This window comes from Amycolatopsis mediterranei, assembly GCF_026017845.1.
Taxonomy (GTDB): Bacteria; Actinomycetota; Actinomycetes; order Mycobacteriales; family Pseudonocardiaceae; genus Amycolatopsis; species Amycolatopsis mediterranei.
This window is the reverse complement of the sequence record NZ_CP100416.1, coordinates 9806711-9919668: the sequence shown is the minus strand read 5'-3', so window position 1 is coordinate 9919668 and position 112958 is coordinate 9806711. Positions and strand designations below refer to the sequence as shown.

Here is a 112958-nt window from a genome sequence, read left to right as displayed (position 1 = left end):
GCCGCGCGGGATCCGGTGTGTCACGGGGTCACGGTAGCTGTCGCGTTCGTTCAAGACGCGGTGCTCGCCGGGGAAGTGGGATCACCGGCATGACTGCCGAGTTGCTGCGCCCCGCCGCGGGCGAATTCCTCCGGATCGCGGATGCGGTCCACGACCTGGCCGCGCCGACGCCGTGCGCGGGGTACGACGTCCGCGGGCTGCTCAACCACCTCCTGTACTGGGGCCCGTGGATGATCGCCGCGGGACGGCGTTCGGCCGCGCCCTCGCCCCTCGGCGGTGAGGCGGACGCGGCCCTGGTGACGGACAGCTGGCGCGCGGATCTGGAGAAGCAGACGGAGACGCTGGTGGAGGTGTTCGAGCCGCCGTCGGCGTGGACGGGGACGACTGCACTGGGGTCGGCTTCGCTGCCGGCGGCGGTGGTGGGCGCGATGGTGCTGGGCGAGTTCGTGCTGCACGGCTGGGACCTGGCCCGGGCGAGCGGGCAGCAGCTGCGGTGCGCGCCCGAAGCGGCAACGGCGGTGTACGAGTCCGCGGTGGCGATGGGCGAGCAGGCGCGGTCGATGGGGGTCTACGGGCCGGCGGTACCGGTGGCGGCCGATGCCTCGCCGCTGGAGCGGGCACTGGGAGCGGCCGGCCGGGATCCGGGCTGGAGTTGTCCCCAGGTCGGCTGAGATGTGGACAGCTCGGGCTCATGGGCGGCGATCGGCGGGTTTTGCCGGCGGGAGCCGATAGACTGGCCTCGGGGCCGCCCCCCAGGGATCGGGCGGGGGATGTTTGGGGCCGCCTGGCTATCGCGAGCAGGTGCGCGGGCAGCCGTCGCACTCGGGTGACGATGGCAGCAAGTACGAAAAGCAGCAGCTCTCGCGCCGCCGCGTCCACTCGCGGTGGCCCTCAGGCCCCTCCGCCAGGCGCAACGTCGATGCCGAGGTCAGCGGTGGGTACCGCGCGTCGAGCACCAGTGCCGCGTCCGCCACGCCCGCGCCCTCGGCCTCCGGTGTCCCGCCCTGGCGGCCCGCCCACCACAGCGAGTTCTCCAGCGCGTCCGTCGCCGCTGCCCACAGCGTCCGGCGGCCCAATCTGCTGAGCGGTGCATACGCCTGGACGAACCGGGCCGCGTGAGCCAGGTAACGCGTTCTCAGTACCGCCGCCAGTGCTCGCTCGTCGCGGACCACCGTCGCCTCCGGGCGGGCCGAGCCCGGGTCGGTCGGGAGGCAGTGGAATGCGTCACCCAGCACCGCCATGCCGTCCGGGTGCGGGCGGTCGTCGGCCAGGCGGAACGCCAGCTCCGCCGGCTTCAGCGACGGCACCCGGCGCTCGTGGTGCCACAACAGCGCGCCGACGTACGCCGGGACGTGCAGGTACCACGTCAGCACCCAGCTGGCCGTGGTCGGCGCAGGCGCCGAGGAGTGCTCGCGCAGGAGCCAGTCGCCCAGCAGGCCGCGCCACTCGCCGAAGTATGCGGGCGTCTCCAGTAGCTCCGAACAGCGGATCCAGCCCGCCGGGACGTCACGCCGCAGCTCGGTGCGTTCCTGGAGGCCGGAGACCCGCCGCAACGACGACGCGAGGCCGTCGCCGACCTCGCGTGCGTCACGGAAGGACCGCTGCTGGCTCAACCGCGGCCCTCCTGACAGCGCCGTAGTGGATTAGGCGTGCCTAACCTTACAGGCTTCCAGGAGTTCCGCCAATCGGGTGGGTCACTCCCAGCTTGCGGACTGTTCGCGGTGAGCGGACAGGGCGCGGATGGCGGAATCCCCGTGGCCGATCGCACGTTGGGCTTGACGTAAAGGTGCAGGGCAACCTGATGATGGGAGCACCCGGCGGACCCCACGTCCGGGTGCGGAAAAGACCGCGAACAGCCGTAGTGGTAAGCCAGCGCGACGACTTGGCTACTAGAGTGGTCTCACGGTGCTGAATCCATCGCGGTGAAAGCACGATGGAAACGGGCCGCCGGCGCAGCAGTCGAGGGAGTGCACATGTTTGAGAGGTTCACCGACCGCGCGAGGCGGGTGGTCGTCCTGGCTCAAGAAGAGGCCAGGATGCTCAACCACAACTACATCGGCACCGAGCACATCCTCCTGGGTCTGATCCACGAGGGTGAGGGTGTCGCCGCCAAGGCGCTGGAGTCGCTGGGCATCGCCCTGGAGGGCGTGCGCCAGCAGGTCGAAGAGATCATCGGCCAGGGCCAGCAGGCGCCGAGCGGGCACATCCCGTTCACGCCGCGCGCCAAGAAGGTGCTGGAGCTGTCACTGCGCGAAGCGCTGCAGCTCGGCCACAACTACATCGGCACCGAGCACATCCTGCTCGGCCTGATCCGCGAGGGCGAGGGCGTCGCCGCGCAGGTCCTGGTCAAGCTGGGAGCGGACCTCAACCGGGTTCGCCAGCAGGTGCTGCAGCTGCTCTCGGGCTACCAGGGCGGCAAGGAGTCCACCGAAACCGGTTCCGGCCGCGGTGAGGGCACCCCGTCGTCGTCGCTGGTCCTCGACCAGTTCGGCCGCAACATGACCGTGCTCGCCCGCGAGGGCAAGCTCGACCCGGTCATCGGGCGCGGCAAGGAGATCGAGCGGGTCATGCAGGTGCTGTCCCGCCGGACCAAGAACAACCCGGTGCTCATCGGCGAGCCGGGCGTCGGCAAGACCGCCGTCGTCGAGGGCCTCGCGCAGAGCATCGTCAAGGGCGAGGTGCCCGAGACGCTCAAGGACAAGCAGCTCTACACGCTGGACCTGGGCTCGCTGGTCGCCGGCTCCCGCTACCGCGGTGACTTCGAAGAGCGCCTGAAGAAGGTGCTCAAGGAGATCAAGACCCGCGGCGACATCATCCTGTTCATCGACGAGCTGCACACGCTGGTCGGGGCGGGTGCCGCCGAGGGCGCGATCGACGCGGCTTCGATCCTGAAGCCGATGCTCGCCCGCGGTGAGCTGCAGACGATCGGCGCGACCACGCTCGAGGAGTACCGCAAGTACATCGAGAAGGACGCCGCCCTCGAGCGCCGGTTCCAGCCGATCCAGGTCGGCGAGCCGTCGCTGGAGCACACCATCGAGATCCTCAAGGGCCTGCGTGACCGGTACGAGGCGCACCACCGCGTCTCGATCACCGACTCGGCGCTGGTCGCCGCCGCGACCCTGGCGGACCGGTACATCAACGACCGGTTCCTCCCGGACAAGGCGATCGACCTGATCGACGAGGCCGGCGCCCGGATGCGCATCCGCCGGATGACCGCGCCGCCGGACCTGCGCGAGTTCGACGAGAAGATCGCGAACGTCCGCCGCGACAAGGAGTCCGCGATCGACGCGCAGGACTTCGAGCGGGCCGCCCGCCTGCGCGACGAGGAGAAGACCCTCCTCGGCCAGAAGGGCGAGCGGGAGAAGCAGTGGAAGGACGGCGACCTCGACGTCGTCGCCGAGGTCGACGACGAGCAGATCGCGGAGGTGCTGGCCAACTGGACCGGCATCCCGGTGTTCAAGCTGACCGAGGAGGAGACCACCCGGCTGCTGCGCATGGAGGAGGAACTCCACAAGCGCATCATCGGCCAGGAGGACGCGGTCAAGGCCGTCTCGCAGGCGATCCGCCGTACGCGGGCCGGTCTGAAGGACCCGAAGCGCCCGTCGGGCTCGTTCATCTTCGCCGGCCCGTCCGGTGTCGGTAAGACCGAGCTCTCCAAGGCGCTGGCGGCGTTCCTGTTCGGCGAGGACGACGCGCTCATCCAGATCGACATGGGCGAGTTCCACGACCGCTACACCGCTTCGCGGCTCTTCGGTGCCCCTCCGGGCTACGTCGGCTACGAAGAGGGCGGCCAGCTGACCGAGAAGGTGCGGCGCAAGCCGTTCTCGGTGGTCCTGTTCGACGAGATCGAGAAGGCGCACCAGGAGATCTACAACACGCTCCTGCAGGTGCTGGAAGACGGCCGCCTGACCGACGGTCAGGGCCGCACGGTCGACTTCAAGAACACGGTCCTCATCTTCACGTCCAACCTGGGCACGTCGGACATCTCGAAGTCCGTCTCGCTCGGGTTCGCCGGGTCCAACGACACCGGCACCCGGTACGAGAAGATGAAGCAGAAGGTCAACGAGGAAATGAAGAAGCATTTCCGCCCGGAGTTCCTGAACCGGATCGATGACATCATCGTGTTCCACCAGCTGACGCAGGAACAGATCATCATGATGGTCGACCTGATGATCGGCCGGGTCGAGACCCAGCTGCGCGCCAAGGACATGGAGCTGGAGCTCACGGCGAAGGCCAAGTCGCTGCTGGCCAAGCGCGGCTTCGACCCCGTGCTGGGTGCGCGGCCGCTGCGCCGCACGATCCAGCGCGAGATCGAGGACCAGCTGTCGGAGAAGATCCTCTTCGGCGAGGTCGAGCCGGGCCAGATCATCCTGGTCGACGTCGAAGGCTGGAGCGGCAACCCGGAGGACAAGGACGACCAGGCGAAGTTCACCTTCCGCGGTGAGCGCCGTCCGTCGTCCATCCCGGACGCCCCGCCGGTCAGCATCGGCGCGGGCCACGAGGAGCAGGGCGGCGAAGCCGAAGGCGAGTGATCGTCGCGTAGTACGCCAGGAGGGCGGTTCCCCCGAGCGGGGAGCCGCCCTTCTTTGCGTCTGGTGCGCTCCGGCTATAAGGCGTACATTATAGTTGTCGGATGGAGTGGGAGATCGAACTTCACGACGAGGTCGAGCAGTGGTTCGTGAACCTGTGCCGTGAGGACCCGGTCTCTGCGGACCGGGTCGAAGAAGCGATCGACATGCTCGCCCGGGAGGGCCCTCGCCTCGGGCGGCCGTTGGTCGACCGGATCAAGGGCTCGAGCTTGCACAACTGAAGGAGCTGAGACCGGCGTCCGCCGGGAGCAGCGAGATCAGGATCCTGTTCGCCTTCGATCCGGTGCGTTGTGCGTTGCTTCTGGTGGCCGGCAACAAGGCCGGGAACTGGAAGGGTTGGTACGAACTCAACATCTCCGTCGCGGAGCAGCGGTTCCGGGACCACCTGCGAGCCGGAGAGGAGGACTGAGTGATGACCCGGTCGTGGAAGGAAGTCAAAGCCGAGAAGCTTGCCATCGACCGTGAGGCCGGTCGCGACGTAGATGCCGCGCGCATCGCGGCGCGGGAGGCGACCGAGGCTTATGTACTCGGGTTCCGCCTTGCCCAGCTCCGGGAGGATGCCGGCGTCAGCCAGACCGAGCTCGCCCGGAGCATGGGGGTCAGCCAGCCGCGGATCAGCCAGCTCGAACAGGGTGACCCCGGACAGATGGCGCTGGACACCCTCCGCCGCTACATCACGGCCCTCGGCGGCCGGATGCGGGTGGTCGCCGATTTCGATGATCGCGACGTCACCGTTTCGGCCGCTCAGCGGGATCACACTGACGCCTGCGCCTGACCGAAGCGGCCCCTCTCGTCCGTGAGACGATGCCCGCGGACCTTGGGAGGGGGAATCCGCGTGGACGTGCTCTCGATCGACTTCGGGACTTCCAGCACCGTCGGGGTCCTCTCCGCCTTCGGGCGCGGGCCGCGGGCCATCGAGGTCGACGGGTCCGTCACCATGTCGTCCGCCGTCTACGTCAACGATGACGGCCTGCTCGTCGTCGGCCAGGACGCCGAACGGCGGGCGAGGCTCGAGCCCAGCCGGTTCGAACCCAACCCGAAGCGGCGCATAGACGAAGGCACGCTCCGGCTCGGCGACACCGACGTCGACATCGCCGACGCCTTCGCCGCCGTCCTGCGCCGGATGGGCGAGGAAGCCGAACGGCAGCTCGGCCACCCGCCCGCGCAGACCCGGATTTCGCACCCCGCCGGCTGGGGTGCCGACCGGCAGGACGTCCTCCGGGTCGCCGCCGCGAAAGCCCGGTTCGCCGACGTCCGGCTGATCCCCGAGCCGGTGGCCGCCGCCGCCCACTACGCCAGCCTGGGCCGCCGGGCGGGTGGGCCCATCGGCGTTTACGACCTCGGGGCGGGCACCTTCGACTGCGCCGTCGTCGGAATCACCCGGCAGGGCTTCACCGTGCTCGCCGAGGACGGCCTGTCCGATCTCGGCAGCCTCGACATCGACCAGGCCCTGCTCGTCCACATCGGACGGTCGGTCTCGCACGCCGATCCGGCGCAGTGGCAACGCCTCCTGCGGCCGCAGACCACCGCCGACCGCCGCACGCGCCGCGCGTTGCTGCAGGATGTCCGTGACGCCAAGGAAAGCCTCTCGCGGCACGCGCAGACCCACGTGCCGATGGCCGAGCCGTTCGGGGACGTCCTCGTCAGCCGGGACGAGCTCGAAGCGCTCGTGCGGCCCAGCCTGCTGCGCAGCGCCGAGCTGCTCGCCGCCACGATCCGCCGCGCCGGCCTCACGCCCGCGCAGCTCGCCGGGGTCTACCTCGTCGGCGGGCCGAGCCGGATGCCGCTGCTAGCCACCTTGCTCGGACGGCAGCTCGGCGTCGCGCCGACCACCCAGGACCAGCCCGAGACGGCGGTCGCCTTCGGGCTCCACCACGTTCCGCTGGGCACCACCACCGACCTCACCGTGCCCGCGTTCGCGCCCGTCCGCCCGCCGGTGACGCCGCCGCGGCCGCAGCCCTGGCAGCAGCAGATCCCGCGGCCGCCGCAGCACCCGCCGCCGCCGGAACCGCGCCGGAAACCCAAGCGCTGGTTCCTCGCGCTCGCCGTGCTCCTGGTCGCCGCGGTCGTGGCCACCGTCGTCGTGTTCGTCATCCGGGACCAGGCCGCGCAGGCCGCAGCGGACTGCACGCAGACGGCGCAACGCGACCGGGCCGGGTTCACCCCGTGCCTGCGCACACTGGCCGGGTCCGTCCCGGACCGGAGCACCTGCAAGCAAAACGACCACTTCGCGCAGCTACTGGGCGGCCAGCTCTCGGTCGTCTGCGACTTCACGGGTGGCAGCGTCCGCTACTTACAGGGCATGACCACCGAATACATCGAGGTGAACACGAAGCTGACGCCCGCCGGCAGTGCCGTCCGCCGCGGCACCTGGGACGGCGGCGGGCTGCACGGCGAGTACGTCGCCACTGCCGACAAGAAGTCGTCGATCGTGCTCTTCGGCGTGGAGGAGCGCCGGGTGGCCGCGATCTACCTCACGGAAGATCCCAGCCGCCTCGATGATCTGATCGCCGGCTTCATCCGCGAGGTCAAGCCGGCCTGACGGCTCACCACTGCCGTACCGCCGAACGGGCGAAAATCGTCCGTGGTGGGTAGGCTCGCCGCTCCTTCCTGCATGAGCACTGCCACGAGAACGAGCACGGTGACGGAACCTCGCGCGCCGACCGTGCGGAGCCAGTTGCGTGAGGCCAAACGCTTCTCCTGGACGGGCTTCGCCGTCACGGTGGGAGCGTCGCTGCTCGGCACGCTCGTCCCGGCGGCGATCGGGGCCGGCCCGGAGGCGACGCTGATCTCCACGCTGGTGGTCACCGTGCTGGCGGCCGGCGGGTTCACCGCCAAGGACGGCAGCGCCCGCGGCATCAAGGCGATCGCGATCCTGCTGCTGGCAACGGGTGCGCTGGTCCTGACGGTGACCGGGGTGACGGTGCTCGACCTCGTGCGCGGGCGCTCGGCGACGTTCCCCGGCGTGCCGGAGGTGGCCGCGGAAGCGCGGGTCATCGTCCCGGAGTCGGTCACCTGCCCGGCGACACCCGTGCACACGACGACGACCTGCGTGGTGGCGGTCCGCAGCGTCGGCGCGAGCGCGCTGCGGGTCAGCGGGATCGAGCTGGACAGCACGGACTTCGCCGTGGACGCGAGCGCGTGCGTCGGCCACGAGGTGGCGCCGGGCCACCGCTGCACGCTGGTCGTCAGCTTCACCCCGGCCCGGAGCGGCGACCGGGTCGCGGACCTGACGGTGCACCACAACGTCCCGGGCCCGGCGGCGTTCGTCGAGCTCGCCGGCCGCGGCGGTTAGTGTTCCGCGCCTGCGCTGATCGGCAGGTCCTCGGTGACCCGCAACGCCGTGTCCGCCAACGCTTCCAGTGCGTCGGCGATCCGGTCCACGCTCAGCGACGGCTCGGGCTTGCTCGCCGCCGCGACCTGCTCCGGGCTGAACGGGACGTGCACGAACCCGCCGCGCACGCCCGGGAACTCCGTGGCCAGCAGGTGCATCAACCCGTAGAACACCTGGTTGCACACGTACGTCCCGGCGGTGTGGGAGACCGACGCCGGGACGCCCGCCGCGCGGATCGCCGCCACGCACGCCTTCACCGGCAGCGTCGTGAAGTACGCCGCCGGGCCCTGCGCGACCACCGGGGCGTCCACCGGCTTGGCACCCGCGTTGTCCGGGATGCGGGCGTCGATCAGGTTGATCGCCACCCGCTCCGGGGTCACCTCCGCCCGGCCGCCCGCCTGGCCGGCGCAGACCACCAGCGATGGCCGGTGCGCTTCCAGCGCCCGCCGCAGCGCGGGCAGCGACGCCGCGAATTCGCAGGGCAGCTCCACCGCCGCGACGTCGGTACGGCGCGCGCCCACCAGCGAAACCGCCTGCCACGACGGGTTGACCGACTCGCCGCCGAACGGCGCGAACCCCGTCATCAGCACCCTGGCCATGCCATCCTCCCGGAGCGGAAACGTCGGGGCCACCCTACGTCCGCAGGGTGGCCCCGACGTCAACCGCTCAGGCGGCGGGCTTCAGCCCACCCGGGTAGAGGTACTGGTCGGCCGGCTTGCCGGTGCCGTACACCCACGCGTCGAAGAAGCCCTGGAGGCTCCGGTGCGCGGCGAATTCGGTGAACCGCTGGAACTCCTGCATGCTCGCGTTCCCGTCGCGGTGCAGCGACGGCCAGGTCTTCAGGACCCAATCGAACGCCGGCTGCCCGATGTAGTTGCGCAGCGCGTGCAGCATCATCGGGCCCTTCGAGTACACGTAGGTGAACTCCTGGCCCTGGCCCATGTCGTACAGCTTCCCGTTCCAGAACGCCGTGGAAGCCTTCTTGACGTTGTCGGCGTACTGCTTGTTCAGGTCGACGCCTTCCTTCGCCTCGTTCCACAGCCAGGTGGCGTAGGAGGCGAAGCACTCGTTGAGGCAGACGTCGCGCCAGTGCGCGACCGCGACCGAGTCGCCGTACCACTGGTGGGCGTTCTCGTGCACGATCGTCGGCACCGTGCCGGCCCAGCCCGCCGAGTAGATCGGCCGGCTCATCGTCTCCAGCGAGAAGCCGATCTGCTCGTTGAGGAAGATGCCGCCCGCGGCGTCGATCGGGTACTTGCCGAACTTCGACTCGAGGAAGTCGAGGATCTCCGGCAGCCGCGCTTCGGCCTGCTTCGTCGAGTCGGGGACGCCGGGGGCGAACGCGCTGACGATCGGGGTGCCGTCCTTGCGCTTCTGGCGGTCGAACGTCCACTTGTCGATCGCGACCGTCGTCATGTACGGCACGATCGGCGTCTCTTCGGCCCAGACGTGCGTGGTGCCGCCCGGCGCCTTGACCGACGGCTTCTCGCGGCCGTTGGCGATCACGCCCCACTCGTCGGGCACGGTGATGGCCAGGTGGAACGTGGCCTTGTCGAGCGGGGTGTCGTTGACCGGGTACCAGGTCGTGGCCGACTTCGGCTCGCCGGCGACAAACGCGCCACCCGCTTTGGCGTACTGCCAGCCGTTGTCGCCGAGCGCCGGGTCGCTGATCGGCGCGGGCACGCCGTGGTAGGCGATCTTGACCTTGAAGTTCTGGCCTCGCCACAGCGCGCGCGACGGCGTGATGACCAGCTCGTGGTCCCCGGTCCGGGCGAACTTCGCGTCGCGGCCGTCGACCTTCACCGAGTCGACGGTCAGGCCGCGCAGGTCCAGGTCGAACGAGCTCAGCGACTGCGTCGCCCGGGCGGAGATGTCCTGGTTCCCGGTGAGCTGGTGCGACGCCGGGTCGTAGCTGACCTTGAGGTTGTAGTCGGCGATGTCGTAGCCGCCGTTGCCGTCTTGCGGGTAGTAGCTGTCGCCGGCGCCGTCGCTGCCGGGTTTCGGCGCGCCCCAGCCGTCGCCGGCCGCGGCGACGCCGGTGCCGAGGCAGAGACTGGCGACCACGGCGGCCGCCACCACGACCGGTTTCTGTCCCCTCATGAACGCTCCTGTCCGTGTCGGTGGACCTCGTCCGCAACGTATCGCCACGAACGGGTGAACCGGGAGCTCCTGTCGCTTTTGTCCGGATAATCAGCACTTACGTCGGCCCGCCCCGGCGCGGCCCCGCCGTCTGGAAAGCTGGACACATGCGCGTTGCGCTGCTGGGCCCGCTGCGGGCGGCGGAAGACGACGGCACGCCGATCGACATCGGCGGCGCCCGCCTCCGCATGCTCCTGGCCAGGCTCGCGCTGGACGCCGGGCGCGCGGTCCCGGCCGACGCGCTCGTCGACGGTCTTTGGGGCGCCGGACCGCCGGCGGACGCGGCCAATGCCCTGCAGTCGCTGGTCTCCCGGCTGCGGAAGGTGCTGCCGGTGGCCGTCGAATCCGGGCCGGGCGGGTACCGGCTCGCGGTGGCGGCCGGCGACGTCGACGCCGAGCGGTTCGAACGGCTCGCCGCCGAGGGGCGCCGCGAGCTGGCCGCGGGCCGCGACGCCCGCGCCGCCGACCTGCTCACCGAGGCCCTCGCGCTGTGGCAGGGCGCCGCTCTCGCCGACGTCCTCGACGCGCCGTTCGCGCCGTCGCCGGCGCGGCGGCTCACCGAGCTGCGGGCCGAGGCGGCCGAGGACCGGTTCGAAGCCCTGATCCGGCTGGGCGAGCACGCCGCGGTCCTGACCGACCTGGCCGCGGCGGCCGACGCCGACCCGCTGCGCGAACGGCTCGCCGGGCTGCGGATCCGCGCGCTGTGCGCGGCCGGGCGGCAGCCGGAAGCGCTGACCGTCTACGCCGGGATCCGGCGCACCCTGGCCGACCAGCTCGGCGTCGACCCTTCGGCCGAGCTGCAGGAGATCCACGTCGCCGCGCTGCGCGGCGAGTTCGCGCCGCCGTCGCCGGTGGCCGACCGGCTGCCGACCCGGCTGACCACGTTCATCGGCCGCGACGACGAGCTCAAGCTGCTGGCCGAGCTTCTCGGCGGCGCCCGGCTGGTCACCCTGACCGGGCCGGGCGGGGCGGGCAAGACGCGGCTGGCCACCGAGGCGGCGTCGCGGCACCCCGCGCACCAGCGGGGCCGGGTGTGGTTCGCCGCGCTGGCCGGCGTCCGCGACCCCGACGACGTCGCCGGTGCGCTGCTGGGCGCGCTCGAGGTCCGCGACATCCGCACCGAGGCCGAGGTCCACCGGCGGCCGCCGGATCCGGTGGCCCAGGCCGTCGAAGCGCTCGGCGGCGAGGAAGCACTGCTGGTGCTGGACAACTGCGAGCACGTCGTCGACGCCGCCGCGCGGCTGGCCGACGAGCTGCTGCACCGGGCGCCGCGGCTGCGGATCCTGGCCACCAGCCGCGAGCCGCTGGCCATCACCGGGGAGGCGCTCTGCCCGCTCGGCCCGCTGCCGGTGCCCGCGGAACGCGCCGCGCCCGCGGAGGCCGCCGAGCTCGACTCGGCCCGGCTGTTCCTCGACCGGGCCGCCGCGGTCCGCCCCGACTTCGTCCTCGACGAGTCCACTGTGGACCACGTCGGGGAGATCTGCCGCCGCCTCGACGGGATGCCGCTGGCGCTCGAGCTGGCCGCGGCGCGGCTGCGGTCGATGACCGTGGCCCAGATCGCCGGCCGGCTCGGCGACCGGTTCCGGCTGCTCACCTCGGGCAGCCGGACGGCCCTGCCGAGGCAGCGGACCCTGCGCGCGGTCGTCGAGTGGAGCTGGGAACTGCTGGCCGAGCCCGAGCTGGTGCTGGCCCGGCGGCTCGCGGTGTTCGCCGGTGGCGCCGAGCTGGCCCCGATCGAAGCCGTTTGCGGCGACGAGCTGCTCCCCGTGGCCGACGTGCCGTACGTGCTCGGCAGCCTGGTCGAAAAGTCCATAGTGGACACGGTCGACGCCGGTGGTGAGCCGCGGTACCGGATGCTCGAGACGCTGCGGGTGTACGCCACCGAGCGGCTGGTGGAGTCGGGGGAGCACGACCGCACGCGCCGGGCGATGGCCCGCTACTACGCCGAACTCGCCCAGCGGCTGGAACCGACGCTGCGCACGGCCGACCAGCTGCGGGCGATCGACCAGTACGAAGCCGAGAGCGCCAACATGATCGCCGCCCTGCGCGGTGCCATCGAGATGTCCGATGTGGACAACGCGGTCGCGTTGCTGGACGGGATGTTCTGGTACCTGACCATCCTCGGCCAGGGCGGGCGGATCGGCTCGCTGCTGCGCGAGACCCTCGAGTTCGGCGACCGGCTGCCCCCGGCGGCCCTGGCCGCCTACCGGGCGCTCGGCTACCTCATGGACGCGATCCCGGTCCGGTCGGACCGGCCCGAGATCCTCCGCCTGGTCGACGCCTGCGTGCGCACCGAGGCGGTGGACCGCTACCCGGGCCTCGCGGTGGCCCTGCCGATGCTGGCCTTCCTGGGCGGGGATCGCGAGATCGCCGTCCGCGAGGTGGGCCGGGCCGCGCGGCACCCGGACCAGTGGACCCGCGCCGGCGCGCACTGGGTGGAGAGCTTCCTGCTCGACGACGCGGGCGACGTCGAGGGGGCCGACCGGGCGCGCGACCTGGCCCACACCGGGTTCGAGGCGGTCGGCGACCGCTGGGGCATCGCGATGACGCTGAGCTTCAAGGCGTACTCGCTGTCGCAGAACGGCGAGAGCGCCAAGGCCATCGAGATCTACCAGCAGGGCCTGGCCTTGTCGATGGAACTGCGCTCGTACGAGGACGCCGTGCAGCACTGGTGGCGGCTGGCCGTCGAGCGGGCGCGCGCCGGGGACTTCGAGGGTGCCTGGCGCGATCAGGAGGCGGCGGAGCGCTACGGCGAAGACATCGCGAACCTGCAGCACCGGGCCATCCTGATGTTCGGCAGGCTCGAGCTGCTGCTGCGCACGGACCGGCTGGCCGAGGCGCGGGCGCTGCTCGACCGCGTCGCCGCGATGGGGGGCGACGACTGGTTCCCCGGCGGGATCGGCGACGAGTTCATCCACGCCTTCGAGGCGCGGCTCCTGCTGGCCCAGGGCCGGGCGGACGAGGCCGAGCCGCACGCGGGCATCGCGATCCGGGCGATCAACCAGCGCGGCGACATGCCGGACCTGGCCGGGGTGGTGGAGCTGCTGGCGATCATCCGCGAACGGCAGGGCCGTCCCGAGACGGCGGCCCGGGTGCTCGCCGCGTCCGCCGTCATCCGCGGGCGGCTCGACCGCGGCAGCCCGGAGGTCCGGGCGCTCATCGAGACGCTGCGCGCGGCGCTCCCGGACTACGACTCGCGCTACGAAGAGGCCCGCCGGGTGTCCAAAAAGGACGCGATCGCCTGGCTGCTGGACGAGCTGCCTCCGATGCAGTGAATGACTCATTCCTGTCATCCGAAGGCAGGAATGAGTCATTCACTGCATGCCGGTGGGGACGTCCGCCCCCGCGAACGTCCCCACCGGCTTCCCCATGGCGCGACTCACCCCCGTGTGTCGGCGCCTATCCGACCCGCCGGCGGTAGGCCCAGGTGGCCAGCGGGAAGAACACGACCACGGCCCCGGCCATCCAGGCCAGCGCCCCGGTCAGCGGGCCGGCTACCGCGCCGCCGTTCATCAGGCCGCGCAGCGCGTTCGCCATCAGGCTGACCGGGCTGATGTCTGCCCACGCCCGCAGCCAGCCCGGCATGGTGGACGTCTGCACGAACACGTTGCTACCGAAGGTCAGCGGCATGATGAAGACGAACATCAGCGCCTGCGCCGAGCCCGGCGTCTTCATCACCATGCCGACGAACACCGAGGCCCAGCAGAAGCACAGCCCGAACGCCAGCGCGAGCAGGATCGCCACGGCGAACTCGCCGGGGCTGGTCGCGATCCGGTAGCCCATGATCGTCGCCACGACCATCAGCACCGCCAGGCACACTATGTACCGCACGACGTCGGCGAGGACCGCGCCGATGAGCGGGGCCGAGCGGGCGATCGGCATGCTCCGGAACCGGTCGAACACGCCCTTGGTGACGTCGGTGTTGAGGTTCGTGCCCACGGTGAGGCACGCCTGCAGGATGTTCATCACGATGATGCCGGGCACGACCATCTGCAGGTAGGCGTCGGTCGAGCCGGACAGCGCACCGCCGAACAGGTAGACGAAGATCACCAGGAAGACGATGGGCATCAAGGTGACGTCGGCGAGCTGTTCGGGGTTCTTGCGGATCTTCAGGATCCCGCGCCACGCCAGCGAAAGCGCGTGCTGGAAGCCCTTGCCGGGGCTGATGTGCCGCGGCGGGGCCGGGCGGTCGAGGGCCAGCGTCGTCATGCCAGGCTCCCTTCGAGGGTCTTGTCTTCGGTGGACTGTTCGGCGGTGTGCCCGGTGAGGGCGAGGAACACCTCGTCGAGGCTGGGCAGCCGCAGCGCCAGCTCGTCCGCGGTGATCCCGGCTTCGTCGAGCTTGCGGACCAGGGTGGACAGCAGCACCGGGTCGTTGACCGGCGCGGTGAGCAGGCCGGAGGCGTCGTCGCGGGTCGGCCGGACCCCGGAGAGGTCGCCGAGGATCCGGTTGACGGCGTCCATGTCGGACAGCTGGGTCGGCCGGACCTGCAGCGTCTGCCCGCCGACGCGGCGCTTCAGCTCGTCGGCCCGGCCGTCGGCGACGACCCGGCCGTGGTCGAACACGGTGATCTTGTCGGCCAGCTGGTCGGCCTCCTCCAGGTACTGCGTGGTCAGCAGCACCGTCGCGCCCTCGGCGACGAGGCCGCGGACGACGTCCCAGACCTCGTTGCGGGCGTGCGGGTCGAGCCCGGTGGTCGGTTCGTCGAGGTAGAGCACCTCGGGCCGGCCGACGAGGCTGGCGGCCAGGTCGATCCGCCGCCGCATGCCGCCCGAGTAGGTCCGGATCGGCCGCTTGGCCGCCTTGGTCAGGTCGAACCGCTCGAGCAGCTCCGCGGCGCGGGCCTTGGACTGGGCGCGGGAGTGGCCGTACAACCGTCCGATGAGGACGAGGTTCTCGATGCCGTTCAGGTCCTCGTCGACCGACGCGTACTGCCCGGTCAGCCCGATCAGGCTGCGGACGCGGACCGGGTCGGTGACCACGTCGAAGCCCCCGACCGTGGCTCTGCCGGCGTCCGGTTTCATCAGGGTCGCCAGGATCCGGACGGCGGTCGTCTTGCCCGCGCCGTTCGGCCCGAGCACCCCCACGACCTGGCCGAACGGGACCTCGAGGTCCACCCCGTCCAGCGCCTTCGTGTCCCCGAACCTCTTGACCAGGCCCTCGGCCTGGATCGCGTGCGACATGGGCGTTCCTCCTTCGCTGTCGCGTTCAAGGGTCACTGTGGACGGCCGCGCTGGCAGGCCGCGCACAGCGCGCTGTCAGCGGCTGGCAGGCGCTGGTGGAGATCTTGTGGAGGAGTTGTCCGAGCACGGGCCGCCCGGCGCCGGTCTCGGCATACTCGGCAGCATGGTGGTTGTGGAACAGATGCGGTCGCGGCGGAAGAACCCGCTGGTCACGGGCCTGCTGGTGGTCCCGGTAGTGCCATTGGCGCTGCTGGCGGCGCTGCGCCTGCTCGGCTTCGACGGCGGCTGGTACACGCTGGTCGCCCTGGCGTTGACGCCGTTCGCGGCGGCCGCGGGTGCGCTCGCCGGCGGTCTCGCGCTGGCGTTGCGGCGGTGGTGGATCGGCGGGGTTGCGCTGGTGCTGGCGCTCGCGCTGGCCGTCGTCGTCCTCCCGCGGGCGTCGGCAGGCGAACAACGCGCCGTGCAGGGCAAGACCCTGCGCGTCCTCGCTTCGAACTTGCTCTACGGCCGCGCGGACCCGAAGGCCGTCGTCGACCTGGTGCGCGAGCAGCGGATCGACGTGCTGAACCTGGTCGAGATGACGCCGTCCGCGGTCGACGGGCTGACCGCGGCCGGCCTGTTCGACCTGCTGCCGTACCGGGTGCTGCACCCGGCGCCCGGCGCGTTCGGTTCGGGGATCGCGGCCCGCTTGCCGCTGAAGGAGGTCAACCTGACCGGTGACTCGGCGGCCAAGCAGCCGGGCGCGGAGGTCGACCTCGGCGACGGCGTGGTGGCCGAGATCGTCGCCGTCCACCCGATCTCCCCGGACGTCGACACACCGCAGTGGGAGCACGAGATCAAGGACCTCTCGCAGGCGGCGGGTGAGCACGGCCTGCGCATCCTGGCCGGCGACTTCAACGCGACGCTGGACCACGCGGCCTACCGCACGGTGCTGGCCCGCGGCTACCGCGACGCGGCGGAGGAGCGCGGCGAAGGGCTGGACCCGACGTGGCCGTCGTCGCTGCCGGTGGTGACGATCGACCACGTGGCGGTGGACAACCGCGCGGCGGTGCTGGACTACCGCGTGTTCGACGTCGCCGGCAGCGATCACCGGGCGGTGTTCGCCGAGGTCCGCCTGCCCTGACGGCTCAGGGGCGGAGCAGGGGCTGCAGCTCCTTGGCGCTGACCTGCCACTGCTGCCGCCGGAAGGCGAGGACCACCCCGGCCAGTGCGGCACTGCTCAGCACGGCCGCCGCGACGATCAGCGGGATCGTGTCGGCGAAGGCGCCGACCAGTACCAGTGCGAGGCCCACAGCGGCCGCGCAGATCCCCAGCGTGAGCGCGACGGGTTTGCTCTGCCAGGTCCAGGTGTCGCCGGTGTTCAGGTCGTCGGCCAGATCGGCGGCGAACACCGCCAGCTGCTGGTCGTGGGGCGCGAGCTGCGGGATCCGCGTCGCGGCGTCACGGCAGATTTCACGCTGTTTCGCGGTGGTGATCACCCGGACGTCGTAGACCGTGACGCTGAGCGAATCCTCCACGCGTTGTTTGAGCGCCCACGCCAGCCGTTGCCGCAATTCCGGATCACCCGGGCGTTGCGCCAGTTCCTGTTCGAGCTGCCCCACCGCTTGCTCGCTCACTGTCGTCCCGTTCTTGTCCGCATTGGTGCTGCCGCTTAGAGTTGCGAATGTGCCGGGACAGTTTACCGTGTCTTTCCGTTCGCGGCGGCACGTCGGCGAGTGATTTCACGGGGGAGCGATGGGCAGCATGAATTCCCGGACGTTGGCTGCGGTGGCGGTCATCGTCAACCTGACGGTCTGCGCGCTGACCGCGGTCGTGGTGCTGGTGGTGCGTGACCGCGACGCCGCGCCGGTCGCCGCGCCGGCTGCGAGCTCGTCCGTCCCGACGACCAGCGCACGCTCGTCGTCGACGCCGGTCACGACGTCTTCCACCGGCCCGACGACGACGTCGCCGTCCGCTGTTCCCGGCGGGACGCAGCCGGTGACCGGGCCGGCCGGCATCACGACCGTCATCCCGGCCGGGTGGGAGGTCAAGCCCACGTCCTCGCCGGGCAGCGTCCAGGCGACCGACCCGGCGCAGTCCTCGCGCTTCCTGCGGTACGGCGGTGCGCCGTCGCCCGGGAAAGCACTGTTAGCCGCGCAGCAGGACTACGAGCGCACTTTTCCGCGCGGCCACCCCGGATATCGGCTCATCGGGCTCGAGCCGACGACCGTGCGGGGCGCCGAAGCGGTCAGCTGGGAGTTCGAATTCCAGGCGGACGTCGGTCTCAAGCACGTCAAATCGGTTTACTGGCGGGCCCAGGGTGTCGACTATTTCGTGTACGGGTCGTCGGTAGTCGCCGGCTGGACGGACATGCAGGTGATCTTCGACGCCGCGCTTTCCGGTGCGAAACCCTGATCAGTTCGGCGCGAACACCAGCCTCCCCTGATCGGGGTAAATGCCGCCGTTGACGGAGAAGGTCTGCTCGTCCTGGTAGGGCGTGCCGCCGGACTGGGTACCGGTGACCGTGACCCGGCCTTGCGACCCGGTTCGCGTGCGCACGGCGACCGCACCGGACTGGGTCTGCTGGAGTTCCACCTCCGGGTAGGCCGTGATCTTCCAGGAGACGTTCACGACTTCGCTGTAGAAAGCAAGCCGGAACGGGCAGTTCGGCGGCTCCGCGGTCTTCTGGCCGGCGCACTGGTCGAGGTAGGTCTTGACCTGGTCCTGGGCGGCCTGCTGCGCCGAGGCCTTGACCCGCACGCCGAGCGGCACCTCGGTCGCGCCCAGCGCCGCGTCGACGACGTTCTGGTCGGCCTCCAGCAGCGGGTTGTCGGCGATGTCGACCTTGTGCCGGCCGGGGAACACCGGGATCTCCACGTCGTCGCGCTGGCCGCTGGTCGCGAGCGTTTCACCGTCGACGCGGACCGGCACCGCGGTGGTGGTCGTGATCCGCAGGGTGGGCCGGAGATCACTGATCGCCCAGTCGCGGAAGACGCCCCAGGTGTGGGTCCTGCGCCGGGTGAGCTGCACCTTGCCCGACTGTTCGTGGCCGCCGACGACGAAGCTGATGGAGGCGGTTTTGGTGTCGTCGCCGTCGTCTTCGACGTCGTGGATCTTCAGCCCGGCCGGGGGCTGGTAGTCGGGCGACCGCAGCATGTCCCCGCTGAGACGGTCGCCGGCGAGGTACGACGCGGCCGTCTCGGCGTCCCGTTCGGCCAGTGCGTCGAAGTAGCCGTTCAGCGCGGCCTCGGGCGTGAAAACGACCTTCTGCACGACGAAGAGCCCGGCGCCGAGCACGACCAGGACGGAGACGACGACGGCGGTGACGAGGCCGGCCTTGCGGCTCGGCTGCCACGGCCGGACGAACGGGTCAGCGGCGACGGCGTACCCGTTCGGCGGCGTCGGCGGGTCCTGGACCTCGTCGCCGGCGGCCGCGGTGAGGCTGCGGCCGCACCGGTGGCAGAACCGGGCATCCGGCTGCACCGACGCGTCGCAGTGCGGACAAGGCGTCCGTTCGACGGCCTCCCCGCACCTCGGGCACGCGGCGGCCCCGGGCGCGACGGCGTTCCGGCAGGTACGGCAGTTGACCAGTGTGGTCACGGTTCCCCCTGTTCGGGCCGCTGGGCGTCGGCCAGGAACTGGTCGCGCCGCGCCCGCTGCGCGGCGACGATCTGGTGGTGGTGGGCAACGGGCGGCTCGTGCTGACAGGTGGCGAGCTCCCGCCAAGCCTGCGCGGACCGCCGGAGTTCGTTGTGCCACCGGACACCGTCGATCGGGTTGACGGCGGCGGTGCTCAGCCAGCGGTGCCAGTACCAGAACATGCTGAGCTCGGTTTTCAGCCCTTCGTGCGCGGGCCAGCAGGGTGGCAGGTGAACCCAGGGCGAGTAGGCCTCGCCGAGCCAGTCGACCCAGTCGGCAAGCTCCTGCCACGACCGGGCGCGGACGTCGTCTTCGAGCGCGTCCCAGATCCAGGGTGGTGGTGTCTGGGCCATGGTGCTAGTCCCTCTCCATGCCGCTGGACGCTTCCGGTTCGTAGCTTTCTTCGTAGCCACCGCTGTCGTAGCCGCCGGACTCGGAACCCATGGAGTCGGCAACACGCGCATCGTCAGCGGCGGCTTGGTCTTCGTAGCCGGCGGGTTCCTCGGCCGCGGGTTCTTCGGCCGCGGGTTCCGGTTGCGGGGCCGGTTCTTCGGGAGCCGGTTCGGTTTCGGTGGCCGGTTCCTCGGGTACCGGTTGTTCCGGTGCGGGTTCTTCGGCTGCCGGTTCGGGGGTGGATTCGTTTGGCTCGGCAGCGGGTTCTTCGGGAGCGCGGTCGTCTGCTGCGGGGTCGGGCGTGGGCTCATCCGGGGCAGGCGCCGCCGGCGCGGGCTCGTCGGTGGTGGGTTCGGTTTGTTCCGGGGCAGGTTCCTCGGGCGCGGTTTCTTCGGCGGCCGGCTCCGATTCGGCGGCAGGCTCCCGAGGCTCGGAGATGGCTTCCGCGGGTTCCGGGTCCTCGGCCGTGGGCGCGTCGGGTTCCGGTTCCCCGGCGTCCGGCTGCGACTCGTCGGACTGCGCCTCCACCTGCTCGGCGGTCCGCTCCTGCTGCCGCTGGTCCTCTTCCTGCTCTTCGATCCCGGCTCGGTCGCTCAGCTCGGGTTCGTCAGTACCGTTCCGGCCTGGATCGCCGTCGCGTCCCTCCGGTCGATCACCAGCGTCCGCCGGTTCGTCTCCCGCTCGTTCGGGCTCAGGAACTCGACGGCCAGGATCCGCACCGGCAGGTTCTCCTCGGTCCTGAGTGTCATCCCGCCCCGGATCACCCCCGCCTCGACCGTCCCCGGGGCCAGAATCCCGTTTCGTCCCGGCAGATCGAAGGTCGTCTCGATCGTGAACCGGACTGCTGACATGTTGTTCGTACCTTTCCAGCGCGGGGGCTTCGCTAGCGTATGCCTCTTCTTCGAGCGTCTTGAGGCTTTCGGTGTCCACGTCGGCGCCCGAGCGCAACTGGTCGACGTGCGTCTTCTCGTGCGCGAGGGTCGCGACCAGTGTCCTCTCGTCCGAGAAACTCGCCGGGCCGAGCCGGATCTGTGCGCCTTCGAGTTCGCCCGGCGTACAGGCGCAGGCCTCCTGGTGATCGAGATACCGGATCTCATCCGGCTCGTCCACGATGACGACGTCGACGTCGTCGAGGTCCACCCCACCTGCCTCGGCGGCGGCGTCGACGGTCTCCCGGGTGCGCGGCAGACCGCCGCCGTTGTCGATGATGTCCTGGTTCGTCCGCGCGGCACCACGGGAGAACAGCTCCGGTGGCGCCGGCCCGGTCGGGTTGCGGTCGGTCCCGCGGTCCGGTTCTCCTTGCTCGGCCTGAGTTCGTGCCTTTTGTTCGGCCTTCTGCTGTCGAAGCCGCTCCTCCCGCGCGATCATGCGGTGGATCGCTTCGTCCGACACGACGCCGACCTGTTCCTCGGGATCCAGCGGCGGGGAGATGCGTTCGTGGCCTGACGGGACGGTGATGCCTTCATAGCGCCGAGCCTGGAGCACATCGACCGCGGCGGCTTCTTCGTCTTGGAGTGCTTCCCCGTTCCGGCCGATCTCGTACAGCAGGTGGTTCTCTTCCTTGACCGCCAAGCTTTCCGGCGTGTGGAACTGAACCTCCATCGTCTGTTCGAATTCCTCGTGGCGCCAGGTGGTGTTGACGCCCTTGTACATCTGCCTGTTCCAGGAGTTGGCGCACTTCGTGCGTTCGAACCCGCGCCGCTCGAACTCGTCGAAGGCGGCCAGGGTCCCGTCCGCGTACTGGTCCGGAGGGAACGTCAGGGTATAGCGGTTCAGGTCGTTCGTTTCGGCCGCTGCCTGCTCGGCAGGTTTTTCGGCCGTCTTTCTGGCCACCTTGGCGCGGAAGGAATCCAGCGTCTTGAGCGAGTACTCGAGTCCCTCTTGCTTCGCCCCGTATTCCGCCGTGCCGGCGCAGACCGAAGTCATGACCTGATCGAACAGGGGCTGTGCGGCCTGGGCTTTCGCCCAGGCCTTCTCGACCTCGGCGTTCTCGTCCGCATCGAGCCGGAGGCCTTCGTCGGCGTCCTTGCCTTCCCACGGCAGGCTCATAGCTCTGTGGCCCCGGCGACTCCCCGGGTCTCGTCGATCACGCGCTCGGCGGTGGCCTGGTCCGCGCGGACCAGGTCCGAACCGAGGTCCGGCCCGCGGCTCAGGAACTCCCGGATCGACGTGGTCGGGACCCAGCGGTTGCGGAGGCCGAACACTTCGTCCGTCAGGCGCTCCGGGCTGCGGCGACGGCGGAACACCGAGGGCGGCCGGTCACCGGTGTTCTGTTCGACCCAGTACTGCACGAACCGCTGGCGGTCGGCGAGCAGCGCCGCGGCGTGTTCCGCCGTTACCGGTTCCAGAGTCGATGGATCGGGCAGGAGCAACTGGTCGTCGGGCTCGTGCCATTCCCAGTCGAGCAGCGAAAGGTATTCCAGCCGGCCGTCGCGGCGCCGCCACAGCGTGCTGGGCCGGTCGACCGGCTGGCTCGGGCGCACCTTCGCGAAGTACTCGTAACCCTCGTCCGCGGTCATGCCGTGTATCCCCTCAACTGTGCGAACGCCTCGATCGCCCCCGCCGGGCGGGCCTCGACCTGCAGGGGCGGGTCGCTCCGCCAGAACAGCCACGCGTGGAACGGTGGCAGCAGCTGGATCGCGTTGATCGGCAACGCCGGCCGGAACGTGCTGCTCACCGTGTGGCCCAGCCCGGCCTGTGCCGGGCCGCCGACGCCCACCTGGCCCACCGGTGCTCCCGTCTGGGGTGCCACCTGCATGCTGGTCGTCGTCTGGCGTTCCTCGCCCGCCCAGGTCGATATGTTGTGCAGGTCCTCTCCGTTGGATAGGCCGCCGAAGATCAGCTTTGCCGTTGTCGCCGCCAGGATTGCCGCCTGTTGCTCGACTCCGTAGCGGTTGCGCAGCTGGGCCAGGCTCTGGGTGGCCCACATCGTCACGATGCCGCGGCCGCCGCCCTCGCTGACCAGGGACGGCAGGCTCTGGAGCGGAGCGATGTTCGCGATTTCGTCCAGGGCCAGCAGCAATGGCGGGTCGAGCCGGCCACCTTGGCCGGCTGCCAGCTCGGCCGCGCGCTGGGCGATGCTGTCGACCAGGCCGGCCATCAGGGGCGCGATCGCCTGCTGCTGGTGGGACGGCCCGATGATGAACAGCGACGAGCGGGTCGCCAGGAACTTGTCGATGTCGAGCTCGTTGGCCGCGCACGAGCGCAGCACCGTCGGCTCGGACGTCGCCTCCAGCGTGTTGCGGGCCACCGAATAGAAACTGCCGCGCTCGCGGTCGCCGAGGAGCTTGAGCGCGTCCAGGTCGTCTGCCCACATCGCACCCGGGCTCGACGACAGCCGGAGGATCGCCACCGGGTCACGGGTTTCCTGGCGCGCCAGCCACTTCCGGACCGTCGACAACGGCAGGCCCTCCAGCGCCGCCGCGTGGAAGTACGCGCGCAGGATCGCCGCCGCGCCGCCGCGCCAGTGGTCGCCGTCCTGGACACCCTGGCCGGCGACCGCCGTCATCGCGGCCACCCGCCGGTAGCAGACGGACGGGTTCGCGCAGTCGGCCAGTGGCGACCAGCGCAGTGACGTCTCCGGGTACTCGCTGCCGAAGGGGTCGTAGACGTACACCGAACCGCCGTACGGCGCGGCCAGCGCCCGCCGCCGGTTGCCGGTGAACGCGAGGATGTCGCCACGCGTCGACGTGCAGACCAACGGGCCTTCCCACCACATCACCGACGGGATGATGAGACCGGAGGTCTTGCCGTAGCGCGGCGGGCCGACGATGCCGACGGAGTCCTCCGGCGCGCTCCAGCAGCGCTGGTACCCGGCCCGCGCGTCCCAGCCGAGGAAGACCTGCCGCCGCGGGTCGACGCGGAACGGCGGGATCGCGGGCCACTCTGTGATCGACATCGGCGCCTCAGTCGCGGGCCACCGAGCCGGTCACCACGACCGGCATCGGGATCGCGGGTCCGTCGGCGTCCGGCAACGGGTAGGTGGCGCCGGGTTCCTCGACGGCCTCCAGCCGCAGCTCGTTCGGTGGGTGGCTGTGGCAGATCGCCGCCTCCCAGCCGTTGCGCGCGCCGTCGAAGCTGTCGCGGAACCTGGCGAGCACCCGCCGGATGCCCTGGCGGTGGCCGGCGGCGACCGCGCCCTGGTCGGCGCGGTACTCCGCGGCCCGGCTGCCCGCGGCCTGCAGCGGCACCACGAAGAACCGGATGCACACCATCAGCGGCCACGACGCAGCCAGCAGCGCCACTCTGACCAGGCCGTTGCTGGAGAAGTTCATCAGCCAGGTGAAGACGTTGTAGGCGATGTAGAGCGGCAGCGCCACGCCCCGGACGAACATCCCGGACAGCGGGTCCGCGTTGCGCCAGTGCGTGAGCTCGTGGCACAGCACGCCGGCCAGCGGCTCCTCGTCGTAGTTGAACTCGTCGAGGAACCCGCGGGTGACGATGATGTGCCGCGCGCCCGCGTAGGCGTTGGGCAGGCGGTCGTCGTCCATCAGCAGCGGTGGCACCTTGGCGAGGCCGAGGCGGCGCGCGCAGTCTTCGAGGATCGGGAGGATCAGTTCCTTCTCCCGGCGGCTGGGTTGCCGGTACCCGGCGATGCGGAACACCCAGCCCTCGGCGCCGACCTGGTAGACGGTGTAGAGCACCCCGACCAGGAACGCCACGACGAGCTGCCCGAGGAACAGGCCGGCGGTCATCGCCGGATCGGCCGAGACGAGGCCGATCCACGGCAGCAGGAGCCCGGCCGCGAAGCCGGCGATCGCGCCGATCACCGCGCCGGCGAGCAGGCCGAGAATGCCGCCGCCCTGCAGCAGCGCACTCTCCATCATGGTGCTGAAGACCGGGATGTCCTCCGCCCAGGACGTCGCGCTCCCGCCGATCCGGGCCCCGCCGAAGTAGCCGATTATCGCGCCGACGACCAGTCCCGCACCCCCGCCGAAAATGGCGAGCGGCAGGTTGAACCACGCCGCGGCCAGCGCGCCGGCGAGGCCGCGCTTGTCGCGCAGCATTCCGGTGACGAACCAGATGAAGCCGTTGCGGTATCCGGGCGGCCGGGAAAAGGCGCCGCGCAGCTTCCCGCCCAGCCGGCTCCACAATCCGGGCCGCGCCGGTTTCGCCGCTTTCCCGGGCGAAACCCGGGGTACCGTCCGAAGTGGCGGAAGTGGCGGTGGCGGCTGTTCCGGCGCCGCGACCAGTGGCTGCACCGGAAGGGCGGCCTGGTCACGGGGCAGCGACGGCGTGGCAGGGGAAGCCGGCCCGGCCGGGCTCGTCGCCGCCGGGAATTGCCCGGACGCTTCACAGTGCGGGCAGTTCCGGCTGGCCGGGTCGCGCTTGTTTCCGCACCGAGCACAGATCGCCAAAGTGCCCCCTCCGCGCACTTCGTCCGACCGCCCCCTGACGTCGGCCGGCGTCGGTTGTGCATTGTGGCACACCACGCCGGGTTTTCGGACCGAATTCACCAGTTGGGGCCAATGGCCCCATTCAGGACGCGGGATTCCGTGGCCGGGCAGCCGTCAATGCGGTGAGCGTCTCCAGGGCGCCGGCCGCGATCGACACGCCACGGCCGTGCCGGATCTCGGGTTCCCGCGGGTTGATGCGGATCAGCGCGCCGGTCGCCGCGCTGGCCAGTTCGGCGTAGCGGCGGACCGTCGGGACCGCCTGGCCCGCGCCCAGTTCCACCACCACGAGGTCCCGGGCGGTCCGGCGCCACGCCGTCAGCTCGTCCAGCTGCGCCTGGCTGCGGTCCGGGACCCAGGAGAAGTCGCCGAACATCAGGATGTTGGGCCGGGCGAGACCGCCGCAGCGGGGGCACGACGGCAGCGGCGGCACCGCGCGCATCGTTTCCGGGGCGATCGCCACGGTGACGCCGGCGGCGGGCCAGATGTCGGCCGTGCACCCGGCGAGGCACTGCAGGTGGTGGATGGAGCCGTGCGCCTCGGCCACGAACCCGAAGCCCGCCGCCTGGAACTGGCCGTCCACATTGGACGTGAAGACCCGGACGCCGCCGGGCAGGTCCGAGCCGAACTCGCGCAGCAGCCGGAAGCCCTCGTGCGGCACGGTCTTGCGGTAGAGCTCCAGCCGGTGCCCGTAGAAGCCCCAGGCCAGTTCCGGGTCATCGGCGAAGTGCCGCGGGTCGGCGAGTTCCTCGAACCGCAGCCCGAGCCGGGCGTACGGCGGGTACGCGCGCCAGAACCCTTCGCTGCCGCGGAAGTCCGGCAGCCCGGAGTCGACGCCCATGCCGGCGCCGGCGCAGATCAAGAGCGCGCCGGCGCCGTCCAGGAGCTTCGCGGCGAGCTCACGCACCAGGCTGCGAACCGAGGACGACCTCGAACTCCAGCAGGTTCGCGCCGGTGGACACGGGCTTGGCGCGCTCGCCCGAGTGCGCCGCCGCGGCCGGGCCGCCCTGCGCCCATGCCTGGTAGTACTCCTCCGTTTCCCACTTCGTGTACACGAAGTAGCGCGTCTCGCCGGAAACCGGCCGCAGCAGCTCGAAGCCGAGGAAGCCCGGCTGCTGGTCGACGGAGTGCATGCGCGCGGCGAACCGCTTCTCCAGCTCGGGGCCGGCGCCCTCGGGGACCTCGATCGCGTTGATCTTCACGACACTCATGCTTCCCACCCTAGTTGGCTCGACGGTGTGATCCGTGCCACTGTGGGAGGCATGGGGAGCACCGAGCGCGACCTCGCCACCGATCTCGCCCGGATCGTCCGCGCCACGGCCGACGAGGTCGCGGGCGGCCAGGGCAGCGAGCTGATCGAGCGCGTGACCGGCCACCTGGGTGCGCTGTTGCCGGAGGTGGTGGTCGTCACCCGCAACTGGCCGATGTGGGAGCACGCCAACATCCAGTCCGGGGTCGACGCCTACCTCGCCGCGCACGGCACGGCCGTGGGCTGGTTCGGCATCGCGGGCGGCCAGCGCACGCACGAAGACCTGATCGGGATGCTCGCCACCGCGCGCAGGCAGGGCATGTACGAGCTCGGCTCGGTGGACTACACGACCACGGCGATCGGCCCCGACGCCGCGACCGAGGCGGTGCAGCTCGGGCTGGTCGGCACGCACGCCCCGGGCGGCGAGCCGGTGCTGCTCGCGATCCGCGGCGCCAACCCGCAGTGGGGGCTGGAGCAGTGCCGGCTGGAGGTACTGGCGACGTCGCGGGCGACCGCCACCGAAGTGCGCGACCGCGTCGAGCGCCTGATGGCCGAGGGCGACCTCCTGCGCGGCCAGGTGCTGGCCTTCGGCACCAGCGAGCACCGCGGCAACGAGCTGCTCACGTTCCTCCCGCGGCCGGCGCTGACCGGCGAGGAGGTCGTGCTGCCGGACGGCGTGCTCGACGCGATCGAGCGGCACACGATCGGCATCGCGCGGCACGGCGAGCGGCTGCTGGCGGCGGGCCAGCACCTCAAGCGCGGGCTGCTGCTGCACGGCCCGCCCGGCACCGGCAAGACGCACACGGTCCGCTACCTGATGGGCCGCCTGCCGGACACCACGGTGATCATCCTGACCGGCACGGCGATGAAGCTGGTGGGCAAGGCCGCGGAGCTGGCGCGGCGGCTGCAGCCGAGCGTGGTCGTGCTGGAGGACGTCGACCTGATCGCGCAGGACCGCAGCTACGGGCCGATGGTCCAGCCCCTGCTGTTCACCCTGCTCGACGCGATGGACGGCGTGGGCGGCGACGCCGACGTCACGTTCCTGCTCACCACCAACCGGGCGAGCGAGCTGGAGAAGGCCCTGGCGGACCGCCCGGGCCGCGTCGACCTCGCGGTGGAGATCCCGCTGCCGGACGCGGCCGGGCGGGAAGCGCTGCTGCGGTTGTACGCGCGCGGCCTGAAGCTGACGGCGGACCTGGGCCCGGTCGTCGACGCGACGGCGGGGATGACGGCGTCGTTCGCGAAGGAGCTGTTGCGCCGGGCGTCGCTGCTGGCGCTGGGGGCACGGCCGGAGCAGGACGTCATGGTCGGGGACGAGGAGCTGACCACGGCGTTGCGGGAGATGCAGGACGCCCGGAGCGCGCTGACGCGGTCGCTGCTGGGCAGTTCAGCTGCGCAGTGAACCGGGGAACAGGTCGGCGTCCTCGGGGAGCTTCGTGCCGCGGAACCAGGTGTCGAAGAACGGCCGCAGGTTCTTGCCGCCGAGCCGGGTCGCCATGGCTTCGAAGTCGGACCAGGTCGCGTTGCCGTGGCGGTAGCGGGCCGGCCACTCGCGCAACAGCTTGGCGAACGCCGGGTCGCCGATTTCGCGGCGCAGGGCGTGCAGGGCCAGGATGCCCTTGTTGTAGACGCCTTCGAACTCGTGGCCCTGCCCCATGCCGACCAGCTTCTGCGCCCAGAAGTCCGTGCTGCCGCGGGTGATCTCGATGGCCGCGCGGTAGCGGTCGTCCAGCTTCTGGCCCTCGCGCTCGGCCCACAGCCACTGCGAGTACGACGCGAAGCACTCGTTCAGGCAGACGTCGGACCAGTCCTTGACCGAGACCGAGTCGCCGAACCATTGGTGGGCGTTCTCGTGCACCAGCGTCGGCAGGTCGGCCCACTTCGCGTACGTCGGCCGGGTCTGCGTCTCGAGCGAGAACGGGACGTCCTCGTTCAGGAAGATCCCGCCGGCCGCCGACTGCGGGTACGGGCCGAACTCGGCGGTCAGGAAGCCGAGCACCTCCGGCAGGCGGTCGCCGACCGCACGGCGGCCTTCGACGCCCGGCGCGTACGCCGAGACCACCGGGGTGCCGTCCTTCAGCGTCGACCTGTCGACACTGAACTTGCCGATCGCGATCGTCGTCAGGTAGCTCGCCACCGGGTTGACCTCGGTCCAGGTGCCGGGCGGGCCCTCGCGGCCGTTCGAGAGCACCGTCCAGCCCGCCGGGACGTGCGCGGTGAGCGTGAAGGTGGCCTTGTCGCGCGGGGTTTCGTTCGCCGGGTACCAGAACGCCGCCGAGTGCGGCTCGCCGACCATGTACGCGCCGCCGTCGGCCGAGTGCTTCCAGCCGTTCTCGCTGCCGCCGTCGTGCGGGGTCTTGGCCGGGTCTCCGCCGTAGCGCACCCGCGTGCGGAACGCCGTCCCGGCCCGGATCGGGGCCGGCGGCGTGATCACCAGCTCGAACGCCTTCTCGCGGCTGAACTTCGCCGGCTTGCCGTCGACCTCGACGCTGTGCACGTCCAGCCCGCGCAGGTCGAGGTCGAACCGGCTCAGGTCCTGGGTGGCCTTCGCGGTGACCGTGGTGTCGCCGTCGAGGTGCCCGCTCGGCGGGTCGTACCGGACGTCGACCTGGTAGCCGAGCGCGTCGTAACCGCCGTTGCCGTCGTCGGGGTAATAGGGGTCGCCGGCGCCGGCCGCGCCCGGCATCGGGTGCATGGGCGGCAGTGGGGGCGGCGGGGGCGGCAGAGCGACGGCGTCGCCGCCGCACGCCGCGGCGAGAACCGCCGCGACGCAGACGGCCAGGGCGGTGAGTCGGCGGCGCACACCCACCACCATAGGTGATGGACAGCGACGGTTTGGTCACGTTCCGCACCAGGGGTTTTGTGGTTAGGTGGCCGCGTGCTCTGTTTCGGCGGCAGCGGCGTGCCGATCGTTCTGCTCCACGGCCTGATGGGCCGGGCGCGGACGTGGTGGCGGGTCGCGGAGTGGCTCCGGCCCTACGGCGCGGTGTACGGCCTGGACGCGCGCGGCCACGGGAACGCGCCGCGCGTCGGGCCGTGGACGACCGAGCGCTTCGCCGACGATGTCGCCGAGGCGCTGCGGAACCTCGACGCGGGCCCGGCGGTCCTGATCGGGCACTCGATGGGCGGCCTGCACGCCTGGGCGACCGCCGCGCGGCACCCGGAGCTGGTGCGCGCGGTCGTGTCGGAGGACTTCGCGCCGGACCAGCGCGGCCGGACCGTGGAGACCTGGCGCGGGTACTTCGAGAGCTGGCCGGTGCCGTTCTCCTCGCTCGACCACGTCCGGGAGTTCTTCGGCGACGCGGGCGGGTACTTCGCGGACTGCGTCGAGGAGCGTTCCGACGGGTTCCACCTGGTCGCCGACCTCGAGGACCTGTACGTCGTCGCCGCCGAATGGGGCCGCCGGGACTACTGGGACGTCGTCGCGGCGATCCGCTGCCCGCTGCTGGTGGTCGAGGGCGAGCACACGGCGATGCCGCCGGGGCAGCAGGCGCTGGTCGCCGACCGCGTCCCGGGCGCGAAACACCTGGTGGTCCCCGGCTCGGCCCACCTGCCCCACGACGAAGCCCCGGAGACCTACCGAGGTGCCGTCGAGGCCTTCCTCGCCCAGGTCCTGACCCGCTGAACCGGACGACACGCGTACCTGGACGGACGACACGTGTACCTGGACGGACGACACGACGAGCGCTTCGTTGAGCTGCCGTGTCGTCCAACCGAGTACGCGTGTCGTCCCGTTGGGTACGTGTGTCGTCCGGCTAGGTGCGGGTGAGGTCCGCTCGCCAGGCCGCCGTGGAGCGATCCGAGGGCACGATCAGCGGCCAGACGTCCGCGCCGAGGAACCCGGTCTCGTCGGACGCCTTGGCCGCGGTGCACGTGTCGCGCGGCAGGCCCGCCTGAACGGACAACGCGGCCACTGCGTCCTTTGTGGACTTTCCGAAGACGCCGTCGGTGGGGACGTCGAACCCGGAGTTTCGCAGGAACTGCTGCGCCGATTGCACCGGCCGGCCCGTGTCGCCCGGCTTGAGCAGCGGCCACTCGGGTTCGGCACGCGTCACCGCGACGCCGAGGACGCGGCCGACGGCCGTGCGCAGCTCCGGCAGCCGGTTGTAGAGCACCTGGCCGGGGCACTCGGTCGAGTTGAAGTCGCGGTGGCCCTTGATGAACTCCGGGGCGATGCCGTACTGGCTCGCGATGTAGGCGACCAGCGAGACCAGCGAGTCCCACAGCGCCGGCGGCACGTCCACCGTGCTGTACAGGCCCTCGTTCTCGATGCCGATGACCTCGCTGTTGTGGTTGCCGACGTTCGCACCCTGCACGTGCTGCGTGCCGCCGCGCAGGATCTCCAGGCTGCGGTGCCTGCCTTCGGTGACGAACCCGCCGCGGCTGTTCGTGAACTGCTGGCCGCTGTCGATCCAGCCGTTCTTGTCCATGTGCAGGTTCTGGATGTAGCGCGAGACGTAGTACGCGCGCGCCAGCGAGAAGTCGTCGTTCATCGGCGGGTCGACCGCGTGGTGCACGACGATGTAGGTCGGCTTGTGGTTCTCCACCACGATCGTGCCGGTGGCGGGCCGGGCGCCCCAGTCGGACGTCGGGTGGATCGCCGGTACCGGAACGGCCGCGCCGGCCGTTCCCGTGGTCGTCATCCCCAGTGCGCCGGCCGCGGTTGCGGTCACCCCCGCCATGAGCAGGGTCCGGCGGTCAACAGTGACCATGGGTGAAACGGTAACTCCGGAACGCGCCGATGACAACTATTGACCAACTTTGGTCGCAACGCGTCAGTGTTCGCCCGGGAGTGCGAACAGCCCGTCGCGGGTCTGCTCCAGCAGGCCGTCGACCAGCAGGGAGTCCAGGCAGCGGTCGCGCTGGCCGCCGTCGTGCCAGACGAGGTCGAGCCGGGCCTTGTCGACCGGGCCTTCACTGCCGCGCAGCACGTCGAGCAGCCGCCCGCGGACGTACCGGTCGGTGCCCGCGTACCGCTGCACCGGCTTGGCCGGGCCGTCGTACTCCGGGCGCCCGGCGTGCTGCCACGCGCATTCGTCGTAGATCGGGCAGTCCGCGCACTTCGGGGCACGCGCGGTGCAGATCAAGGCGCCCAGCTCCATGATCGCCGCCGAAAAGCGGGCCGCGGGCGCGTCCTCGGCCGGCAGGAGGGCCTCGACGTCGGCCATGTCGCGGGTGTTGGACGCCGGCCCGGCGTCGCCGGCGCCGTGGACAGCTCGCGCGACGACCCGCCGCACGTTCGTGTCGACGACCGGCGCCCGCCGCCCGTAGGCGAACGCGGCGACGGCGCGCGCGGTGTAGGCGCCGATCCCGGGCAGCGCGAGCAGAGTGTCCACATCGGACGGAACGACGTCGCCGTGCTCCTTCGCGATCACCCCGGCCGCCTCGTGCAACCGCAGCGCCCGGCGCGGGTAGCCGAGCTTCCCCCACGCCCGTACGACCTCGCCCTGCGACGACGCGGCCAGCGCCGAGGGCACCGGCCAGCGCGCCATCCACTCGAGCCAGATGGGCTGCACCCGGACGACGGGGGTCTGCTGGAGCATGATTTCGCTGACCAGGACGCCCCAGGCCGAGCAGGTGGGCTCGCGCCACGGGAGATCCCGGCCGTGCGCGGAGAACCAGTCGAGCAGTACGTCAGCGTCCACAGCCACGCCGGGAGGCTACTTCGCCTGCTTCGGCAGGTCGCGAGCGACCTCGTCCGGCGACGGCATGGCGGCGATCTCTTCGGCGATCGCCCGTGCCGCGTCACGGCAGGAGAACGCCTTCCGGGCCTGTTCGGCGACGGCTTCCGCGCTCAGTTCGCCGGGCAGGAGCCGCACCGCGGCTCCCACGGCAAGCAGGGCCTCGGCGTTGGCGAACTGGTCGGCTCCCTGGGGCAGGACCAGCTGCGGCACGCCCGCGGCGAGCGCGCCCAGCGCGGTGCCGCTGCCGCCGTGGTGCACGACCAGGTCGGCGTGCGCGAGCGCCGCCGCCTGCGGGACCCACGCCTGGGCGGTGACCTGCTCCGGCAGCGGGCCGAGGTCCTCCGGGGTCACGCGGCCGGTGGCCACCACGACGGGGGTGCCGAGCGTGGCCAGGCCGTCGATCGCCGTCTTGAGCAATTCCGGAGTGCCGAAGGCGGTGCCGAGCGTCAGGTAGACCAGGGGCCCCCGGAAGCCGCCCGGTTCGGCGAAGGGCACCGGACGCAGGGCAATGCGGTCCGCGGTCGCGAGGAAGTCCGGCTCCTGCAGGGACGGCGGGCAGATGTCGAGGTGCACGCCGCCGGTCGGGCGTTCGAACCCGATGTCGCGCGGGAACATCCGGCCGAACCCGTGCCAGAGCGCCGGGATCCCGGCACGCCGCGCGGCGATGGCCGCCTCCGGAACGCCCCACCCGTGCACGACCAGGTCCGGCCGCAGCCGCTTGAGGTCCGGTTCGAGGTCTTCGGCGTAGATCTCGTAGAACGAATCGGCAGGCCGGAACGGGTTCAGCCCGAGCCGGCGCAGCGGCGCGTGGACGTGCTCACCGGCGGCGAAGTGCACCTCGTGCCCGAGGTCCCGCGCCGCGATCGCGAGCGGGACCATCGGGTACGTGTGACCGGCGGACGCGAGCCCGGCGAAGAGAATGCGCATGCTCGCCCCATTCGGATGTCCAGAACATCTGAAGGGGAACGATAGCCTACTGGACCTCGGTGAGCTTCCCGGTCTTCACGTCGTAGACGAAGCCGCGCACGTTCTCGGTGTGCGGCAGGTAGGCGCTGCGCCGCACCCGCTCCACCGACGTCCGGACGCTGTTTTCGACGTTGCGGAACGCCTCGACCGACCACGTCGGCCGCAGGCCCGTGTCGCTCTCGAGCTCGTCCTTGAAGTCGTCCTCGGTCACCATCGAGAGGCCGCACTCGGTGTGCTGGACGATCAGCACCTCGCGGGTGCCGAGCTTGCGCTGCGAAAGAGCCAGCGAACGGATCATGTCGTCGGTCACCACGCCGCCCGCGTTGCGGAGGACGTGCGACTCGCCTTGCAGGAGGCCGAACAGCTCGAACACCCGGATCCGGGCGTCCATGCAGGTCAGGACGGCCACCTGGAGTGACGGCTTGGGCGACGACCGGTCGCCGGGCGTCACCTCGCCGAGTTCCTGGTTGCGCTTGAGCAGTACGTCGATCGAGGTCATCGGTCACCTTCCGGCCAGTGGCCCCGCGGCGCGGGCGTACCACTCCATTTGACCTGGTGACTACCCCGCCGGGCAATGCACTAAGGGCAATATCACGACGTCAGCCGCCGAACCACGGCTCCTCGACCGTCCGCGGCGGCGCCGACGTCCGCCCGACGCGCAGCTCGGTCGGGAGGGTGATCGTCTTGGGCGCGCTCCGCTCGCCCGAGCTGAGCAGCAGCCGCCCGGCCATCTTGCCCTTCTCCAGGACCGGCTGGTGGACCGTGGTGAGCCCGATCCGCTCGGCCTCGGCGATGCCGTCGAAACCGGTGACGGTGAGGTCCTGCGGCACCCGCAGCCCGCGCCGCTCGGCCTCGGCCATGGCACCGAGCGCGAGGATGTCCGAGGTGCAGATCACCGCGGTGATCTGCGGGTAGGCGTCCAGCAGCTGGCGGGCCGCGGACGCGCCGTCGTCCACCGTGTGGTCGAAGCGCTCGACCACCGGGACGCCCGCCCAGTCGACACCCGCCGCCGAGAACGCGACGGCCAGCGCCTCCAGCCGGGTGCGCTGGACGTGGAAGTGCGCGCCGCTCTGCCGGGTCGCGGAGACGAAGTCGTCGTTGCGCTCGCGGGCCAGCCGCATGCAGATCACGCCGACCTGCCGGTGGCCCAGCGTCACCAGGTGCTCGGCGATCTTGCCGACGGCCGCTGCATCATCTGGGCCGACGCGGTCGATGCCCTCGAGGCTCGGCTGGTCGATGATCACCGTCGGCACCGGCCGCTCGAGCACCGCGGCCAGGTGCGGGTCGTCGTCCGGCACGGAGTAGACGACGAAGCCGTCGACGCCCGCGCGGTGCACCGCGGCGACGTCTTCGCGGCCCGGGCTGGCCGGCACCAGGTGCAGGCCGACCCCGGCGTCTTCGCAGGCCAGCGCCAGTCCTTCGAGGACGCCGACGGCGGCGGGGTCGCGGAAGGCGTAGGAGAGGTTCTCGGTGAGCAGCAGCCCGACCGCGCCCGCCTTGCGCGTGCGCAGGGAGCGGGCGACCGGGTCGGGGCCGGGGTAGCCGAGGCGCCGCGCGGTCTCGAGGACGCGGCGGCGCAGTTCGGGGGACAGCTGGTCCGGCCGGTTGTAGGCGTTGGACACCGTGGTCCTGGACACACCGAGCTCCGCCGCGAGCGACGCCAGTGTCGCCTGCCTCCGGGTGCGAATAGGACGTCCCATCAGCAAACCGTAACGGTTCAGATCGGTTTCCTGAAGAGACACCCCGCGTGGTCGATGTCTCGATCCGCATGCGCGGAGACGCATACACCAAAGCACGATCCGATGGCCAGAAAGTCATCCGGATGGGGTAAGGTGAATCTGACAACGGTTTCCATTAGCGTCTGCGTCCCTCTCAGGAGTCCCTCGATGAGTTCCCGCCGCACCAGGAGCGTCCTCGCCGCCGCTTCGGCCCTGTCCGTGTTCGCCTTGGCCGCTTGCTCCGGCGGCGGGACGTCCTCCGACGGCGGCGGCGCGCAGGCGGGCGGCGACGGCAAGGTCAAGGTCGTCGCGTCGACCGACGTCTGGGGCAGCGTGGCCGGCGCCGTCGGCGGCGAAAACGTCGAGGTCAAGTCGATCATCCACGACCCGTCGGCCGATCCGCACTCGTACGAGACGACGGCGGACGACGCCCTCGCGGCGAAGGGCGCGCAGCTGCTGCTGTCCAACGGCGGCGGCTACGACGAGTTCTTCGGCAAGCTCACCGAGCAGGCGGGGAGCGCGAAGAAGCTCGTCGCCTACGACATCGCCGCGCCCGGCGACGAGAACGAGCACGTCTGGTACGACCTGCCGGGCGTCGGCAAGGTCGCCGACCAGCTCGCCGCGCAGCTGGGCGAGCTCAAGCCGGCGGCGAAGCAGCGGTTCGCCGACAACGCGACCGCGTTCAAGGTGAAGGTCGACGCGCTCGAGAAGCGGCTCGAAGAGCTCGGGACCACCCACCCCGGCACGAAGGTCGTCGTCACCGAGCCGGTCGCGCACTACCTGCTGGCGAGCGCGAAGATCACCGACGCGACGCCCAAGGCGTTCTCGGACGCGGTGGAGAACGACACCGACGTCCCGGCCGACGCCGTCAGCGCCTACAAGCAGCTCATCGCCACCAAGCAGGTCAAGGCGCTGATCAACAACGCGCAGACGGTGACCCCGCTGACCCAGGACGTCGTCGGGCAGGCGAAGGCCGCCGGGATCGGCGTCGTCGACGTGACCGAGACGCTGCCGCAGGGTGTGACCGACTACATTGGCTGGATGACCGGGGAAGTAGACGCGCTGGCAGGAGCGTTGAAGTAGTCATGTCTCCCGTCTCCGATGACGTACGTCCCGCGGTCCGGGTCCGCGGGGCGGGCCTCGCGTTCGGTCCCCGCACCCTCTGGTCCGGGCTGGACCTCGTCGTCGAGCCGGGTGAGTTCCTCGCCGTGCTCGGCCCGAACGGGTCCGGCAAGAGCAGTTTCCTCAAGGCGCTGCTCGGCATGCAGGAGCTCTCGGCGGGCACGGTCGAGATCGCGGGTGGCCGCCCGGGCGGCGCGAACCGCAAGATCGGCTACATCCCGCAGCAGCGCGCGATCGACGAATCGCTGACGCTGCGCGGGGTCGACCTGGTCGGGCTGGGCCTCGACGGCCACCGCTGGGGTCCGGGCCTGTTCGGCATGGCGGCCCGGCGCCGGCAGGTTTCCGAAGCGGTCGACGCGGTGGGCGCGACGAGGTACGCGAAGCAGCCGGTCGGCCGGTTGTCCGGCGGCGAGCAGCAGCGGCTGCGGGTGGCGCAGGCCCTGGTCGGCGACCCCGAGGTGCTGCTGTGCGACGAGCCGCTGCTGTCACTCGACCTGGCGCACCAGCGCGCGATCAGCGAGCTGATCGATTCCCGGCGCCGGTCGGCGGGGACGGCGGTGCTGTTCGTGACGCACGAGATCAACCCGGTGCTCCCGTTCGTCGACCGCGTCCTGTACCTGGTCAACGGCAAGTTCCGGATCGGCAAGCCGGACGAGGTCATGACGACCGAGACGCTCTCGCAGCTGTACGGCACCCGCGTCGAGGTGCTCAAGGTCGGCGGCCAGATCCACATCGCCGGCGCGCAGAGCGCGTTGTGCGAGGCGGAGCCGCACCACCACGAACACGACGTCGAAGAACAAGTGGGCTGAGTCTTGGATCTGTTCGACTTCGGCAAGACCTGGGAGCTGATCACCGAGCTCGAGGGCGTCCAGACGGCGTTGCTGGCGGCGGCGATCCTCGGCCTGGTGGCGGGCGTGCTGGGCCCGCTGATCGTGATGCGGCGGATGTCGTTCGCGGTGCACGGCACGTCCGAGCTGGCGTTCACCGGCGGCGCGGCGGCCCTGCTGCTCGGGATCGGTGTCGAGTACGGCGCGCTGATCGGCGCGGTGGTGGCGGCCCTGCTGCTGGGCATCCTCGGTGCCCGTGACGCCGACCGCGACTCGGTGATCGGCGTGATCCTGTCGTTCGGCCTCGGCATGGGCGTGCTGTTCCTGTCGTTCTACAAAGGACGGTCCGGGAACAAGTTCGGGATCCTGACCGGCCAGATCATCACGATCGATTCGACGAACCTGACGTTGTTCGTGGTCTCGTCGGTGGTCGTGCTGGCGGTGCTGGCCCTGGTGTACCGGCCGCTGCTGTTCGCTTCGGTGGACCGGAACGTGGCGGTGGCGCGCGGGGTCCCGGTGAAGACGCTGACGGTGGTGTTCGCGCTGCTGGTGGGCGTCTCGACGGCGCTGAGCGTGAAGGTGGTCGGCTCGCTGCTGGTGGTGGCCCTGATGGTGACGCCCGCCGCGGCCGCGGCCCGCGTGACGGCCTCGCCGTGGAAGGCGACGGTGCTGTCGGTGGTCTTCGCCGAGGTCTCGGCGATCGGCGGGATCGTGCTGTCGCTGGCCCCGGGGCTGCCGGTGAGCGCGTTCGTGACGGCGATTTCGTTCTTGATCTACGTCGTGTGCCGGGTGCTCGCCTGGCAGCGCGACCGCCGGACCCGGGTGGGCGCGGTGGAACCGGCCCTCGTCGCGGCGGCCTAACCCAGCATCAGCAGGACCTGCAGCTCACCCACGACGAACCCGATCACCCCGCCGACGGCGATGAGCTTCCACTCGTCCTGCCGGAACGCCGGCCGCAGCAGGCCCTCGAACTCCAGCGGCGTCAACGCCAGCATCCGCTGCTCGATCACCTTCGCGACGTCCATCGCCTCGGTGAGGTACCCCTCCGCGTACCGGGCGGTGTCCGGCAGCTGCTCCAGCGCCTTCCGGGCGGCCGCGTGCTTCATCTCGCGCAGCCGCGTGCCGCCCACCGCCCAGGCCAGGGGCATCTGCGCGTCGACCGTTTCCGACACCAGGCGCTCCACCCGGGCCGCCAGCCGGTCGGCGCGGGGGCCGCGCAGGATCGCGTCCAGCAGGTTCTGGACCGTCAGGACCTCGTTCGCGATCAGCTCGCCGTACTGGCGCGCCACCTCGGCGCGCCGGCGCTGGAACTTGCCCTGGAAGATCACCCGGCCCACGCGCACCGGCTCGCGGGGAACGAAGATCAGCTTGATCGCCAGCCAGTCGGTGCACAGCCCGATGACCCCGCCGAACACCGGCAGCACCCACGGCTCGCGGGTGAACGCCCACACGATCGTCTGCACGAGACCCAGCCCGAACCCGAAGTAGATGCCCGTCCGCGCGATGAACGCCATCTCCGGGCGGGACGTCTCGCGGATCAGCCGCACCAGCAGCTTCTTGTCGCGGGTCAGCCGCTGGACCGTCATGTGCTGGACGTCGAGCACCTCGTCGAGGTTCTCGCGGACGTCGTCGAGGAACTCCCGCACCAGCCGCGGCGCCGACGCCTGGACCTGCTTGATCAGCAGCTCCTGCGCCAGCGTCGGCAGGACCTCCCACAGCCGCGGGTGGTGCTCGGCCAGCACCTCGCGCGCGGTGTGGTCGACCGCCCGCAGCAGCGGCTGTTCCAGCTCGCTGGTGATGATCACCGGGTCGATCCGGCCCAGGACCTCCTTGAGGTCCAGCAGGTTCGCCGTCAGCAGCTCGGTCGCGACCGCGGCCATCCGCCCGCCGTGCTTCGGGACGACGCCCTGCCAGCCGAGCAGCGGCGGGATCCCCACGAACTCCAGCGGCCGGAACATCATCTCGATGGCGACGCGCTTGGTCACGTACCCGATCAGCGCGGCGATGAACGGCATCGCCGCGTACAGCGGCCAGTGCAGGGCGAGGTCGTGCAGGACAGCGTCCATTCCGGCCTCCCTCGCGGTTCCGAGATCGAAACCGTACCGGCTCCCCGGGCCGCCGGGTGCCGGCGCCGCCTACCCGAGCAGGAGGAGTACCTGCAGTTCACCCACCAGGCCGCCGATGATCGCGCCGACGGCGATGAGCTTCCACTCGTCCTGCTTGAAGGCCGGCCGCAGGATGCCCTCGAATTCGAGCGGGGTCAGCTGTCGCATTTTCGTGACGATCGTGTTCCGGACGTCGAGGGCGCCGGTGGCGTAGCTCTCGACGTGTTTCACCGTTTCGGGGAGGAACTCGATCGCTTTGGCGGCGGCCGCACGCTTCATCTCCTGGTACTGCCGGCCACCGATGGTCAGCGCGACCAGCGGCTTGGCGATGCTCGCCTGCGCGTCGATCGTGCGCTGGACCTCACGGGTGACCATGGCGAACAGCTTGTCGGCGCGCGGCCCGGTGAGCACGGCCTCCAGCACGTTCCGCACGGTGAGCACCTCGTCGGCGATCAGCGCGCCGTAGTCGGCGGCGACCTCCTGGCGGCGCTTCTGGAACATGCCCTGCCAGCGGAAGACGCCGAAACCGCGGGGTTCGCGCGGGTAGAAGATCATCTTGAGGGCGAGCCAGTCCGTGACGAAGCCCGTGACGAAACCGAAGACCGGCATGATCAGCGGCTCTTTCGTCAGCGCCCAGGCGGCGAACTGGACGAGCCCGATCACGAACCCGAACCAGATCCCCGAGCGCGCGATGAACCGGAACTCGGGCGCGGCGACCTCGCGGATCAGCCGGCAGGTCAGCGATTTGTCGCGGACCATGGCGTTGATCAGCATGTCGTCGACGTCGAGGACGTCGTCGATGTTGACCGAGACCTCCCGCAGCAGCCGCTTGACGACGATCGGCGCCTGCGCGCGGACCTGGTCGACGAGCAGCTGCTGCGCCCGCGCCGGCAGCAGCTCCCAGAGCCGCGGCTGGTAGGTCTCCATGACCTCCCGCGTGACGTCCTCGACGGCCTTCAGCAGGGGCGGTTCGAGCTCTTTGACCATTTCTTCCGGGTCGAGCCGGGCGAAGATCTCCTGCGGGTCGACGAGGTTGCGGGTCAGCAGGTCGACGGCCGTGGTGGCCATCCGCCGTGCGTTCGCCGGGATGACGCCCTGCCAGCCGAAGGGTTTGACGCCGGCGAACTCCAGGGGCCGGAACATCATTTCGATGGCGACGCGCTTGGTGAGGTAGCCGATCAGGGCGGCGATGAGCGGCATGGTGGCGTACACGGGCCAATGCGCGCCGATGTCCGCGAGGACGGCCGGTATGTCCACAGTGAACTCCTCACGTCCGGCCGACGGTTCAGGATGCCATGCGTTACCGGGGGTTCCAATATTCGTGATGCATCCGTTTGGCGGTACGCATCGAAGGACCCTTGCTCATTAAGGTGGCCCGATGGTCGCGCCTGAGAAGCCCCAGTCCGCTCCGAAGACTGCCCAGTTCGCCGTCGGTGTCCGCGGCTACAACCAGCGTCAGGTCGACGAGCGTCTCGCCGAGCTGAACAAGGAGCTGCGCGAGACGTCCCGCAACCGCGACGACGCCGTCGCGACGTCGTCGGACCTCACCAAAGCGCTCTCCTACGCGCAGAAGGAGCTGGCCGAGACGAAGGCCGCCCTGGCCAGGATGAGCTCGAGCCCGTCCGGCGCGGGCGCGATGGCCGAGCGCGTCCGGATGATGATGCAGCTCGCCGAGGAGGAGATCGCGGACCTGCGTTCGGCCGCGGAGGCGGACGCGGCCTCGACCCGCGACCAGGCGGACAAGTACGCGCACGAGACCCGCCGCACGGCCGACAAGCTGGCGAAGGACGCGGAGGAGGAGCGCGCCCGGCTGCTGTCGCAGGCGAAGAGCGAGATCGAGAAGCTGAACGCGGCGGCGGGCGCGAAGAGGGTCGAGCAGGCAGCGGCGGCCGAGCGAGCCCGCAAGGAAGCGGACGCGGCGGCCGAGGCGGCTGCGGCTGCGCTGCGCGACGAGGCGGACCGGAAGGCGGCCGAGGAGCTGGCCGCGCGGAAGAAGGCCTTCGAGGAGGAGTTCGCGCGGAAGAAGCAGGAGACGGAGGCGGCGCTGGCTTCGGCTCAGGCGGCGCAGGCTTCGGCGGATCAGAACCGGAAGCTGGCGCTGGACCTGCGGGCGAAGGTGGCCGAGCGGATCGCGGCGACGGATGTGGCGGTGAAGGAAGCCATGCGGCTGCTGGCACCGGCGGAGGATGCGCCGGCGGAGAAGGCCGTTCCGGCGGGGAACGGGGACCGGAAGCCTGCGCCTGCTCCGGTGGCGAAGGCCCCCGCTCCCGCTGCTCCGGCGAAGGCCTAGTTATCCACCTCGGCTTGGGTTGTTCGCAGTTTTTGGGAGTCCCACCACCCCGAAGCCGGATTGTGACTACGGACGGTGGTGCCGCGTCAAGGCGGGAAAGCGTGCCTTGACCCGGCACCACCGTCCGTGTTTTGGCTTCGGATCGGGGTGGCGGGGAGGTCTGGGTGGGGTGCCGGTCATGTGCAGCGTGCCGATTCCGGGCGGGCCGTGGCCTGCGGCCGGGCGGACCGCGGCCTGTCGGCCGGACCGCGGGCCGTGGCCTGCCGGCCCCGTGATCCTCTGCCGAGCGCAAGCCCGGCCCGACCTGGCCCGGCGGGTAACCACTCCCCGCGTCCGAGCCCGGCCCGACCCGGCAAAGCGAATAAATCACCCGGCCGGGGAGGTGGCCGAAGCTCGTGGGTGGCTGGCAGTGTTCAGCTCAGTGCTGATCACCCACGAGACGGGACCTGCGCATGATCCTCGAGACCGAGCGGGCCGCCGTGTGCGCCTATGCGCGCCGGATGGTCGGTGATGGCCTGGTCGTCGGGACCTCCGGCAACGTCTCCCTGCGGGCCGGTGATCTCGTCGCCGTCACGCCCACCGGGGTTGCCTACTCGAGCCTCACGCCCGGCGACATCGCCGTCGTCGATCTCGGGGGGCAGGTGGTCGATGGCTTGCTCAAGCCGACCAGTGAGCTGCCGATGCACCTGTCCGTGTACTGGGACGTTCGTGACCCGGACGGTGAGCCCGTCACCGCCGTCGTGCACACGCACTCGCCGCACGCCACCGCCGTCTCGACGCTCGTGCGTGAGCTTCCGCCCATCCACTACATCGTCGCCACCATCGGTCCCTCCGTGCGCGTCGCGCGCTACGCCACCTACGGCACGCCGGAGCTCGCTGCCGCCGTGCTGGAGGCGCTCGAAGGGCGCCGGGGGTGCCTGATGGCCAACCACGGCACCCTCACCTACGGCGACGGCCTCGAGGCCGCCTACCACCGCGCCCAGCAGCTCGAATGGGCCTGCCGCGTGTGGCTGCTCGCGCAGAGCGCCGGCCGGCCCAGCCTGCTGCCGCCGCCCGAGGTCGCCAACGTCGTCGAACGGCTGCGGGGCTACGGGCAGGGCTAGGAGGCGACCGCGTCCAGCAGCTCCGCCACCGTCGGGTCGTCGACCGCCTCCTTGATGCACTGCCACAGCCGCAGGTTCGCCGTCGCCCAGTGGGAGTACGTGGCCGCCGCCTCCGGGTTGTAGAAGTAGTACCCCTCGTCGTGGACGTCGCACTGCTCGCCGACGATCTTGTGCGCCAGCTCGCGCAGGCTCAGCCCGTTCTCGCGCAGGTACCGGTGCGCCAGCACCACCGGCGTCACCGGCAGCGCCTTGAACAACGTGTCCGCGTCGCTCAGCGCCTGCGCTTCCAGGGAAATGTCCCGGCCGCGGGTGGCCATTTCCGCTTCGTCGACGATCTCGTCGATCCACTGCGCGATCCGCGCCGGAACGCCGCATTCGGCGAGGATTTCCCGCCGCAGGCTCCGGCCCGCCGCGGCGGGCGAGTTCCGGAGCACCAGGTAGTTGACGTCGTGCACCAGCGCGGCCACTTCCACCACCGCCGCGTCGGCTCCGTTGTGCCGGGCGAAACCGGCCGCCTTCGTGCGGACGAAGTTCACGTGGTGCCACCCGTGGAACGGCAGCCGATCGGCGTACTCCCGGCAGAGCCGGTGGACCCGATCACCGACGGCGTCGACGATCACGTGGTCGATCGTGCTTTCCTGCGTGCGCATACACCTCTCCCATCCCGGCCGTGGTGTTCAGACGGGTGGAGTAATGGTAAGCGCCGCTGACGCCGGTGTGTAGCTAGATGCGGTCGGCCAATTCCCCCAATCGGACCTCCACCGGAACGTGACGATGACCGATTCCGCCGGCCGGGTCGAAAGACAAGCTGAAACTGCTCACCGGGCGTGATTTGACGAGGAAAGTCATCGTTCCGGTGGCCGCTTCGGGGATCCGGTGGAATTCGTCGGCCAGCATGGTGGCGCACGCGCCTGCCGTGCACCGCGTCCGGCGGCGCAACCGGGCAGACGTGATCAACCCCGTGCCCGCGTCGATCGTCGTCTCGTACCTTTCGTGCAGGTAGTCACCACGGAGGATCGTGGTGCAGAAGTGGTACCGGTGGTTGTGCACGGAATCCGCGTACCCCTCCCGCCAGTCCTGCTGCGCCTTGTATTCGTGCAGCCAGAAGGAAAACGGGTCGGCCGGCGAATCGAGCAGGCACCAGGCGAAGTGGGTGGTCGTTTCCCGGGACGAGCGCAGGACCTTGGTGGCCTGCGCGCCGGACAGCGCGCGGAGCTGCGTGCGCAGCTCTTCCCGCAGGCCGGGCTGGGCGGCCCACGGCCGGAACCAGCCGTCGACCGTGCGCCAGTCCGCGGCGAGCGGGAACCTGGCCGTGCGCAGGCGGGTGGCCAGTTCGGAAAGGGGGGACAGGCGGGTGAGCAAGGTCAGCTCCCTAGCTCGGCGACTGCGGAGAACTCCGCGCGGAAGGCGTGGAACTTGCCCTCCAGCTCGCGGAACTGCTCCTCGGACAACGGGGATCCGGTGATCTTTTCGAACAGCGCCAGGAAATCCGTCCGCGTCGTCGCGGACGTGATGCGGAAGTGGCGGCCGGTCCGGGACTGCGAGACGCGCACGAATTCGGCGCGTTCCATGTTGTAGAGGAAGGAACCTTCGGTGAATCGCAGGGACCGCGGGTAGAGCTTCGTGGCGCCGCGGACGTCGCTGTAGAGCGACACCCACACGCTGTCGTCGAACATCTCGAGCCGGTCCAGCGGCGGGTCGGCGACCACGGTGATGTCGACCGACGCGCAGCGGCTGCGCGCCAGGAAGAGGCCGACGAGCCCGATCCGGATCTCTTCGTCGAGCCGGGTCTGGATCCGTTCGTAGTCGACGTCGGCCGCCTCGCGGCGCAGCAGGTACCGGGCGCGCCCGCTGATCGAGCTCGCGTCGCGCGGATCGGCGATGACGGCCCGCAGCTCCCGTTCGGTGCGCGAAAGCAACAGGCGGGCGGCTGCGTGGCGACCGGAGAAACCGCGGAAGAAGTACTGCCGGGTCGCGTCGAGGTCGGCCATCAGCGCGCGGTTGAACGCGGGGTCGGGATCGGTCGTCGCCTCGAAGACGTCGGTGGGGAAGAACTCCTTGTTCAGCGCGCGGTATTCGGCGCTCAGGTCCTCCAGCGCGCGCCGGCTTTCCTCGATCACCGGGGTGACGAGTGCCTGCTGCGACGCGCTGGCGGTGATCAGGGTCTGGCCGAACCCGACGATCGCGGAGATCAGGGTGCCGGTGCCCAGCGACGTCACCAGGTTCTTCCCAGTGCCGGGGTCCATCAGGCCGGCGATCCACAGGCTCAGGCCGGCGACCACGACGAGCACCGTGAGGAGCAAGCTCGTCCTGGTCCAGAAGATCTCTTGCAGTGGGGTACGGCGGAGGCGTCCGCCAGCCGCGGCCACGTGCTTCACCTCCCTCGAACCACCCGAACGGACCTGTGCGTAAAGTGTCTGTTCGAGCGCGGGGAGTCACTTTACGCGCCTCTCGGGGTGTGCGAAATAAGAAGTTCGGGGGACAGGACTGACGGACAGACGTCACTCTCGGCAATAATTTTCCGAGTCGTCAGGTTTTCCGAAAACAGAGAAAAACCATGATCAAAGCGTGCGCGGAAGCCCCTTTTCGTACCAGCCGGGGCCCGGTTCGACGGTCATCAGGAAATCCACCACGACGGGTGCGGGCGCCGGGTGGATCTCCGGGAGATCGCGTTCACCACGCGCGAGATCGACCGGCCAGGCCAGTTTTTCCACGTCGAGCGAAAACTCGCCACCGGCGCCCGTGCGGTTGCCGCGCGCGTCGAGCCTCGACCACTTGCCGTGCAGGTACACGGCATTCAGCCCGTGCAGCGCGGAGAGCTCCTGGTAGCAGAAACCGGCCGGAATCCCTTGTGCCCGCAGCAAAGCGGCGAGCAGGTGCGCCTTGGCGTGGCAGATCCCGACGCGCTCGCGCAGGACGTCCGACGCTCGCCAGGTGACCCGCGGATCGCCGGCGTCGATGACGTGCTCGACCTCGTCGCGGACGAAGAGGAACGCGGTTTCGGCGGCTTCGGCGGGATCGTCGACGCCGGGGTGAAGGACGTCCGCCAGCGCGCGGATCGACGGGTGCTCGTGGTCGACGACGGCGTCGGCGGTGAGGTAGTCGCTGAGCCGATCGGAGGTGGGCGTTGGCGCGGGATTCATCCGCGCATCCTGACAGGTGCGGCCATTCGGGCGAGAGCCGTTTTCCGGGGTGGTCACGTCTTGTGGTTGGTGACTACGGAACGTAAAAGTCCGGTGGGAAGCCGGTCCAGCGCAGTTCGGCGGGGAGGTGGCTCAGGTCGTTGTAGGTCAGCAGCGCGGCGGGCCGTCCCGGGGAGTACCGGATGACGGTCAGGCCGGCGTTGGCGTGGGTGAGGGTGAGCCAGCGCCACGGCGGTGCGTCCTGTGACGCGCGGACGAGCCAGCCGACGAGGAAGTTGTGCGTGACGAGGACTTCGTACCGGGGCTCGGTTCCCGGCACGGGACCGCTGAACCGGCGTTCGGCTTCGGCGGCCAGTTCTTCGTCGGCCGGGGGAAACTGGCGGGTGAAGGCGAGGAGGAGGTCGCCGGACGTCTCGGGGAGCTCTTCTCGCTTCGGCGTGTACGGGACGAAGTCGTCTGCCGCTTTGTCGATGTGGATGGGGACGCCGGGGAGCTGGTCGGCGATGAGGTGGGCGGTTTGGGTGGCTCGCGGGAGGGGGCCGTGGTGGATCGAGGTGACCGGGACGTCGCGGAGGCGTCTTCCGAGAAGGACCGCTTGGCGGCAACCGGCTTCGGTGAGGGTTCCGTTCGGGGTCGCTTCACCGTGGCGGGTCAGGAAGAGGTACCGCGTGGTCAGCACCGGGTCAGGGTTTCATGGTTGGGCTGTTCGGGTGAGCGGGTTGGGGATAGTTCTGTTGCGTTTGCCCGCTGACCCGAACGCCGGATTGTTCAATGGCCGCCAGGGGCTGCGTATCGGTTCGGGCGGGGGGTGTGGCCGGAGGTGTGGCTGGGGGTGTGGGCGGAAGTGTTGCGGGGGTGGCTGGGGGCGTTTGCGTTGTCAGAACTGGTAATACAAGAAGGGGCTGAAGGTTCCCGTTGCGATCAAGATTGCCGCGTACAGCAGGCCTACCGTCATCACTCCGATGCGTAGTGCCGTTGCCGGGCGGCTTCTTGATGACTCCAGGAGGGGGCCCGTTACCGGGTGGGCCGGGAGGGCGAACACCGTCAGTGCCGCCAGGAGCAAGACCAGGCGCTGGTTCGTGAATGCCTGCTCCACTCCCGCTCCGAGGCCCTTGAAGTCGGGGATCAGCAGGTGGCCGAGCATCGACAGCGCGTGGCCCAGGTCCGGGGAGCGGAAGAACACCCAGCCGACCACCACCAGCAACATCGTCAAAGCCCTGCGGAGGTAGCGCTTCCACGGCGTCGACGGGTCCAAGTCCAGGCCGAAGCGGCGCTCGATCACCAGGAGGGCGCCGTGGTAGCAGCCCCAGACCAGGAACGTCCACTGGGCTCCGTGCCAGAAGCCCGTCAGGACGAACACAATGCAGAGGTTGCGATACGTCTTCGCCGCTCCATGACGGTTGCCGCCCAGGGGGATGTACACGTAGTCGCGGAACCAGCGGCTCAAGCTCATGTGCCAGCGGCGCCAGAACTCCGTGATCGTCACCGAGGAATACGGCCTCGCGAAGTTCTCCGGCAGCCGGAAGCCCAGCATGCGGCCGAGGCCGATGGCCATGTCCGAATAGCCCGAGAAGTCGAAGAACAGCTGGAGGGTGTAGCCGATCGCGCCCAGCCAGGCCGTGGTGAACGTCAGCTGGTCCGAGGGGACCTTGAAACACGCGTCGACCAACGGGCCCAGTGAGTCCGCGATGATCGTCTTCTTGCACAGGCCCAGCGCGAACCGGGGAAAGCCCGCCGCGATGTCGTCCAGGCGGTGCGAGCGCAGCTGCGGGAGCTGGTCGGCGATCTCGCGGTACCGCACGATCGGGCCCGCCACCAGCTGCGGGAACATCGCGATGTACGCCGCGAACGACACCGGGTTGCGCAGGGCCTGACGCTCGCCGCGGTAGATGTCCACCACGTACGAAATGTGGTGGAACGTGTAGAACGAGATGCCGATCGGGACCACCAGGCTCGCCACCGGCACGCTGCCGCCGAACCAGTGGGCCACCGCCGCGATCTGCTGGGTCGCGAAGCCCGCGTACTTCCAGATCAGCAGCACCGAGACGTCGAGCGACACCACCGCGATCAGGATCCGGCGCCGTCGGACGCCGTGGACGTCCCAGGGGCTCGGGGCCAGGAGCGGTCCCGCCAAGAAGTTGACGACCATGCAGCCGAGCAGCAGGAAGACGAACCCGCCGGCGCCGATCGTGTAGAACAGCAGGCTGGCGACCGCGATGATGCCGTTTCGCCAGCTCCGCGGGCACACCAGCACGGCGATGAGCACCGCCGGCATGAAGTACCACAAGAAGAGCGGCGAAACGAACGACATCGGGTCCCCTCGGTCTATCCGACGGTGACCTTAACCCGGCTGGGTGGCGGTGTCAGACCCGCCCGGCGAGACGACGGCGCCGCGCCACCTCGGCCAGCAGGACCCCCGCCGCCACCGAGGCGTTGAGGGATTCCACCCCCGCGGCCATCGGGATCGACACCGTCGCGTCACACGTTTCCCGCACCAGGCGGGACAGCCCGCGGCCCTCCGAGCCCAGCACGATGACCAGCGGGTCGGCCGCCAGCTCCAGCTCGTCGATGTCCACCGAACCGTCGGCGTCCAGGCCCACCAGCATCAAGCCGTCGTTCGCCCACGCCTTGAGCTGCCGCGTCAGGTTCGTCGCCACCGCGATCGGCAGCTTCGCCGCCGTGCCCGCACTCGTCCGCCACGCCACCGCCGTCATGCCCGCGCTGCGCCGCTCCGGCAGCAGCACGCCGTGCGCCCCGAACGCGGCCGCCGAGCGGATCACCGCGCCCAGGTTGCGCGGGTCGGTGACGCCGTCGAGCGCGACGAACAGCGGTACCTCGCCCGAGTTGCGGGCCGCCGCCATCAGGTCGTCCGGGTGCGCGTACTCGAACGGCGGGACCTGCAGGCCCAGGCCCTGGTGCACGGCCCGGTTGGTCTTGCGGTCCAGCTCCTCGCGCGGGATCTCCAGGATCGAGATGCCCTTGTCGCCGGCCAGCCGGACGGCGTCGTTCACCCGGTCGTCGATCTCGATGTTCAGCGCGACGTACAGCGCGGTCGCCGGGACACCCGCGCGCAATGCCTCGACCACCGGGTTGCGCCCGGCGATCAGCTCCGGCTTGTCGGCCTTCTTCTGCCGCGCCTGGTCGCGCTTCGTCGCGGCGTTGGCCGACCGGTAGGCCTTGTGCCCGGGACGGTCCTCCGCCTTCGGGGTGGGCCCCTTGCCTTCGAGGGCCTTGCGGCGCTGACCGCCCGAGCCGACGACGGCACCCTTCTTGGTGCCCGTCTTGCGGATCGCGCCTTGGCGCCGCGAGTTGCCTGCCATGGTGAAAGTTCCTTGCGTAGAAAGCCGGTTCAGTCGGACTTCACAGTCCACTGAGGACCGTTGGGGGTGTCCTCCACCACGATGCCCGCCTGCTGGAGGCGGTCACGGGCGGCGTCCGCGCGGGCGAAGTCCTTCTCGGCCCGGGCCTGCTGGCGCTCGGCCAGCAGCCCTTCGACGATCCGGGACAGCGCTTCTTTGGTGGGCGTTTCGGAACCGCCCGCCTCGGACCAGCGCGCGGACAGCGGGTCGAGGCCGAGCACGTCGGTCATCGCGCGGACGGCCGCGGCGAATTCGAGTGCCTTGGAGGTGTCGCCCGCGTCGAGGGCGGCGTTACCGTCCCGCACCGTGGTGTGGACCACGGCGAACGCCTGCGGGGTGGCGAGGTCGTCGTCGAGCGCGTTCGCGAACGCCTCGGGGATGATGCCGACCGGCACGTCGCCCGCCGCGGCGGCGCGGCGCAGGAACGTCTCGATCCGCCGGTAGCCCTGCGCGGCCTCGGAGACCGCGGTGTCGGAGTACTCGATCGTCGACCGGTAGTGCGGCTGGACCAGGTAGTACCGCAGCTCCGGGGCCCGGTAGCGGTCCAGCATCGCGGGGATCGACACGGTGTTGCCGAGCGACTTCGACATCTTCTCGCCCGACATGGTCACCCAGGCGTTGTGCAGCCAGAACCGCGCGAAGGCGTCGCCCACCGCGTTGGACTGGGCGCGCTCGTTTTCGTGGTGCGGGAAGACCAGGTCGATGCCGCCGCCGTGGATGTCGAACTCCGCGCCGAGGTACGCCGTCGCCATCGCCGAGCACTCCAGGTGCCAGCCCGGCCGGCCGTTGCCCCACGGCGTCGGCCACGACGGCTCGCCCGGCTTCGCGCTCTTCCACATCGTGAAGTCGCGCGGGTCGCGCTTGCCGCGGGTCGGCGTCTCGCCCTGCTGGACGTCTTCGAGGACCTGGCCGGACAGCTTGCCGTACTCGTCGAACGACTTGACCGAGAAGTAGACGTCGCCGTCCGCGACGTAGCCGTGGCCGCTCTCGATGAGGCGTTCCATCAGCTCGACCATCTGGGTGACGTGCCCGGTCGCGCGCGGGTTGATCGACGGCGGCAGGCAGCCCAGCTGATCGTACGCGGTCTCGAAGGCGCGCTCGTGCGTCGCGCCCCACTCCCACCACGGCCGCTCGTTCTCGGCGGCCTTGGTAAGGATCTTGTCGTCGATGTCCGTGACGTTGCGGACCAGCAGCACGTCCAGTCCACTGTGGACGAGCCAGCGGCGCAGGACGTCGTAGTTCAGGACGCCGCGGACGTGCCCGATGTGCGGAACGCCCTGCACGGTGGCCCCGCACACGTAGATCGACGCCGTTCCGCTACGGACGGGGTGGAACTCCCGTACGCTCCGGGTCGCTGTGTCGAAAAGGTGAAGGGCCACCCTCAAAGGGTACGGGGTCGGGCGTGAGCGACCTCTCTGGCCCTCAAGCCACGCCGAAGCCGCGCAACGCCGTGAGCAGGGCGTCCGGCCGTTCGGCCGTCGGCAGCGGGTCGACCAGCGCGAACTCGCAGCCCAGGGCGCGGGCGCCGCCGTCGGCCTCCTCGCTGTCGCCGACCATCAGCGTCTCGGTGGCCGGCACGCCGAGTTCCTCGACGGCCTTGCGGAAGATCTCCAGCTCGGGCTTGACCGCGCCGACCTCGAAGGACAGCACGAACTCGTCGACGTAGGCGTCCCACCCGCGGCCGGTGAACGCGGGCCGGATGTCGAAGGCGATGTTGCTCAGCACGCCGACCTTCAGCCCCCGCTCGGCGACCGCCTTCAGCGCGGCTTCGGTGTCCGGGTACGGCGTCCACTGGCTGGGATCGATGAGCCGGTCGTAGAGCGCTTCGGCCTGGTCGAAGTGCGGGACGCCGGACTTCTTCAGCACCTCGAGGTAGACCTTCCGGTGCAGCACGGGGTCGCGGTCGCGGTGCTGCCAGGCGTGCACGTGCTCGGCGTCGAGCTCGACGACCTGCCCGACCGGGGCGGTCATCCGGCGCATCAGCTCGGCCTGTGCCTCGATGTCGAGCGGCTCACCTTTGTGGTCGGTCAGTTCGGTGAGCCAGGACTCGTCCTGCTCGAGCCGGAACAGCGTGCCGGAGAAGTCGAACAACACGGCCCTGATCGTCATGGTTTCCAGCCTAACGGGACCCTCAGGCCGAATGCCCTGTGATGTGTTCGGGGACAACGCGCACGAGCACGCGCACGACGTCGGCCGGCTCGGGCGGGAAGGTCGTGCCGGTGTACTTGCGGGCCAGCTCGTCGTTCAGCTCGGCGCCGCCTTCGACGGTGACCTCGGCGCGGCCGCGGATCTCGACGTAGTTTTCGGGGTCGGCCAGGTCGAAGACGGAGAGCGAGACGCGGGGGTCGCGCTGGATGTTGCGTTCCTTTCGCCGGCCCTGGACGGTCACGAAGACCACGGTGTCCCCGTCGCGCTTCGCCCAGACGACGGAGCTCTGCGGCGAGCCGTCGGCGTTGGTGGTGGCCACGACGGGGTAGTTGGTGCCGTCGAGCAGGGCCTTGGTGGCGTCGTTGAACATGGTCTGGACCCTATTTCACGTTGCCGGCGACCTTGTCGACCTTGAGCCGGACGATCACGCGTTCGGTCTCGGGACCCTCGGGCGGCGGGTCCTGGGCGAGGTACTTGTGGCTGAGCGTCTTCGGGAGGGTCTTGCCGGGGTCGGGGGTGATCGTGACGGTGCCGCGCAGCTGGGTGTGCCGGTAGGGGTTCTCGACGTCGGTGATGGAGACGCTGATGCGGGGGTCGCGCCGCAGGTTGCGGACCTTCCGGCGATCCTCGGTCGCGCTGAAGACGAGGTCGCCGTCGTCGAGGGCGATCCAGACGACGGAGGTCTGGGGTCCGCCGTCCGGGTCGAGGGTGGCGACCGTCGCGAAGTTCTTCCCGTCGACCAGCGCGCGGACCTCGTCCGAGAGAGTGAGGGGCATATCACGGCGAACGGGCTTGGGTGGGTGCCTATTCCGCCGCCAGCAGCAGCGCCGTCGCGAAGGCCGCGATGCCCTCGCCGCGCCCTGTCAGCCCCAAGCCGTCGGATGTGGTTCCGGACACGCTCACCGGGCCGCCCACTGCCTCCGACAGCACCTTCTGTGCCTCTTCGCGCCGCTTCCCGACCCGGGGGGCATTGCCGACGATCTGGACCGTGGCGTTCGCCACCCGCCAGCCCGCCGCCTCGATCAGGCCGCGGACCTCGGCCAGCATGTCCGCGCCGTGGGCGCCGTCCATCCGGGGGTCGCCCGTGCCGAACACCGCGCCCAGGTCGCCGAGGCCCGCCGCCGACAGGAGGGCGTCACACAGCGCGTGCGCTGCGACGTCGCCGTCGGAGTGGCCCGCGCAGCCGTCCGCGTCCGGCCACGACAGGCCCGCCATCCAGCACTCGCGGCCCGGTTCGATCGGGTGGACGTCGACCCCGTTGCCGATCCTCACAGCGTCTCCTCGTGCTTCGGTGCCGCCGCGATCGCCTCGGCCAGGGACAGTTCGAACTCGCTGGTGACGCGCATCGCGTCCGGGTGGCCGGGGACCGTCGCCGCGCCGGCGGGCGCGAGGTCCGGCCGGAACGCCGCGAACGCATAACCCACCGGCGTCTGGACCGTGCGCAGCCGCGTCCGGTCCTCCGTGCCGATGATCAGCGACGCCGCGTCGGTCACCTTCACCGTGTCGGCCATCGGCAGCACCGGGACCGCGACTGGCGCGCCGTCACGGACCGCGCTGATCACGTCACGCACCGTTTGCGCAGGAATGAAGGCTCTCAGTGCATCGTGGAGGAGTACAACTGAGTCACGGGGAAGTGCGGGCTCGACGGCGGCGAACGCCGCGCCGGGCGAGCCGGGCACGACCCGGCAAGCGAGGCCGCGGACGGCCTCGGAAAACGACGACGCACACCGCTGGGGGGCCGCCACGAGCACCAGATCGATCTCCGGCACGTCGAGCAGCCCCCGCACGGTGTGCGTGAGTAGCGCCTCACCATGGACCGGCGTGAGAGCGAGCTCTCCGTCGGCGGCATGATGTGCGACGGTCACGATCGCGACGACGTTCATCGGTACGCGATCGTAGAGGCACCCGCCCGCCCGTCGAGCGGGATGCCCTGGGCGTTGAGAACCTTGTTCAGCCGTCGGACGGCGCAAGCGTCACCGCGGGCAGGTGACCTGCGATCCGTAGCGCCGTCCTGACCAGAAGTAAGATTCTCAGACCGTCGCGGTTTCCAGAACTTCGTCGAGGAGGACCTCAGCCTTGTCCTCGTCGGTGCCCTCCGCGAGCGCGAGCTCGCTGACCAGAATTTGCCGCGCCTTCGCCAGCATGCGCTTCTCACCGGCTGAAAGTCCGCGGTCCTTCTCTCGCCGCCAGAGGTCGCGCACCACTTCGGCCACCTTGTTCACATCGCCGGAGGCGAGCTTCTCGAGGTTGGCCTTGTACCGACGAGACCAGTTGGTGGGCTCCTCGGTGTGCGGAGCACGCAGAACGTCGAAGACCTTGTCCAGTCCTTCTTGCCCGACGACATCGCGGACGCCGACGATTTCGGCGTTGTCAGCGGGCACGCGAACCGTGAGATCCCCTTGCGCGACCTTGAGGACGAGGTACTTCTTTTCCTCGCCCTTGATCACACGGGTCTCGATGGCTTCGATGAGTGCGGCACCGTGGTGCGGGTAGACGACGGTCTCTCCGACCTTGAAAACCATGTGTCCTCTGCCCCTTTCGCTGACTCCATCCTAGCACGGTCCGCCAGTGCCCACCTAGCGGGCCGGACTCGTCCTCGCAGGTCAGCGGCCTGGCCGGGGGTTGACAAACGTCGGACCCCCGTGCTCACGCAGGTAGCGGGGAAGCGTTTCGTCACAGGCTGGGAATTCCTTTGTGGACGGTTGATCTTGGTCGCCGCGTCCCGGCAACGCACACCCGTTCCGCGGCGGAGATCGCCCCCGGCTAGTCTTCGGGGCGACGAGGCCGTGAAAAGGGAAGGACTGCGACGTGAGGCTGCAGAATCGTCGCGTGCTCGGTGCGGGCGTGCTGGCGCTCGGTGCCGCGCTCGCGCTCGCCGGGTGCGGGGCCGGCCAGATCACCCAGACCGCCTCGCAGCAGCCCGCGGTCAACGGCACGCACGCCCAGGTCAAGACCATCGACCTGCGCAACGCCGCCGTCCAGTACCCGAAGTCGGGCCCGGGCTACCCGGCAGGCGCGACCCCGGCGCTGACCCTGACGATCGTCAACCGCGGCGGGCAGGACGACTCGCTCGTCTCGGTGACCACCGAAGACGGCACCCAGGCCACCATCGCGGGGTCCAAGACCGTCGTCGCCATGCACTCGCTGGTGATCGGCCCGGACGACGCCACCGAGTCCACGAACGAGGTGCAGCCCACGTCCTCGGGCGCGCCGTCGTCGTCGAGCGCTCCGACGTCCAGCAGTACGCCGACCGGCAGCAGCTCCGCCTCCAACAGCCCGGGCAGCCTCACCGCCACGGCCACCTCCGAGGTCCCGTCGTCCGGCCCGGCCGCGACGCCGACCGCGCCCGAGAAGGTCGGCCAGGCCACCGTGACGCTGCCGGCGCTGAAGCAGCCGCTCTGGCCCGGCCAGGTCATCAAGGTCACCTTCGTCTTCCGGAACGCCGGACCGGTCACCGTCGAGCTGCCGGTCGCGGCGCCGGCGCACGTCAAGGAGTAGGTCCCCGGTTTTGTCGGTGGTCGCCGATAGCCTCACGGGGTGAAGAAGGGGACCACCTACCGCTGCGGGAGCTGCGGGTACGAAGCGGCCAAGTGGCTGGGCCGGTGTCCGGAGTGCCAGGAATGGGGCTCGTTCGAGGAGCGCGGGGCACCGGTCAAACCGGCGATCCAGCGCGTCGCGGCCGGAGCGCCGAGCGCGCCCGCGCGGCCCATCGGCGAGGTCGACGTCGAAGCGGCGCGAGCGCGGCGCACCGGCGTCCCGGAGCTCGACCGGGTGCTCGGCGGCGGCCTGGTGCCCGGCGCGGTGGTGCTGCTCGCCGGTGAGCCGGGCGTCGGCAAGTCGACCCTGCTGCTCGAAGTCGCCTACCAGTGGGCGAAGACGGTCGACCGGTCCCTCTACGTCACCGGCGAGGAGTCCGCGGGCCAGGTCCGGTTACGCGCCGAGCGAACGGGCAACGTCCACGACCGGATGTACCTGGCCGCCGAGAGCGACCTTTCGGCCATCCTCGGGCACGTCGACGACGTCAAACCCGGGGTGCTGATCGTCGACTCGATCCAGACCATGGCGTCCCCGCAGGTCGACGGCTCACCCGGCGGCGTGACGCAGGTCCGCGCGGTGACGTCCGGGCTGGTCGCGCTGGCCAAGGAGCGCGGGCTGCCGGTGGTGCTGGTGGGGCACGTCACGAAGGACGGCTCGGTGGCCGGCCCGCGCGTGCTGGAGCACCTGGTGGACGTCGTGCTGCAGTTCGAGGGCGACAAGCACTCGACCTTGCGGATGGTCCGCGGCATCAAGAACCGGTTCGGCGCGGCCGACGAGATCGGCTGCTTCGAACTGCAGGAAGAAGGCATCGTCGGGGTGCCGGACCCGTCGGGGCTGTTCATGAGCCACACGGCCGAGCCGGTGTCCGGCACGGCGATCACGGTGTCGCTGGAGGGCAAGCGGCCGATGCTGGGCGAGGTCCAGGCGCTGGTGTCCGCCACGGCGGCGCCCCAGCCGCGGCGCGCGGTCAGCGGCCTCGACTCCGCGCGGGTGGCGATGGTCCTGGCCGTGCTGGAGAAGCGCGGCGGGCTGAAGCTCGGCGACAAGGACGTCTACGCGGCCACGGTCGGCGGCATGAAGATCACCGAACCGGGTATCGACCTGGCGCTGGTGCTGGCGCTGACGTCGAGTTTCGAAGACGTCGCCCTGTCGCCGCGGCTCGTCTCGGTGGGCGAGGTCGGGCTGGCCGGGGAGATCCGGCGCGTACCGAGCGTGGGCCGCCGCCTGGCGGAGGCGGCCCGGCTCGGGTTCACGCACGCGCTGGTCCCGCCGGACTCGGGCAAGCCGCCCGCCGGCATCCGGGTCCTGGAGGTGGCGAACGTCGCGGACGCGCTGAACGCCGCCGGCCACGCGCGCTGATCACCCCGAGGTCCGCGTGATGCCGTAGGAGTACTGCGTGCCCGGGGCATCGGGCCGGTTCGGGGGGCGGGGGATCCACGTCGTCGTGGTGTTCGGCAGGTTCACGCTCGACGGCGGGATCGGCGCGGTTCCCTTGGCGTGGATCGTCGCCGGGGTCGGCGCGCCGTCCGCAGCCAGCAATTGCGCCGTCGCCGGGTCGAGGAACAGCCGCATGCCGGTTTCCTTGGCGATGTAGACGGTGGCTTGCCGCTGGTCCGGCAGCGTCCAATGGGACACGACGAAGATGCCCTGGTAGCTCGCGAGCGCGTCACGCAGCGCGAACCGGACGTCCGGCCGGAGCAGGCCGAGCTCCAGCACGCTCTGGACCATGCCGAGCGCCTCCGTGGCGGAGTGTGGCCGGCCCATGTGGAGGTCGCCGATGTCAAGGGCGTCGAAGGCCAGCTGATCGGCCAGTCTTTGCCGGTCGGGGACGAGCGAGGCGACGAACGCCGCGTCGGGGGTCAGCCAGGTCAGGGAGTGCTGACCGGCGAACACCCCGCGCGGCCCGTACTCGTCGACGGGGCCGGGGAGCGGTTCTTGGGTCTTGCCGTCCGCCCAGTGGCCCGTCAGCGTCGTGCGCCGGTGCCACACGCCGGTGGGATCGGCCGGGATCCAGAGCTCGATCCGCCGCTGGAGCTTGGCCGCGAACCCGTTGCTGGACTGCGTCACCCAGTCGCGCATGTCCGTGTAGTGGTACTCGCCGGGCGCGAGCGGGCCGTCGACGTCGGGGAGCACGGCGGCCGGCCGGGACGTCTCCGGCGGGCCCGGCGTCCACAGGGCGGCGGCGACGCCGAGCCCGCCGACCAGGGTGACGACGGCCGCGGCCACCGCGAGCCACCGCCACGCCCCGCTCCGGCGCGGCCCGGCGGGCGGCGCCTCCCCGGCACCGGCCGCGGCGAGCAGGGACGCGCGGGCGAAGGCGAGCCCGTCGCCGGGGTCGACGTCGCTGTTCAGGTCCGCCAGTGCCGCGTCGAGTTCGGTTTCGGACCAGATCTTCCGGACGTTGTCTTCACGCAAGGTCCTGCACCTCCTCTTGAGCCGGGGCGTTCGTCCTGAGCCAGCGTCTGATCCGGTGCAACCGCGACCGGACCGTACCCGGCGGGATGCCGAGGGCCTCGGCGACCTCGCCCGGCTCCAGCCCGGCCCACGACACGAGCAGCAGCGTGTCGCGGTCGGCCGGGCTGAGCCGGGCCAGCGCGCCGGCCAGCTGCGCGGCCCGCACCTGGGCGTCGACCTGCTCGGCGACGCGGCCGTCGTGGTTCGCGTGACTGACTTCGCCGGTCCGGGCGAGCCGGGCGGTGGCCTGCAGGCCGCGCAGTTCGGACCGCACGTGGTGGCGCAGCAGGTTGGTGGCGATGCCGTAGAGCCACGACCGCGCGGTGCCCAGCTCCGGCCGGTAGGTCTCGCGCCGCCGCAACGCGACCAGGAACGTCTCGGCCACGAGATCGTTCGCCGGTTCCGCCCCGACGCGGCGAGCGAGGTACCGCCGCAGCTGCCCGGCATGGGCGTCGAACAGCCGCCCGAACGCCGGCCCCGGCTCGGGTCCGCCCAGGTCCGGGCGGTCGGGCTCCCGGAGCTCCGAGCCCTCGTGGATCACCTGCATGCCCCCAGTTGCCCGCAGGCTCCCACAGCGTTCACGGCGAACCTGCTTTCGTCGTGATCCGCCCGGGGCCTACTGCGCCTAGACGCCCAGCAGACCCCAGTAGATCGCCCACGGGACGAACACCACCCCACCGGTCAGGAGGACGCCCAGCCGGAGACCGCGGTTGCGCCACCAGGCCACCGCCGTGGCGATGGTGGCGGCCACCGTGCCCAGCGCCAGCAGCTGCAGTGCCAGCCACGGCAGCGGGCGGCCGGCGACGACCGGGCCCAGCCCCTTGCCCATCGACAGCTGGATCAGCACGTCGACGACCAGGAAACCGAGCACCGCGAGCAGCCCGGTCGCCGACAGCCAGCGGGCCGGCCGCGCCCCGGCACCGCGCTGGAACAGCGGGTACCAGGCGAAGGCCACCAGCAGGAACACCAGCACGGCGAGCTGCAGCCACGTCGGCTCGTACCAGGCGAGCGGCGTCACGGAGGTGCTCGGCCGGTCCTGCGCGGGTGGCGCGTCGGCGCTCGAGACCGCGGGCGGGTGGTTCACCCAGCTGCCCACCAGTTCGAGGTAGCCGGGCGCGTACCCCGGCAGCTTGTCGAAGCCGTCGGTGGTCCGGCGCAGCTGGTGCTGCGCGTCCGGGAAGACCCGCAACGTGTGGTACGCCAACGACTCCCGGAAGATCCGGACCGCTTCGCCCGGTGGCGTCAGGACGTCCTTCGCGCCCCACAACCCGAGCACCGGCTGCCGCAGGCTCTTCAGCACCGGCACCGGGTCGTAGTGCGCTTCCGGGAACACCCCGCCGCCGGCGAGCTGACGAAACATCGTCGACGACGCCATCCGCACGAGCGAGCCGTCCATGCCCAGCCGCCGGAACTGGTTCTCGACCGCCCACGCCTGCTGCCGCGACGGCTCGACGCCGTTCGCACCCAGCGTCACGACGAAGGCGACGTCCGACGAACGCGAAGCCGCCAGTGGTGCCACCCAGCCGCCTTCGCTCAACCCCCAGACCCCGACCCGCGCCGGATCGACGTCGGATCGCTTGCGCAGCACGGAAACCGCGGCCAGCGCGTCGTCCGCGAGAGTCGAGTACGAGCGCTCGAACTGCGAATAGCCCTCGGTGCGCTTGTCGTAGATGAGCGTCGCGATGCCTTGCCGCGCAAAGGCTTCCGCCTGGTCGCGGTAGTCGTCACGGCTGTGTGCCCCCGAGCCGTGGATCATCACCAGCCCCGGCAGTTTCGTTCCGCCGGGTGGTGCGACGACGGTGCCGTGCAAGGTCACCCCGCCGTTGGTGAACGTCACGTCGTCGTTGGTCACGTCGGCCGCCGATGCCGGTGGCGCCAACGCCGTGACCGCCAGGATCACCCCGGCCGGCAGAACCCCTCTTCGCATGGAAAACCCCCTGGTGTCATGTCATTTCCCCTGGATCCGGGAACGCGAGCCAGCGCACGAGCACGCGCCGCGCTTCCGGTGACCGGTCGCCTTCGGTTCGCCAGTACCGGCGGAACAGCTCCATGTAGTCCTGCCAGAGCTGCTGCAGCTCCTCTTCGGTGAGCCACGTGGCACCGCGCGCGAAGAGCAGTGCGTCCGGCCAGCCGCCGGGCAGCTCCTCACGCTCTTCCGCGAACCGGTTGAGCTTTTCGAGGTCGTCCTCGAACCCCTGCCGCTGCATGTCGTCGAACAGCATCCGGGATTCGGCGCTCTGCTCACTGCGGCGCGGCCAGCGGATGTCCCGCGGCCGCGTCCGCCACCACCGTTCCTTGCCCCGCGCGAGCTCCGGGACGTCCTCGACGAACCTGAAGCGGGCCAGCTCCCGCAGGTGGTAGCTGGTCGCGCCGGTGTTCTCGCCCAGGGCCTGTGCGAGTTTCGTGGCTGTCGCCGGGCCGGCCGACAACACGCCGAGGATCCGGCGGCGCAGCGGGTGGGTGACGGCCTTGAGAGCGTCCGGGTCGAGCTCTTCCGGTGGTGGAGCGCTGGTCATGACTCCACCGTAGCCGTGCAAAGAAGATTGTGCAAAGAAATCTTTGTAGCTTTGCGCAGAGCGCTGCCACCGCGGTCTGTGTCTACAGTGGACTTACCAGATCGGGTGGTCGCTGTACTTCCTGAGCGTCCGCACGGACGGCCGCACGTACAGGATCCCGGCCAGGAACCCCACGGTGGCGAAGGCGAGCGTCGAGAACGTCGTCAGCAGATCGGCGGCCCGCAGGTCCGGGGTGTCGCGCCAGACCCGGAAGACGATCGGCACCGCGCAGGCGCCGAGGACCAGCACCAGCGTCAGGAGGTAGGTGAACAGCAGCGCGCTGCGGGTCGCTTCGGCGCTGGCCACCACGAGGTAGTCGCCGCGGAGGCAGCGGCGGCAGGTCAGCACCAGCACCGCGATCGCCAGCACGCCCAGCGGCGGCAGCGCCGCAGCGGCCTTGCCGAGCAGCGTGTCCGGGAACGCGTGGCCGTGCACGATGCCCTGCAGGTACGTCGTCAGCCCGAACAGCAGCACCATCCCGGCGATCATCGAGCAGCCGACGACCACCGACCCCCAGCGCACCCGGTCGGCGAAGCGGGGCGGCAGCGGCACGAACTCGACCTGGCCGAACGTCCCCTGCACCGGCTCACCTCCAGAACGCACTGAAGGCCACCATAAGGGCACTGGGTGCCGTCATGGTGGCCTTCAGGGGCTTTCGGACCGAAAGGGCTAACTCGCGGCCAGCAAGTTGGCGCACCGGATGAGCCCGATGTGGGAATAGGCCTGCGGGTGATTGCCCAGCGACCGTTCCGCGATCGGGTCGTACTGCTCCGGCAGCAGGCCGGTCGGGCCGGCCGCCGCGACGATCTGGTCGAACAGCTCCTGCGCCTCGGTGCGCCGCCCGGTGAGCAGGTACGCCTCGATCAGCCACGCCGCGCAGATGTGGAAGCCGCCCTCGCCGCCCGGCAGGCCGTCGTCGCGGCGGTAACGGTACACAGTGGACCCACTGCGCAGCTCCGCCTCGATCGCGGTCACCGTCTGCTGGAAGCGCTCGTCGGCCGGGTCGATCAGCCCGGTGAGCCCGACGAACAGCGAGGCCGCGTCGAGGTCCGTGCCGTCGTAGGCCGTGGTGAAGGCCTGGACCTCGTCGTTCCAGCCGTGCGTGAGGACGTCGGCCTTGATCTCCTCGCGCAGGCCGTGCCAGTTGCCCGGGATCTCCCGGCCGTACTGCTCGCCCAGCTTGATCGCGCGGTCGATGGTGACCCAGCACATGACCCGCGAGTAGACCCGGTGGCGCGGCACGTGCCGCTCCTCCCAGATCCCGTGGTCCGGCTCGCTCCAGCGCCGCGTCACGGCTTCCGCCATCGCGCGCACCATCTGCCAGTCCTCGTCGCGCAGCTCGTGGCGGGCCGTCGCGAGCGTCTGCACGAGCTCGACGACCGGGCCGAAGACGTCCAGCTGCACCTGGTGGTTCGCCAGGTTGCCGACCCGGACCGGGCGGGAACCGGCGTACCCGGGCAGCGATTCGATGACCGCTTCGGCACCGATGACGCTGCCGGCCAGGGTGTACAGCGGGTGCAGCCGCTCCGGGCCGGCCAGGGTGGCGAGCACGCCGTGCAGCCACCGCAGGTAGCCCTCGGCCTCCTCGACCGAGCCCAGGTGCACGAGCTCCCGCACGGTCATCGCCGCGTCACGGATCCAGCAGTAGCGGTAGTCCCAGTTGCGGACGCCGCCGATCTCCTCCGGCAGCGACGACGTCGCCGCCGCCAGCACGCCGCCGGTGTCGGTGTTGACCAGGCCGCGCAGCGTCAGCGCGGAGCGCAGCACCAGGTCGGTCTGCACCTTGGGCAGCTGCAGCTTCGAGGTCCACTCGCTCCAGTAGCGGCCCGCGCGGTCCCGGCGTTCCACTTCGGACAGTTCGTGCGGGCCGAGGTCCGTGGTGCCGCAGCGCAGCTCCAGCACGACCGGCCGGGTCGGCGTCGGCTGCACCAGTGCGGACGCGGTGTCGTGCAGGCCGTCGGAGGTGATGGTCCACTCGACGCCCGGCGAATACAGCACGAACGGCTCCGACGTGCCGAGCACCCGCACGCCGCCGTCGGTGACGTCCAGCTTCACCGGCACGCCGCCGAACTCGGGCCGCGGCGCGAACTTGACGCTCGCCACCGCTTCGCCGGAGATCACCCGCACGAGGTCGGTCCGGTGTGGCGCGCTCTCCGGCTCGAGGTAGTCGGTGACGAGCAGGCGCGACCAGCGCGTCTCGACCGTCATCGTGTTCGGCAGGTAGCGCTGGCCGAGCGGGAGGCCGTTGCGGTGCGGCTTGATGGAGAAGTGGCCGGCCCCCTCGCCGCCGAGCAGGTCGGCGAACACCGCGGGCGCGTCCGGCCCGGGGTGGCACAGCCAGGTCAGCTTGGCGTCCGGCGTCAGCAGCGCGACCGAGCGCTCGTTGGCCAGCATCGACAGCCGCTCGATCGGCGGGGCCGACTCGCCGTACAGCCAGTTGCGGCGCTCCTCGAGGAGGAAGCCGAGCACCAATGCGACGTCGACGGTGTCGGGCACGCGGAACGCGGCGAGGGTCTCGCCGTCGCCGACCTTGATGCCCAGGTCCGGGCCGGACAGGCGGGCGAAGGCCTTCTCGTCGGTGACGTCGTCGCCGAGGAAGATCCCGGCGGTGGCGCCGACCTGGTGGCGGAGGATGTCCAGTGCGCGGCCTTTGTCCGTTTGGACGACCGCCAGCTCGACCACCTCCTTGCCGTCGGTGGTCGACACGCCCTCCCACGTGGAAGGGCCGGAGTGGACGTCGGCGAGCACGCGGCGGCCCGCTTCGTGCTCGGCGCGGCGGACGTGCACCGCGATGCTCGCCGGCTTGACCTCCAGCGACACGCCCGGGACGTCCAGCACGAGTTGTTCGAGCTCGGCCTCCAGCCGCCGGTGCAGCTCCCGCGCCTTGTCGTCGAGGGCGTGGATGAAGCCGATGTCGAACTCCGAGCCGTGGCTGCCGACGAGGTTCACCTCGGCCGGCAGCCGGGAGAGCGTGGCCAGGTCGCGCAGGGCGCGGCCGGAGATGACCGCCGTGGTGGTCTCGTGCAGACCGGCGAGCGATCTGAGGGCCCCGACGGACTCGGGCAACGGGCGTGCCTCGTCCGGGTTGAGCGTGATGGGTGCCAGCGTGCCGTCGTAATCGCAGGCGACCAGCAGACGCGGAGTACGGGCGATCTGGACGATCGCACGCCGTAGCTCGGCGGGCAGGGCCTCGGCAGTCAACACTCCTCCTCAGGAGCTCGTGCATGGGTGCGGACTGTCAGTCGACTCCTTCGGCACCCAACGCTTGCAGGAACGAGCGCGCCCAACGATCGACATCGTGCGTGAGGACCTGGCGACGCATGGCGCGCATCCGGCGACGGCCCTCTGCCGGGTCGAGCGTAATGGCAGCCACTAGTGCGTCCTTCACCCCGTCCAGATCGTGGGGGTTCACGAGGAATGCGCTAGAGAGCTCCGCGGCCGCACCCGCGAACTCGGAAAGCACCAGCGCTCCGCCCAGATCGTGCCGCGCGGCGACGTACTCCTTGCACACCAGGTTCATGCCGTCGCGCAGCGGCGTCACCACCATGACATCGGCAGCGGAGAAGAAGCCGGCCAGCTCGGTGCGGTCCACGGACTGGTGCAGGTAGTGCACGACCGGGTGGCCGACGCGGGAGAACTCGCCGTTGATCCGGCCGACCATCTGCTCGATCTCGCCGCGCATCCGCTGGTAGTGCTCGACGCGCTCCCGGCTCGGGGTGGCGAGCTGGACGAACGTGACGTCGTCCGGCTGCAGGCGGCCTTCGTGCAGCAACTCGTGCAGCGCCTGCAGCCGCAGGTCGATGCCCTTGGTGTAGTCGAGCCGGTCGACGCCGAGCATGACCGTCTTGGGGTTGCCGAGGTCGCGGCGCAGCTGGGCGGCCCGCTCCTGGACGCCCTTGGTGCGCGCGAGGCTGTCGAGGCCGGCGGCGTCGATGGAGATGGGGAAGGCGCCGACCCGCACGGTCCGGTCGCCGACCTGCATGGTGCCCGGCCGCGACCGGACGCCGACCGCGCCGCGCGTCGACTCGAGGCCGATCAGCTGGCGGCACAGCCAGAGGAAGTTCTGCGCCCCGCCGGGGCGGTGGAAGCCGACCAGGTCGGCGCCGGTGAGGCCGCGGATGATCGCGGCGCGCCACGGCATCTGCATGAACAGCTCGACCGGCGGGAACGGGATGTGCAGGAAGAAGCCGATGCGCAGGTCCGGTCTCAGCTCACGCAGCATGGCCGGCACCAGCTGGAGCTGGTAGTCCTGGATCCACACGGTCGCGCCCGGGGCGGCGACCTCGGCGCTGGCCTGGGCGAACCGGCGGTTCACCTTGACGTAGCTGTTCCACCACGCGCGGTCGAACACCGGGCGCTCGACGACGTCGTGGTAGAGCGGCCAGAGCGTCGCGTTGGAGAAACCTTCGTAGTAGTCGCGGACTTCGTCGGCGCTCAACGAAACCGGATGCAGCACCAGGCCGTCGTCGTCGAATTCCTCGACGTCGACGTCGGGCACGCCCGGCCAGCCCACCCAGGCGCCCTTCCTCGACCGCAGGAACGGCTCCAGCGCCGACACCAGCCCGCCCGGGCTGGCCGTCCACCGGCGTTCGCCCTCGGAGGTGCGTTCGAGGTCCACCGGTAGCCGGTTCGCCACCACGACGAAATCGGCCTGGTTCGAGTTCTCCTTCTGGTCACTCACGTCGCCTGCTCCTCGCGTCTGGGTCGCGGCCCCAGAGTGAAACCCTATCGCGTGAGCGATGAACATTCGGTGACCGCGGTATTACTCCAAGCTCCGTTCGGTCGGTTCGAGCGGACCAGCCATGCGTGGTCCGGCGAACCGCCGTTCGAGCCGGCCCAGTCCGGTGCGCACCGGCTGGGCCAGCCACTCCCCGAGTACCACGCCCGCTGCCAGCGCAAGCCCGATTGCGACGGCCGTCATGAGCGTCGAGATGTCGCCGCTCGGCTCGACCCCGATCTGGTACAGACCACGGTAGGTGGACAGGCCCGGAAGCAGCGGAGTGATCCCGGACACGGCCACCACGAGGGGGGTGACGCCGAGTCGTCGTGCGAGCACGCCACCGCAGAACCCGACCAGCGTCGCGGCCACCGCCGACGAGCTGACGCCGTCCAGCCGGGCCAGCATGAGGGCGCCGTAGACGGCGGCGCCGATGCCGCCCGCGGCCGCCGCGACCAGCATGGCGCGCATCTTGGCGTAGCTCGCGAGCGCGAAGCACGCGGCGGCGCCGGCCCCGCCGAGCACCACGAGCGGCAGCTGCTGCGGCGTCGACCCGGTGACCTCGGGCAGCGGGGTGCGCGGGAGGCCGAGCATGACGGCGATCCGCAGCGCGAGCACGACCCCGGCGATCAGGCCGGCCGACATCAGCGCGGTTTCCATGGTGCGGCCGGCGGCGGTGACGTTGTAGCCGGTGATGGCGTCCTGCACGGCCGAGACGGTGGACAACCCGGACAGCAGCACGGTGACCGCCGCGGCGACGACCAGCGTCGGCTTGTCGGTGGTCAGGACGTTGCTGCTCACGATGACCATGGCCGACAGCGTCGCGACCAGGCCGCCGACCACCTGCTGGAAGAAGAACGGCAGCCCGTAGCGGTTCACGACCCGGCCGACCCGGTCGATGACGCCGCTGATGACGAAGGCGACGAGCGCGATGTCGAACCCGCCGCCGAGCAGGATGGTGACGAACGCGGCGACGCCGCCCCAGGACAGCGTCGCGACCCAGCGCGGGTACGGGTGCGGCGCGGAGGTGATCCGCTCCAGCTCGGTCTGCGCCTGCTCGGCACCCAGGTGCCCGCGGACGATCTTGCGGACGAGCTTTTCGGTCTCGGTCAGCCGCGTGTAGTCGAGGCTCCGGCTCCGCACGACGCGCAGCGCGGTGATCGGCGTCAGGTCGGTGCCGCGGTGGCAGGTCACGGTGATCGACGTGAAGATGACGTCGACCTCGCAGTGCGGCAGCCCGAGCGCCCCGGCGATGGCGATGATGGTCGCGGTGACGTCCGACGCGCCCGCGCCGCTGGCCATCTGGACCTCGCCGATGCGCAGGGAGAGGTCGAGCACGAAGTTGACGGTGGCCTCGTCGGGCAGCTGCGGCCCCATGGCCTCGTCGGCGTCGACGGCGGGCAGCTCGCCGGTCGGCGCTTCGAGGACGTGCCACGGACGGCGCTTGAGGAGGTTCGGACGGTGCGCGCGGGGCCGCTGGGTCTGTTCGGGCGGTTCGAGGAGCGGCCATCTGGTCGCCCGGCCCCCGTTGGTGCGCTCGTTGATCTTCATGATCCATCCACCTCCTCGCTCGTTCCCGATGACCATCGACGGCCACCCGCCGACCGTTGCACGGATCATGGAGTGTCGTCCACCACGTTGCTCCATGGTCGCCTGGACCTGCGGATCCTGCCTCCCGAACGGATCATGGAAGGCGGCTCGGTACACTGGGTGCGGCGCTCCGGTGCCAGGCCGCTATAGCTCAGCTGGTAGAGCATCTGTCTTGTAAACAGAAGGTCAGGGGTTCGAGCCCCCTTGGCGGCTCCCTTCGCCCCCGCCCATCGCGGGCCGGAATTGTTTCCGGTAAATGCGTTGACCGCATGTGGTCCGGTGCGTGAGGATGGCTCCACACGAAAGAAACATCGGGAGTGGTCATGACGCACATGCGGACGCGGGAGGCGCGGCACACCGCGGCTGCCGCGTGTGCGCCGGCAGCCCGCCGGCTTCGGTGGCATGGCCTTCCTGGCTCCTCGGCATGACGTAGTGCTCGTCATGGCCCGGGAGCCGCCCATCGGGAAACCGATTCGGGCGGCTTTCTCTTTTCGTGCGTTCGCAATTCCTTATCGGCGTGCTTCGGAAGCGGCGTGGTCCCCAGAACCGCGACCCGAGGGTTCGACTCCTTCCGCCGGTGCCGTTTTTCTCTGCGCTCGTCTCGGCCGCAACAGTGCGGGCGACGCGGGTGCGCCCCCGTGGCTCAGTGGACAGAGCAGCGGCTTCCGAAGCCGCAGGTCGCAGGTTCGACTCCTGCCGGGGGCTCGTGGCGGCGCGTCCCGGACGCGCCGCTCGGGAGACGCGCCGGAGCGCGGGTGATCCTTGCACGATCGCCTCGGTGGGTTCGACACCCACGTCTTCCACCGTGGCCGATGCCGAAGGAGACGAGGCCCCGGGCTGTGGCCCCGGGCGAAGCCGGTGCGAGTCCGGTCGGCCACTCACGCGCGCGGTTCGGCAACCAGCGGAGCCTCATGAGCCCCGCCGACGTGGATCGACACCACGGCGCGCGACTCGCGCGGGGCAAAACTGTCGGTGCCCCGGCCTAACCTTCCGAGCAGACCTGACCGGGGAGGAACCATGGCCACCACGCACACGCTGGAAACACCCGAAGCCGACATCGTCTACGACGTCCACGGCCCGGCGCCCGCCGAGAGCCCGCGGCCACCGCTGCTCATGATCGGGCAGCCGATGACCGCCGAAGGGTTCGGCTCGTTGGCGTCGCACTTCGCCGACCGCACCGTGGTCACCTACGACCCGCGCGGGCTCGGGCGCAGCGCCCGGAAGGACGGGCGGGACGACCACGTGCCCGCCGTCCAAGCCGAAGACGTCCACGCCGTCATCCGGGCACTGGGGGCCGGCGCCGTCGAGGTGTTCGGGAGCAGCGGCGGCGCGGTCACCGCGCTCGCGCTCGTCACCGCCCATCCCGGCGACGTCCGCACCCTGGTCGCCCACGAGCCACCGCTGGTCCGGTCGTTGCCCGACGCCGCCGCGGCCGAGCGCGCCGGGCAGGCGGTCCGGGACGTCTACCAGGCCAAGGGGTTCGGCGCCGGGATGGCGGCGTTCTCCGCGATGACCTCGTGGCCGGGCGAGTTCACCGACGCCTACTTCGCGTTGCCACCGGTGGACCCGGCGCAGTTCGGGCTGCCGTCCGGCGACGACGGCCGCCGCGACGACCCGCTGCTGACCGACCGGTCCCTCCCGGTGACCACCTACCGGCTCGACGTCGAGGCGCTGGCCGCGGCGCCGACGCGGGTCGTCATCGCCGTCGGCGAGGAGTCCCGTGAGGTCTTCACCGGGCGTGCCGCGGTCGGGACGGCCGGGCTGCTCGGGCAGGAGGCGACCGTCTTCCCGAGTCACCACGGCGGTTTCCTGGGCGGCGAGTTCGGCTACGCCGGCCGGCCCGAGTCCTTCGCCGAGAAGCTCCGGGAGGTGCTCGAAGGCTGACTTCCTCGGTGCCGAGGTAATTCCGGCGACCCGGCCGATGGTGGCGACCTGCGGCCCGCGAGGTCCTCCGGCGTGGGCCGGCAGCCCGCTTCTTGAGCCACCAGCCACCAGCCACCGCGTCCCCGGGAGCCGGAACCGAACAGCAGGCTCCCGGCTCCTCCTCGCCTTGACCGCCACCCTCCACGATGCCGTATCGGGCGGCGGTTCGACGTGACGAATGCCGGACAGAAACAGGTCACTTCGCGGGGCCGGTCCGGACGGCTGATCAGCGGTGTCCGTGCCATCATCGGGCATGGTCACCAGTGAACCCGAGCTCAACAGCGGGATCCTGCCCGGGAACGTGCGCGCCGACGACTGGATCATGCTCGTGCTCGCCGCCGGGTCGGTCGGGCTGCTCGGGTTCATGGTGCTCAGCCCGCCCGGGCGGGACGCCGGGCTCGTCATCTTCGCCGTCGACTGCGGGATCTGCGGCGTCTTCCTGCTCGAGTTCCTGTGGCGGTGGCGGAAGCGGCGGTGGGCCAGGAAGTTCCTCGTGCGCAACTGGTACGAGCTGTTCGCCATGATCCCGGTCGCGCACCCCGCGATGACCGCGCACAAGTTCATCAGCGTCGTGCTGCTGCTCGTGCGGATCGGGCGGGCCGCGGACCGGGCCGTCGGGGAGCAGTTCACCTACCGGCTCGTCGACAAGCTCTCCGAGCCGATCGTGAAGGCGATCAAGAAGCCGGTGACGATCGCGGTGCTCGACGAGGTCGTCAAGGTGCTGGAAACCGGCAACTACCCGGAGAACCTGGCCAAGTCGCTCGGGGCGCACAAGGACGAGCTGCGCTCGATCATCGCCGAGAAGATCGCCGCGGACCCGCAGCTCGGGAAGCTCAAACGGCTGCCGTTCCACGACGAGATCGTGCGCGCCTGCGTCGACACGTCGTTCCGGGTGCTGCTCGAAGTCCTCCTCGACCCGCGGATCGACGACTTCTTCTCCGCCGTGGTCCGCGAAAACCGCGAGCAGATCCGGCTGGCCGTGCAGCTCGGGCTCAACGAGGTCGACGACGAGGCCGAGGAAACGGCGCTGCCGGTGCGCACCCAGCGCGCGGCCGCGCACGAGTACGACCGGCTGCACCGGGGCTCACGTCCGTGACCCGAGGTACGCGCTGAGCCGGCCGGCCGCCTCGAGCATCGCCAAGCCGCGCGCGGTCAGCCGGTCCTGCCAGGTTTCGAGCGCCTCGGCCAGCGACTCGGTGCCGCCCGCGGTGCGGACCTGCTCGACCACCGTCGCGATGTGTTCCAGCGGGTGGCCGCCGCGGCGGAGCAGGTGGGCCAGTTCCGCGTCCCGGATGTCGGCGCCCTGGTAGACCCGGTAGCCGGTCGCCCGATTCCGGGACGGCACCAGGATGCCGGCGCGTTCCCACGCCCGCACGGTCGCCGCGGTGACGCCGAGGCGGTGCGCGAGTTCGCCGATCGACCAGCCGGTCGCGGCCGGCTCGGGTGCCGGCCCGGTCGTCAGGTGCCCGATCGCCTTCCGGACCGTGTTGAGGGTTTCGCGGTCGCGGAGCAGCAATTCGTGGCCGCGGTCGACGAGGGTGAGCGCGCGGCCGAGGTCGTCGTCGTGGACGGCGTGCATGATCCCGCCGGCCGTGGCGTGCCCGTAGGCCGGGACCAGCGCCAGGAACGCCCGGAGGGCCGCCGCGTGCATTTCCGTGTAGACGCGGTAGCCGCTCGGCGTGCGCGCGGCCGGCGGGAGGAAGCCGTCGCGCTCGTAGTTGCGGACCGCCTGCGTGGAGATGCCGTGCTCACGGGCGAGGTCAGCCGGTCTCAAACGAGTCTTCAAGGATACGATTCAACCACATGGACATCACCGACCTCACCGCCGAACTGCTCGCGTTCGGGGAGCCGACGCACTTCGAACCGGCCTTCGCGCGGATCCGCAACGAGCTGTTCGCCTGGCTCGCCGAGCACGGCTTCCGGTCGATCGCGCTGGAGACCGACCGCGTCGCCGCGCTCGACGGTGGGTTCTCGCACGGCTTCGGCGAACTGGCCGCCAACCGGCAGCTGCTCGACTGGCTGCGCGAGTACAACGAGACCGCCGCCGAACCGCTGACCTTCCACGGCTTCGACGCCCCGACGGAGATGTTCAGCGCCCCCAGCCCGCGCCCCTACCTCGAACACGCCCGCGACCACCTGGGCCTCGACGTCGACATCGCGGCGCTGACCGGCGACGACGAGCGGTGGAGCCGGTCCGAAGCGATCCTCGACCCGGCCGCGTCGCCCGGCGCGTCACCCGAGGCCCGCGAGCTGCGGGTCATCGCGGACGACCTGCTCATGGCCCTCGACGCCCGCATCGAGACCGCGGAGTCGAACCGCGCGCGGATCAACGCGATGGCCGGGCTCGATCTGCTGCGCTACCACGCCGCGTCGGCGCTGCCCGGGGACCGGGACACGAGGATCGCGCGCCTCGCGAGCGCCCGAGCGGTCATCATGGCCCGGAACCTCCTGGACATCCACGGTTCGCAGCCCGGCCGGACCCTGGTGTTCGCGCACAACGCCCACCTCGGATCGGGCGCGGGGGCGATCGTCGCGGCGCGGCTCGGCGAGCGGTACGCCTTCATCGCCGGCAGCCTCGGCCACAGCGAAGCCCTCGGCCTCGGCGAGCCGGCGGCGGACACCTACGAAGGCTTGCTGCAGCGCGAAACGAAGACCTGGTGCCTGACCACGGAAATCCCGGCCGGTCGCACCCGGGACGACGCCGACCACCGGTACGCACCGCTCACCCCGGAGCTGCTCGAGAACGCCGACGCGGTCCTGCACGTGGCCTGAAAACAGCGAGGCCCCGCACCGGGTCGGGTCCGGTGCGGGGCTCGCTGTTCACCCGGGTTACGGGTAGCTGACCACGTTGACCGGCACCGTGCCCGAAGGCGTGGTGCCGCCGGTGTCGTTGATGACGTGCGTGATCGTGCCGCGGTAGTTGAGCGACACCGTCAGCAGGCTGTGGAACCGCACACCGCTGGTGTTCGGCACCTCGAACGCGTGGTAGCTGGACACCGCCGGGTTCGTGTCGAAGAAGCAGTAGCTCCCGAGACCCCAGGCCTCATGGGACGTCACGTTCGACCCGACCTTGTACGCGGCATACCCGGCGACACCCGATGGGGCGTTCCACGACGCCTGGTTCGGCACGTCGTAGGGCATCTCGTTCTGGAAGAAGATCGTCTTCCCGCCCTGGCCGTTCCAGATCACCTGGTACTTCTGGTAGTGCTCGACGAACAGGCCGGTGGCCAGCACGTTCGCCCCGTTCACGACGAGCCCGGTGTCGGCGGTGTTGGTGTTCCAGCCGACCGTGCCCGCGTTGCCGTGGTCGGCCCGCCACGCCCAGATGTGGTCGATAATCGTGTCGGAGCTGTTGACGATCAGGCTGTTCGTCGCCTTGCCGGCGAGCTCGCCGCCGATCCGGAAGAACACGTCCTGGACCGTCGTCGGGTTCGCGGCGTGCGAGGCCGACGAGCCGGACTGGCCGACCGTGAGCAGCGCCTGCGAGTTCGCCGTGCCGGCGTCGAAGAGCAGGCCCTTGAGCCGGACGCCGTCCACATCGGACACCTGCATCGCGTTGACGCCGTTGTCGGGCACCAGCGTCGGGTAGCCGATGCCGAGGATCGTCGTGTTCGCGCGGGTCACGTTGAGCGTCTGGTTGAGGTGGTAGATGCCCGGCGTGAAGAACAGGTTGCAGCCCGCCGCGAGCGCGTTGTTGATCGACGCGGCCGTGTCGCCGGACTTGACGACGTAGAACTGGCTCATCGGCGCCGACGTGCCCGGGGTGCTGCCGTTCGCCCAGCTCGGTCCGGACACGTTGGTGCGCAGGGACGGCAGGAACACGCGGTACTTGCCGGTGCCGTCGACGTAGAGGTAGGGCACGTCACGGGAGACCGGCGTCGTGGCCAGCGTGGTCTCCGGCGGGTTCGGGAACGTGGTCGCCGGCGCGCCGCTGGTGCCGGAGAAGACCATGTTCCACACGCCGCCGTTCCAGCTGCCGAGCGCCGAGTCGCGGGTGTACCACTGCTGCTGCGACACCGACGCGGCCTGGCCGGCCACCTTCGTGTCGGCGATGTAGCCGCCGCTGGCGTAGCCGTAGCTCGCCGGGTACAGCTGCAGCCCGCCGCGGACGTCCATCCGGCGGAACGGCGCGGCCTGCGCGACCGCCCAGCGTTCCTGGCCACCGGAGGGGTTGACCGCCAGGTTCTCCGCCGAGCGCCAGAAGTTCTGCAGCGCGACGCCGTTGTCCGAGGCGTTGAAGGCGTCGACGGTGACGTCACCGTTGATCAGGACGTCGCCCGGGTTCTGGCCGAGGCCGGCGACCGAGGTGTAGAAGCCGACGTTGTCGTGCACATTGTTGTACGTGCCCGGCTTGAAGAGGTGGGCGACGCGGCGCTCGGCGAACTGCGCGGTGAGCGTGTCCTTCTGGTTGTTGAAGTCGGTGTCCAGTTGCGCCTGGATCGTCGCCGCGGACATGCCCGGGTCGAAGATCCGCACGTTCGGCCCGAAGTTCGGGGTGTCGGACTGCGTCGGACAGCCCGCCTGGGTGCCGATCGTGTAGCTCGCGCTCGACACCGGCGAGGTCGTCGACCCGGACTTGAGCGCGATCGCGTTGACCGTGCGGGAGTTCGGGACGCTGATCGGTCCGCTGTAGACGGTCGAGGACGCGGTCGGTGTCGAGCCGTCCACTGTGTACCGGATGGTGGCGCCCGCGGTGGCGCTGCTGATCGTCACCGTCTGGGCGGACGAGTAGGTGCCGCCGGGCGGGCTGAACGTCGGGGCCGCGACGGTCGTCGTACCGCCCCCGCCGACGGTGTAGCTGAAGTGCGGGGTGTCGTACTGCGGGCCGTTCTTCTCGTAGGTGAACCAGTAGTCGAGGACGTTTCCGCTGCTCAGCCCGTTGACGGTGGTGCGCCAGGTGCCGGAGCCGTTGGTCATCCGGACGTTCTGCTGGCCGAGGCCCGGCACGCCGGTGTAGTGGACGTCCACGTACAGCGCCGGGGTCGTCGGGGTGAAGTTGATCTGCGCCTGCGTCGAGCTGGGCTGCGTGACGCTCTGTGTGTAGTCGTCCGCGGCGAGCGCGGCGGGGGCGGTGAGCCCGGCCGCCACCAGCAGTGCCGAGGCGACGAGCGCGAGCACCGGGCCGCGTCGTCGTAGCTTGTCCAAGGTCCGGTTCACGCCGTGACACCTCCGCCGTTGGGGATCCACGAGGCTATTTGTTGCCAGTCGCAACAAAGTAGCTCCCGGTCAGCGGTGCTTCGGTCACGTTTGGGTAACACTTGTCTGGACCAATGCGCAAACGGGTGAAGCGGTTTGTCACTCTTCGTCAGATTATGACCACGTTAGGCGAATGACTGAACCGAGAAACCTTCTTCTGTCGGGTGAACTCGATCTAGTGACATGCGACGATCCGCTGTCTCCCCTCGTCCCCTACCGAGGAGTAGGCCATGGCGCCTCCACGGCTGTTCCGGTCCCTCGTCGTCCTCTCGCTGATCGCGGCCCCGCTGACGGTGGCCACCTCGACCGCCGAAGCCGCGCCGCTGCAGAGCGGCGGCGTCGTGAACTTCGGTTGCGCCACTTCCGGCAAGCTGCACTGCCTCGGCAAGGCGGTGCGGTCGCCGAACGGCAACGGCCCGCTGGTCGTCTCGACCCCGGTCGGCTACGGGTCGGCCGAGATCCAGGCCGCCTACCACCTCGGCGGCCTGCAGGCGAACGGCCGCACGGTGGCCATCGTGGACGCTCAGGACGCGCCGACCGCGGAGGCCGACCTGGCCAAGTTCCGGTCCGCACGCGGGCTTTCCCCATGCACGACGGCCAACGGCTGCTTCAAGAAGGTCAACCAGAACGGCGCCGCGAGCCCGCTGCCCGCGCCCGACTACGGCTGGGCCGAAGAGATCAGCCTCGACCTCGACGCGGTGTCGGCGACCTGCCCGGACTGCCACATCCTGCTGGTGGAAGCCAACTCCCCGGACACCGACCCGCTGATGACGGCGGTCGACACGGCCGCGGCGACGCCGGGCGTGGTGGCGATCTCCAACAGCTACGGCGGTGCCGAGGACTCGACGATCCTCGCCGCGGACGCCCACCTGAACCACCCGGGCATCGCGGTCACGGCGTCCTCGGGCGACTCCGGTTACGGCGTCAGCTGGCCGGCGTCCTCGCCGTACGTCACGGCGGTCGGCGGCACAACGCTGAAGAAGGCGGCGACCACCACGCGCGGCTGGACCGAAACGGCGTGGAACGGCAGCGGCAGCGGATGTTCGGCCCTGGAGGCGAAACCGTCCTGGCAGCACGACACCGGGTGTGCGAAGAGGACGGTCGCGGACGTCTCGGCGGTCGCGGACCCGGCCACCGGGCTCGGCGTCTACGACACGTACAACAGCTGCGGCACCTCGTCGTGGTGCGACTTCCTGCTGTCGCTGGGCCTGGCCCAGGGCGCGGACGGCTGGGTGCAGGTCGGCGGGACGAGCCTGTCGTCCCCGGTGATCGCGAGCGTGTACGCGCTGGCGGGCAACTCGGTGACGTCGGGGTCGTACCCGTACGCGCACACGAGTGGGCTCTACGACGTCACGTCGGGTTCGAACGGCAGCTGCGGCGGGAGCTACCTCTGCACGGCCGGCCCCGGGTACGACGGGCCGACCGGGCTGGGCACGCCGAACGGGACGTCAGGGTTCTGAGCGCCGGATCGGCGGCCCGAGCGCCGCGGTCAGCTCGGCGTCGATCCGCGTGAGCAGGTCGCCGAAGACGCAGATCGTCGCCTCCCACGGGTGCCCGAAGGTGCCCAGCCGGAGGTCGCCGGTCAGGTAGATGTGGTAGTCCCCGTCCGGGAAGACGGCGCCGGGCCAGCGCGGTCCGGCGCCGTCGACCCTCGCCGGGTCGAAGCGGTAGCCGACGTGCTGCCAGTCGAGCCAGTACAGCTCCTCGCCGGGCTCGACGGACTTGCGAAGTCCCTTGTGGACGATGTCGTACAGCGCGTCCAGCTGCCGGTCGTCGAGGTCACCGACGTGCCAGGTCGCCGAGCCGGCGGGTTCGGTGATGCCGGGGAACTCCCGCGTGTCGGGCCGGAAGGCGAACCGCTCCTCGAAGCGGGACCAGATGTCGTCGTACTCCGGTTCGGAGAACAGCCGGCGAACCGGCCGGGTCCGCGCCGGTTCGCCGGGCGAGCTCAGGTGGTAGCGGGTGACCGTGGTGACCTCGCGCATCCCGGCGGCTTCGAACGCGTCCCGCAGGGCACCGGTGGCTTCGGCGAGCAGGAACCGCATCCCCCGGTGCGGTCCGGCGAGCCGCCAGTCGTGGGCGACGAGCGTGGCGGCGAGGCGGGGGTCGGTGACTCCGCCGACCACCGTGAACTCCCCGGATTGTTCCAGCCAGGCGGCGCGATCGCCGTCGAGGACGACCGCGGCCGACCGGTCCAAGTAGGCGGAGTCGGCCAGGAACTCCGAGAACGGGCGGCGGTGCGGGCCGGTCTTCGCGGCCAGCTCCGCGACCCGCTGGTGCCCGGCCCAGTCGTGGCCGACCAGGGGCAGCGTCGTGGTGTCCGTCCCGATCGGACAGCGGAGCACCGCACGCTCCGGCTCCGCTGTGAAGCCGGCGGCGAGCAGGGCCTCGGCGAGCCGGGCGTCGCCGTGGACCGGCCAGAGCACCGGCTCGTTGCGCCGCGCGAAGGCATCGACCTGCCGGACCACCAGCGCTTCGAGGTCTCCGTCGGGCAGCGACCCGTGGCTCACCTCGCCGTGCGTGCCGTAGTGGGTCCGCACCACCGGGCCGTCACGGTCGACCACCGCGCCCACCGGTGGGAGCTGCGGCCGGTGGTTCAACGCCTCTTCCATGCCGTTGATCCTCCCCGGTCGGGTGACGTTCGCGCAGCGCATTTTCGCGGGTCCGCGCGCGGGGTAAGGATGGCTGCATGCTGGACACCGAAGTCCTTTCGCGGACGGCTCCCCGGGCGCTCGACGTCGGCACCCCGCTCGGGGACGTGCGGTTCGCCGTCCGCGTCGGCGGCTGGGACGTGCCCGCGAGACCCGAGCTGACCTGGGGCCTCGAGTCCGGCGCCCGGCTGTGCCGGTGGCGGCACAGCTCCGTGCGGCTCGACGTCGTGTCCGGGACGACCGCGTGCGGACTGCCCGGGGTCACCCGCGAGACCACCATCCTCCGGGTGCTGGCCCGGGAAGACGTCGGCGAGTTCGTCGTCCGGGCCGAGCTGGCCGGCGCGCCGCACGAGGACCGCATCTGGGAAAGCGCCTTCACCGCCGAGACCGCCGACGCCGCGGTGAGCGTCGGCGGCCCCGGGGCCGAGCTGCTGCGGCGGTGCTCCCGGGCCGGGCAGCACGTGCCGCCGTACTGGTCGCGGCTGGTCGGCGGGGACGCCGTCGAGCGGACCGGGGGCCGGCTCACCTGGCGGCTGCCCCGCATCGACCGCGGCGACTACGCCGAGCTGTGGGTGTCCGTCGCGTGGAGCGCGGCGGGCGGGGACCCGGGCCGCGCCGTCGACATCGACGCGGCCCGGGTGCTGCGGGAGCTAACCCAGTGAAATCCGGTCCAGATCCGGAGCCCCGGCGCCGTCGTTGCCGATCCGGATCGTATTGGCGCCCGCGGTCAGCGTCACCGGGACCGAAGTGGTGTACGGGGTGTTGTTCCCGACGCCGCTGACCTTCACCTCCGCGGGTGCGCCGCCGTTCACCGAGACGAAGTACGACCGGTCGCCGTTGACGGTGAAGTCCAGGTACAGCGTGTACGGCCCGGCCGCGGGCACCGTGACGCCGGGGAAGGTCACCGCCGCTCCCGGGCCGATGTTGCGCACCTTCTGGCCGCCCGAGCACGGCGAGCAGCTCGTGACGCCGGCGTCGCCGATGTCGTTCGCCGAGTCCTCCGCTTCGCGCATGAACACCCGGTCCGCGGGCCGCGGCTTGACCAGCACCGGCTTGCTCACCGACTTCGCGCGCCCGAGCGTCCGGAAGGACGCCGTCACCGGGATGCTCACGTCCTGGGCCGCCGGGGCGGTCACCGTCCACGAGCCGCTCAGCACCTGGCCGAGCCCCAGTGCGGACGCCGTCACCGGGCCGCCCGTGACGGTCCAGCCCGCCGGGACGACCGGGGCCAGCGACACCTGGTCGATCGGGTCGTCGACGTCCAGCCGCAGCGACGCGGTGATCCGCAGCGACTGCTGACCGGGCGAAACCCACTGCACTCCGGCGGGTTGCACGGTCAACGTCGTCTTCGGCGTGTACGACTCCGGCGGCATCGGCGCCACCGCGATCCGGTCGAGGTCCGCCGTCCCGGAGACCTTGATCGTGTTGGCGCCCGCGTTCAGCGGTACCGGGATCGCGCCTGGTGCGGTGACTGCGATCGGGGCCGCGCCGTTGACGCTCACCGAGAGCGTGCCCGGTCCCGAGGTGTCCAGCTGCAGCCGGGACGGACCGGTAGCCTGGACGTCGCGGAAGACGACCGCGCCGCGGTCGAGGCCGGTCACCGCGTTCGTGCCGGAGCACGCCTCGCACCACACCGGCGTCGCCTTGCCCTCGAAGCCGTTGCGCCACGACTCCGCTTCCAGCGGCACCTCGCCGCGCGGATCGGGGTAGCCGTAGGCGACGTCGATCTCGTCGAGCGCCAGCTGCCGGTAGAACGGCTTGGCCTGGGGCCCGGACCACGTGTTCAGCACTTCGAGCTTCAGGTACCGCGCGTGCACCTCGCCGACGTCGATGAACTGGACGCCGCGGTTGCTCGGCAGGGCGCCGGTGCGCACCGTGCGCCAGTTCTTCCCGTCGTCACTGGCGTGGACCCGGTAGTCCTTGATCCGCGCGGAGTCCTCGGCGCGGCCGAAGGACTCCCGCGCGTAGGTCGGCGACGACTCGCGCTCGTGCACCGCCAGGTAGGCCGTCGATCGCTTCCGGCCCAGGTCCAGCGTCACGGACACCGGCAGCTGACCGCCCGCGTCCCAGTAGTTCAGGTAGCTGCCGTCGACGAGGTTGGCCGCCGGGTGCCCGTCCGCGGACGCCGACGCGGTCGCCTTGATCGTGCTCTTGTCGTAGAAGTACTGCTGCCCGGCGATGTCCACTTTGAACACAGTGTCGTAGGTGTCCCAGTTCTGGATGTCCAGAATGGACAGGTAGCCGCCGGACTGGGCGAACCGCATCGGCTTCCCGGTGCGCAGGTCGGCGACGCCGGTGACGCGGTAGCCATTGTCCCGCAACCGGACCAGGTTCGTCGACGGCCGCGTGACGACGTGCACGTACTGCGTCCGGGCCCCGGGCTTGACGGTGATCACGCCGTGGGCGCCGTCGTTCCAGAAGCCGGGCTGCAGGCCGCCGTACATGTACCCGCCGCCCTCGGTGCCTTCGAGCGACTCCCGGATCGGCTGGGTCCAGGACGCCATGAAGTTGTTGAACGCCTCCTGCTGCGGCGGGAACTTCCCGTTCAGCATGGCGGTTTCGGCCATCAGCGATTTGATCGACGAGCCCGCGTTCGTGATGTACCGGCCGGTGGAGAGCCGGACGTCGACGGCCTGGTCGCCGCCGCTGTACCACCAGTCGCCGTTGGTCGGCAACTTGTAGTCGGCTTCGGTGAGCCGCGGCATCGGCGTGTAGACCGCCTGCGGGTAGTCGTACGAGGGGGTCATGCCGGTCTTCTGCTCGTTGCTGACCGTGTCCATGATCGGCGTGTCCTCGTTGTTGTTGCTCAGCAACCAGGACGGCCGCTTTTCGCGGATGTGCTCGTAGAGCCCGTGCTGCTCCCAGTACTCGTTGTCGTTGTCGATCCAGAAGCCGGCGAGGTCGGAGTAGCGGTCCATGACCTCGTCGAACAGGTCGTAGCTGTACTCGCCGAAGCCCGGGCGCGTGGTGAGGTCGACGGGGTGGCCCTTGTACGCCGAGTAGGCGGCGGAGTCGAGGGACTCGTGCCCGGTTTCGTTGTGCCACTGGGGATCGTCGGTCATGTAGAGCATGACCCGCACGCCCTTGGCGTGCCCCGCGGCGATCAGCTCGCCGAGGAAGTCACGCTGCGTCGAGCAGCTGCCGGGGATCTTCGACGGCCACGGCCGCGCGTAGCCCAGCCGGCTGTGGAAGGTGGTGAGGACGACGTAGGACGCGCCCAGCTTCGTGGCTTCGTCGATCCAGTAGTCCGGCGTCCAGCCGCCGTCGGTGACGTCGTGCTCCCAGGCGGCGCAGTCGGTGTGCCGCGGCGCGGTGAACATGCCCCAGTGCAGGAACAACCCGGCCGTCGAGGCCCGCAGCCAGTCCTGGCGCGGGTGGTAGAGCTCGGCGTTCGCGGGACTGACCAGGCTCGCCACCAGCGCGACGGCGGCGGCGAGGCAGGCAAGCAGTCGGATTCTCAAGGGACCTCCTCGTCCGGAGAGATCCGATGATTAGTTCCTGATATATCGTACGTCAAGGGAAGATGCCGCTCAGCGGCACACAGTCGTCTGATCTGTCGTGGTGATCCCTATTCCGCGGTCACCGGCAGCAGCCCGCGCTCGCCGAACACCTTCTTGGCCGTGAAGGTCGCGTTCAGCGCCTTCGGGAATCCACAGTAGACAGCGGAGTGCAGGAGCGCCTCGACGATCTCCGCGGGTGTGAGGCCGACGTTGAGCGACGCGTTGACGTGCACTTCCAGCTGCGGCTCGCAGCCGCCGAGGGCGGTGAGCATGCCGAGGGTGACCAGCTGCCGGTCGCGCGGCGCCAGCCCCGGCCGCGAGTAGATCTCCCCGAACCCCCACGACAGCACAGCCTCGCCCAGCGCGGGGGCGACGTCGGCGAGTGCGTCGATCACCCGCTGCCCACTCTCGCCGTCGATCTCGGTCAGGGTCTTCAGGCCACGCTCGAAGCGCTCGTCGGTCATGTCGGACTCCTTTTCCCTGGCGATCTTGTCTCGAACGACGCTAGGTGCTGGAGCGCGCTCCAGGTCAAACGTGACGGCCACAACGACCGATTCCGGAGGGCTGTCACAAACCTCCGCCCGCGTTCGTCAAGGTGGTGATCGCCCCGCGAAAGGACGGACCCGTGAACGAGGAGCTCCTGGCCCGCAGCTTCGAGACCCACCGCGACCACCTGCGGTCCGTCGCCTACCGGATGCTGGGTTCGCTGACCGAGGCCGAGGACGCCGTCCAGGAGTCGTGGCTGAAGCTGAGCCGGAGCGACACCGCGGCCGTCGAAAACCTGGGCGGGTGGCTGACCACTGTCGTCGGGCGGGTCTGCCTCGACATGCTGCGGTCGCGCAAGGCCCGGCGCGAGGAGCCGTGGGACGCGCTGGTGCCCGATCCGATCGTCAGCCGCGAGGACGCCGGCCCCGAGCACGAGGCGCTGATGGCCGACTCGGTCGGCCTCGCGCTGCTGGTCGTGCTGGACACGCTCACCCCGGCCGAACGGCTGGCGTTCGTGCTGCGGGACATGTTCGCGATGCCGTTCGAGGAGATCGCCTCGGTCGTCGGCCGATCCGAGGCGGCGACCCGGCAGCTGGCCAGCCGCGCGCGGCGGCGGGTGCAGGGCGCCCCGGTCGCGCCGGACCCCGATCTCGCCCGCCAGCGCGAAGTCGTCGACGCCTTCCTCGCCGCTGCCCGCGGCGGCGACTTCGACGCGCTCGTCTCGGTCCTGGACCCCGAAGTCGTGCTGCGCGCCGACCGCGGCCTGGCGCGGGGCGGCTCGACCGAGGTCCGCGGCGCGGCGGCGGTGGCGAACCAGGCCCTGACGTTCTCGCGGCTCGGCGCCGGCGGCGGCGTGGTGCACCGGGCGCTGGTCAACGGCGCGGCGGGCGTGGTCGCGACGCGCGCGGGCCGGCCGTTCTCGGTGCTGGGCTTCACGGTCGCGGGCGGCCGGATCGTCGAGATCGACATCCTCGCCGACCCGGACCGCCTCAGCCGGCTGGATCTGGCCGTGCTCGACTGACCACACTGACGACACCGACCACGCTCACGTCCTCGGCGACGGCGCCGGTTTCGTCCGTCACCAGGACGACCCCGCCCGCGTCGTCGAAGTGCAGGTACCGGGTGCGGCCGTCCGCGTACCGCCGCACCGCGCCCGCCACCACGACCACCAGCTCGCCGTCTTCGATGGCGTACCGGTCGTCCGGGGTCAGGACTTCGTGGATGTGCGAGCCGTTCGTGACCAGGGTGCGGACGCGGCGGCCGGTGTGGTCGTAGCTGTACAGCGCGTTGACGCCGTCGTCGCCGTGTACGCCGCGCAGCCGGCCGAACGCGTCCCGGATTTCGCTGCCGGGGCTCGGCAACACCGGCGGGGCGGCCCCGGGCTCGATGTCGCTCACCAGCCCGTTCGGCCCGGTGAGCAGGTGCCGGCCGTCGGTCCAGTGCTCACTGACGCCGTTCGCGTAGTGCACCGCGGTGCGGTGGCCGCCCAGGTCGTAGCCGACGGCGTCGACGAAGCCGGGCACACTCACCAGCCTGCCGACCTCGTCGTACTGGTGGTGCACGGTCAGCCGCCCGTCACCGGCGTCGGGGTAGGCCACCTCCGAAATCCGCCCGTCGGCCCGGTGGGTCAGGTCGAGCCGGTACTCGACGGCGACGTGCGCGGGGCGCCAGCGCAGCTCGACCGGCCACCCGAGCGCGTCGTAGCCGAACTGGGTCACCCCGCATTCGTCGCTGACGCGCACCAGGCGCCCGCAGCTGTGCGGCCCCGCGCCGCGCGGCACCGTGAGCCCGCCGTCGTGGTAGGTGAAGGTGGTGACCGGCGTACCGCGCGGGTCGTCGACGAGCACCGCGACCACCCGGCCCGCCGCGTCGCGGACCCGGTACACCGTGTGCCCGCCCGCGGTCCGCGACTCGACGACGTCCCCGGCTGCGTCCCGGACGTGCACGACACCGTCCTCGCCGCGCAGCTCCCGCCCGAGCAGGTCGTGCACACCGCTTTCACGGTGGTGGTCTTCACGTACCTCGAGCGGGCGGCCCAGTGCGTCGTACCGGAACTCCGTCGGCGGGGGCAGCGGATCGCCGTCGCGGAACACCCGGCTCGTGCGGCACACCAGGCCCCGCGCGCAGTACTCGTGGTGCTCGTCGACGACGTCGCCGAGCAGTTCCGCGTGCCGCCGCTCCAGCAGCCGCCCGGCGCCGTCGCGCAGCTCGGCGGTCACCAGCACCTCCGCCTCGCCGGACACCGCGCGCTGCTCGGTCGTCGCCCGGACCGGCCCGCTGTGGTCGTAGCGGTACCGGACGGTCGGCAGGTCCGCCGAGTCGCCCGGCCGCACCACCGTTTCGGGCCGTCCCAGCGGGTCGTGGGTCAGCGTGGTCACCGCCCCCGCCGGATCGGTCACCCGGCACATCTGCGCCGTGCGGACGTCGTGGCGGGTGATCGTCACGTTCCCCAGCGGGTCCGTGGTCACCTCGGGGAAGCAGTGGTCGGCGGAATACCGGACCTCCCGGGTGTGGCCGAGCGGATCGGTCGTCGTGGTGCGCAGCCCGGCGACGGTGCCGAGCCGCCCGTGGAACGTCGTGACCCACCACCCTTCCTCGCCGGGACGGCGGTGGTACCCGTGGTGGCGCAGGTCCGGCGGGCGCGGGCCGTAGACGTCGGCGACGAGCGCGTCGGTGAGCACCAGCTCCTCGCGCGCGGTGCAGAAGCCGTGCGATCCGGCGAAACCGTCGGGCTCTTCGTCGTACCGGAAGATCTTGTCGGACAACACTTTCCCCGTCCCGTCGACCTGGCGGACCCGCGCCGGGAGCGCGGCGAACCGGTGTTCGGGATCGGCCGCGTACTTAGTCCGCGTCTCGCGCACGACCGGCTCGCGGCCGGGCCGTTCGGTCTTCTCCACCTCGCGGGCCGGGTTCCCGGCCGCATCGAAAGCCGTCTCCTTCGTGGTGACCGAAACCGGCGTCGCCCGGCGTTCGAACACCGTCGTCACCGACCGTGTCCACTGTGGACGGCGGACGTGCTCGACGCGGCGGTACGGCCGGTCCGCCGCCGTCGAGCCGTCGAGGCCGTAGGTCTCCTCCTTGTCCAGGAGCCCTCCGCCGCCGAACCAGCGCACGGTCCGCAGGGTGGGCGCGTACTCGTCGCCGAGGTCGTCCTGGACCACGCGGCCGAACACAGGCGGCCGGCTGTCGTGGTACTCGAACTCCGTCACCCCGACGTGGCCGGTGGCCGCTTCGCGCAGCGAGACCCGCCGGACCACCGGCACCGAGGCGACGGTCGCGTACTCGATCGCGGTCCGCAGCCCCATCCCGTTGTCGATCTCGCACAGCCGTCCGGTGCGGGGCAGGTCTTCGAGGGAGTGGTACGGCACGGCGTCGAGCACGGACACGCCGCTGCCGGCTCGCGCCCGGGCGGTCAGCCGGACCCGCCGCGGTGCCGGTGCCGCCACCGAGGCGTAGGCCAGCCGCAAGACCGGAGCGGCGGTTTCGGTGCCGTGGGTGTCGAAGCCGGTGAGCGCCACCGACGTCAGCAGGGACGCGCCGGTGACGTCGTCGGCGTCGTAGCCGAGGGTCCACCGCCGCACGAGCGGCCGCGCCGAAGCGGGCACCCGCAGATCGATCCGCGCGCACCGCAGGGCCGTCGTGACGAGGGCGCCGTCGCGGCCCCGGCGCAGCACGTCCGGCCGCGGCTCGTAGCTGAACTCCACTTCGTACGGGCCGTAGGAGACGCGCGTGAGGTAGGCCTGGCCGCTGTGGTGCGCCCAGCCGAACGTCGCGGTGGTGCCGAACGCGTCCTCGGTCCGGTCGAGGTACCAGGTGGCGCCGTCGCCGGGCCCGAGGAAGTGCCGCAGGCCCGCGTTCGTGGTGAGCAGGTAGCCGTCGCCGCGGCGGACGAGCCGGCCCGCCGCACCGGACGGCGCGTGGTCGTCCGCCGGCCCGACGTGCGGCAACGGGAGGGTGAACCCGCCGCCGAACGGGCCGTTCGGCGCGCCGGTCGTGTAGCGCAGGGCGAGCGCGGGAGCACAGCCGCCGGGACCGGGCGGCAGGTCGAGCGGCACCGTGAAGCAGCCGCCGCCGGTCGCCGGTTCCGGTTCGAAGGCGGCTTCGTGCGTGCTCGGCTCGAGCACAACCATGGTGATCTCCCCGCATGTTCCGTGACTTCCGGAGGGCCAAGTGGGTGAGCCGGGGGCGCCAGATACGTCGTCACCCGTTTGCCGTCGCCGTTATGCATTCGTGACGTCGGTGTCGTATCCCAATGGCGGACCGCGGGTCTTTCCCGGGTGCCGTTGGTGATCAGTGGCGGGGGCAGAGGCAGCAGGAGGGTGGACCCGATGGTCGTCAGGTTCTTGCGAGACGAGACCACGGAAGCAGCGGCGGAGGACGCGAGCACGCTCAACGAGCTCCCGGCCCCGCCAAGGCAGTTGCTGGACCGGCACGGCGCCCGCGTGCTCGACCCGGCGACGGCCGTCGTCGCGGCCGGGCAGCCGGCCCCGCGCACCACCGTGTACCGGCCGGGCGTGTTCCTCATCCCGCAGCGGTACCTGCGCGACCAGCAGACGCTGGCCGCGATCAACGGCGTCCTGGCCCGCATCGGCCTCTACGCCGAGCCGGCCGGCCGCGACACGAAGGAAGCGGCGGGGTACCGGCAGCTCGACGAACTGCCCGTCCGCGCTCTGCTGCGCGTGCGCGAAGACGCCGACCCGGTCGTCGTCGACTGCTGGAAAGCGCTTCAGCTGCTGCGGTCCGCGGCGTCGGGCGCGCGGCCCGAGCTCGACCCGGACATGGTCGCGCGGATCTCGCCGGAGCACCTGCTGTTCACCACGCCGGTGTTCGGCGGGGTGCCGTGGGAGACCAGCGGCCTCGGCGGCACACCCTGGGAGACCAGCGGGTTCGGCGCGGGCAGCTCCTACGGGCGCACCCGCGGCGCCAACCGGATCCCGGTGACGCTGGCCGCGGCGCCGCCCTACCGCAGCGAGAAGCCGGCGCACCGGCGGCCGGTGATCGCGGTGCTGGACACCGGCATCGGCCCGCACCCGTGGTTCGGCCTGACCGACCGCAGCGGCCCGCCGGCCGCCGGCTCGGGGGTCGCCGTCGCGCCGGCCATCCAGGCGGCGATCCTGCAGGTCGAACTCGCTTCCGGCACGACGTTGCCGACCCAGCTGCTCGCGGACTACTGGGATGCGCCGACGACCGGCCAGCCGCTGATCGGCGACGTCGACACCGACACCGGGCACGGCCTGTTCATCGCCGGCATCATCCGGCAGGCCTGCCCCGAAGCCGACACGCTCGCGATCCGCGTGGTGCACAGCGACGGCGTCGCGTACGAAGCCGACGTGCTGCTCGCGCTGCACCTGCTCGCCGACCGCGTCCGGAACGCGCAGGCGAACAACCGCCCGCAGGACATGGTGGACATCGTCTCGATCTCGATGGGCTACTACGTGGAGGACCCGGCGGACGTCGCCTTCACCGGCCAGTTCGGTTCGGCGATCGCGGAGCTGCTCGGCCTCGGCGTCCTCGTCGTCGCCGCGGCGGGCAACGACGCGACCACCCGCCGGTTCTACCCGGCGGCCTTCGCCGACCAGCCGCTCGGCGGCGGCAGCGGCCCGCAGGTGATCAGCGTCGGGGCGCTCAACCCCGACGTCACCGCGAGCAAGGCGCTGTTCTCCAACGAAGGCCCGTGGGTGCGCGCCTGGGCGACCGGTGCGGGCGTCGTCAGCACCTACCCGACCGACGTCCGCGGCACCGCGGCCGCCGACCACGAGGTGCCGGGCTTCGGCCGCAACTCCTTCGACCCCGACGACTACAGCGCCGGCTTCGCGGTCTGGGACGGGACGTCGTTCGCCGCGCCGCTGGCCGCCGCCGAGCTCGGCAAGGCCCTGCTGCAGTCCGGGGACCTGGCCACGGTCGACCGGGAAACCGTCGTCAAGCGCGCTTGGACCGCGCTGGGCACGCTGTGAACGTGGCCAAGACCGACCACGCTCGCGTGGCGACCCTGTTCGACGCCGCGCGGGAGGGCGACCGCGCGGCGCTGGACGAGCTGGTTTCCCTGCTCACGCCGTTGCTCTGGCAGGTGGCGCGTGATCAGGGACTCGACGCCGAGCACGCGGCCGACGTCGTGCAGACGACGTGGCTGCGGCTGCTCGGCTCGTTCGCGGAGATCCGCTCGCCGGTCGCACTGACCGGCTGGCTGATCACCGTCACCAAACGGGAGGCCTGGCGCACGGGGGAAAAGCGCCAGATCGAGCGGCCGCTGCCGGAGCTTCCGGAGCGGCTTTCCGAAGCATCGCCGGCACCCGAGGAGGGGGTGCTGCGCGAGGACCAGCGCGTGCGGTTGTGGCGCGCGGTCGACAACCTGCCCGAACGCTGCCGCAGCCTGCTGCGGATCGTGGCGTTCGTGCACCGGCCGGACTACGCCGAAGTCGGCGCCCGGCTGGGTATGCCGAGGGGGAGTATCGGCCCGACCAGGGGACGCTGCCTCGCGCGCCTGCGCGAGCAGCTACTCGCCAACGGCGAAGGAGATTGGCTGTGACGACCGTCGAACCACCCGGCGCGAACGAGCCCTTGGACGAGCTCGACTTCCGGCTGCTGGCCGGCGTGCGCGAGCTGTGGGAAGACGCCGACCCGATGCCCGCCACGCTGGTGGAGCAGATCCGCTTCGCGATCCGGCTGGAGGACGTCGACCTGGAGGTGATGCGCATCCGCGACCTGGAGCAAGTCGCGGGTGCGCGCAGCGCCGCCGAACAGGGCAGGCTCATCACGTTCGACAGCGAGAGCCTGACGATCATGGTGAACGTCAGCCCGGAAGCCGGGAGCACGATCCGCCTGGACGGCTGGCTCACCCCGCCCGCCGAGCACCCGATCGAGGTCCGCACCGCGACCGGCCCGCTGACGACGACGTCCGACGCCGAGGGCCGGTTCGCGGTCTGCGGCGTGCCGCACGGGATGGTCCAGGTCCTGGTGCGCACGGTGGGTCGGTCGAGGACGGTGAGCACCCCGGCGATCGAGCTCTGATTTCGAAGACTTCGAAGCTGCTGCCTGATACCTCTGACTCGGAGGTACGATCCGGGGCGTCCTTCCCCGGCCGAAAGGCAGCCCGTGGTCGCGTCGCCGAAGGTCGAAGATCGGGTTCGCGACCTGCACCGGCGGGCGGTCGCGGCCACGAACAACGGCCAGCCGGTGGTCGGCGGGCGGCTGATCCGGTCCGCCGCCCGGCTGCTCGGCCTACCCGCCACCGAACCACCGCAAGGGTGGCCGGCCTGGCCCGACCTCGCCACGCGCGTGCTCGGCACCTACGCGGCCGTCGAAACGGCGCTCGGCCACAGCGCCCGCGGGCTCGCGCTGCTCGACGAGGCCGACGTCCTCGTGTCGGACGCCGGGCGCGGGATCCTGCGCCAGCAACGGGGTCTCGTGCTCATCCTGATCGGCCGGATGGACGAAGCCCTGGTGTGCTTCGACGAGGCCATCCCGCTGCTGCGGCAGGCCGGCGAGTTCGTCGTGCTCGCCAGGACGCTGCTCAACCGCGCGATGCTGCACCAGTACGCCGGGCGCGTCCGGCTCGCGCTCGCCGACCTCGACCAGTGCGAGCAGATCGGGGCCGGCCATCCCGAAGAAGACGGCCTGGCCCGGATCTTCGCCAAAGCCGCGCACGGCCGCGGCCAGGCGCGGGTGCTCACCGGGGACATCCCGGGCGCGCTGCGCGACTTCGACGCGGCGAGCGGGTTCTACGCCGAACAGAGCGTCGGGATGCTGCCGGTGCTCGCCGTCGACAAGGCGCGGGCGCTGCTGGCCGCCGGGCTGCCCCACGAAGCCGCCGCCGAACTGGACGCCGCGCTCGAGCAGTTCCCGCGGCTGCGGATGAACCAGGAACACGCCGAAGCCGAGCTGACCAGGGCGCTGGCCGCGCTGGCGAGCGGCGATCCGGCGGCCGCGCGCGGCTGGGCCGGGCGGGCCGAACGCCGGTTTCGCCGTCGTGGCAACGAAACCTGGGCCGCGGTGGCGCAGCTGACCGTGCTGCGCGCGGACTTCGCGGCCGGGCGGCGGATCGCCCGCATCGGCGCGGAAGCGACCGCGCTGGCCGACCGGCTCATCGCGCTCGGCCTGCGCAACGACGCGGAGATCGCGGCGCTGCTGGCCGCGCGGGCCCGGATCGCGCTCGGCGACCTGGACGGCGCCCGCGCCGGGATCGCCCCGCGCGATCGCCGGGCCGCGCCGCTGGAGAACCGCCTGGTGCGGCGGCTCGCGCTGGCCGAGCTCGGGGCCGCGACCGGCCACCGGCGTAGCACGTTCGCGAACGCGCGGGCCGGGCTGACGCAGCTGCAGCGGCACCGCAGCCGGTTCGGCAGCGTGGACCTGCAGACCGGGACGACGTCGCTGGGCAAGGAACTCGCCGACGCGGGACTCGCCGCCGCGCTCGCCCAGCGTTCGCCGGGCGTGGTGTTCCGCTGGCTCGACCGCTCGCGCGCCCAGGCGTTCCGGTTCCGGCCGGTGCGCCCGCCGTCCCACCCCCAGATCGTCGACGCCGTCGCCGAACTGCGGTTCCTCTCGATGCAGATCCGCGCGGGCGAGCTGGCCGGCAAGCCGGACACCCAGGCCGTGAAGCGGTGTGCCGCCCTGGAACGGGAGATCCGCGCCAAGGGCTGGCAGGCCGAGGGCGTGGACGCCGAGCACGCCGAGGCGAAGCTGCGCGAGATCGGCGACGAGCTCGCGGCGACCGGCAGCGCGATGGTCTGCTTCCTCGCCGACCGCGGCGCGTTGTGCGCGCAGGTGCTCGCGAACCACCGGGTGGCGCTGGTCGAGCTCGGCCCGGCGGCGGCCGTGGCGGAGCCGGTCGCGCGGCTGCACAGCGACCTCGACGCGTTGTGCGGGCGCCAGCTGCCACCGCAGCTGGACCGGGTCATCCGCCGTTCGGTGCGGACGCAGGTCACCGCGCTCGACGCGATCCTGCTGGCCCCGCTGGCGTCCCGGCTCGGCGATCTCGACGTCGTCGTCGTGCCGACGGGTGCGCTTTCGGCGATCCCGTGGGGGCTGCTGCCGACGCTGCACGGCCGCCCGGTGACGGTCACGCCGTCGTCGTCGGCCTGGTTCGACGCGGGCCGCCGGTCCGGCCGGGCGACCGGGGCGCCGCTGCTCGTCGCGGGCTCCGACCTGACCCACGCGGAGGCGGAGGTGACCCGGCTGGCGCCGCTGTACCCGGACGCCGAGGTCCTGATCGGCCCGGACGCGACGGTCGCGGCCACGCTCAAGGCGTTCGACGGCTGCCGCCTGGCCCACTTCGCCGCGCACGGCCACCACGAGCAGGAGAACGTGCTGTTTTCCCGGCTCAACCTGGCCGACGGGCCGTTGATGGCCTACGACGTCCAGCAGCTGGCGACGGCACCGGAGCAGGTGGTGCTGTCCTCGTGCGACGTCGGCCAGGCGGTGGTCCGCGCGGGCGACGAAGTCCTCGGCTTCACGGCGGCGCTGCTCTACGGCGGCAGCCGCACGGTGGTCTCGAGCGTGGCCAGGGTCGACGACCGCACCGCCGGCGGCGTGATGCTGGCGTTCCACCAGGCGCTGTCGGTCGGCACGCCCCCGGCCCGGGCGCTGGCGGACGCGGCGCAGGCGGAGCCGCTGATGCCGTTCGTCTGCTTCGGCCGCAGCTGACATCCTTTCCGACGTCCGGCCCCGGCCGGGGTTGCTTTCCGGTGATCGACCCCATTCCGCCGCATCCCCGCGGGCCCGCCGGACATCCTTCCTGACGAGTTCGATCATTCGACGCAGGGAGGAACGTCATGCTCGGCAAGCGCATTTCGGTCGGGGTCGCGGCGGTCGCGGGAGCGTTCGCCTTCACGGCCTGCGGGTCCACCGGCTCCGCGGCGGCGCCGGCTTCGAACGCCGGCCCGGGCGCCGCCGCGGCCCCCGCCCCTGCCGAGCCCGCTCCTGCCGAGCCCGCCGCGGCGAAGACGTCCGGCACGCCCCGGTGCACGACCGCGGACCTGTCGGTCTCCCTGGGCAAGCCGAAGGAAAAGAGCCCCGGCCAGTTCGACATCCCGTTGACCTACCGGAACGTCTCGGACCACACCTGCGGCCTGCACGGCGTCCCGGGCGTCGACCTGGCCGGCCCGGAAGACCCGACGTTCGGCCCGGTGTACCACCTGCCCCGCGTCGACAACGGCGTGAAGCACAACGAAGTGACGCCCGGAACCACGGCTTCGGCGACGATCACGGTGCTGACCCCGGCCGAGGGCGGGGCGTCCTGGACGCCGGCGAAGCTGACCACGATCCCGCCCGGCCAGACCCAGCCGCTGACGGCGGACTGGCCTGCGGACCTCCCGGTGCTCCGCCAGGACGCGGCCACCCACCCGGGCTCGTATGTCAACGGCATCCTGGCCGATCCGGCCTGACGTCACTCGATCGAGTGAAGCCGGAGGCTGCGCGTCATTCCTGGCGCAGGGTTCCCTCTTCCTCGGTGCGGCGGTAACCGGCCGGCACGCCCCCCGACTGGCCGGTTACCGCTGCGAGTTTCCTACTCACGGTGGAGCAGCACGACGGAGTCCGTCCCGTCGACGCGCAGGTATCCCGTGCTCTCCAGGTCCGCCAGCGCCGCGGCCTTCGTCGCGAGCGTCGTCGGCCAGGACTGTTCCGGCTGCGCGACGACCACCCACTCCGGCCGCTCGCCGGTCACGCCGTCGAAGAACCGCACCGTGCAGCGGGACGTCAGCCGCGGCGCCAGCCGGTTGGACGCCAGCACCGTCGCGCCGTCCGGGATCCGCGCCAGGACCGCGTCGATCCCGGCCCGCTGCACCGGCGTCCAGACGCCGCTGGTCAGGTGGGCCGCCTGCAGACCGAGCGAAGCCAGCCCGGCGACCACCGCGCACACCGGCAGGTAGCGCTTGAAGCCGCCGAAGCGGCGGGCGCCGTGCACGCCGGCGAGGAGCACGATCGGCATCAGCACCGCGCTGTAGTGGTAGCCCATGCCCCAGTAGCGGTCGTTCGCCGAGACCAGCCGCCACAGCAGCGTCGGCACCGCCAGCAGGAGCACCGGCGACCGCAAGGCGGCGAACGCTGTCGGCGTCAGCAGGGCCAGCAGCATCGAAACCTTGACGATCGCGCCGCCGAACGGGTTGAGGCCGCTGCCGTGCGCGTACGCACCATACGGGTTCAACGCCGGCAGGACGACCAGGAACAACACCGCGGACGTGACAACGCCGAAGACGAGCACTGTCCAGCCGAGCCGTCGCTGCCGGTTGAGCACCAGCACCACGCCGACGGCCGCGAGCGTCAGCGGCAGGTCCTCCTTGACCAGCACCAGCGGCAGCGCGCACCAGACCGCGGGCCGCCAGCGCTCGTGCAGCAGGTGCTCGGCGGTGAAGGCCAGCATCGGGACGGCGAAGCAGACCTCGTGGAAGTCGAAGTTCACCGCGGACAGCAGTCCCCACGACAGCACGTACCCGGCGCCGACGAGCGCACCCCGGCGGGTGCCGAGCAGCTCGATCGCGCAGCGGGTGACCGGCACCGCGGACAGCGCGAACAGCACGGCCTGAGCCACCAGCAGGCACCCCGGCGACGGCCACAGCAGGTAGAACGGCGCCAGCAGCGCCAGGATCGGGTGGAAGTGGTCGCCCAGCGTCGGGTAGTCCGCGCCGAGCAGGTCCGACACCGGCCAGTGCCCGTGTGCGTAGGACCGCACCGCCTGTTCGAAGATCCCCAGGTCGAACCCGCTCGCGTCGAACGTCCGCAGCCGCTGCAGCGACCAAGCGGCGTACCCGGTGAAGGCGACCGCGGCGACGACGTGGGGGACCGCGCGGCGTTCGCGCGTGCGCGCCGGAGCCGGCGCGAAGTCGATCAGCATGGCGGGATGCTCGTGCGGCCACGCTGAACCGAAGCTTAAGCCGGCTGAAGAGGTCTTCAGGCAAGCGGTAAGCGCAGCTCCAGGCAGGCGCCGGAGGTGCTCTCGGCGACGCGCAGCGTGCCGCCGTGCGTCCGCGCGATCTCCGCGGCGATCGCCAGGCCCAGCCCGGAACCGCCGTCGTCTTCGCGCGCACGGTCGTCGTCGAGGCGGACGAACCGGTCGAAGACGCGCTCGCGGTGTTCGGCCGGGATGCCGGGGCCGTCGTCCCGGACGGTCAGCACGCCGTGGCCGCCGGCTTCGGTGAGCGTGATCGTCACGCGGCTCGCAGCGTGCCGCTCGGCGTTGTCGACGAGGTTGCGCAGCACGCGCTCCAGGCGTCCCGCGTGCCCCTGGACCACCGGATCGGCGCGGATCTCGGTGCGCACCTCGACGCCGTCACGCGGGAGCCGCGCGGCCAGGTGCTCGGTGAGCAGGTCCGCCAGCGCGATCCGCGTGCTCCCGGCCGGCTGATCGATGTCCAGCTTGCTGAGCAGCAGCAGGTCCCCGGTGAGCGTCTCCATCCGCGAGACGTCCAGCACCGCGTTTTCGAAGCTGTGGCGCCAGTCGAGCCGATCCGGGTGGGCGAGCTGGACCTCGAGCTGGGTGCGCATCGACGCCAGCGGCGTGCGCAGCTCGTGGGACGCGTCCGCGGTGAACTGGCTCTGCCGCTGCACCGACCGGTCGAGCCGGGCCAGCATCGCGTTCATCGTGACGGCCAGTTCGGTGATCTCGTCGCCGGAGTCGGGCACCGGGACGCGGCGGCCGAGGTCCCGCGCGCGGATGCCGTCGACCTCGGCGCGCAGGGCGCCGACCGCGCGCAGCGACCGGCGCACGGCGAACCAGGCGACGCCCCCGATGAACAGCGCCGCCGCGGGGACCCCGCCCCAGAGGAGCTGCTCGGCATTGGCCACGGTCTCGAGGCCGACCGGGTCGAGCGCGGTCTGCGCCTGGACGAAGTACTTTCCGCCTTTGGTCCCGGTGACCGACTCGATGCCGCCGTCGATCGGGAACGGCATCCCCACCACGCAGCCGGGACCCAGCACCCGCGCCTTCCCGACGACAGTCCCGCCCTGGTCCAGGCGCTCCGGGCAGCCGCTGTCCTTCCCCTTGCCGAGACTGATCCGGTAGCCGCCGTAGTTCAGCTGCCCGGCCACTTCGGTGGGCGACACGCCGGCCTCGAGCAGGCCCGCGATGGCGGCGACCTTTTCGTTGGCCACCCGCACCGCGGCGAGGTCCAGACCGCTGCGCAGCGACCGCACGAACCAGTACGACCCGAGACCGAGCACGACAGCCGACGCGAGGGCGGCGAAGAGGGCGACCCGCCACCGGGTCGACCGGGGCAGGATCCGGGCCATGCCCAGAAGATAACCGCACCTTCGGAGATCCGGACCGGCGTGCTCGCGGGTTAGCGTCGGAAGCCGTGACGATCGAACAGTGGCACCAGGTGCGCGCGGCGTTGCCCGAGGTCGGTGGCCGGTTCGCGGACCTGCTGACCGGCGTCGGAGACCCGCACGTGAGAGCCCTCGGCGAGTGGTCGATCGCCGAAGCGGCGTCGCACGTGGGGATGATCGCGCTGATGTACACGGCGATGATCCGCGGCGACGGCGGCCCGCTGCCGCTGCCGGGTCTCGAAGAGCCGATCTACGCGGCGAGCGTCGACACGATCTCCCGGATGAACGCGCTCGCGCTGGAGCTCTACCCGGAGCGCGACCCGGTCCGGCTGGCCACGCGCCTGCGCGCGGACATCGCCGAGGTGCTGCTGGTCAGCGCGGACCTCGACCCGGAGAAGCCGGTCTGGTGGCTGGGCGGCTCCCGCGTGCCGGCGGCGGGCGTCCTCGCGCACCTGGTCAACGAAATGCTGATCCACGGCCTCGACATCGCCCGCGCCATCGGGCAGCCGTGGCGCATCCCCGCGCGGCTCGAAGCGCTGTTCCTGGAGCTGTTCCTGTTCGGCATGGTCTCGGGCGGCATGGGCCACCTCCTCGACGACGCGACGCCGTCGCCGCGTCGCATCGCGGTGGAGTTCCGGTCGGCGTACACGAGACCGGCGGTACTGGCGCTCCAGCACGGAAAGCTGCGCTGCGAGGAGCCGGACGGCACCGCCGACGTCCGGCTGCGGTTCGACCCGGCGGTGCTGGTGCCGATGATGTTCGGCCGGATTTCCCGCCTCCGCGCGGCCCTGCTCGGCGGCGTGCGGATCGGCGGCCCGCGGCCGTGGCTGCTCCCGGCCTTCTTGCGGACGGTCCGGATGCCCTAGGTGGACGACCAGCCGTCGCCCCACTCGGCGTCCCGGGCCGCCCGGTAGCGCGGGCCCTGTTTCTTCGAGACGGCGACGCTGGGCTTCAGGCCGTCCGGCGTGCACAGGTCGAGCGCCACCCAGCCCTTGTGCTTCTTGGGGTGCCGGATGATCCGCGCGTCCGGCCGCTCGGCCACGGTCGCGCTCCGCGACGCGACGACGTAGGCGAACTTCTCGTCCTCGAACCCGAGCGTGCCCGCCTTGAGCTTCCGGTGCAGTCCCGAGCGGGGGAGCCGCGCGGCGAAGTGGCACCAGTCCTCGCCGGGCACGATCGGGCACGCGGCATCGTGCGGGCACGGCGCGACGACGTGCCGGCCGAGTCCGATCAGCTGCGCGCGGGCGGCGCGGATCCGCTCGTAGCCGGCCGGCGTGCCGGGCTCGATCAGCGCGACCGTGCCGGACTCGGCGGCCAGCCAGCGCACGACGTCGGCCCGGCCGGCTTCCGGCAGCTCACCCAGCACGTAGGAGAGCGTGACGAGGTCGGCTTCCGGCGCCGGCGCGGCGGGATCGACGAACCCGCGCCGCCATTCGGCATCCCGGACCGCGGCCCGTCCGGCGCCCGAGGCGAGCCGCTTGCCGAGCCCGATGGCCCCGGCCACCTGCTCCACCACGGTGCACCGGGTCAGCGAAGGCCACACGGCCGCGGCCGCCCACACGGCGGCACCGGTCCCCCCGCCGACGTCGACCTGGGTACGCGGCTGGAAGCCGGGAGCGCGCAACGCGGCTTCGGCGAGCACAGCGTGCACGGCGGCATAGGTCGCGGGCATGCGGTAGCCCGCGTACGCGGCGACGTCGGCTTCGGAGCTGAGGATCGGCGAAGTGGCCGCGTCACCTTGGCGGTAGCGCGCGCTGAGCCGGTCGACGGACTGGGTCAGCCGGCCCACGGGGTGCCGGGCCAGCTCGTCGTCGAGCGCGGAGGAGAGATCGTCGGGGAGTACCGCCACCACGGCAGATTAGCCGGGGCCGGCACCTCACCAGGGCTTGGCGTCACGGTTGCGGATCCACCGCCACACGGCCGCTGCCCCGTGCCGCACCAGGCGGCCGGCCTGCGCCGGCCGGCGCCGCAGCTGCGGCCGGTCTTCGTTGGCCCGCCAGATCTCGACGGCGCGAGGGTAGCGGCTTCGGACTCGTCGCAGGGAGGTGTCCCAAACCGGGAAGCCGGGCTTTCGTGCCTGGCCGCGCTGGTCCGCCGGCAGGTGGACGATGTACCGGCGCTTCCCCTGCCGTATGCGCTCCACCACGTCACCCTCCCCGGTCTGCTGCAGACCGGGAGCCTACCGCCGCAGTCGGTGATCCCCTGTCCGGATTGTCCTCCCGACCGGGCCCTGAGCTGCTACTTTTCCGGCGCCAAAACTTTTTCTCGGAAGCTGTCGATCCGGCGCCCGGCCGTTCGACGCGTAGGCAAAGCGAACGAAGGGAGACCGCGATGCGGTTCATGGTGATCGTCAAGTCGAACGAGGACTCCGAAGCGGGCCAGGGCCCCAGCGCCGAGCTGCTCGAGCAGATGGGGAAGTTCAACGAAGAGCTGGTCAAGGCCGGCATCCTGCTCGCCGGCGAAGGGCTCACACCGAGCTCGCAGGGCGCGCGGGTCGTCTTCTCCGGCACCGAGGAGCCCAAGGTCGTCGACGGTCCGTTCGCCGAGACCAAGGAGCTCGTCGGCGGCTTCTGGATCCTGCAGTGCCGCGACCGCGAAGAGTGCATCGAGTGGATCAAGCGGATGCCCAACCCCGACGGCCAGGCCGGTGAGGTCGAGATCCGCCGCGTCGCCGAGGCGGCCGACTTCGAGAACATGACGCCGGAAGTCGCCGACCTGGAAAGCCGGCTGCGGGCGCAGTCCGCAGGGCAGGCGTGACGCCGTGCGGTTCCTGGTGATCGTGAAGGCCAGCCCCGAATCGGAGGCGGCCGGGTTCCAGCCCGGTGCCGAAGAGCTGGCCGAGATGACGAAGTTCAACGAGCGGCTGGTCGCCGAGGGGCGGATGGAACTCGCCGAGGGGCTCACGTCCAGCGCGGACGGCTCGCGCGTCCTGTTCGAAGGCGACGCGGAGCCCAAGGTCATCGACGGCCCGTTCGCGGAGACCAAGGAACTGATCGCGGGATTCTGGGTGCTCAGGGGCGAGTCCCTCGGCGAGATCGTCGAGCTGATGAAGCAGGTCCCGAACCTCGGCCCGGGGGAGGGAGTGCTGGAGATCCGCCCGATCGGCGAGTAGTGGGTTGCACCGCGGAAGATCACCCTGTCTGATGGCCGGGTGACGGTTGCGGACGCCCGGAGAACGGTCGAGACGGTCTGGCGGATCGAGTCGCCGCGGCTCATCGCGGGCTTGGCCCGGATGGCCCGCGGTGACGTCGGTCTGGCCGAAGAACTGGCGCAGGACGCGCTGGTCGCGGCGCTGGAGCAGTGGCCGGACTCCGGTGTCCCCCGCAACCCCGGCGCGTGGCTGATGACCATCGCCAAGCGCCGCGCGGTCGACCAGTTCCGCCGCAACGAGCGGTACGCCGAGAAGCTCGAGGAAGTCGGCCGCGACCAGCGGCTCGGCGAAGGCGTCCTGCCCGACTTCGACGCCGCGCTCGACGACCACATCGAGGACGACGTCCTCCGCCTGCTGTTCGTCGCCTGCCACCCGGTGCTGAACACGCAGGCGCGGGTCGCGTTGACGCTGCGCATGCTCGGCGGCCTCACCACCGACGAGATCGCCCGCGCCTTCCTGGTCCGCGAATCGACGATCGCCCAGCGGATCGTCCGCGCGAAGAAGGCCCTCGCCGCGGCGAAGGTGCCCTTCGAGGTGCCGGAGGGCGACGAGCGCGTCGCGCGGCTTTCGTCCGTGCTCGAAGTCGTCTACCTCGTGTTCAACGAGGGCTACTCGGCCACCCGCGGCGACGACTGGATGCGGCCGGCCCTCTGCGAAGAGGCGATGCGGCTCGGCCGCGTGCTCGCCGGGCTGATGCCGGGCGAGTCGGAGGTCCACGGCCTGGTCGCGCTGATGGAGCTGCAGGCGTCCCGCGCGAAGGCCCGCACCGGCCCGAACGGCGAACCGGTGCTCCTGCTGGACCAGGACCGCTCCCGCTGGGACCGGTTCCTGATCCAGCACGGCCTCGCGGCGCTGACGTTGTCCGAGCAGATCGCCGAAGGCGCGTACGGCCCGTACTCCGCCCAGGCGGCGATCGCGGCCTGCCACGCGCGGGCCCGGACGGCCGAGGAGACGGACTGGGTCCGCATCGCGGCGCTCTACGAAGGCCTCGGCAAGCTCCAGCCGTCCCCGGTGATCGAGCTGAACCGCGGCGTCGCGGTGGCGATGGCGTACGGACCGGCGGCGGGCCTGGCAATCGTCGACGCGGTCGCGGGGGAAGCGGCACTGAAGGATTACCACCTGCTGCCGAGCGTCCGCGGCGACCTGCTGGAGAAGCTCGGCCGGCTCGACGAGGCCGAGCAGGAGTTCCGGCGGGCGGCGGAGATGACCGAGAACTCCCGCGAGCGGGAGCTGCTGTTGAACCGCGCGAAGACCGTCAGCCGCTAGCGTCCCCGCCACGAAAGCGGCGACAGGGTCATCGCCGCCTCCGCGACCTTCCGCGCCGTCTCCGTCTTGAGGCCCTTGCGCGCCGACTCGATCCATTCGTCGACCGGCCGCACCCCGATGTCCCGGTACTCGAGCGCCTGCAGCAGCATCTCCAGCTTGTCCGCATCCTTGGCGCACAACGCTTCCGGCGACTCCCGCGTCTCGTACTCGTCGACCGCCGCGCGGACGAGCTCTCGCGAACGCGCGGGCAGCGCGGCCGTCTGGTCGGCGGTGATCTGCCGCGCCTGCGGCTTGCGCAGGTAGTCGTTCGCCGTCAGCGGCAGGTCGCCCGTGCGGGTCTCCTGCGTGTCGTGCCACAGCGCGAGGAACGCCGCCCGCTCCGGGGACGCGCCTTCCTCCGCCGCGAGCAACGCCGCGAGCTGGGCCGCGCGCAGGCTGTGCTCGCCGACCGATTCCGGGTCACGGACCCCCGCGTGCCACCAGCCGGATCTCCGGACGCGCTTCAAGAGCCCGAGCTCGTAGCCGAAGGACGCCAGTGCCTCACTCATCCGCCCAGCCTAGGGCGACGGGATCATCGCCGTCAGGATCGTCGCCTGGAGCAGGGAAATCACCCCGACCACCGCGGTCAGCAGCAGCGACCAGAGGAACGTCTGCCGCAGCAGCGAGCCCTCCTTGCCGCTCTGGCCGATCGCCGTCGCGCCGATCGAGAGGTTCTGCGGCGAGATCATCTTGCCCATCACGCCGCCCGAGGTGTTCGTCGCGCCGGCCAGGATCGGGTTGAGGTTCAGCTGCTGCGCCGAGATCACCTGCATCGGGCCGAACAGGCTGTTCGTCGACGCGTCCGAGCCGGTGAGGAACACGCCCAGCCAGCCGATGTAGGCCGAGAACAGCGGGAAGACCGCGCCGGTCGTCGCCAGGGCCAGGCCCAGGGTCTGCGTCGCGCCGGAGTAGTTCATCACGAACGCGATGCCCAGGATCATGAAGATCGTCGCCAGCGCCCAGCGCATCTGGAACAGCGTCTTCCGGTACGTCGTGAGCAGCAGTTTCGGCCGCCCGCCCATCGCGAATCCGGCGATCACCGCCGCGATCAGGGCGACCGTGCCCGGTGAGAACAGGAAGTCGACGGTCAGCGTCGCCGCGTACGGCGCGTTCTTCGCGGTGATCGGCGGGTGCTGGACGACGTGGTTGTGCAGTCCCGGCCAGGCGAAGATCCAGTCCGCCTTGTGCAGCAGCTTGGTCAGGTCGAGCCAGGCGGGGAGGTTCTTGAAGATCGTGCCGATCCGCGACAGGAAGATGGCCAGGATCAGGATGATGTAGGGCATCCACGCGTACAGCGCGCCGCGCTCGGCCTGGGCGGCGCCGAGGCTCTTGGCGGCCGCGGGGGCTTCCTCGCCGTCGAAGCGCCACACCGTCGCGGGCTGCCAGAACCGGGTCAGGATCCACAGCGCGGCCATCGCGGTGAGCGCGGCGAGGACGTCGACGAGGCTGGCGCTGATGTAGTTGGACGCGACGAACTGCATGGCCGCGAAGGCGAGCCCGGCGGTCAGCACCGCCGGCCACACCTCGAGCATGCGTTTCCAGCCGGCCAGGACGACGACCAGGAACGCCGGGATGATCAGCGCCAGCACCGGCACCTGGCGGCCGACCGCCGCCGAGAACAGCTCGGTCGCCTGGTCCTGCTTGAGGTGCATGATCGGCGCGGTCAGCCGGCCGAGCACGATCAGCGGGTTGCCCAATCCGCCGAACGCGACCGGCGCGGTGTTCGCCAGCAGAGCCAGCACGACGGCCTTCACCGGCGGGAACCCGAGCGCGGCCATCATCGCCGCGGTGATCGCGATCGGCGACCCGCCGCCCGCGACGCCTTCGAGCAGCGCGCCGAAGCCGAACGCGATGAGCAGCGCCTGCAGCCGCCGGTCCTCGCTGAACCCGGCGAGCACCCGTTTGATGGCATCGAACCGGCCGGTGGCGACGGTGACGTTGTGGAAGTACACGGCGTGGAAGGCGATCCAGGCCACCGACCACACACCGAACACGACGCCCATGGCCGCGGAGTCGAACGCGAGCGCGGCCGGCATCCGGTAGAGGAGCAGGGCGACGCCGAGCGCGGTGACCAGCGCCAGCGCCGCGGAAAGGTGCGCCGAGAAGCGGATCACCCCGAGCGAAACGAGCAGCACGATGATCGGGAGCGCGGCGAGCAGCGCGGAAACCCACAGCCCGCCCGCCGGCTGGTAGTCCTGGATCCAGGTCACGGTCGGCTCCTTCGCCGGGGTGGGTGATCGATCAGGCCGGCCGGCTCCGGACGTACCCGAGCCGCAGGGACAGGGCGGCGGCGGTCCCGGCCACGGAGGCACCGAGTTCGTCGAGGCGGCGCAGCACGCGCGGAGCGGGCCCGGCGATGCTGATCGCGGCGATCGGCCGTCCGGAGTGGTCCCGCACGGCGGCGGCGACGCAGCCGACGTCCGGCTCGTTCTCGACCTCGTCGATCGCCCAGCCGCGGCGGCTGGTCTTCGCGAGCTCGTCGAGCAGCCGGTGCGGGTCGATGATGGTCTTGAGGGTGAGGGAATCGAGCTTCATCCGCCGGACGCGTTCGAGCCGGTCGCCCTCGGGCAGCGCGGCGAGCCAGGCCTTCCCGAGCGAGGTCGCGTGCTGCGGCCGCCGCGTCCCGAGCCGGCACGCGAGGGTGACGGCACTGGCACTGCGTTCGGTGGCGACGTAGACCATGGTGTCGTTGTCGGGAACGGCGAGGTAGGTGGTTTCGCCGGACCGTTCGGCGAGCGACGCGAGGTACCGCGGAGCGCACCGGTGCAGATCGGTCGCGGCCATCGCGCGGGCCCCGAGTTCGACGAGCCGGGTGCCGAGTCTGACCCGCCCGGTGACCTGGTCGGCTTCGAGGTACTCGAGGTTCTTCAGCGTGCCGACGATGCGGTAGGCGGCGCTGCGGGAAAGCCCCAGTTGCCGCGCGATCGCATTGGTGGAAATCTCCTGGTGCCGCCCGACGTGCTCCAGCACGGCGAGCCCGCGTTCGAGAGTTCCGCTTTGTTCAAGCCCGCGCTCCGGTCCCACGTTGCCCTCCGTTGGACAGATTCCCGCTCAGCGGTACGCCTTTCCGCTGGCTGGGGTTGGACGGTAACACCTCCGATGTATCTGGGGAAGATCTTGGAATACTTCGCAACAATGCGAGTAGTTGTGGATGCTAATTGGTTCAACATCCGATGGTTAAGTTTCCTACCTATGGCGGTTGTGCCGCTGTCACCGGTGCGTTCGATGGGTTCGAGCGGGGTTTGTTCATAGGTGTGAATGGTGGGGGTGAGGTGCCCACAGCCAGGGCGCAATGTGGACAAACCGGCTCGCGCGCGCGTTCTTTTGCCGTTCTTGTCGGTCGGCGTCGATACGCTGGACCCGGGGGGCGCCCCGCGGGAGGGGGCTGCTTCGGATGGCGGCAGGCGGGTGCCGTTGCGGAGCGTGGCGTGGCGGATGTTGCGGCGGTGGCCGGCGAGGCAGGTGGGCCGCGCGGTGCATCTTTGCAGCGGCGGTGAGGCAGGCGGATGAGGCCGTGGGGCGGATGTTGCAGCGGGGCGGCGGGCGGATGAGGGCGGTGCTGCGGATGTTTGCAGCGGCGGTGCCTCCGACCAGGCCGCGGCTCCTCAGTGACCGACCGCGGCCCGCACCTCATCAAGAGCCCGCCGCGCGGCTTCGCCGAAGTCCCCGGCCTCCGCGCGGCTCCAGCGCTCATAAGCGATCTTCATCGCCAACGCCCCCAGCTCCGCCGCGACCCGCGCCGCCAGCTCCGGCACCCCGCGCTGCCGGAGCGCGTCAGCCATCGCCGCCGTCAACGCCAGCCCCTTCAGTGCCTCCCGCTCCCGCAGTTCCGGATGCGCCTCGATCACCGACCGCCGCAGGGCGCTGAACTCCCGGCGCTCCGCCGTGAACACCTTCCCGCCGACCGCATCCAAGGCACAGGCCACCGCCTCGAGCGGGGCGCCACCCTCGGGCGCGCCGGCCACGGCCTCGGCCAGCAGGGCCGCCAGTGTGCTCCCCCCGAAGAGCACCTCGCGCTTGTCCTGGAAGTGCCGGAAGAACGTGCTCTTCGTCAGCCCCGCCCGCGCCGCGATGTCGATCACCGTCGTGTTCTCGTAGCCCCGCTCCGCGAACAGCTCGAGGGCAGCCTTGCTCAGCCTCTCCGGTGCGTTCGGTTCCCAGCGGGCCATGCGGCACAGCTTACGGCACTTGGTCCCATCAATGGGTGTACGGTGACGGGACCAAGTCCCATAACAGGAGGTCCTCATGAGCCGAGCCGTCGTCTACGAGAAGTTCGGTGGCCCCGAGGTGCTCGAACTGCGGGAAGTCCCCGAGCCACACGCCGGGCCCGGTGAGGTGCGCGTGCGCGTCACAGCCGCCGGGCTGAACCCGATGGACTGGGGCCTTGCCGCGCGACCCGAGGCCGCCGCGCGGTTCGGGATCACCCTGCCGTCCGGCTTCGGGTACGACTTCGCCGGCGTTGTCGACGAAGTGGGGCCCGGGGTCGACCACACCGCGGTCGGCGATCGCGTCCACGGCGGTGCGCTCGGGCGGGCCGTCGCCGACTTCGTGGTCCTCAAGGCGTCCGACACCCTCTTCCCCACCCCGGACGGCCTGAGCGACGAGGTGGCGAGCACGCTTCCGGTGGCCGGTTCTTCCGCGGCCGCCGCGCTGGCCGCCGTCGGCCTGCGGGCCGGGGACACCGTCCTGATCGGCGGGGCCGCCGGCGGGGTGGGCATCTTCGCCGTCCAGCTCGCGAAGCTCGCCGGCGCCACCGTGCTCGGCACCGCCGCCGAGGGCACCTTCCCCTTCCTGCGCAAACTCGGCGCCGAACCCGTCACCTACGGACCCGGCCTGGCCGACCGGGTTCGCGAACTGGGCGACATCACCGCGGCGGTGGACCTCTTCGGCACCGAGACAGCGGAGGCCGCGCTGGCCCTCGGCGTGCCGCCCGAGCGGATCGCCACGATCGCCGCCGGCCCCAACCCGCCGGGCGGCGTGCGCGCCACCGGGGGCGCCGACGCCGACCCGGGCGCGCTGAAGCAGATCGCCGAGGCCATCGTCGCCGGCCGGCTCACCGTGCCCGTCGCCGCGGTCTTCCCGGTCGACCGGATCCGCGACGCCGTCGCGCTGCAGGCCGCGCGGCACGTCCACGGCAAGGTCGTCGTCACCCTCTAGAGACCCGCGCCACTGACTCAGGAAAATCACAGCGCCCGGCGGGCACCATCCAGCCGATGTCCGTCCGAAGTCCCCTCCGCACCCGCGCTTCCGTGGCCGCCGGGCGGCTGACCGCCTGGCTGTCACGCAGCTCGGGGCTCGGCCGCGGCGGCATGATCGGCGGCCGCGTCACGCTGGCCCTCGATCCCGCCGCCCTGCGCCGCCTCGGCCGCGAACGCACCGTCGTGATCGTCACCGGCACCAACGGCAAGACCACGACGTCGCTGATGCTCACCCGGGCGCTGGAAACGCTGGCCGAGGTCGCCGCCAACAGCGACGGCTCGAACATGCCCGACGGCGTCCTCGCCGCGCTGACCGCCTGCCCCGACGCGCCCTACGCGGTCCTCGAGGTCGACGAGACGTACGTGCCGTGGGTGGCCGACCAGGTGCGGCCCGCCGTCCTGGTGCTGCTCAACCTGAGCCGCGACCAGCTGGACCGGGTCGGCGAGGTCCGCGCCACCGAACGCGACCTGCGGGCCGCCATCGCGGAACTGCCCGGCACGGTGGTCGTCGCGAACTGCGACGACGTGCTGGTGACGTCCGCGGCGAGCGTGGCCGCGAAGCTCGTGTGGGTGAGCACGGGCCGCCGCTGGACCGGCGACTCGACGGCGTGCCCGCGGTGCGAAGGCCGCGTCGAAACCCACGAACGGCACTGGAGCTGCGAGTGCGGGCTCGCCCGGCCGGAACCCGCCTGGACGCTCGACGGCGAACTCGTCCTCACCCCTGGCGGGCGCCAGGTCGACCTCGACCTTCGGCTGCCTGGCGAGGCCAACCGCGCGAACGCCGCACTCGCGCTCGCCGCGGCGCACCGGCTCGGCGTGCCGCCGCACACCGCCGCGGCGCGGCTGCGGACCATCACCGACATCGGCGGCCGCTACCGGACGATCCGGCGGTCGCGGCACTCCGTGCGGGTGATGCTGGCGAAGAACCCGGCCGGCTGGGTGGAAACGCTGCGCGTGCTGGACGAGGACACCCCGGTCGTCGTCGCGGTGAACGCCCAGGAAGCCGACGGCCGGGACCTGTCCTGGCTGTGGGACGTGCACTTCGAACGGCTGCGCGGGCGCCAGGTGGTCGTCACCGGCGAGCGTGGCGCCGACCTCTCCGTCCGGCTCTGCTACGCCGAAGTCGCGCACTGGGCCGAGCCGGACCCGGTCACCGCGATCGACGCGCTGCCGCCCGGTGCCGTCGAACTGGTCGCCAACTACACCGCGTTCCGCGACCTGGTGGGCAGGCTGCCCGGTGGCTGATTCGATCGTCCACATCGGACTTCTGCTGCCGGAGGTGCTCGGCACCTACGGCGACACCGGCAACGCCCAGGTGCTCGGGAAGCGGCTGCAGTGGCGCGGGCTCGACGCAGAGGTGGTGCCCGTCGGGCTCGGCGAGCCGGTGCCGTCCACTTTGGACCTCTACCTGCTCGGCGGTGGCGAGGACGGCGCCCAGGTGCTCGCGGCCGCGCACCTGCGCAAGCACCCCGGCCTGCGGCGGGCCGTCGCGGCCGGCGCGGTCGTGTTCGGCGTGTGCGCCGGCCTCCAGGTGCTCGGCACCCGCTTCCGCGGCCTCGACGGCGTCGACCACGACGGCCTCGGCCTGCTCGACGTCACCACCGAACCGGGCCCGCAGCGCGCGGTCGCCGAGCTGGTGGCGGCGCCGTCCCGGCTCCTGGACTCCGAAGCCCTGACCGGCTTCGAAAACCACCTGGGCGTCAGCAAGCTCGGCGCCGGCTCCGAGCCGCTCGGACGGGTGGTGCGCGGCACCGGCAACGGCGACGGCACCGAAGGCGCGGTGACCGACCGGGTCGTCGGCACCTACCTGCACGGCCCGGCGCTCGCCCGCAACCCCGCGCTGGCCGATCTGCTGCTGGCCTGGACGATCGGGCACCCGCTCGCCCCGTTGCGCTTGGCCGAGGTCGAGCGCCTGCGCGAGGAACGGCTGGCCGTCCCGCGCCGCCGCCGAGGCGCGTGAAGCGGTGGCGGCGAGCGCCCCGTCGCTGGTCCCCCCGCGCGCGAGGCTCCTTCGTGGTTACGCTGCGTTGGTGAGACTGGGCAGGGTGATCGCCGCGACCGGCGTGCGGATGCGGGCCACCGCGGTGGCGGTGTTCGCGCTCGCGCTGGCCATCGCCGTCGGCGGCGTGGTCGTGGTGCTGCTGCTGGAGGAGTCGCTCGACCGCAGCGTCACCGAAAGTGCCCGCAGCACCGGGCGGCAGGTCGCCATCCAGCTCATCCGCGAGGGCGCGCGCGACCTGAGCGCGAGCGACGTCGCCAGCACCGGCGACACCGAGGCCGTCACGCAGGTGCTGGACGCGCGGCGGACGCCGATCGCGAGCGATCCGGCGATCGTCGGGCACCCGCCGCTGACCGCGGCCCGCCCGGTCGCCGGGCGCGAGATCGTCGAAACGCTGCCCCTCGGGCTGAACGGCGACAACGACGACTACCGCGTCGTGTCGCAGGAGGTGATCGGGCCGGGCGGCCCGTACACCGTGATTTCCGCGCGCTCGCTGGAACCGGTTACGGAGGCCTCGACGCGGCTGACGCTGCTGCTCGGCCTCATCGCCGTGCCGCTGCTGGCGATCGCCGGGCTCGCGGTGTACCGCGCGGTCGGCTCGGCGTTGCGGCCGGTCGAGCGGATGCGCCGGACCGTCGCGGAGATCTCGACGCGCGACCTCGCCGCGCGGGTGCCGCTGCCGCCGGGCGGCGACGAGGTGCAGCGCCTGGCCGTGACGCTCAACGAAATGCTGTCCCGGCTCGCGTCGGCCCAGGCCGCGCAACGCCGGTTCGTCGCCGACGCCAGCCACGAACTGCGCTCGCCGCTGTCGACGATCAGCACCGCGCTCGACGTCTCCGGGCGGCACCCGGAGAGCACCGGGGACCTGGTGCCGGTGATCGCCCGGGAGACCGCGCGGCTGCGCGAACTCGTCGACGACCTGCTCATGCTGGCCCGCACCGACGACGCGACCGACCGGCCGCAGCGCACCGAGGTCGACCTCGACGACATCGTCCGCGCGGAGGCCGAGCGCGTCCGGGGCGAAAGCACGGTGGACGTCGAGGTCCGCGCCGGGCCGGCGAAGGTGTACGGCAGCGAGGCCCAGCTGCGGCGGGCGGTGCGCAACCTGGTCGACAACGCGCGCGGGCACGCGCGCTCGCGCATCCGGGTCAGCAGCGCGCTGCGTGGCGGCTTCGCCGTCGTCGAGGTGAGCGACGACGGCCCCGGCGTCGGGCCGGCCGACCGGGAGCGGATCTTCGAGCGGTTCGTCCGGCTCGACGCCTCGCGGCAGCGTGGGCACGGCGGCACCGGGCTGGGCCTGCCGATCGTGGCCGGCATCGCGGCGCGCCACGGCGGCCGGGCGCGCTACGCCGAGCCGGACGAGCCGGGTGCGCGGTTCGTGATCGAGCTGCCGGTGATCGAACTGCCGATGGAGGAGTAGTGCGCCTGCTGATCGTGGAGGACGAGCGCGAGTTCGCGGAGACGCTGCGGCGGGGGCTGGTCGCCGAGGGCTTCACCGCCGATGTCGCGCACACCGGCCGGGAAGGCCTCTGGCGGGCGACCGAGCACGCGTACGACGTCGTGGTGCTCGACATCATGCTGCCCGAGCTGTCCGGTTACGAGGTGCTCAAACGCCTGCGGGCGGCGGAGAACTGGACGCCGGTGCTGATGCTGACGGCCAAGGACGGCGAATACGACGAAGCCGACGCGTTCGACCTCGGCGCCGACGACTACCTGTCCAAGCCGTTCTCCTTCGTCGTGCTCATCGCCCGGCTGCGCGCGTTGCTGCGGCGGGGCGCCCCGGCCCGGCCGGCCGTGCTGGAGGCGGGCGACCTGCGGCTCGACCCGTCCGCCCGTACCGTCCACCGAGGACAGAAGCGGATCGAGCTCACCGCGCGGGAGTTCGGGTTGCTGGAGTTCCTGCTGCGGCGGACCGGCGCGGCGCTGTCGAAGAACGAGATTCTGAGCCACGTCTGGGACGCGCACTACGACGGCGACGAGAACGTCGTCGAGGTGTACATCGGCTACCTGCGGCGCAAGATCGATGCGCCGTTCGGCACCCACACCATCGAGACGGTCCGGGGTGTGGGCTACCGGCTGGTAGACGTTACTCGATCGTAATCAACCGGGCGTTTCCCGGAAATTGGTGCCGCTGGGCGTCCGTCCGCTGAGCCGTTTGCCTCCGCTGGTTGCCGCGGATTGCCCAATCTTTCCCGCGAACCGGTGAAAAATGCCGTCCCGCGACTGCGCTGCGCGCGATCCCGCCTGTTGCTACGGTAGGCCACCCACCCCTGACTAGGAAAGCGATGACGGAATCGCCGCTGCCGTTGCCTGCCCAAAACAGCTCTGCTCAATATAAGAATGCCTCCGAAGCCGCCGGGAAATCCGTTTCCCGGCTGCGTGCCGCCGACGCCATTCGGGCTGCCAAGGATCAGTTCGGCATGGTGACGGGGCTCACTCCGCATGCCGTGACCGGGATCCGCAGCCGGGGTGACGGGGGTTGGTCCGTGCTCGTCGACGTCGTCGAGCTGGCCCGGATCCCGGACTCCACCAGCGTGATGGCCACCTACCGGGTCGATGTCGACGCCGACGGCGAGCTCGCCGCCTGTGAGCGGCTGCGCCGGTTCACCCGGGGTGCCACCGATTCCTGAAAGGAAGGTCGACAGGATTGGCCGCTTCGTCCGATTCGTTGGCGGACATTCTGGAACGCGTCCTCGACAAGGGCGTCGTCATCGCCGGTGACATCGGCGTCAGTGTCGTCGACGTCGAATTGCTGACCCTGCGGATCCGGCTGTTCATCGCATCCGCGCAGACCGCTCGGGAAATGGGCATGGACTGGTGGACGAACGATCCGTTCTTTGCTCCGAATGCCGCGCGCGCGGAACTGGGAACGACCGATCTGGCGGCGCGCGTCGCCGAACTGGAGGCCCGGCTGCCCGCGCCGGGCGGAAGGGAAGAACCCCGGTGAGCACCGGAAACTGGCTGTGCGCGTACGCGATCACCCGCAACCGTCCGTCCAGCTTGGACATCGGTCCGGTGCCGCGGCTGATCGGCTACCGCGACCTCGGCGTGGTCGTGTCCGAAGTGGCGCCGGCGCGCTTCGACCGCATCGACACGCTCGACCCGGTCGACGGCACCCTCGCCGAGCTGGCCCGCGAGCACGACGCCGTGGTGCGCGCGGTGTTCCGCAGCGAGCCGGTGCTGCCGCTGAGGTTCGGCACGGTCCTCGACGGCGAGGACGCCGCCCGCCGGCTCCTGGAGGCGGGCTACGACCAGGCGCGCGACTGCCTCGACGAGGTGGCAGGCCACCGCGAGTGGGGGGTGCGGATCCGCCACACCGAGCCGGCGGCGACCACCCGGCCCGACGCGACGGGCCTGACGGGAACGCAGTACCTCGTGCGCCGGCGTGAACGGCTGAAGGCGATCCAGCGGGCGCGCGAGGACGTGGCCGGCGCGGCGGGCCGGCTCGAGAAGGCGTTGCGCCGCCACGCGGCCGACAGCCTGGAACGGGCCCGGTCGCACGGCGTGCTGGCGAACACCGCGTACCTCGTGGAGACCGGCCGGGAGGCGGCGTTCCACGCGGAGGTGGAGTGGTTCGCGCGCGAGCTGAGCGCGGCGGGGGCGACGGTGGAGACCTCGGGGCCGTGGCCGCCGTACTCGTTCACCGACGTCGAGCTCGGAGCGACGGCGAATGGCTGACGCGGCCCCCCTGCCGGCGAGTGCCGGAGCGGCCAGGCCCACGGCGGCGATCGGCGACCTGCTCACCGGTGCCGGCGCGCCGAGCCGCGGCGACCTGCTCGCCGAGGTCTTCACGCCTACCGGCACCAACACCGCCGAAGCCATCGTCGATCTGCTCGATCGGGTCGTGCACCGCGGGGCCGTCGTCACCGGGGACGTCATCATCTCCCTCGCCGGCATCGACCTCGTGCGGCTCGATCTGCGGTTGCTGCTGCTCGGGATCGAAGGGACACCCGGATGACCCAGCGGATCGCCGCCGATGCCGGCCGCGGGCTCGGGCACCTCGTCGTCACCGTGCTCGACATCCTCAAGGAAGTGCTGGAGCGGCAGGCGCTGCGGCGGCTCGACGCCGGCACCCTCACCCCGGACCAGGTCGAAGCGCTCGGCCAGGCCCTGATCGCGCTGGAACTCCGGTTCGCCGAGATCCGCGCCGCCCTCGACGACATCCCCACCACCGAAGGAGTGCAGTGACCAGACCGGGACAGGCCGGCGGCGGCCTCGCCGACACGCTCGACATCCTGCTCGACAAGGGACTCGTGATCGACGCCTCGGTGCGGGTGTCGGTGATCGGGATCGAGCTGCTGGCGATCGAAGCGCGGATCGTCATCGCCAGTGTCGACACCTACATCCGGTACCTGGAAGCGATGCAGCGGCTGCAGAACGCGACCGCGCCCGGGCAGATCTCGCAGGGCCTCGGCCAGACGACCGGACTGATCCCACCCCCGCCGCCGACACCGGCCGTCGCGGTGCCGGTGGAACCGGTCATCCCCGTCGAACAGCCGTGACGCTGCAGCTGTACGGCGTCGTGCGGGCCGGGCACCCGCGGGCGTCGCGCACGGTCGGCTGGGAGGACCTCGCCATGGTCGTCGGCGAGCCCGAGCCGGACCCGGCGGCGCACCTGGCGGTGGTGTCCGCGCTCGTCGAGGGCGGCCCGGTGCTGCCGGTCCGGTTCGGCACCGTGGCGGAGGACGAGGACGCCGTCCGCACCGAGGTGCTCGCCCCGGCCGCCGACACCTACCGCGCCGACCTCGACCGGCTCGACGGCCTGGCCGAGGTGCACGTCTGCCTGCGGTTCACCGAACCCGGGTCGGCGTGGCGGGCGGTTCGTTCGGACGTCCTGCTTTCCCGGGTCGCCGAACGGGCCCGCGACTCCGTGGCGCTGCCGGCGGGCGTGAGCGCCGACGAGCGGTGGGCGTTCCTGGTCGGGCTGGGCGACCTGCTCGTCGTCCGGGACACCGTCGCCGGGCTCGCGCGCGACGACGGCGTCCAGGCCGACTGGCTCGGGCCGCTGCCCGCGTACAGCTTCTTGGACCGGCGGACGTGCTCCCGCTGGAGCTGGTGAGCGGGGGCGGAACAGTCGCTGAACACTCCTCCCGGCGCTGGCCGCCGCGGCTCCCGGCCGGTGATCCTGGTGCCGTGACCAGCAGTGAAGCCGCCGCGCTGCCGCAAGCGTTCGGCGGGCCCGGCGCCGGGCCGGGGCAGTTCCGCGCGCCGTCCGGGATCGCCGTCGACGCCCGCGGGCGCGTGTGGGTGGCCGACACCGGCAACGACCGGGTCCAGGCGTTCACCCGCGACGGCGCGCTCGTGCGCGTCCTGGCCGGGCGGCTCAGGGCGCCGGAAGGGGTGGCGGTCGACGCGGCGGGCAACGTCTACGTCGCCGACACCGGCAACCGCCGCGTGGTGCAGTTTTCGTGGCAGGGCGGGTTCGTGCGCGAGTTCGGCGACCTGACCCGGCCCCGCGGAGTCGCGCTCGATCACGAGGGGCGGCTGCTGGTCGACGACACCGGGCGGGTGGCCCGGTTCGACACCCGCACGGGCGCCGCGCTGCCCGACACGGCCGAGCCGATCAGTTCACCGAGGGACATGGCCGACGACGGCGCCGGCGGGGTCTGGGTCGCCGAGCCGGGCAACCACCGGATCGTCCACTTCGGAGCGTCAGGCTAGCTCTTCGAGATCGAGGCGGTCGCGCGGACGACGGCGGTGCAGCGGTTCTCGACGTAGGCGAGGCCGCCCTCTTCGGCGATGCGGCGCGCTTCCGCGGAGACGATCCCCTGTTGCAGCCACAGCGCCTTGGCGCCGATCTCGACGGCGTCCCGGGCGATACCCGGCGCTTCGGGCGACGGCCGGAAGACGTCGACGAGGTCCACCGGCTCCGGGATGTCCTTCAGCGACCGGTACACCTTTTCGCCGAGCAGCTCGGTCGCGGTCGGGTGCACCGGAATGATCCGGAAACCGTGGGCCTGCAGGACCGCCGGGACGCCGTGCGCGGCCTTCGCCGGGTCGCGGCTCAGGCCGACGACGGCGATCGTGTTCGCGCCGGCGAGGATCTCCTCTGGGTTCATACCGGTTGAACGCGCGGCGGGCGTCAAAGCTTCCAGAGCCGCAGGCCGCGCACGCGGTAGACCGGCCACAGGACGTGCCACGGCTTCCGGCGGGCGAAGACCGCGGCGCAGGTCAGGATGTTGCGGGCGGACGTCGTCGCGACTTCGTGGCGGTCGGCCCAGGTCGCGCCCTTGGCGCCGACGGCGATCCGGAACACGGTCAGCAGGCCGCGGCCCTGCAGGTCGTACTTCGCGCCGGTGTCGCCGGAGCCGGGGGCCAGTTCGGCGATCTCGGCGCCGAACGCGCGGGCCGCCTGCGGCGCGACCTCGGCGGGAACCGCGCCGACACTGCGCAGGATCGCCTTGCCGTGCAGCCGCCGCGCGTAGCGGAACAGCAGGGCGCGTTCCCACCACGGCAGCAGGCGGTGGTGGGCGAGGAGGGCGGCGCACTCGCCGTGCCCGATCGCGAAGATGCTCGCGAGCTCGTCGTAGGCGCCGTTCGTCGCGGGTTCGTTCAGGTGCAGGCGCACCTCGAACCGGGTGCGCGCGGTGAGTTCGTCGAGCCGCTCGCGGTGATCGAGCCGGGCCTTCGCGCGGGAGAGCGACCAGTCGGACATCGGACCTCCAGACGTCCGGCACAGGCTAGTTGGCGCGCGACGCCCGGACCACGCTTTCAGCCGATCTTCTCGCCGTACATCTCGCCGAGCGGGTCGGAGATCAGCTCGACGCGCGCACCGTCCGGATCGGACAGGTAGATGGACGTCTTGCTCTCCAGCAGGTATTGGACGCCGGCTTCGTCGAGCTTGTCCTTGATGGCGCTCCACCGCTCGGGCTCGACCGACAGCGCCAGGTGGTGCAGTCCACCGAGGACTTCCGCGTACGGGCCGAGGTCCAGGCCGGGCAGGTCGAAGAAGGCGACCGCGTTGCCGTTGCCGACGTCGAAGAAGAAGTGGCTGGAGCCGGGGTAGTCGCGGTTCTCGATCAGCTCGGTGAGCGGGAAGCCCAGGATGCCCTGGTAGAACTCGATCGTCCGCTCGACGTCGCTGGAGATCAGCGCGGTGTGGTGGATGCCGCGGCCGTTCGTCGCCGGGCGTTCGGCGGCCGGGCGCAGGTGGCGCTCGCGCAGTGCGTCGCGGGCTTCGGCGAGCTTGGTGACCTCGGCCTGGGTCGGTGCCATGTCCCTCACGTCCCTTTCTGGTGTGGTGTCCACGCTACGCCGGATTTATCTTGCACGCAAGAGATTGCTCGGCGAGAGTTCCGCTGGGTGGAACATCCTCCCTTGTGTGCGCGGGGCGTGCCCGGCAGAGTCCGGGGGGTGGATGCCAGCAAGGTGCAGGAGGCCGCCGCCGCACTGGCGGGGGCCTATGCGTCGCGTAAGCCGATCGAGCCGCTGATCAAGACGTATCCCGACGCGGGTGTCGAGGACGCGTACCGGATCCAGCAGGAGCAGGTCCGGCAGTGGGTCGAGGGCGGCGACGCCGTCCGCGGTCACAAGGTCGGCCTCGCTTCGGCGGCGATGCAGCGGCAGATGGGCGTCGACCAGCCCGACTACGGGCACCTGACCGGCAGCATGTTCCACCTGGAGCACCAGCCGATCCCGACCTCGGCCTTCCTGCAGCCGCGGATCGAGCCGGAGATCGCCTTCGTGCTCGGCTCGGCCCTGCGCGGCCCGGGGGTGACGGTCGCCGACGCGGTGCGGGCGGTCGAGTTCGTGCTGCCGTCGCTGGAGATCGTCGATTCCCGCATCCAGGACTGGAAGATCTCCCTGTTCGACACGATCGCGGACAACGCGTCGTCCGGCGGGGTGGTGCTGGGCAGCAGCCCGACGGCGCTGGGTTCGGTGGATCTGCGGCTGGCCGGCTGCATCCTCTACCAGAACGGTTCGGTGGCGGCGACGGGCGCGGGTGGCGCGGTGCTCGGGTCGCCGGTGAACTCGCTGGTGTGGCTGGCGAACACGGTGGGGCCGCTCGGGGTCACCCTGGAACCCGGGCACGTCGTGCTGCCGGGGTCGATGACCCGGGCGATCCCGGTGTCGCCGGGCGACACGATCGTCACCACGATCGCCGGGGTCGGCAGTGTCACGGCGGTCTTCGCTCCCGCTGCTTCATCGGAGGACGCATGAACGTGCGAGAAGCGGCTGCTTCTTTGCTGGGGACGGTCTCGGAGCGCGCGCCGCTCTCGGCCGGCTGGCCGGAACTGGACGTCGACACGGCGTACGCGATCCAGGACGAGGCCCTGCGGCAGCGCCGGGCCCGCGGCGAGACGCTGATCGGGGTGAAGCTGGGCCTGACGTCCCGGGCCAAGCAGCAACGGATGGGCATCGACGCGCCGTTGCTGGCCTGGCTGACCGACGCGATGGTGCTGCCGGCGGGCGCACCGGTGCCCCACGACGCGCTGATCCACCCGCGCGCGGAGCCGGAGCTGGTCTTCGTGCTGGGCCGCCGGCTGGCGGGCCCGGGCGTGACGGCGGCGACGGCGCTGTCCGCGGTCGACCGCGTGTACGGCGGCATCGAGGTGATCGACAGCCGGTACGCGGACTACCGGTTCACGCTCCCGGACGCCGTCGCGGACAACGGCTCGTCGGCGTACTTCAGCGTGGGCCCGGTGGGTGTTGAGCCGGCTTCGCTGGATCTGTCGTTGGAGGCGGCCCTGTTGGAGGTCGACGGCCAGATCGTCGACACGGCAACGGGCGCGGCGGTCCAGGGCCACCCGGCGGAAGCCCTCGCCCTGGCGGCGAACACCCTGGCAGCGCGGGGCCTGGCCCTGGAGCCGGGCTGGCTGGTCCTGACCGGCGGCATGACGGACGCGGTCCCGGTCCGCCCCGGCTCCCGCCTCGCCGCCCACTTCTCCCACCTGGGCTCCCTCACCCTCGCCACCTGACCCCCGATGCCCGCCCAGTCACGCGAGATGCCCGCTCAATCACGCGAGTGACGCGTACCGGACCGGCGAACTCGCGTACCCGGAGGGTCGGCTCGCGTGTCTGGAGGGTCGGCTCGCGTGTCTGGAGGGTCGGCTCGCGTGTCTGGAGGGTCGGCTCG

At 71.3% G+C, this 112958-nt stretch carries 111 protein-coding genes and 2 tRNA genes (1 of these 113 cut by a window edge); 51 read left to right on the top strand and 62 right to left on the bottom strand.

The features are described 5' to 3' along the window. Positions 1–54 carry the 5' portion of a helix-turn-helix domain-containing protein gene (locus ISP_RS45070; protein WP_013230452.1) on the bottom strand. The gene continues 804 nt to the left of window position 1, outside the view, so 54 of the gene's 858 nt are visible here — the first part of the coding sequence; it begins with the start codon at positions 52–54; its stop codon lies off the left edge, out of view. 35 nt (positions 55–89) lie between these two features. Here ISP_RS45070 and ISP_RS45065 point away from each other — a divergent pair, with 35 nt between their 5' ends. Then, positions 90–671: a TIGR03086 family metal-binding protein gene (locus ISP_RS45065; RefSeq protein WP_013230451.1), complete on the top strand. Its 582-nt coding sequence runs from the start codon at positions 90–92 to the stop codon at positions 669–671. 117 nt (positions 672–788) lie between these two features. Here ISP_RS45065 and ISP_RS45060 read toward each other — a convergent pair whose 3' ends face one another. After that, positions 789–1613, bottom strand: a complete 825-nt coding sequence (locus ISP_RS45060; protein ID WP_013230450.1) for a (2Fe-2S)-binding protein — start codon at positions 1611–1613, stop codon at positions 789–791. Positions 1614–1973: 360 nt separating this feature from the next. Between ISP_RS45060 and ISP_RS45055 the strand changes: the two genes are divergently transcribed. The 6 genes from ISP_RS45055 (at position 1974) to ISP_RS45035 (ending at position 7884) form a co-directional block, all read left to right on the top strand. Continuing rightward, positions 1974–4532, top strand: coding sequence for an ATP-dependent Clp protease ATP-binding subunit (locus tag ISP_RS45055; protein WP_034284160.1), 2559 nt, complete (start codon positions 1974–1976; stop codon positions 4530–4532). A gap of 101 nt (positions 4533–4633) precedes the next feature. Then, entirely contained in the window at positions 4634–4810 is a 177-nt protein-coding gene (locus ISP_RS48205) for a hypothetical protein (protein WP_014467813.1), read from the top strand. Further along, positions 4807–4998 carry a type II toxin-antitoxin system RelE/ParE family toxin gene (locus tag ISP_RS48200; RefSeq protein ID WP_320109510.1) on the top strand — a complete coding sequence of 64 codons (192 nt, stop codon included), beginning with the start codon at positions 4807–4809 and terminating at the stop codon, positions 4996–4998. The genes ISP_RS48205 and ISP_RS48200 overlap by 4 nt, the downstream gene beginning before the upstream one ends. Before the next feature lie 3 nt (positions 4999–5001). After that, positions 5002–5364, top strand: coding sequence for a helix-turn-helix domain-containing protein (locus ISP_RS45045; protein WP_034284194.1), 363 nt, complete (start codon positions 5002–5004; stop codon positions 5362–5364). 60 nt (positions 5365–5424) lie between these two features. Beyond that, positions 5425–7131: an Hsp70 family protein gene (locus ISP_RS45040; RefSeq protein ID WP_013230447.1), complete on the top strand. Its 1707-nt coding sequence runs from the start codon at positions 5425–5427 to the stop codon at positions 7129–7131. Positions 7132–7230: 99 nt separating this feature from the next. Further along, on the top strand, positions 7231–7884 hold the full coding sequence (locus tag ISP_RS45035) for an Ig-like domain-containing protein (RefSeq protein WP_013230446.1): 654 nt from the start codon (positions 7231–7233) through the stop codon (positions 7882–7884). On the opposite strand, the gene pcp is transcribed toward ISP_RS45035, so the two are convergent. Beyond that, entirely contained in the window at positions 7881–8522 is a 642-nt protein-coding gene (gene pcp, locus ISP_RS45030) for a pyroglutamyl-peptidase I (protein ID WP_013230445.1), read from the bottom strand. The two genes, ISP_RS45035 and pcp, sit on opposite strands and share 4 nt — an antisense overlap. 67 nt (positions 8523–8589) lie before the next feature. Further along, positions 8590–10023, bottom strand: a complete 1434-nt coding sequence (locus ISP_RS45025; RefSeq protein WP_013230444.1) for a M1 family metallopeptidase — start codon at positions 10021–10023, stop codon at positions 8590–8592. Positions 10024–10169: 146 nt separating this feature from the next. On the opposite strand from ISP_RS45025, the gene ISP_RS45020 reads away from it, so the two are divergent. Then, positions 10170–13337, top strand: coding sequence for a BTAD domain-containing putative transcriptional regulator (locus ISP_RS45020; protein ID WP_013230443.1), 3168 nt, complete (start codon positions 10170–10172; stop codon positions 13335–13337). A 124-nt stretch (positions 13338–13461) separates the two neighbouring features. Here the strand turns inward: ISP_RS45020 and ISP_RS45015 are convergent, their stop codons facing one another. Both ISP_RS45015 and ISP_RS45010 read right to left on the bottom strand, forming a co-directional pair. Then, positions 13462–14271: an ABC transporter permease gene (locus tag ISP_RS45015; RefSeq protein WP_013230442.1), complete on the bottom strand. Its 810-nt coding sequence runs from the start codon at positions 14269–14271 to the stop codon at positions 13462–13464. After that, positions 14268–15245: a daunorubicin resistance protein DrrA family ABC transporter ATP-binding protein gene (locus tag ISP_RS45010; RefSeq protein WP_013230441.1), complete on the bottom strand. Its 978-nt coding sequence runs from the start codon at positions 15243–15245 to the stop codon at positions 14268–14270. Before ISP_RS45010 ends, ISP_RS45015 begins: the two co-directional genes overlap by 4 nt. 106 nt (positions 15246–15351) lie before the next feature. Here ISP_RS45010 and ISP_RS45005 point away from each other — a divergent pair, with 106 nt between their 5' ends. Then, positions 15352–16368 (top strand): endonuclease/exonuclease/phosphatase family protein, encoded by a 1017-nt coding sequence (locus ISP_RS45005; protein ID WP_013230440.1) that lies wholly within the window; start codon positions 15352–15354, stop codon positions 16366–16368. A 4-nt stretch (positions 16369–16372) separates the two neighbouring features. On the opposite strand, the gene ISP_RS45000 is transcribed toward ISP_RS45005, so the two are convergent. Next, on the bottom strand, positions 16373–16861 hold the full coding sequence (locus tag ISP_RS45000) for a hypothetical protein (RefSeq protein WP_014467810.1): 489 nt from the start codon (positions 16859–16861) through the stop codon (positions 16373–16375). A 118-nt stretch (positions 16862–16979) separates the two neighbouring features. Between ISP_RS45000 and ISP_RS44995 the strand changes: the two genes are divergently transcribed. Continuing rightward, positions 16980–17639, top strand: a complete 660-nt coding sequence (locus ISP_RS44995; protein ID WP_230468632.1) for a hypothetical protein — start codon at positions 16980–16982, stop codon at positions 17637–17639. Here ISP_RS44995 and ISP_RS44990 read toward each other — a convergent pair whose 3' ends face one another. The 8 genes from ISP_RS44990 to ISP_RS44955 all read right to left on the bottom strand — a co-directional run bounded on the left by ISP_RS44990 (position 17640) and on the right by ISP_RS44955 (position 25860). Continuing rightward, on the bottom strand, positions 17640–18824 hold the full coding sequence (locus ISP_RS44990) for a zinc ribbon domain-containing protein (RefSeq protein WP_176742180.1): 1185 nt from the start codon (positions 18822–18824) through the stop codon (positions 17640–17642). Continuing rightward, complete coding sequence (locus ISP_RS44985; protein WP_013230435.1) at positions 18821–19216, bottom strand: hypothetical protein; 396 nt, start codon at positions 19214–19216, stop codon at positions 18821–18823. Before ISP_RS44985 ends, ISP_RS44990 begins: the two co-directional genes overlap by 4 nt. 4 nt (positions 19217–19220) lie before the next feature. After that, positions 19221–21305 (bottom strand): hypothetical protein, encoded by a 2085-nt coding sequence (locus tag ISP_RS44980; RefSeq protein ID WP_013230434.1) that lies wholly within the window; start codon positions 21303–21305, stop codon positions 19221–19223. Continuing rightward, positions 21302–21775, bottom strand: a complete 474-nt coding sequence (locus tag ISP_RS44975; RefSeq protein WP_013230433.1) for a hypothetical protein — start codon at positions 21773–21775, stop codon at positions 21302–21304. The genes ISP_RS44980 and ISP_RS44975 overlap by 4 nt, the downstream gene beginning before the upstream one ends. After that, a complete protein-coding gene (locus ISP_RS44970; RefSeq protein WP_013230432.1) occupies positions 21772–23154 on the bottom strand; it encodes a type IV secretory system conjugative DNA transfer family protein in 1383 nt (460 codons plus the stop codon). Before ISP_RS44970 ends, ISP_RS44975 begins: the two co-directional genes overlap by 4 nt. Before the next feature lie 7 nt (positions 23155–23161). Further along, entirely contained in the window at positions 23162–24349 is a 1188-nt protein-coding gene (locus ISP_RS44965) for a zinc metalloprotease HtpX (RefSeq protein ID WP_013230431.1), read from the bottom strand. A 385-nt stretch (positions 24350–24734) separates the two neighbouring features. Beyond that, positions 24735–25556, bottom strand: a complete 822-nt coding sequence (locus ISP_RS44960) for an SIR2 family NAD-dependent protein deacylase (RefSeq protein ID WP_013230430.1) — start codon at positions 25554–25556, stop codon at positions 24735–24737. Next, entirely contained in the window at positions 25549–25860 is a 312-nt protein-coding gene (locus tag ISP_RS44955) for an antibiotic biosynthesis monooxygenase family protein (RefSeq protein WP_013230429.1), read from the bottom strand. The genes ISP_RS44960 and ISP_RS44955 overlap by 8 nt, the downstream gene beginning before the upstream one ends. Positions 25861–25911: 51 nt before the next feature. Here ISP_RS44955 and ISP_RS44950 point away from each other — a divergent pair, with 51 nt between their 5' ends. Then, positions 25912–27300 (top strand): AAA family ATPase, encoded by a 1389-nt coding sequence (locus ISP_RS44950; protein WP_013230428.1) that lies wholly within the window; start codon positions 25912–25914, stop codon positions 27298–27300. Here ISP_RS44950 and ISP_RS44945 read toward each other — a convergent pair. After that, positions 27286–28713 (bottom strand): M1 family metallopeptidase, encoded by a 1428-nt coding sequence (locus tag ISP_RS44945; RefSeq protein ID WP_013230427.1) that lies wholly within the window; start codon positions 28711–28713, stop codon positions 27286–27288. The genes ISP_RS44950 and ISP_RS44945 overlap by 15 nt on opposite strands. Before the next feature lie 63 nt (positions 28714–28776). Between ISP_RS44945 and ISP_RS44940 the strand changes: the two genes are divergently transcribed. Next, entirely contained in the window at positions 28777–29523 is a 747-nt protein-coding gene (locus ISP_RS44940) for an alpha/beta fold hydrolase (RefSeq protein WP_013230426.1), read from the top strand. A gap of 130 nt (positions 29524–29653) precedes the next feature. Here ISP_RS44940 and ISP_RS44935 read toward each other — a convergent pair whose 3' ends face one another. The 5 genes from ISP_RS44935 to ISP_RS44915 form a co-directional block, all read right to left on the bottom strand. Further along, the gene (locus ISP_RS44935; protein ID WP_013230425.1) at positions 29654–30610 is read right to left on the bottom strand and encodes a peptidoglycan recognition protein family protein; all 957 of its coding nucleotides are present in this window, start codon (positions 30608–30610) and stop codon (positions 29654–29656) included. 63 nt (positions 30611–30673) lie between these two features. Then, the gene (locus tag ISP_RS44930) at positions 30674–31549 is read right to left on the bottom strand and encodes an HhH-GPD family protein (protein WP_013230424.1); all 876 of its coding nucleotides are present in this window, start codon (positions 31547–31549) and stop codon (positions 30674–30676) included. 9 nt (positions 31550–31558) lie between these two features. Then, positions 31559–32509, bottom strand: coding sequence for a glycosyltransferase (locus tag ISP_RS44925; RefSeq protein ID WP_013230423.1), 951 nt, complete (start codon positions 32507–32509; stop codon positions 31559–31561). Between the two features lie 46 nt (positions 32510–32555). Then, positions 32556–33047: a beta-class carbonic anhydrase gene (locus tag ISP_RS44920; RefSeq protein ID WP_013230422.1), complete on the bottom strand. Its 492-nt coding sequence runs from the start codon at positions 33045–33047 to the stop codon at positions 32556–32558. Positions 33048–33147: 100 nt separating this feature from the next. After that, entirely contained in the window at positions 33148–34248 is a 1101-nt protein-coding gene (locus tag ISP_RS44915; protein ID WP_034284156.1) for a LacI family DNA-binding transcriptional regulator, read from the bottom strand. Positions 34249–34434: 186 nt separating this feature from the next. Here ISP_RS44915 and ISP_RS44910 point away from each other — a divergent pair, with 186 nt between their 5' ends. The 3 genes from ISP_RS44910 to ISP_RS44900 are packed head-to-tail and all read left to right on the top strand — an operon-like array spanning position 34435 to position 37076. Then, complete coding sequence (locus tag ISP_RS44910; protein WP_013230420.1) at positions 34435–35349, top strand: metal ABC transporter solute-binding protein, Zn/Mn family; 915 nt, start codon at positions 34435–34437, stop codon at positions 35347–35349. A 2-nt stretch (positions 35350–35351) separates the two neighbouring features. Continuing rightward, the gene (locus tag ISP_RS44905) at positions 35352–36197 is read left to right on the top strand and encodes a metal ABC transporter ATP-binding protein (RefSeq protein WP_013230419.1); all 846 of its coding nucleotides are present in this window, start codon (positions 35352–35354) and stop codon (positions 36195–36197) included. A gap of 3 nt (positions 36198–36200) precedes the next feature. After that, entirely contained in the window at positions 36201–37076 is an 876-nt protein-coding gene (locus ISP_RS44900) for a metal ABC transporter permease (RefSeq protein ID WP_013230418.1), read from the top strand. Here the strand turns inward: ISP_RS44900 and ISP_RS44895 are convergent. After that, positions 37073–38281, bottom strand: coding sequence for a DUF445 domain-containing protein (locus ISP_RS44895; RefSeq protein WP_013230417.1), 1209 nt, complete (start codon positions 38279–38281; stop codon positions 37073–37075). The genes ISP_RS44900 and ISP_RS44895 overlap by 4 nt on opposite strands. A gap of 69 nt (positions 38282–38350) precedes the next feature. Then, positions 38351–39577 carry a DUF445 family protein gene (locus tag ISP_RS44890; protein WP_013230416.1) on the bottom strand — a complete coding sequence of 409 codons (1227 nt, stop codon included), beginning with the start codon at positions 39575–39577 and terminating at the stop codon, positions 38351–38353. A 121-nt stretch (positions 39578–39698) separates the two neighbouring features. Between ISP_RS44890 and ISP_RS44885 the strand changes: the two genes are divergently transcribed. Further along, positions 39699–40610 (top strand): coiled-coil domain-containing protein, encoded by a 912-nt coding sequence (locus ISP_RS44885; protein ID WP_013230415.1) that lies wholly within the window; start codon positions 39699–39701, stop codon positions 40608–40610. A 452-nt stretch (positions 40611–41062) separates the two neighbouring features. Then, positions 41063–41713: a class II aldolase/adducin family protein gene (locus ISP_RS44880; protein ID WP_013230414.1), complete on the top strand. Its 651-nt coding sequence runs from the start codon at positions 41063–41065 to the stop codon at positions 41711–41713. On the opposite strand, the gene ISP_RS44875 is transcribed toward ISP_RS44880, so the two are convergent. From ISP_RS44875 to ISP_RS44810, 14 genes are all read right to left on the bottom strand, one after another. Beyond that, positions 41710–42363: an HD domain-containing protein gene (locus ISP_RS44875; protein WP_013230413.1), complete on the bottom strand. Its 654-nt coding sequence runs from the start codon at positions 42361–42363 to the stop codon at positions 41710–41712. The two genes, ISP_RS44880 and ISP_RS44875, sit on opposite strands and share 4 nt — an antisense overlap. Before the next feature lie 73 nt (positions 42364–42436). Beyond that, positions 42437–43075: a hypothetical protein gene (locus ISP_RS44870; RefSeq protein ID WP_013230412.1), complete on the bottom strand. Its 639-nt coding sequence runs from the start codon at positions 43073–43075 to the stop codon at positions 42437–42439. Positions 43076–43077: 2 nt separating this feature from the next. Then, the gene (locus ISP_RS44865; protein WP_013230411.1) at positions 43078–44016 is read right to left on the bottom strand and encodes a hypothetical protein; all 939 of its coding nucleotides are present in this window, start codon (positions 44014–44016) and stop codon (positions 43078–43080) included. A gap of 258 nt (positions 44017–44274) precedes the next feature. Further along, the gene (locus ISP_RS44860) at positions 44275–44856 is read right to left on the bottom strand and encodes a transglutaminase-like domain-containing protein (RefSeq protein ID WP_013230410.1); all 582 of its coding nucleotides are present in this window, start codon (positions 44854–44856) and stop codon (positions 44275–44277) included. Positions 44857–44929: 73 nt separating this feature from the next. Continuing rightward, on the bottom strand, positions 44930–45535 hold the full coding sequence (locus ISP_RS44855) for a histidine phosphatase family protein (protein ID WP_013230409.1): 606 nt from the start codon (positions 45533–45535) through the stop codon (positions 44930–44932). A gap of 198 nt (positions 45536–45733) precedes the next feature. Next, entirely contained in the window at positions 45734–47167 is a 1434-nt protein-coding gene (locus ISP_RS44850) for an MBOAT family O-acyltransferase (protein ID WP_013230408.1), read from the bottom strand. 52 nt (positions 47168–47219) lie between these two features. Then, positions 47220–48176, bottom strand: a complete 957-nt coding sequence (gene rlmB / locus ISP_RS44845) for a 23S rRNA (guanosine(2251)-2'-O)-methyltransferase RlmB (RefSeq protein WP_013230407.1) — start codon at positions 48174–48176, stop codon at positions 47220–47222. A 29-nt stretch (positions 48177–48205) separates the two neighbouring features. Then, positions 48206–49594: a cysteine--tRNA ligase gene (gene cysS, locus ISP_RS44840; protein WP_034284151.1), complete on the bottom strand. Its 1389-nt coding sequence runs from the start codon at positions 49592–49594 to the stop codon at positions 48206–48208. Between the two features lie 43 nt (positions 49595–49637). Beyond that, a complete protein-coding gene (locus ISP_RS44835; RefSeq protein ID WP_013230405.1) occupies positions 49638–50324 on the bottom strand; it encodes an HAD family hydrolase in 687 nt (228 codons plus the stop codon). A gap of 22 nt (positions 50325–50346) precedes the next feature. Then, on the bottom strand, positions 50347–50733 hold the full coding sequence (locus ISP_RS44830; protein WP_013230404.1) for a PPOX class F420-dependent oxidoreductase: 387 nt from the start codon (positions 50731–50733) through the stop codon (positions 50347–50349). Positions 50734–50743: 10 nt separating this feature from the next. Further along, entirely contained in the window at positions 50744–51139 is a 396-nt protein-coding gene (locus ISP_RS44825) for a PPOX class F420-dependent oxidoreductase (RefSeq protein ID WP_013230403.1), read from the bottom strand. Between the two features lie 28 nt (positions 51140–51167). Then, positions 51168–51635, bottom strand: a complete 468-nt coding sequence (ispF, locus tag ISP_RS44820) for a 2-C-methyl-D-erythritol 2,4-cyclodiphosphate synthase (RefSeq protein ID WP_013230402.1) — start codon at positions 51633–51635, stop codon at positions 51168–51170. Next, on the bottom strand, positions 51632–52246 hold the full coding sequence (locus tag ISP_RS44815; RefSeq protein ID WP_013230401.1) for an IspD/TarI family cytidylyltransferase: 615 nt from the start codon (positions 52244–52246) through the stop codon (positions 51632–51634). The genes ispF and ISP_RS44815 overlap by 4 nt, the downstream gene beginning before the upstream one ends. 147 nt (positions 52247–52393) lie before the next feature. After that, positions 52394–52885 carry a CarD family transcriptional regulator gene (locus ISP_RS44810; RefSeq protein WP_004559016.1) on the bottom strand — a complete coding sequence of 164 codons (492 nt, stop codon included), beginning with the start codon at positions 52883–52885 and terminating at the stop codon, positions 52394–52396. 286 nt (positions 52886–53171) lie between these two features. Here ISP_RS44810 and ISP_RS44805 point away from each other — a divergent pair, with 286 nt between their 5' ends. Further along, complete coding sequence (locus tag ISP_RS44805) at positions 53172–53861, top strand: hypothetical protein (RefSeq protein WP_013230400.1); 690 nt, start codon at positions 53172–53174, stop codon at positions 53859–53861. Positions 53862–53900: 39 nt separating this feature from the next. Next, on the top strand, positions 53901–55259 hold the full coding sequence (gene radA / locus ISP_RS44800) for a DNA repair protein RadA (protein ID WP_013230399.1): 1359 nt from the start codon (positions 53901–53903) through the stop codon (positions 55257–55259). Here radA and ISP_RS44795 read toward each other — a convergent pair whose 3' ends face one another. The 8 genes from ISP_RS44795 to ISP_RS44760 all read right to left on the bottom strand — a co-directional run bounded on the left by ISP_RS44795 (position 55260) and on the right by ISP_RS44760 (position 65177). Then, on the bottom strand, positions 55260–56315 hold the full coding sequence (locus ISP_RS44795) for a CU044_5270 family protein (RefSeq protein ID WP_013230398.1): 1056 nt from the start codon (positions 56313–56315) through the stop codon (positions 55260–55262). Next, positions 56308–56901 (bottom strand): RNA polymerase sigma factor, encoded by a 594-nt coding sequence (locus ISP_RS44790; protein ID WP_013230397.1) that lies wholly within the window; start codon positions 56899–56901, stop codon positions 56308–56310. Before ISP_RS44790 ends, ISP_RS44795 begins: the two co-directional genes overlap by 8 nt. 78 nt (positions 56902–56979) lie before the next feature. After that, positions 56980–58254, bottom strand: a complete 1275-nt coding sequence (locus ISP_RS44785) for an alpha/beta hydrolase family protein (RefSeq protein ID WP_013230396.1) — start codon at positions 58252–58254, stop codon at positions 56980–56982. Positions 58255–58297: 43 nt separating this feature from the next. After that, complete coding sequence (locus ISP_RS44780; protein WP_013230395.1) at positions 58298–58870, bottom strand: ArsR/SmtB family transcription factor; 573 nt, start codon at positions 58868–58870, stop codon at positions 58298–58300. Positions 58871–58963: 93 nt separating this feature from the next. Beyond that, positions 58964–59491: a hypothetical protein gene (locus ISP_RS44775; RefSeq protein ID WP_013230394.1), complete on the bottom strand. Its 528-nt coding sequence runs from the start codon at positions 59489–59491 to the stop codon at positions 58964–58966. A gap of 87 nt (positions 59492–59578) precedes the next feature. Then, positions 59579–62110, bottom strand: a complete 2532-nt coding sequence (otsB, locus tag ISP_RS44770; protein ID WP_034284146.1) for a trehalose-phosphatase — start codon at positions 62108–62110, stop codon at positions 59579–59581. A gap of 37 nt (positions 62111–62147) precedes the next feature. Next, positions 62148–63590, bottom strand: a complete 1443-nt coding sequence (locus tag ISP_RS44765) for an alpha,alpha-trehalose-phosphate synthase (UDP-forming) (protein ID WP_013230392.1) — start codon at positions 63588–63590, stop codon at positions 62148–62150. Between the two features lie 81 nt (positions 63591–63671). After that, positions 63672–65177: a threonine/serine exporter family protein gene (locus ISP_RS44760; RefSeq protein WP_013230391.1), complete on the bottom strand. Its 1506-nt coding sequence runs from the start codon at positions 65175–65177 to the stop codon at positions 63672–63674. 179 nt (positions 65178–65356) lie between these two features. On the opposite strand from ISP_RS44760, the gene ISP_RS44755 reads away from it, so the two are divergent. From ISP_RS44755 to ISP_RS44740, 4 genes are all read left to right on the top strand, one after another. After that, a tRNA-Thr gene (locus ISP_RS44755) sits at positions 65357–65429 on the top strand. Between the two features lie 419 nt (positions 65430–65848). Beyond that, positions 65849–65921, top strand: a tRNA-Arg gene (locus ISP_RS44750). 312 nt (positions 65922–66233) lie between these two features. Then, entirely contained in the window at positions 66234–67100 is an 867-nt protein-coding gene (locus ISP_RS44745) for an alpha/beta fold hydrolase (protein ID WP_013230390.1), read from the top strand. 292 nt (positions 67101–67392) lie between these two features. Next, complete coding sequence (locus ISP_RS44740) at positions 67393–68235, top strand: hypothetical protein (RefSeq protein ID WP_013230389.1); 843 nt, start codon at positions 67393–67395, stop codon at positions 68233–68235. On the opposite strand, the gene ISP_RS44735 is transcribed toward ISP_RS44740, so the two are convergent. Next, positions 68224–68925, bottom strand: coding sequence for a TioE family transcriptional regulator (locus tag ISP_RS44735; protein ID WP_013230388.1), 702 nt, complete (start codon positions 68923–68925; stop codon positions 68224–68226). The two genes, ISP_RS44740 and ISP_RS44735, sit on opposite strands and share 12 nt — an antisense overlap. A 17-nt stretch (positions 68926–68942) precedes the next feature. On the opposite strand from ISP_RS44735, the gene ISP_RS44730 reads away from it, so the two are divergent. Further along, positions 68943–69911: an erythromycin esterase family protein gene (locus ISP_RS44730; RefSeq protein ID WP_013230387.1), complete on the top strand. Its 969-nt coding sequence runs from the start codon at positions 68943–68945 to the stop codon at positions 69909–69911. Between the two features lie 57 nt (positions 69912–69968). Here the strand turns inward: ISP_RS44730 and ISP_RS44725 are convergent, their stop codons facing one another. Then, the gene (locus ISP_RS44725; protein WP_014868670.1) at positions 69969–72296 is read right to left on the bottom strand and encodes a chitobiase/beta-hexosaminidase C-terminal domain-containing protein; all 2328 of its coding nucleotides are present in this window, start codon (positions 72294–72296) and stop codon (positions 69969–69971) included. A gap of 269 nt (positions 72297–72565) precedes the next feature. On the opposite strand from ISP_RS44725, the gene ISP_RS44720 reads away from it, so the two are divergent. Further along, positions 72566–73795, top strand: a complete 1230-nt coding sequence (locus ISP_RS44720) for a S53 family peptidase (RefSeq protein WP_013230385.1) — start codon at positions 72566–72568, stop codon at positions 73793–73795. Here the strand turns inward: ISP_RS44720 and ISP_RS44715 are convergent. Further along, complete coding sequence (locus tag ISP_RS44715) at positions 73784–74947, bottom strand: DUF2716 domain-containing protein (RefSeq protein ID WP_013230384.1); 1164 nt, start codon at positions 74945–74947, stop codon at positions 73784–73786. The genes ISP_RS44720 and ISP_RS44715 overlap by 12 nt on opposite strands. A gap of 77 nt (positions 74948–75024) precedes the next feature. On the opposite strand from ISP_RS44715, the gene ISP_RS44710 reads away from it, so the two are divergent. Further along, a complete protein-coding gene (locus tag ISP_RS44710; RefSeq protein WP_013230383.1) occupies positions 75025–75648 on the top strand; it encodes a hypothetical protein in 624 nt (207 codons plus the stop codon). Here the strand turns inward: ISP_RS44710 and ISP_RS44705 are convergent. Both ISP_RS44705 and ISP_RS44700 read right to left on the bottom strand, forming a co-directional pair. Further along, on the bottom strand, positions 75637–78447 hold the full coding sequence (locus tag ISP_RS44705) for an alpha-L-fucosidase (protein WP_013230382.1): 2811 nt from the start codon (positions 78445–78447) through the stop codon (positions 75637–75639). The genes ISP_RS44710 and ISP_RS44705 overlap by 12 nt on opposite strands. 107 nt (positions 78448–78554) lie before the next feature. Next, complete coding sequence (locus ISP_RS44700; RefSeq protein WP_013230381.1) at positions 78555–78950, bottom strand: carboxymuconolactone decarboxylase family protein; 396 nt, start codon at positions 78948–78950, stop codon at positions 78555–78557. Positions 78951–79111: 161 nt separating this feature from the next. Here ISP_RS44700 and sigJ point away from each other — a divergent pair, with 161 nt between their 5' ends. Beyond that, positions 79112–79993: an RNA polymerase sigma factor SigJ gene (gene sigJ, locus ISP_RS44695; protein WP_013230380.1), complete on the top strand. Its 882-nt coding sequence runs from the start codon at positions 79112–79114 to the stop codon at positions 79991–79993. Here the strand turns inward: sigJ and ISP_RS44690 are convergent. Continuing rightward, positions 79962–83102 carry a SpvB/TcaC N-terminal domain-containing protein gene (locus tag ISP_RS44690; RefSeq protein WP_013230379.1) on the bottom strand — a complete coding sequence of 1047 codons (3141 nt, stop codon included), beginning with the start codon at positions 83100–83102 and terminating at the stop codon, positions 79962–79964. The genes sigJ and ISP_RS44690 overlap by 32 nt on opposite strands. A 198-nt stretch (positions 83103–83300) precedes the next feature. Here ISP_RS44690 and ISP_RS44685 point away from each other — a divergent pair, with 198 nt between their 5' ends. The 5 genes from ISP_RS44685 (at position 83301) to ISP_RS44665 (ending at position 89351) form a co-directional block, all read left to right on the top strand. Beyond that, entirely contained in the window at positions 83301–84926 is a 1626-nt protein-coding gene (locus tag ISP_RS44685) for a S8 family serine peptidase (RefSeq protein WP_013230378.1), read from the top strand. Continuing rightward, positions 84923–85498: an RNA polymerase sigma factor gene (locus tag ISP_RS44680; RefSeq protein ID WP_013230377.1), complete on the top strand. Its 576-nt coding sequence runs from the start codon at positions 84923–84925 to the stop codon at positions 85496–85498. Before ISP_RS44685 ends, ISP_RS44680 begins: the two co-directional genes overlap by 4 nt. After that, a complete protein-coding gene (locus tag ISP_RS44675; RefSeq protein ID WP_013230376.1) occupies positions 85495–85980 on the top strand; it encodes a hypothetical protein in 486 nt (161 codons plus the stop codon). The genes ISP_RS44680 and ISP_RS44675 overlap by 4 nt, the downstream gene beginning before the upstream one ends. A gap of 84 nt (positions 85981–86064) precedes the next feature. Further along, positions 86065–88611: a CHAT domain-containing protein gene (locus ISP_RS44670; RefSeq protein ID WP_013230375.1), complete on the top strand. Its 2547-nt coding sequence runs from the start codon at positions 86065–86067 to the stop codon at positions 88609–88611. 128 nt (positions 88612–88739) lie between these two features. Then, on the top strand, positions 88740–89351 hold the full coding sequence (locus ISP_RS44665) for a DUF4232 domain-containing protein (protein WP_013230374.1): 612 nt from the start codon (positions 88740–88742) through the stop codon (positions 89349–89351). A 122-nt stretch (positions 89352–89473) separates the two neighbouring features. On the opposite strand, the gene ISP_RS44660 is transcribed toward ISP_RS44665, so the two are convergent. Both ISP_RS44660 and ISP_RS44655 read right to left on the bottom strand, forming a co-directional pair. Next, positions 89474–90799 (bottom strand): DUF2079 domain-containing protein, encoded by a 1326-nt coding sequence (locus ISP_RS44660; protein WP_013230373.1) that lies wholly within the window; start codon positions 90797–90799, stop codon positions 89474–89476. A 56-nt stretch (positions 90800–90855) separates the two neighbouring features. Continuing rightward, positions 90856–92193, bottom strand: coding sequence for a sensor histidine kinase (locus ISP_RS44655; protein WP_013230372.1), 1338 nt, complete (start codon positions 92191–92193; stop codon positions 90856–90858). Positions 92194–92258: 65 nt separating this feature from the next. Here ISP_RS44655 and ISP_RS44650 point away from each other — a divergent pair, with 65 nt between their 5' ends. Then, entirely contained in the window at positions 92259–93095 is an 837-nt protein-coding gene (locus ISP_RS44650) for a maleylpyruvate isomerase family mycothiol-dependent enzyme (protein ID WP_013230371.1), read from the top strand. On the opposite strand, the gene ISP_RS44645 is transcribed toward ISP_RS44650, so the two are convergent. Further along, a complete protein-coding gene (locus tag ISP_RS44645) occupies positions 93092–94081 on the bottom strand; it encodes a small ribosomal subunit Rsm22 family protein (protein WP_013230370.1) in 990 nt (329 codons plus the stop codon). The two genes, ISP_RS44650 and ISP_RS44645, sit on opposite strands and share 4 nt — an antisense overlap. Positions 94082–94105: 24 nt before the next feature. Continuing rightward, positions 94106–94375, bottom strand: coding sequence for a hypothetical protein (locus ISP_RS44640; protein WP_014467801.1), 270 nt, complete (start codon positions 94373–94375; stop codon positions 94106–94108). A gap of 185 nt (positions 94376–94560) precedes the next feature. On the opposite strand from ISP_RS44640, the gene ISP_RS44635 reads away from it, so the two are divergent. Genes ISP_RS44635 through ISP_RS44625 form a run of 3 tightly spaced genes read left to right on the top strand, consistent with a single transcriptional unit; the run spans position 94561 to position 96646 of the window. After that, the gene (locus ISP_RS44635; RefSeq protein ID WP_013230369.1) at positions 94561–94986 is read left to right on the top strand and encodes a YciI family protein; all 426 of its coding nucleotides are present in this window, start codon (positions 94561–94563) and stop codon (positions 94984–94986) included. Positions 94987–94990: 4 nt separating this feature from the next. Then, positions 94991–95341, top strand: a complete 351-nt coding sequence (locus tag ISP_RS44630) for a YciI family protein (protein WP_013230368.1) — start codon at positions 94991–94993, stop codon at positions 95339–95341. 39 nt (positions 95342–95380) lie between these two features. Next, complete coding sequence (locus ISP_RS44625) at positions 95381–96646, top strand: RNA polymerase sigma factor (protein WP_013230367.1); 1266 nt, start codon at positions 95381–95383, stop codon at positions 96644–96646. Here the strand turns inward: ISP_RS44625 and ISP_RS44620 are convergent. The 4 genes from ISP_RS44620 to ISP_RS44605 all read right to left on the bottom strand — a co-directional run bounded on the left by ISP_RS44620 (position 96643) and on the right by ISP_RS44605 (position 100854). After that, positions 96643–97194: an HD domain-containing protein gene (locus ISP_RS44620; protein ID WP_013230366.1), complete on the bottom strand. Its 552-nt coding sequence runs from the start codon at positions 97192–97194 to the stop codon at positions 96643–96645. The genes ISP_RS44625 and ISP_RS44620 overlap by 4 nt on opposite strands. A gap of 9 nt (positions 97195–97203) precedes the next feature. Next, positions 97204–98895 (bottom strand): L-lactate permease, encoded by a 1692-nt coding sequence (locus ISP_RS44615; RefSeq protein WP_013230365.1) that lies wholly within the window; start codon positions 98893–98895, stop codon positions 97204–97206. A 31-nt stretch (positions 98896–98926) separates the two neighbouring features. Further along, positions 98927–99709: an IclR family transcriptional regulator gene (locus ISP_RS44610; protein WP_034284138.1), complete on the bottom strand. Its 783-nt coding sequence runs from the start codon at positions 99707–99709 to the stop codon at positions 98927–98929. A 581-nt stretch (positions 99710–100290) separates the two neighbouring features. Next, positions 100291–100854 (bottom strand): TetR/AcrR family transcriptional regulator, encoded by a 564-nt coding sequence (locus ISP_RS44605; protein ID WP_013230363.1) that lies wholly within the window; start codon positions 100852–100854, stop codon positions 100291–100293. A 76-nt stretch (positions 100855–100930) separates the two neighbouring features. On the opposite strand from ISP_RS44605, the gene ISP_RS44600 reads away from it, so the two are divergent. From ISP_RS44600 to ISP_RS44540, 13 genes are all read left to right on the top strand, one after another. Next, a complete protein-coding gene (locus tag ISP_RS44600; protein ID WP_013230362.1) occupies positions 100931–101842 on the top strand; it encodes an NADP-dependent oxidoreductase in 912 nt (303 codons plus the stop codon). 56 nt (positions 101843–101898) lie between these two features. Continuing rightward, positions 101899–103128, top strand: coding sequence for a MurT ligase domain-containing protein (locus tag ISP_RS44595; RefSeq protein ID WP_176742179.1), 1230 nt, complete (start codon positions 101899–101901; stop codon positions 103126–103128). Continuing rightward, positions 103121–103843: a type 1 glutamine amidotransferase gene (locus ISP_RS44590; RefSeq protein ID WP_013230360.1), complete on the top strand. Its 723-nt coding sequence runs from the start codon at positions 103121–103123 to the stop codon at positions 103841–103843. Before ISP_RS44595 ends, ISP_RS44590 begins: the two co-directional genes overlap by 8 nt. A 70-nt stretch (positions 103844–103913) precedes the next feature. Then, entirely contained in the window at positions 103914–105302 is a 1389-nt protein-coding gene (locus ISP_RS44585; RefSeq protein ID WP_230468630.1) for a sensor histidine kinase, read from the top strand. Further along, positions 105302–105982, top strand: a complete 681-nt coding sequence (locus ISP_RS44580) for a response regulator transcription factor (protein ID WP_013230358.1) — start codon at positions 105302–105304, stop codon at positions 105980–105982. The genes ISP_RS44585 and ISP_RS44580 overlap by 1 nt, the downstream gene beginning before the upstream one ends. Before the next feature lie 185 nt (positions 105983–106167). Next, positions 106168–106512, top strand: a complete 345-nt coding sequence (locus tag ISP_RS44575; protein WP_176742178.1) for a gas vesicle protein GvpO — start codon at positions 106168–106170, stop codon at positions 106510–106512. Between the two features lie 17 nt (positions 106513–106529). After that, entirely contained in the window at positions 106530–106829 is a 300-nt protein-coding gene (locus ISP_RS44570; RefSeq protein WP_013230356.1) for a gas vesicle protein, read from the top strand. Further along, positions 106826–107560 carry a GvpL/GvpF family gas vesicle protein gene (locus tag ISP_RS44565; protein WP_013230355.1) on the top strand — a complete coding sequence of 245 codons (735 nt, stop codon included), beginning with the start codon at positions 106826–106828 and terminating at the stop codon, positions 107558–107560. Before ISP_RS44570 ends, ISP_RS44565 begins: the two co-directional genes overlap by 4 nt. Further along, positions 107553–107840: a gas vesicle protein gene (locus tag ISP_RS44560; protein WP_013230354.1), complete on the top strand. Its 288-nt coding sequence runs from the start codon at positions 107553–107555 to the stop codon at positions 107838–107840. The genes ISP_RS44565 and ISP_RS44560 overlap by 8 nt, the downstream gene beginning before the upstream one ends. After that, on the top strand, positions 107837–108070 hold the full coding sequence (locus tag ISP_RS44555) for a gas vesicle protein K (protein WP_013230353.1): 234 nt from the start codon (positions 107837–107839) through the stop codon (positions 108068–108070). The genes ISP_RS44560 and ISP_RS44555 overlap by 4 nt, the downstream gene beginning before the upstream one ends. Beyond that, positions 108067–108384, top strand: coding sequence for a gas vesicle protein GvpJ (gene gvpJ / locus ISP_RS44550; protein ID WP_013230352.1), 318 nt, complete (start codon positions 108067–108069; stop codon positions 108382–108384). Before ISP_RS44555 ends, gvpJ begins: the two co-directional genes overlap by 4 nt. Further along, a complete protein-coding gene (locus ISP_RS44545) occupies positions 108381–108941 on the top strand; it encodes a GvpL/GvpF family gas vesicle protein (protein ID WP_013230351.1) in 561 nt (186 codons plus the stop codon). Before gvpJ ends, ISP_RS44545 begins: the two co-directional genes overlap by 4 nt. A 74-nt stretch (positions 108942–109015) precedes the next feature. Continuing rightward, positions 109016–109543, top strand: a complete 528-nt coding sequence (locus ISP_RS44540) for an NHL repeat-containing protein (protein WP_013230350.1) — start codon at positions 109016–109018, stop codon at positions 109541–109543. On the opposite strand, the gene ISP_RS44535 is transcribed toward ISP_RS44540, so the two are convergent. Genes ISP_RS44535 through ISP_RS44525 form a run of 3 tightly spaced genes read right to left on the bottom strand, consistent with a single transcriptional unit; the run spans position 109540 to position 111097 of the window. After that, positions 109540–109941 carry a CoA-binding protein gene (locus ISP_RS44535; RefSeq protein ID WP_013230349.1) on the bottom strand — a complete coding sequence of 134 codons (402 nt, stop codon included), beginning with the start codon at positions 109939–109941 and terminating at the stop codon, positions 109540–109542. The genes ISP_RS44540 and ISP_RS44535 overlap by 4 nt on opposite strands. A gap of 23 nt (positions 109942–109964) precedes the next feature. Further along, positions 109965–110537: a hypothetical protein gene (locus ISP_RS44530; RefSeq protein WP_013230348.1), complete on the bottom strand. Its 573-nt coding sequence runs from the start codon at positions 110535–110537 to the stop codon at positions 109965–109967. Positions 110538–110593: 56 nt separating this feature from the next. Further along, positions 110594–111097, bottom strand: coding sequence for a VOC family protein (locus ISP_RS44525; RefSeq protein WP_014467800.1), 504 nt, complete (start codon positions 111095–111097; stop codon positions 110594–110596). A 138-nt stretch (positions 111098–111235) separates the two neighbouring features. Between ISP_RS44525 and ISP_RS44520 the strand changes: the two genes are divergently transcribed. Further along, positions 111236–112042, top strand: coding sequence for a 2-keto-4-pentenoate hydratase (locus ISP_RS44520; RefSeq protein ID WP_013230346.1), 807 nt, complete (start codon positions 111236–111238; stop codon positions 112040–112042). Continuing rightward, entirely contained in the window at positions 112039–112800 is a 762-nt protein-coding gene (locus ISP_RS44515; RefSeq protein ID WP_176742177.1) for a 2-keto-4-pentenoate hydratase, read from the top strand. The genes ISP_RS44520 and ISP_RS44515 overlap by 4 nt, the downstream gene beginning before the upstream one ends. The last annotated feature ends 158 nt before the right edge of the window (positions 112801–112958 follow it).

Bases quoted from the DNA above. Each gene is read 5' to 3' on its own strand.
- ISP_RS44860 (WP_013230410.1), bottom strand. From the start codon at position 44,856: ATGAATCCCGCGCCAACGCCCACCTCCGATCGGCTCAGCGACTACCTC.
- ISP_RS44620 (WP_013230366.1), bottom strand. From the start codon at position 97,194: ATGAGTGAGGCACTGGCGTCCTTCGGCTACGAGCTCGGGCTCTTGAAG.
- ISP_RS44665 (WP_013230374.1), top strand. From the start codon at position 88,740: ATGCTCGGCAAGCGCATTTCGGTCGGGGTCGCGGCGGTCGCGGGAGCG.
- ISP_RS45010 (WP_013230441.1), bottom strand. From the start codon at position 15,245: ATGTCGCACGCGATCCAGGCCGAGGGCCTGGTCAAGAGGTTCGGGGAC.
- ISP_RS44835 (WP_013230405.1), bottom strand. From the start codon at position 50,324: ATGACGATCAGGGCCGTGTTGTTCGACTTCTCCGGCACGCTGTTCCGG.
- ISP_RS44975 (WP_013230433.1), bottom strand. From the start codon at position 21,775: ATGACCGCGGACGAGGGTTACGAGTACTTCGCGAAGGTGCGCCCGAGC.
- ISP_RS44880 (WP_013230414.1), top strand. From the start codon at position 41,063: ATGATCCTCGAGACCGAGCGGGCCGCCGTGTGCGCCTATGCGCGCCGG.
- ISP_RS44575 (WP_176742178.1), top strand. From the start codon at position 106,168: ATGACGGAATCGCCGCTGCCGTTGCCTGCCCAAAACAGCTCTGCTCAA.
- ISP_RS44635 (WP_013230369.1), top strand. From the start codon at position 94,561: ATGCGGTTCATGGTGATCGTCAAGTCGAACGAGGACTCCGAAGCGGGC.
- ISP_RS44685 (WP_013230378.1), top strand. From the start codon at position 83,301: ATGGTCGTCAGGTTCTTGCGAGACGAGACCACGGAAGCAGCGGCGGAG.
- ISP_RS44790 (WP_013230397.1), bottom strand. From the start codon at position 56,901: ATGCAGGTGATCCACGAGGGCTCGGAGCTCCGGGAGCCCGACCGCCCG.
- ISP_RS44720 (WP_013230385.1), top strand. From the start codon at position 72,566: ATGGCGCCTCCACGGCTGTTCCGGTCCCTCGTCGTCCTCTCGCTGATC.
- ISP_RS44915 (WP_034284156.1), bottom strand. From the start codon at position 34,248: ATGGGACGTCCTATTCGCACCCGGAGGCAGGCGACACTGGCGTCGCTC.
- ISP_RS44895 (WP_013230417.1), bottom strand. From the start codon at position 38,281: ATGGACGCTGTCCTGCACGACCTCGCCCTGCACTGGCCGCTGTACGCG.
- ISP_RS44715 (WP_013230384.1), bottom strand. From the start codon at position 74,947: ATGGAAGAGGCGTTGAACCACCGGCCGCAGCTCCCACCGGTGGGCGCG.
- ISP_RS45025 (WP_013230444.1), bottom strand. From the start codon at position 10,023: ATGAGGGGACAGAAACCGGTCGTGGTGGCGGCCGCCGTGGTCGCCAGT.
- ISP_RS44700 (WP_013230381.1), bottom strand. From the start codon at position 78,950: ATGACCGACGAGCGCTTCGAGCGTGGCCTGAAGACCCTGACCGAGATC.
- ISP_RS44810 (WP_004559016.1), bottom strand. From the start codon at position 52,885: ATGGTTTTCAAGGTCGGAGAGACCGTCGTCTACCCGCACCACGGTGCC.
- rlmB (WP_013230407.1), bottom strand. From the start codon at position 48,176: ATGGCAGGCAACTCGCGGCGCCAAGGCGCGATCCGCAAGACGGGCACC.
- ISP_RS44530 (WP_013230348.1), bottom strand. From the start codon at position 110,537: ATGTCCGACTGGTCGCTCTCCCGCGCGAAGGCCCGGCTCGATCACCGC.
- ISP_RS44905 (WP_013230419.1), top strand. From the start codon at position 35,352: ATGTCTCCCGTCTCCGATGACGTACGTCCCGCGGTCCGGGTCCGCGGG.
- ISP_RS44920 (WP_013230422.1), bottom strand. From the start codon at position 33,047: ATGACCTCGATCGACGTACTGCTCAAGCGCAACCAGGAACTCGGCGAG.
- ISP_RS44830 (WP_013230404.1), bottom strand. From the start codon at position 50,733: ATGTTCAACGACGCCACCAAGGCCCTGCTCGACGGCACCAACTACCCC.
- ISP_RS44875 (WP_013230413.1), bottom strand. From the start codon at position 42,363: ATGCGCACGCAGGAAAGCACGATCGACCACGTGATCGTCGACGCCGTC.
- ISP_RS44945 (WP_013230427.1), bottom strand. From the start codon at position 28,713: ATGGTGGTGGGTGTGCGCCGCCGACTCACCGCCCTGGCCGTCTGCGTC.
- ISP_RS45015 (WP_013230442.1), bottom strand. From the start codon at position 14,271: ATGACGACGCTGGCCCTCGACCGCCCGGCCCCGCCGCGGCACATCAGC.
- ISP_RS44780 (WP_013230395.1), bottom strand. From the start codon at position 58,870: ATGACCAGCGCTCCACCACCGGAAGAGCTCGACCCGGACGCTCTCAAG.
- ISP_RS44655 (WP_013230372.1), bottom strand. From the start codon at position 92,193: ATGGCCCGGATCCTGCCCCGGTCGACCCGGTGGCGGGTCGCCCTCTTC.
- ISP_RS44600 (WP_013230362.1), top strand. From the start codon at position 100,931: ATGAGCCGAGCCGTCGTCTACGAGAAGTTCGGTGGCCCCGAGGTGCTC.
- ISP_RS44605 (WP_013230363.1), bottom strand. From the start codon at position 100,854: ATGGCCCGCTGGGAACCGAACGCACCGGAGAGGCTGAGCAAGGCTGCC.
- ISP_RS44730 (WP_013230387.1), top strand. From the start codon at position 68,943: ATGGACATCACCGACCTCACCGCCGAACTGCTCGCGTTCGGGGAGCCG.
- ISP_RS44910 (WP_013230420.1), top strand. From the start codon at position 34,435: ATGAGTTCCCGCCGCACCAGGAGCGTCCTCGCCGCCGCTTCGGCCCTG.
- ISP_RS44745 (WP_013230390.1), top strand. From the start codon at position 66,234: ATGGCCACCACGCACACGCTGGAAACACCCGAAGCCGACATCGTCTAC.
- ISP_RS44995 (WP_230468632.1), top strand. From the start codon at position 16,980: ATGGGCAGCATGAATTCCCGGACGTTGGCTGCGGTGGCGGTCATCGTC.
- ISP_RS44955 (WP_013230429.1), bottom strand. From the start codon at position 25,860: ATGAGTGTCGTGAAGATCAACGCGATCGAGGTCCCCGAGGGCGCCGGC.
- ISP_RS44935 (WP_013230425.1), bottom strand. From the start codon at position 30,610: ATGGTCACTGTTGACCGCCGGACCCTGCTCATGGCGGGGGTGACCGCA.
- ISP_RS44525 (WP_014467800.1), bottom strand. From the start codon at position 111,097: ATGGCACCGACCCAGGCCGAGGTCACCAAGCTCGCCGAAGCCCGCGAC.
- pcp (WP_013230445.1), bottom strand. From the start codon at position 8,522: ATGGCCAGGGTGCTGATGACGGGGTTCGCGCCGTTCGGCGGCGAGTCG.
- ISP_RS45055 (WP_034284160.1), top strand. From the start codon at position 1,974: ATGTTTGAGAGGTTCACCGACCGCGCGAGGCGGGTGGTCGTCCTGGCT.
- ISP_RS48205 (WP_014467813.1), top strand. From the start codon at position 4,634: ATGGAGTGGGAGATCGAACTTCACGACGAGGTCGAGCAGTGGTTCGTG.
- ISP_RS45045 (WP_034284194.1), top strand. From the start codon at position 5,002: ATGACCCGGTCGTGGAAGGAAGTCAAAGCCGAGAAGCTTGCCATCGAC.
- ISP_RS44535 (WP_013230349.1), bottom strand. From the start codon at position 109,941: ATGAACCCAGAGGAGATCCTCGCCGGCGCGAACACGATCGCCGTCGTC.
- ISP_RS44560 (WP_013230354.1), top strand. From the start codon at position 107,553: ATGGCTGACGCGGCCCCCCTGCCGGCGAGTGCCGGAGCGGCCAGGCCC.
- ISP_RS44515 (WP_176742177.1), top strand. From the start codon at position 112,039: ATGAACGTGCGAGAAGCGGCTGCTTCTTTGCTGGGGACGGTCTCGGAG.
- ISP_RS44925 (WP_013230423.1), bottom strand. From the start codon at position 32,509: ATGCGCATTCTCTTCGCCGGGCTCGCGTCCGCCGGTCACACGTACCCG.
- ISP_RS44760 (WP_013230391.1), bottom strand. From the start codon at position 65,177: ATGAAGATCAACGAGCGCACCAACGGGGGCCGGGCGACCAGATGGCCG.
- ISP_RS45065 (WP_013230451.1), top strand. From the start codon at position 90: ATGACTGCCGAGTTGCTGCGCCCCGCCGCGGGCGAATTCCTCCGGATC.
- ISP_RS44740 (WP_013230389.1), top strand. From the start codon at position 67,393: ATGGTCACCAGTGAACCCGAGCTCAACAGCGGGATCCTGCCCGGGAAC.
- ISP_RS44595 (WP_176742179.1), top strand. From the start codon at position 101,899: ATGTCCGTCCGAAGTCCCCTCCGCACCCGCGCTTCCGTGGCCGCCGGG.
- ISP_RS44950 (WP_013230428.1), top strand. From the start codon at position 25,912: ATGGGGAGCACCGAGCGCGACCTCGCCACCGATCTCGCCCGGATCGTC.
- ISP_RS44710 (WP_013230383.1), top strand. From the start codon at position 75,025: ATGCTGGACACCGAAGTCCTTTCGCGGACGGCTCCCCGGGCGCTCGAC.
- ISP_RS44850 (WP_013230408.1), bottom strand. From the start codon at position 47,167: ATGTCGTTCGTTTCGCCGCTCTTCTTGTGGTACTTCATGCCGGCGGTG.
- ISP_RS44555 (WP_013230353.1), top strand. From the start codon at position 107,837: ATGACCCAGCGGATCGCCGCCGATGCCGGCCGCGGGCTCGGGCACCTC.
- ISP_RS44970 (WP_013230432.1), bottom strand. From the start codon at position 23,154: ATGTCGATCACAGAGTGGCCCGCGATCCCGCCGTTCCGCGTCGACCCG.
- ISP_RS44980 (WP_013230434.1), bottom strand. From the start codon at position 21,305: ATGAGCCTGCCGTGGGAAGGCAAGGACGCCGACGAAGGCCTCCGGCTC.
- ISP_RS44985 (WP_013230435.1), bottom strand. From the start codon at position 19,216: ATGGCCCAGACACCACCACCCTGGATCTGGGACGCGCTCGAAGACGAC.
- ISP_RS44825 (WP_013230403.1), bottom strand. From the start codon at position 51,139: ATGCCCCTCACTCTCTCGGACGAGGTCCGCGCGCTGGTCGACGGGAAG.
- ISP_RS44885 (WP_013230415.1), top strand. From the start codon at position 39,699: ATGGTCGCGCCTGAGAAGCCCCAGTCCGCTCCGAAGACTGCCCAGTTC.
- ISP_RS44815 (WP_013230401.1), bottom strand. From the start codon at position 52,246: ATGAACGTCGTCGCGATCGTGACCGTCGCACATCATGCCGCCGACGGA.
- ISP_RS44660 (WP_013230373.1), bottom strand. From the start codon at position 90,799: ATGCTGATCGACTTCGCGCCGGCTCCGGCGCGCACGCGCGAACGCCGC.
- ISP_RS45020 (WP_013230443.1), top strand. From the start codon at position 10,170: ATGCGCGTTGCGCTGCTGGGCCCGCTGCGGGCGGCGGAAGACGACGGC.
- ISP_RS44690 (WP_013230379.1), bottom strand. From the start codon at position 83,102: ATGGTTGTGCTCGAGCCGAGCACGCACGAAGCCGCCTTCGAACCGGAA.